Raw genomic sequence first — 114,211 nt, 5'->3', positions numbered from 1 at the left:
AGATCGATGGCTGGCAGATCCACGGCAAGACCGGCATGGGCTACCCGAAGAAGCTGGATGGCAGCCTCAACCGGGAGCAGCAGATCGGCTGGTTCGTCGGCTGGGCCAGCAAGCCGGGCAAACAGCTCATCTTCGTCCATACCGTGGTGCAGAAACCCGGCAAACAGTTCGCCTCGCTCAAGGCCAAGGAAGAGGTGCTGGCCGCCCTGCCGGCCAAACTGAAAACCCTGTGATACCCAGACCGGCGCCAGGCGCCGGTTTTTTTATCCCCCTTCACCCCCGCTTCACACAGCCCCATATCCCCTTCACCCACGACCGTCACACTCGGCTCCATCAACAAGGAGACGTGTCATGGTCAAACAGATATTCAGCCACAAGATCTTTCTGCTGCTGTTGCTCAGCCTGCTGCTGATGGTGCCGGTGCAATCCATCATGGAGCTGAACCGGGAGCGCCAGGCCTATCGCAGCCAGGCCATCCACAGCATCATGGCCAGCAGCAGCGGGCCGCAGCGACTGCTGGGGCCGGTCGTAGTGCAGCCTTATACCCGCACCGTCACGGTGGAGCAGGATGGCAAGCGCTTCGAGCGCAAGCTGCAGCTCTATCGCTACCTGCTGCCGGAACAGCTGGACGTGCAGGCGAGCATGGAGGTGACCCCGCGCAAGCTAGGCATCTACCAGGCCCAGGTCTATCACACCCGGCTCTCCCTCTCCGGGCGACTGCCTGCCGAACTGAACGGTAAAACCCTGATCAGCGGCGAACCGGATCTGACCGTCGATGGCGCCGATCCCGCCCTGGTGGCAAGCAAACCCTATCTGAGCCTGGTGCTGTCCGATGCCCGCGGCATCAACCGGGTACCCGAGCTGCAACTGGGGGAGCAGCGCATCCCGTTCGCCCCCGGCGCCTTGCTGGGTGACGGACTGGCCGGCATCCATGCGCCGCTCGCGGCCCTGCCGGGGGAGGGCGGCGCTTTTCACATCGAACTGGACCTGCAGGGGATGAACCAGCTGGAAGTGGTGCCTCTCGGCCAGGACAGCAGGCTCAACCTCGCCAGCAACTGGCCCCACCCCAACTTCATCGGCGACTTTCTGCCGGGCAGCCGCACCCTTACCGCCAGCGGTTTCGAGGCCAGCTGGCAGAGCAGCTGGTTTGCCACCGACATGGAGAGCCGTTTCAACCGTATGATGAAGGGCACCAGCGGCGATCTGCCCGCCTTCAGCGTCAGCCTGGTGCAGCCGGTGGATCACTATCAGCAGAACGAGCGGGCCGCCAAGTATGCGCTGCTGTTCATCGGCCTCACCTTCCTCAGCTTCTTCATGTTCGAGCTGCTCAAGGGGCTGCGGGTGCACCCGATCCAGTACGCGCTGGTGGGCATGGGGCTGGCCATCTTCTATCTGGTGCTGCTGGCACTGACCGAACACCTCGGCTTTGCCTGGGCCTATCTGATTGCCGCCCTGGCCAGCGTGACCCTCAACGGCTTCTACCTCAGCCATGTGCTGGGCGGCCCCAAACAGGGGCTCGGCTTCGCGGCCCTGCTCGGGCTGGTCTACGCCATCCTGTTCGGCTTGCTGCAGGCCGAGGAGATAGCCCTGCTGCTCGGCGCCCTGCTGCTGTTCGTCATCCTGGCGCTGGTCATGGTGCTGACCCGCAAGCTGGACTGGTATCGGGTGATGGGGAGTGCCCCGACGCCCCCCGCCAGCGGGCAGGAGAGCTGAAAACAAAACCGGCGCCATCAGGCGCCGGTTTGCATTTCATTGATCGGGTATCACTTCTTCTTGACCGGGCGAGCCCAGTTTTTGATGTGACGCTGGGGCACCCGGGTGATCACTAGCTCGTTCTCGGCCACATCCTTGGTGATGGTGGAGCCGGCCCCCAGGGTCGCCCCCTTGCCGATGCGCACCGGCGCCACCAGCTGGGTATCGGAGCCGACGAAGACGTCGTCCTCGATGATGGTCTGGAACTTGTTCACCCCGTCGTAGTTGCAGGTGATGGTGCCGGCCCCGATGTTCACCTTGGCACCTACTTCGGCATCCCCCAGATAGGTCAGATGACCGCACTTGGAGCCAACCCCGAGGCGCGCCTTCTTCATCTCGACGAAATTGCCGACGTGAGCATCCTGCTCCAGTACGGCACCCGGGCGCAGGCGGGTAAAAGGACCGACCGAGCACTGGTCGGCGATTTGCGCGCCTTCGATGACGGAGTAGGGTTTCACCTCGGTGTGATCGCCGATCACGCAATCCTTCAGCACGCTGCCGGCACCGATGCGGACGTGGTTGCCCAGCACCACCTTGCCTTCGATGATGACGTTGACGTCGATCACCACCTCTTCCCCGATCTCCAGAGTGCCACGCAGATCGAAGCGGGCCGGGTCGATCAGGGTGGCACCGGCGATCATCAGCTTCTCGGCCTGCATCTGCTGATAGCTGCGCTCGAGCTGGGCCAGCTGCACCCGGTTGTTGGCCCCTTCCACTTCCATGGCGTCGTCCGGGTGGACTGCAGCTATGGGGCAGTTGTCGGCATGGGCCATGGCGATCACGTCGGTCAGATAGAACTCGCCCTGGGCATTCTTGTTGTCCAGACGGGAGAGCCAGCTGCGCAGCTGGCCACCGTTGGCCACCAGCACGCCGGTGTTCACTTCGCGGATGGCGAGCTGCTCGGCGTTGGCATCCTTCTGCTCGACGATACCGACCACCTGGCCATTGCTGCGCACAATCCGGCCATAGCCGGTCGGGTTGTCCAGCACCACGGTCAGCAGCGCCATGCCATCGCTTGCCTTGGCGGCCAGCAGCCGCTGCAGGGTTTCCGGCTGGATCAGCGGGGTGTCGCCGTACAGCACCAGCACGTCGTCTTCATCGTTCCAGAACGGGATGGCCTGGGCCACCGCATGACCGGTTCCCAGTTGCTGGGCCTGCAGCACCCAGTTCAGGTCGGATGCCTGGATCCGCTCCTTCAGCAGTTCGGCACCGTGGCCATAGACCAGGTGCAGCTGCTCGGCACCCACCTGGCGGGCGGTATCGATCACATGGGAGACCATGGGCTTGTTGGCGACCGGGTGCAGTACCTTGGGCAGGGAGGAACGCATACGGGTACCTTTACCCGCAGCAAGGATCACGACGTTGAGGGACATAATTCGACCTTTGGAACATGAAAAAATACTCGGCGGAGTCTATCCAACGAGTAAAAAAAAAGCGACCCGCAGGTCGCTTTTTACCTCACCGTTATTAACGGTAATTCTTTTTGACGATATCGATGACCCGCAGTTGAGCCATCGCCTTGGCCAGCTCGGTGGCAGCCTGGGCGTAGTCGATATCACCATGGGAGCTGTGGATCCGCTCTTCCGCCGCGCGTTTGGCTTCCTGGGCTTTCGCCTCATCCAAATCGTCGGCACGAATCGCGGTGTCCGCCAGCACGGTCACGGCTTCGGGTTGTACTTCCAGCATGCCGCCGGAGATGTACAGCACCTCTTCAGTTCCGTTCTGCTTCACCAAGCGGACCAGGCCCGGCTTGATGGCAGTCAGCAACGGAGCATGACCGTGGCGGAGACCCAGCTCACCTTCGGAGCCTGATACCTGAGCGGACTGCACGCGACCGGAAAACAGTTTTCCTTCGGCGCTCACCACGTCCAGGTGAAAGGAGATCATCTCAGCCATGGGCCCTCCTATCGAGGCTTACAGTTTCTTGGCTTTCTCGACAACTTCGTCGATGCTGCCAACCATGTAAAACGCCTGCTCCGGCAGATCGTCGTACTCGCCTTTCAGGATGCCCTGGAAACCACGGATGGTCTCTTTCAGCGGCACGTATTTGCCCGGGGAACCGGTAAACACTTCGGCCACGAAGAACGGCTGGGACAGGAAACGCTCGATCTTACGGGCACGGGCTACGGTCAGTTTGTCTTCTTCTGACAGTTCATCCATACCCAGGATGGCGATGATGTCCTTCAGCTCTTTGTAGCGCTGCAGTACGGTCTGAACGCCACGAGCAGTCTCGTAGTGCTCCTTGCCAACCACCAGCGGATCCAGCTGACGGGAGGTGGAGTCCAGCGGGTCAACGGCCGGGTAGATACCCAGTGCCGCGATCTGACGGGACAGTACCACGGTCGCATCCAGGTGGGCGAAGGTGGTCGCCGGAGACGGGTCGGTCAAGTCATCCGCAGGCACGTAAACGGCCTGTACGGAGGTGATGGAACCGGTCTTGGTGGAGGTGATGCGCTCCTGCAGAACACCCATCTCCTCGGCCAGGGTCGGCTGGTAACCTACTGCGGAGGGCATACGGCCCAGCAGTGCGGATACTTCAGTACCGGCCAGGGTGTAACGGTAGATGTTGTCCACAAAGAACAGCACGTCACGACCTTCGTCACGGAACTTCTCGGCCATGGTCAGGCCGGTCAGCGCCACGCGCAGACGGTTTCCGGGCGGCTCGTTCATCTGACCGTAAACCAGAGATACTTTGTCCAGTACGTTGGACTCCATCATCTCGTGGTAGAAGTCGTTACCCTCACGGGTACGCTCACCTACACCGGCGAACACGGAGTAACCGCTGTGTTCGATCGCGATGTTACGGATCAGCTCCATCATGTTTACGGTCTTGCCTACACCGGCACCACCGAACAGACCAACCTTACCACCCTTGGCGAACGGGCATACCAGGTCGATAACCTTGATACCGGTCTCCAGCAGGTCGTTGCTGTTGGACTGATCTTCGTAGCTGGGAGCCGCGCGGTGGATGGACCAACGCTCTTCTTCACCGATCGGACCCTTTTCGTCGATCGGATCGCCCAGTACGTTCATGATCCGACCCAGAGTCGATACACCGACCGGCACCTGGATGGATTTACCGCTATTCACTACTTCCAACCCACGACGCAGACCGTCGGAGGAGCCCATGGTGATGCAACGAACGACGCCGCCACCGATCTGTTGCTGAACTTCCAGCACCAGACCCTGGCCTTGACCTTCGCTGACAACCTTCAGTGCATCGTACACCTGGGGCACGGCATCTTGCGGGAACTCGATGTCCACCACAGCGCCGATGATTTGGACGATGAAACCGTTACTCATGTCAAATCCTCTAAACCTTTGATAACCCTTGCCTTACACCGCAGCAGCACCGGACACGATCTCTGTCAGTTCCTGGGTAATACTGGCCTGACGGGCCTTGTTGTATACCAGTTGCAGATCGTTAATCAGGTTACCGGCGTTGTCAGTCGCGGCTTGCATGGCAACCATTCGGGCTGCCTGTTCACTTGCCAAGTTTTCCACTACCCCCTGGTAGACCTGGGATTCGACGTAGCGAATCAGCAGGGTATCCAGCAGTTGCTTGGGATCCGGCTCATAGAGGTAATCCCAGTGGTGTTTCTTGGCGAGCTTGCTGTCTTCAGTTACGGGCAAAGGCAGCAGTTGATCGACTCGTGGTTGCTGAACCATGGTGTTGACGAACTTGTTGTACACCAGATACAGCCTGTCAATCTCACCGTTGTCGTAAGCCTTCAGCATGACCTTGACTGAACCAATCAGGTCATTGACGCTCGGGTTATCGCCCAGTCCTGCGACGTGAGCTTTCACCTTGGCGCCGTGCCGTTCAAAGAAGTTGGAGGCCTTGTTGCCGATCAGAGCCAGGTCAACCTTGGCTCCTTTCGCGCTCCATTGCTTCATGTCATTGAGGGCAGCCTTGAACAGGTTGATGTTCAGACCACCACACAGGCCACGGTCGGTGGAGACGACGATGTAACCCACTCGCTTGACCTCACGTTCGATGAGGTAGGGGTGCTTGTATTCCAGGTTCCCCTGAGCGATATGGCCGATCACCTTGCGCATGGTTTCAGCGTACGGACGGCTGGCAGACATGCGATCTTGCGCACGGCGCATCTTGCTTGCTGCCACCATTTCCATAGCGCCGGTGATCTTCTGAGTGTTTTTCACACTCGCGATCTTGTTACGTATCTCTTTTGCGCCGGCCATCTCTTACTCTCCATCAGGTGGCAGCTCGCGCTGCCACACACGCTTACCAGGTCTGGGTTGCCTTGAAGTTGTCCAGCAACGCAGTCAGCTTGCCAACGATCGCGTCGTTGTAGTCGGCCTTGGCATTGATTTCAGCCATCAGCTCGGCATGCTGGGTATTGGCGTAAGAGAGCAGAGCGGCTTCGAAGTCGACGATCTTGTTCAGCTCGACATCGGAGAGATAGCCTTTTTCCGCGGCGAACAGCACCAGAGACTGGTGAGCCACGCTCAGCGGAGAGTACTGCTTCTGCTTCATCAGCTCGGTCACTTTCTGACCGTGGTCCAGCTGCTTGCGGGTCGCATCGTCCAGGTCGGAAGAGAACTGGGCGAATGCAGCCAGTTCACGATACTGGGCCAGCGCGGTACGGATACCACCGGACAGCTTCTTGACGATCTTGGTCTGAGCGGCACCACCTACACGGGATACAGAGATACCCGGGTCAACGGCCGGACGGATACCGGAGTTGAACAGTTGTGAAGTCAGGAAGATCTGGCCATCGGTGATGGAGATCACGTTGGTCGGAACGAACGCGGATACGTCACCGGCCTGGGTTTCGATGATCGGCAGCGCGGTCAGAGAACCGGTCTGGCCTTTCACGGCACCGTTGGTGAACTTCTCTACGTACTCGGCGTTGACGCGAGCAGCACGCTCCAGCAGACGGGAGTGCAGATAGAAAACGTCGCCCGGGTAGGCTTCGCGTCCTGGCGGACGGCGCAGCAGCAGGGAGATCTGGCGATAAGCTACGGCCTGCTTGGACAGGTCATCATAGATGATCAGCGCGTCTTCACCGCGGTCACGGAAGTACTCACCCATGGAGCAGCCGGCATACGGAGCCAGGTACTGCAGGGCAGCCGCTTCGGAGGCAGAGGCAACCACCACGATGGTGTTGGCCAGGGCGCCGTGCTCTTCCAGCTTGCGTACCACGTTGGCGATGGTGGAGGCCTTCTGGCCGATCGCAACGTAGACACACTTAATGCCGGAGTCTTTCTGGTTGATGATGGTGTCGATGGCGATGGCAGTCTTACCCACCTGACGGTCACCGATGATCAGCTCACGCTGGCCACGACCGATAGGGATCATGGCATCGATGGCTTTCAGACCGGTCTGGACCGGCTGGTCAACAGACTTACGCTCGATAACGCCCGGTGCAATCACTTCGATCGGCGAGAAGCCGTCGTTGTCGATTGGACCTTTACCGTCGATCGGCTGACCCAGGGTGTTCAACACCCGGCCCAACAGACCACGACCGACCGGCACTTCCAGAATGCGGCCAGTCCCTTTTACTTTCATTCCTTCTGACAGACCGTCATAGGAACCCATGATCACCGCACCGACGGAGTCACGCTCCAGGTTCAATGCCAGAGCGTAGCGGTTGCCCGGCAGCTCAATCATCTCACCTTGCATGGCATCGGCCAGGCCGTGAATACGAATGATACCGTCGCTCACAGAGACGATGGTACCTTCGTTACGCGCTTCGCTCTTCACATCAAACTGCGCAATGCGCTGCTTGATCAGCTCGGCGATTTCAGTGGAATTCAGTTGCATGCTCTAATACCCCAATCAAGATTGCAGCGCGTCAGCCATGCGATCCAGCTTACCGCGGACCGTGCCGTCGATAACCAGGTCACCGGCCTTGATGAGCACCCCGGCCATCAAGGACGCATCCATGCTGCAATTCAGCTTCACTTTGCGCGCGAGACGTTGTTCCAGAGAAGCCTGAATATTGGCTTTCTGCTGGTCGGTCAGTTCGATCGCCGAAATCACGTCAGCCTGAACTTCTTTATCCAGTTCAGCCTTGAACGCGACGAATTCGGCAACGACCGCCGGCAGCACACCCAAGCGACCATTCTCGGCCATCACCCGGATCAGGTTCTGACCATGCTCGTCGAGTTGCTCACCACAGATGCCGACAAACAACTTTGCCAGCTCTTCGGCAGCCACAGAGCCGTTTACCAGGTTGTGGATGGTCTCGTTCTCCGCTACTTGTGCAGCGAAGCCGAGCATCCCCAGCCACTGGTCAACCGCCTTGTGCTCAACGGCAAACTCGAAAGCAGCCTTGGCGTAGGGGCGAGCGATTGTAGTCAGTTCAGACATAGCCCCGTTCCCGTTACAGTTCTGCTACCAGCTTGTCGACGATGTCGCTGTTGGCAGCCTGGTCGATTTGGCGCGCCAGGATCTTCTCTGCACCAGCAATGGCAAGAGCAGCAACCTGCTTACGCAGTTCTTCTTTGGCACGATGACGTTCAGCTTCAATCTCGGCACGGCCCTGAGCCAGGATTTTTTCCCGCTCAGATTGGGCACCGGCAGCAGCTTCATCAATGATCTGGGCCTTGCGTTTGTTGGCCTGTTCAATGATTTCTGCAGCCTGGAGCTTGGCTTCTTTCAGCTGATCGGTGGCGTTGGCCTTGGCCAAATCCAGATCTTTCTTGGCACGCTCGGCAGAAGAGAGGCCGTCAGCAATGGTTTTCTGACGGGCTTCGATGGCAGCCATCAGCGGCGGCCACACGTACTTCATGCAAAACACTACGAAGAAGAAAAAAGCAACAGCTTGGCCGAGGAGGGTGGCGTTGATATTCACAGCCTGTGTCCTCTTAGTTAGTTAATGGGTTATGTCCGGAGGTCGCTATGACTTAGCCGGCAACCGCAAACATCACGTACAGACCCAGACCAACGGCGATCATCGGGATCGCATCCACCAGACCCATCACGATGAAGAACTGGGTACGCAGAACAGGGATCAGGTCCGGTTGACGAGCTGCACCTTCCAGGAATTTGCCACCCAGGATACCGATACCGATGGAAGCGCCGATAGCCGCCAGACCCATCATCATTGCAGCAGCGATGTACAGCAGGTCCATGTTCAAGTTTTCCATGAGGATCTCCATTTATTTAGATGTAATTGATTGTATAAAAAGGATTATTTGAGTTGCATCAACCATGGTCTTCTTGAGCCATCGACAGATAGACGATGGTCAGCACCATGAAGATAAACGCCTGCAAAGTGATGATCAGGATGTGGAAAATTGCCCAAGGCACGGACAGGATCCACTGAGACCACCAGGGTAGCAAACCCGCAATCAGGATAAAGATCAGTTCGCCAGCATACATGTTGCCGAACAGTCGAAGACCCAGAGAAACAGGTTTGGAAATCAGCGTAACAGTTTCCAGGATGAGGTTAACCGGGATGGCCGCCGGGTGGTTGAAAGGCTGAAGCGTCAGCTCCTTCACAAACCCGCCGATACCCTTGACCTTGATGCTGTAGTACAGGATCAAGAAGAACACGCCCAAAGCCATGGACATGGTGATGTTAACGTCAGCAGAGGGAACCACACGCAGATAGGGAACACCCATCAACTGTGCAGCGTGGGGGATAAAGTCAACGGGGATCAGATCCATAAGGTTCATCAGGAAGATCCACACAAACACCGTCAGGGCCAAAGGTGCGATGACCTTGTTGCGACCGTGAAAGATGTCCTTGACGTTACCACTCACAAACTCGACCAGCATCTCCACAAAGCACTGCAGTTTACCGGGCACACCACTGGTAGCGTTGACGGCTACGCGGCGGAACAACCAGATAAACAGAGCGCCCAACAGAACAGAAAATATCATTGAGTCGACATTGACTGTCCAGAACCCAGACCCGACTTGCAGATGGGTCAGATGGTGGGAGATATATCCCTGAGGAGTCAGGACTTCTCCGGTTGCAGACATGAGTTTTCCTAATAGTGGTTGTTAAGCGTGAATGAGACTATCCACTGTACAACGAGGGCGAGGATATAAGTGGCAAAGAACGAGACGGTATCGACCTCGATCCCGGCGCCAAACATCAGGGCGAAAAGTCCTGTTGTAGTAATGAGCTTAATCCCTGCCCCACCATAAAAGTCCCGCAGAACCAGGCCCACGCTCTCTTTCGTCACCTTGCGGCGCAGAACCCAGAGCGTGAACAGGGCTTGTGGAACCCAGTACATACCCCCCCCGTAGAGAGAGGAGCGTCCGGCAAACGCACCGGCCTGGTAAAACCAGACGGTACTGATCGCCAGGATCAGGACGAGCTGACAAACGAGCATAGCCAAGGCCAGCGTTAAACCTTCCAAGGCTATTTTCTGCTTCACCAACCTACCCCTGAACATTACAGAACTGTAAAAAATCGGGATCCGAAGACCCCGCGTTTACAGCCCAAAAAGCCGGTCAAATTATACCCTTGAAGACAGCTATTGCAACATGGCAAAAATCCTTAATTTTTGCGGCTTTCCGCACAGAATTAAGGTTATGTTCATATCAAAAGGAATGGATGTTTTATTACTACAAAAAGCGTAAAAATCACGATTCTGACAGGCCAAAATAGCTCAATACCCGGTCCAAATCCGCCAAGTTCTCGTAACTAATTACTAACTTGCCGCTATCCTGTTTTCCCGGCTGAAGTTGTACCTGATTGCCAATTTTTTCTGAGATCTGGCGCTCGAGATAACCAAACTGGGGATCGCGGACGGGCTCGACCCTGGCTTTTGCCGGTTCCAGCGCCTTTTGCACCAATTTCTCGGTATCTCGCACGGTCAGCCCCTTCTGGGCAACCAGTTTGGCCAGTTCGGACTGGGCCTGGCCACTCAGGGCCAGCAGGGCACGGGCATGACCCATGTCGAGGTCACCGTGCTCGACGAAGCGCTTCACGTCGTCGTTGAGCTGGTTGAGACGCAGCAGGTTGGTCACCGTGGTGCGGGACTTGCCCACCGCATCGGCCACCTGCTGGTGGGTCAGTTCGAATTCGGTCAGCAGCCGCTGCAGGGCGACCGCCTCTTCGATGGCGTTGAGGTCTTCACGCTGGATGTTTTCGATGAGCGCGATGGCGACGGCCGCCTCGTCAGGCACGTCCTTGACCAGGCAGGGCACCACCTCGAGGCGGGCCAGCTGGGAGGCGCGCCAACGCCGTTCACCGGCGATGATTTCAAAGGATTGCTCGCCAAGGGGACGTACCACGATGGGCTGGATCACCCCCTGGGCACGGATGGAGTTGGCCAGCTCTTCCAGCGCATCCTGCGACATGTCCTTGCGTGGCTGGTACTTGCCGGACTGCAACCACTCCACCGGCAGCTTGCGCAGTTCGCCCTGGTTGGTCGGGGTCGGGGCCATGGCCTGCTCGGTGCGCTGATCGCTCATCACCTGCTTCTGGCGCGCGGCCGTGCTGGTGCTGAGCAGAGCGTCCAGCCCCTTGCCCAGCCCACGTTTTTTCGGCGTCATATGCTCTCTCGGTCTGCGATGGTCACCTGACGCTCCTGCTCCTGGCGACGCAGGATCTCGCCAGCCAGAGCCAGATAGGCCTTGGCGCCCACCGATGATTTGTCATAGTGCATGGCCGGGGCGCCGAAACTCGGTGCCTCCGCCAGTCTTACGTTGCGGGGAATGATGGTGCGATAGACCTTGTCCCCGAAGTGCTGTTTAAGCTGATCGGACACATCATTGGCCAGCCGGTTGCGGTGATCGAACATGGTGCGCAGCACCCCTTCGATCTTCAGATCCGGATTGACCACGGCTGCCAGCTTGCTGATGGTGTCGACCAGGGCGGTCAGCCCTTCCAGCGCATAGTATTCGCACTGCATGGGCACCAGCACGGAGTCGGCGGCGGCCATGGCGTTGACGGTCAGCATGTTGAGAGAAGGCGGGCAGTCGATGAAGACGTAGTCGTACTTGTCCCGCACCGCGGCCAGCGCGTTGCGCAGGCGGATCTCGCGGGCGAAGAACTCCATCAGACGAATTTCGGCCGCGGTCACGTCGGCGTTGGCGGCGATCAGGTGATAGCCCCCGGAGGTTTCGGGGATGATCACCTCGCCGATGGGGGCGTCCTCGATCAGCAGCTCATAGGCGGTGCGCTCGACTTCGTACTTGTCGACACCGCTGCCCATGGTGGCATTGCCCTGCGGATCCAGATCGATCACCAGCACCTTGCGGCGGGTAGCGGCCATGGAGGCGGCCAGATTCACACAGGTGGTGGTTTTACCCACTCCACCCTTCTGGTTGGCTATGGCGATGACTTTTCCCACACTGTCCCCTAAATGAAACTGCGACCCTATTCGGGCTGGATATGTTTGAATTCCAGCAGATGACGTTCGCCTTCCAGCTCCGGCACCACCAGTTGATGGGAGGCGACCAGACGGATGTTGGCGGGCAACTGGGCCAGCTCCTGCTCGGGATACTGTCCCTTGAGCGCGAGGAAGCTGCCCTGGGCCGACGGCAGATGGTGACACCAGCCCAGCATGTCCTCCAGTGAGGCGAAGGCCCGGCTCAGCACGCCGTCAAATCCCACCTCGGGCTGATACTCCTCGACCCGGGATTTGACGGGAGTCACGTTGGTCAAGCCCAGCTCCAGGATCACCTGGCGGATGAAGTTGATCCGCTTGCCCAGACTGTCCAGCAGCACGAACTGCTTGTCCGGATTGATGATCGCCAGCGGCAGTCCGGGCAGACCCGGGCCTGTACCCACATCGATGAAGCGCTCACCGTGCAGGTGCCGGCTCACCACCAGGCTGTCGAGGATATGCTTGACCAGCATGGCGTCCGGATCTCGTACCGAGGTGAGATTGTAAGCCTTGTTCCACTTGTGCAGCAACTCGACAAGCCGAACCAACTGGGTCTTTTGGGTCTCGGTGATAACAATTCCGGCCTGCATGAGCAGGCCGTTCAATCTTTCCAGCATGTTTTGCAACGGTAGGATCCTCAGGCGGTTTTACGCAGCAGGCCGTGTTTTTTCAGATGAACCAGCAGGATGGAGATGGCCGCCGGGGTGATGCCGGAGATGCGGGACGCCTGACCTATGGTCTGCGGCTTGGCATCGTTGAGCTTGGCGATCACCTCGTTGGAGAGGCCGTTGACGTCGCGGTAGTTCATGTCCAGCGGCAGCAGGGTGTTCTCATTGCGCAGCTGCTTCTCCACCTCGTCGTGCTGGCGTTCGATGTAGCCGGCGTACTTGATCTGGATCTCCACCTGGTCGGCGGCGGCCGAATCGCTCAACGCAGGCCCGACCCCCTCGATAGCCATCAGCGCATCGTAGGTTACCTCGGGGCGACGCAGCAGCTCTTCCAGGCTCTGCTCGCGGGTCAGCGGGGTGTTGACCAGGGCATTGACCGCCTCCAGCGACGGATGCTGCGGGTGGATCCAGGTCGAGCGCATGCGCTGACGCTCCTGCTCCACCTGTTCCATCTTGGCGTTGAACTTGCTCCAGCGCTCGTCATCCACCAGGCCCAGCTCGCGGCCGATGGCGGTCAGGCGCAGATCGGCGTTGTCTTCCCGCAGCAGCAGGCGATATTCGGCGCGGCTGGTGAACATGCGGTAGGGTTCGCGGGTTCCCAGGGTGGAGAGATCGTCCATCATCACGCCGATGTAGGCCTGATCCCGGCGCGGATGCCAGGGATCCTTGCCCTGCGCACGCAGGGCGGCGTTCAGACCGGCCAGCAGGCCCTGGGCGGCCGCCTCTTCATAGCCGGTGGTACCGTTGATCTGGCCGGCGAAGAACAGGTTGCCGATGCACTTGCTCTCCATGTTGGCCTTGAGATCCCGCGGATCGAAGAAATCGTACTCGATGGCATAACCCGGGCGGGTGATATGCGCATTCTCGAAGCCGCGCACGGAGCGGACGATCTGTACCTGCACGTCGAACGGCAGGCTGGTGGAGATCCCGTTCGGGTAGAGTTCGTGGGTGGTCAGGCCTTCCGGCTCGACGAAAATCTGGTGCGCCGTCTTGTCGGCAAAACGGGTGATCTTGTCCTCGATCGACGGGCAGTAGCGCGGGCCAATCCCCTCGATCACCCCGGCGTACATGGGGCTGCGATCCAGGTTGTTGCGGATCACCTCGTGGGTGCGCTCGTTGGTATGGGTAACGTAGCAGGGCACCTGACGCGGATGCTGGCTGGCATCGCCGATGAAGGAGAAGACCGGACGCGGATCGTCGCCGTGCTGGGCCTGCATCACCGAGAAATCGACGCTGCGGGCATCGATGCGGGGCGGTGTACCTGTCTTGAGGCGATCGATGCGCAGCGGCAGTTCCCGCAGGCGCTGGGCGAGGGCGATCGAGGGAGGATCCCCGGCGCGGCCGCCCTTGTAGTTTTCCATGCCGATGTGGATCAGGCCGTTCAGGAAGGTACCCACGGTCAGCACGACCGTCTTGCCGCTGATGCGGATCCCGCTCTGGGTGACCACGCCGGCAACCCGATCCCCGTCCATGATGAGATCGTCACAGGCCTGCTGGAAGATCTTCAGGTTGGGGTAGTTCTCCAGCATCTGGCGCACGACTGCCTTGTAAAGCAGACGATCCGCCTGGGCGCGAGTGGCGCGAACCGCCGGGCCCTTGGAGGAGTTGAGGGTACGGAACTGGATCCCGCCAAGATCGATGGCACGCGCCATGATCCCGCCGAGAGCGTCAACTTCCTTGACCAGGTGTCCCTTGCCGATCCCGCCGATCGCCGGGTTGCAGGACATGTGTCCCAGCGTATCGATATTGTGGGTCAGCAACAGGGTATTGAGGCCCATCCGGGCTGCCGCTGTTGCCGCTTCGGTTCCTGCATGACCGCCACCGACGACGATCACATCAAATTGTTCATGGTATTGCATTGGGGATCACCTTGATCTGCACGCCTGAAGATCTTTGTTTGCCTGTGCTCGAGGGCGGAACATTCTATCTGTTTAGCGTCCTGAGGGGAACGTCTACTTAACGTTCAGTATGGAGGGAGGATCCACTAAATAGATCTTAAGGATCTTTAGATCGATCTTTTATTGGATCTTTTATTAGGATCCGCCGCTTCTGTTGATAAGCACTTTTTGATCATAAAGATCATCGTCTTAAGAGCGATCTCTGGTTGTGGAAAAGCTTGGATCCTGGCCCCGTGAACTGGGGGATAACAAGGGTTTTTATGCACAGACACCCTTTGGTTTAGATCTAATACATGGATAACTATAGGTTTTACAGAGTTTCACACAGGAGTTATTCACAATTTCTCGGAGCATTCTAGGGGAACCCTTGGAACAACTTCTCCGGATCCACCTGTTAATAACCTGGTGGATAGCGATCTGGGGATAAGCGGGGAGATCGAGCCGTTCATGCCGAATCTCCCGCTCCCGGTTCAGGCGATCAGGGCCAACCAGTCCCGGATCCAGATTTCGGCCGCATCTTCCGGGATCTCGTGCCGGGTCACGTCGATGTCGAGACGATCCCCAATCCGGCTGGCGCCGCACTCGGCCAGCAGTCGATCCAGCGTCTTGCCCCCCTGGCAGAAGGTGTCATAACTGCTGTCTCCCAGCGCGATCACCCCGTATTTCCAGCCATCAAGATCCGGACGCTGCTCGGCAAGATCCTTGGCGAAAGGCTGCAGATTGTCGGGCACATCGCCGGCACCGTGGGTGGAGGTGACCACCAGCACTATGGCCTCCGGCTCGGCAAGCACCCTGGCCAGGCTGGCGGGGTTGTGGATCTCGGTTTGATGGCCCGCTTGTTCCAGCAGGCCGGCGATGTGGTCCGCGACATATTCAGAGGCGCCCAGCATGGAGCCGACGACGAGATTGAGTTTGGCCATGGAATGGATCCTGATTTCAGACGAAGCAAGAGAAAGCCGGATTCTACCGCCAAAGGGTGTGGATAAATATGGATAAAGCTTGGGGATAATGGATCCTCGCTGCTTTTGTACGGAAAAAAGGGCTCCCCGCCCGCCGATCCTGCCCAATCTTGCGATCGTGTCGAAAAGGGGCCGTTTTCTCCTCTTGTGTGTTCTCCGCTCGGCTCCTGATACGTTAAGTAACAATGCGGATGCAAATGATTAGCAATTATTGAATCGATTCGATCATGGCTCCTGTAGTAGCATGTCGCTGCTTTATTCGCCTGAGGAACCGGGCTGCCGGCATGACCGGCTATCAATAATAAGAAATCAGAAACAACTCATTGATATTTGAGACACTTACTATGATTGCGCAAAAAAACACCCCTATCGCAGCGATGCGAAAGAGAGGGGCACAGCAACTGCTGCCGCTCTCCTGCCTGTTGGCCAGCCTGCCCGTGCTGGCGGCCGAACAACCGAAAGAACTGCCCAAAGCCAGCGAGACCATGGTGGTCACCGGCACCGCCATGAAGGTGGAAGTGCCCATGGCCGAGACGCCTCGCGCCGTCTCCGTGGTCAACCGCGAGGAGCTGGATCAGCGTGCCGTGCAGCAGCTTGACGAGTCCCTGCGCTACCGCTCCGGCGTGCTCACCGGCCTCTATGGCTCCGACAACAACACCGACTGGTTCAAGGTGCGTGGCTTCGATGCCGCCTCCTATCTGGATGGCAACCGCCTGTTCGGCACCGGCTATTATCTCTGGACGCCGGAGCCGTTCGGCCTGGAGAGCGTGGAAGTGCTCAAAGGCCCGGCCTCCATTCTGTATGGTGAGGCGCCTCCCGGCGGTGTGATCAATGCCATCAGTAAGCGGCCGACCGCCACCCCGCAGGGGCTGCTGGATTTGCAGCTGGGCAGCAGGGATCACCGCCAGATCGGGGTGGATGTCTCCGATGCACTGACCGACAACAGCCGCTACCGCATGGTTGCTCTTTATAAGGAGCGTGACGGCGTGCTGGACGGCACCTACAACGATCGCGTCTATCTGGCGCCGAGCGTGACCTTCGATCTTTCGGATCGCACCAGCCTGACCCTGCTGGCCAGCTTCCTGCACGACGAAGGGGTGCCGACCAACGGTTTCTTCCCGGTTTACGGCACCCTCAATACCAGCGGTGGCCAGATCGATCCCAGCACCAACCTGAGTCAGCCGGATTACGATCGCAACCGCAACACCCAGCTCTCCACCGGTTACGAGCTGGCCCACCAGCTCAACCAGACCTGGGAGTTCAAGCAGAACGTCCGCTTCAACTACAACGATCTGCTGCTGCGCCAGACCTATATCTTCCCGACCTATGAAGGCACCACCGCCTTCCGCGGCCTGATCTATCGCGACGGCACCACCAAGAGCGCCACCATGGACAACCAGATGGTGGGTTACTGGAACACCGACAGCACCGAGCAGACCCTGCTGCTGGGGGTGGATCTGCAGCGCCATGTCAATGAAGGCCAGGAAGCCGACAACTACGGCATGGGCTCCATCAATACCATGAATCCGGATTACAGCGGCTTCCCCGGTTTTGATGAGTCCACCGCCACCCACCAGAAGAGCACCAAGGGCCAGAGCGGCCTCTATGCCCAGCACCAGATCCGCTGGGACGATCGCTGGTTGCTGACCGGCGGCGGTCGCTTCGACTACGTGGAGACCCACAACATCAGCGAAGCCAAGGGCAAGAACGAGAAGCAGTATGATCACGAGCTCTCCCTCTCCGGCAGCCTGATGTACCTGGCCGACAATGGTCTCTCTCCTTATGTTGCCTATGCCGAGTCGTTCGAGGTGCTGCCTGGGATCGACCCCAACACCAGCGAATCCTACAAGCCGCTCAAGGGCACCCTGTACGAGACCGGCGTCAAGTACGCGCCGAGCTTCCTCGATGGCTACATCAACCTGGCCCTGTTCGATCTGGAGCAGACCAACTCGCTGGTCTCCACCGGTTCCGGCCAGCAGACCCAGGCCGGCGAAGTGACCTCCCGGGGGGTCGAGCTGGAAGGGAGCGTGCAGGCCACCGAGGCGCTGCGCCTGACCGCCGCCTACACCTATACCGATGCCAAGACCAACGACACCGGCAAGGGCGATCGCCGTGCCAGCCTTATCCCGCGCCACCAGGCCTCCTTCTGGGGCAACTACAAGGTGCAGCAGGGTCCGGTCTCCGGTCTGGAACTGGGGAGCGGCGTGCGCTACGTCGGCTCCAGTGTCGGCATCGGTGCCGTGAATGCGGACTACACCCCCATCTACGGCTCGGCCCAGGTGCCGGCCCATACCGTGTGGGATGCGATGATCGGGTATGACTTTGCCAAGAACTGGCGGGCTCAGCTCAACGTCAACAACCTGCTGGGTGATACCTACGTGGCCAGCTGCGACTACTACTGCTACTACGGCGAGCCGCGCAGCGTAGTGGGCAGCATCAACTACCGCTGGTAATCGAAGTGGGGCGGGAACCGGGTTCCCGCCCTTCTTTTCACCTGCAGTTGCTCTGATCTCTCTGGAATACCGGTCCGTTATGGAACTCTTGTCTCTGGTTTATCGCCAATATCGTTGGCCCTTCATCGCCATTACCCTGCTCAGCCTGCTCAGTGCCGTCAGCGGGATTGGTGTCATTGCCTTTATCAATCAGTCTCTCGTCGAATCAGTCGGCGATCCGCTGCCGGTGCTCGGTCAGCTGATCGGCCTCATTTTATTGCTGCTGGTGATCACGCTCGGCTCTCAGCTGGCGCTGACCACCCTCGGCCATCATTTCGTCTACCGGCTGCGCGGCCGCCTGCTCAAGCAGTTGTTGGATACCGATGTCGCTCGCCTGCGCCAGATTGGCCAGGGGCCGCTGCTGGCCTCCCTTTCCAGCGACATCGGCCAGATCACCATCGCCTTCGTGCGCCTGCCGGAGCTGGTGCAGGGGCTGGTGCTCACCCTGGGGTCGGCTCTCTACCTTGGCTGGCTGTCGCCGGCCCTGCTCGGCGTCACAACGCTCTGGGTCACCTTCACCATGGTGGTGGGCTGGCTGCTGGTGAACCGGGTCTATCGCCATCTCTCCCATATGCGTCAGGCCGAGGATCGGCTCTATCAGAACTATCAGGGCATCATCGCTGGCAGCAAGGAGTTGGCGCTCAACCGCGAGCGGGCCCACTTCGTCTACCACCAGCTTTATCAGCAGAATGCGCAGGACTATCGGGAGCAGATCATTCGCGCCGACACCTATCACCTGAGCGCGGTGAATTGGTCGAATATCATGATGCTGGGGGCCATCGGTCTGGTCTTCTTCCTGGCCAACGGGCTGGGCTGGGCCGACACCCAGGTGGCCGCCACCTTCGCGCTGACCCTGCTGTTCTTGCGTACCCCCTTGCTGCAGGGCATTGGCGCGCTGCCGACCCTGCTCTCCGCCCAGGTGGCGTTCGACAAGATAGCGGCCCTCAATCTTGCCGCGCCGGACGCCGAGTTCCCGCTGCCGTCCGCGCCCCGCGCCTGGCAGCGCATCGAGCTGGAGCAGGTGAGCTTTCACTATCAGGGGGAGGGCGGTTTCGCTGTCGGCCCGATCAACCTCACCATCGAGAAGGGGGAGCAACTTTTCATCATCGGTGGCAACGGCTCCGGGAAGTCGACCTTGGCCATGCTGCTGACCGGCCTCTATCAGCCGGTAGCGGGCCGGATCCTGCTGGATGGGGAGCCGATCACCGATCGCAACGCCTATCTGGCGCTCTTCTCCGCCATCTTCACCGACTATCACCTGTTCCAGCACCTGCTGGGGCCGGAACCCAAGGATGAGCTGGTGGCCGAGTGGTTGGGGCGGCTGCAGATGGGTAGCAAGCTCACCATCGAAGATGGCTTCATCGCCGATATCGACCTCTCCCAGGGGCAGCGCAAGCGGGTCGCCCTGCTGCTGGCGCTGGCCGAGCAGCGCGAGGTGATGCTGTTTGACGAGTGGGCCGCGGATCAGGATCCCCAGTTCCGTCGCATCTTCTATCAGCTGTTGCTGCCGCGCTTGAAGGAGATGGGCAAGACGGTGATCGCCATCAGCCACGACGATCTCTACTTCTCCCAGGCCGACCGGCTGCTGGAGATGCGCCAGGGCCGGCTCAGCGAGCTGACCGGCGAGCGGCGCGAGAAGGTGAGCCGCGATGCGGTCGCCCATCTGGATTGTGACTTGAATGCAGAGGTGCCGGTTTGAACCCGCCCAACAGGAACCGCTTATGTTTGAGATGAAATCAGCCAGCTTCGCGGTCAATGACCGCACGCTGCTGCACCCCACCGATCTCTGTTTCGAGCAGGGCAATGTCTATGGTCTCATCGGCCACAACGGTTCGGGCAAATCCACCCTGCTCAAGCTGCTGGCACGCCAGCAGCCGCTCAGTGACGGCGAGATCCGGTTCGATGACAAGCCGCTGCCGGCGTGGGGGGCGCGCGACTTCGCCCGTCAGGTGGCCTATCTGCCCCAGCATCTGCCGAGCGCCGAAAACCTGCTCGGGCGGGAGCTGGTGGAGATGGGCCGCTACCCCTGGCGCGGCCTGCTGGGCCGGATGGGGGCGGAGGATCACCGCCAGGTCGAACGGGCCATCGCGCTGACCCATACCGAACGCTTTGCCGACCGGCTGGTGGATACCCTCTCCGGCGGCGAGCGGGGGCGGGTGTGGCTGGCCATGCTGCTGGCCCAGGAGAGCCGTTTCATCCTGCTGGACGAGCCGCTGGCCGCGCTGGACGTGGCTCATCAGGTGGAGGTGCTCACGCTCGTCAAGCAGTTGAGCCGTCAGCTCAAGCTTGGGGTCATCATCGTCATTCACGACATCAACATGGCCTCCCGCTTCTGCGATCGGCTGGTGGCGCTGCACACCGGCCGCCTGCTGACCCACGGCGAACCCGAACAGATCATGACCGGCGAGACCCTGCACGCCATCTATGGCATCCCGATGGAGGTCATTCGCCACCCGGCCCATGATCACGCCATCGCTATCGTCTGACCGGGGGCCTTTCTTGAACCGTTTATTGAAGAAGATGGCGTCCTGCCTTGTCGGCCTGCTGCTGCCGCTTGCAGTGCAGGCTGACACATCCCCGACCGCCTCCGCGCCTGTACCCCGCATCGCCACCGTCGACTGGACCATAGCCGAAACCCTGCTGGCACTCGGGGTGACGCCGCTGGCAGTGGGGGATGTCGGCTCCTACCGCGCCTGGGTCGGCGAACCGCTGCTGCCAGCCGCCGTGGTGGATATCGGCCAGCGCGCCCAGCCCAACCGCGAACTGCTGGCCGAGCTCAAACCCGATCGCATCCTCATCTCGCCGCTGGCGGCCCCGCTGGCGCCGACCCTCTCCCGCATCGCGCCGGTACAATCCATCGCACTCTACGAGCCGGATGCCGATCTGTGGCAGCGGCTGCACGAGGCGACCCTGACCATCGCCGCACTGGTGAACAAAACCACCGAGGCCGAGCAACTGCTGGCCAGGCTGGACCAGGATCTGGCGCAGATGCGGGCGGCGTTGCCTGCGGATCTGCCGCCCCTGCTGGTGGTGCAGTTCATCGATGAGCGCCATGTGCGGGTATTTGGCCGCCACAGCCTGTTCGCGGCGGTGATGCAGCGGCTCGGCCTGCGCAATGGCTGGCAGGGGGAAACCAATGCCTGGGGCTTTGCCGTGGCCAGCCTGGAACAGTTGATGGCGCTGCCACAAGCGCGGCTGGTGGTGGTCGATCCGATCCCGGTCGGGGTGAGCGAGCGGCTGCAGGAGCCCGGTCTGTGGCAACAGCTGCCACAGGTGAGGGCGGCGGCCGTGCTGCATCTGCCTGCGGTGTGGAGTTTTGGCGGCGTGCTGGCGGCGCGCCGCTTCGCCGTGCAGCTCAGTACTGCTCTGCAGCAGGATGGGCAAAGCGGGGAGGGGCTGTAATGAACCAGATTTTTCCGTCGCCGCTGCGACTGCCTGTCAGCCTGCTGCTGGGACTGACGTTGGCGCTAGCGGGTTGGGAGCTGGCCGATCAGTTGCCGGTGGCGCGTTGGCTCGCGACCCTGTTGTCGCCGGATCTGACCGATGCCAGCCAGGCGGTGGTCCACTTCAGCTGGCTGCCGCGTCTTGCCGTCTGCCTGCTGGCCGGCGCCGCCCTCGGGCTGGCCGGCACCCTGATGCAGCAGGTGCTGCGCAATCCGCTGGCCTCGCCCACCACCCTGGGGGTGGCCTCCGGCGCCCAGCTGGCGCTGATGATGGTGACCCTGTTTGCTCCCTCCTGGCTGCTGCTGGGGCGGGAGTGGATCGCCATGGCCGGCGGCAGTCTCGCCATGGGGCTGGTGTTTGCCCTGGCCTGGCGTCGTCAGCTCAATCCGGTGGTCATCGTCTTTGCCGGGCTGGTGATCAACCTGTATCTGGCAGCCATCAGCATGGGGCTGCTGCTGTTCTTTCAGGAGGAGCTGAAAGGCTTGCTGGTGTGGGGTAGTGGCTCGCTGGTGCAGAACAGCTGGAGCGGGGTGAGCTACCTGCTGCCCCGTCTGCTGCTGGCTGGCGTGCTGGCTGTGGTGCTGGTGCGCCCGCTGGCGGTGCTGGAGCTGGATGATGCCAGTGCCCGCAGCCTGGGGGTCTCCCTTCAACACCTGCGTTTCGCCGGACTGGGGCTGGCGGTGTTCGTCACCGCTTGCGTGGTGAGCGTGGTGGGGCTGATCGGCTTCATCGGGCTGGCGGCACCCGCCCTGGTGCGCTTGCTGGGGGTGAGAAAACTGGCCCTGCGACTGCTGTGGGCCCCGCTACTGGGCGCTTTGCTGCTGGCGGCCACCGATCTGCTGCTGCAATCCCTGAGTCGCAGCGGCTCTGTGCTCATCCCGACCGGTGCCATGACGGCCCTGCTGGGAGCGCCGCTGTTGTTGTGGCTGATCCCGCGCCTGGGTATCAAATCGGGCACGCCGAAGGCGAATGCCGCCCTGCAGGTGGCCCGCCACCCGGCGCCGGTCCGCCTTGTCGGCCTGATGTTGATGGGGCTGGTAGTGGCGGTGATCGCCTCCCTGCTGTTTGGACAAGGGATGGACGGCTGGCACTGGCCGAGCTGGCTGCGCTGGCAGGCCCAGCTGGAGTGGCGGCTGCCGCGTACCCTGGCGGCCGGTGCGGCGGGCATGCTGCTGGCGCTGGCGGGCACCCTGCTGCAACGGGTCAGCAGCAACCCCATGGCGAGCCCCGAGCTGCTGGGGGTGAGTGGTGGCACCTTCATGGGGGTGATTGCCACGGCGCTGCTGCTGCCCGCACTGCCGCTGCCCATGATGCTGGCCGGCGGCCTGCTCGGTGCCTTCGGTTGTCTGCTGCTGTTGCTGCTGGTCAATCGCAGCCACGGCTTCCAGCCGGAGCGGCTGCTGCTCTCCGGCATCGCCATCACGGCGCTGTTCGAGCCGTTGCAGGCCATCGCGCTGGCCAACGGTGACCTGCGGGTGCAGCAACTGCTCTCCTGGATGTCCGGCTCCACCTATTACGTCACCCTGCCGATTGCCGGCGGGCTGGTGATGCTGGCGCTGACGCTGCTGGCGGCCTGCCTGCTGCTCAGCCGCTGGCTCGATCTGCTGCCGATGGGGCCGGCGGTGGCCGCCGCGCTCGGCATTCGGCTCAACCGGGCCCAGCTCGCCATCCTGCTGCTGGTGGCCGTGCTCACCGCCAGTGCGACCCTGGTGGTGGGGCCGCTCTCCTTCGTCGGCCTGCTGGCACCACACATGGCCAAACTGATGGGGCTGGTGCGGGCACGCTGGCATCTGCTCGGTGCCGCCGTCTCCGGCGCCCTGCTGATGGTGTCGGCGGACTGGATCGGCCAGCAGATCCTGTTCCCGCAGGAGGTGCCGGTGGGGCTGGTCTCCACCTTGTTAGGGGGCGCTTACTTCATGTGGTGTCTGCGCCGCCTCTAGGTTGGTGGATGAAAAGTGCACAAAAAAAGCCCGGGATGAACCCGGGCTTTTTATTGCCTGCCGTGCGGCGTTATTTGCCGATGCAGAAGCTGGAGAAGATGCGACCCAGCAGATCGTCGGAGCTGAACTCACCGGTGATCTCGGAGAGGGACTCCTGCGCGAGGCGCAGCTCTTCGGCCACCAGCTCGCCGGCCACGAACACCTCCAGCTGCTCCTTGGCTACCAGCAGCCGCTCGGCGGCGCGCTCCAGCGCATCCAGGTGGCGGCGGCGGGCCATGAAGCCTCCTTCGGTGTTGCCCTGGAAGCCCATGCAGGCCTTCAGGTGCTCGCGCAGGGCGGGCAGCCCCAGCTCGGTCTTGGCGGAGATGCGGTAGACGGCGTGGCCCTGCTCCTGACTCGGCGCCAGATCTTCGCCGGTCAGGTCGGCCTTGTTGCGAATGACGGTGAGGCCGATCTTTTTTGGCAACCGATCAACAAATTCCGGCCAGATCTCCCGCGGGTCGACCGCAGCCGTGGTGGTGCCATCTACCATGAACAGCACCCGATCGGCCTGCTCAATCTCGGCCCAGGCACGCTCGATGCCAATCTGCTCCACCTTGTCCTGGGTGTCGCGCAGGCCTGCGGTGTCGATGATGTGCAGCGGCATGCCATCCAGATGGATGTGCTCGCGCAGCACGTCGCGGGTGGTGCCGGCGATCTCGGTGACGATGGCAGACTCGCGGCCGGCCAGGGCGTTGAGCAGGCTCGATTTGCCGGCGTTGGGGCGGCCGGCGATCACCACCTTCATCCCTTCCCGCAGCAGGGCGCCCTGCTTGGCCTCGCCGCGCACCGCATCCAGCTCGTCCATGATGGCGTAGAGATCCCCCGCCACCTTGCCGTCGGAGAGAAAGTCGATCTCCTCGTCCGGGAAGTCGATGGCGGCCTCCACATAGATACGCAGCCGGGTGAGACTCTCCACCAGTTGCTGGATCTTGCCGGAGAACTGCCCCTGCAGGGAGTGCATGGCACTGCGGGCCGCCTGCTCGCTGGACGCCTCGATGAGGTCGGCGATGGCCTCGGCCTGGGCCAAATCCAGCTTGTCGTTCATGAAGGCGCGCTCGCTGAACTCGCCGGGGCGGGCTGGGCGCAGCCCCTTTATCTGCAGGATGCGGCGCACCAGCATGTCCATGATCACCGGGCCGCCGTGGCCCTGCAGCTCCAGCACGTCTTCGCCGGTGAAGCTGTTGGGGGCCTTGAACAGCAGGGCGATGCCCTGATCCAGCGGCTGGCCTTGCTCATCCCTGAACGGCAGATATTCGGCGTAACGCACCCGGGGGAGTTTGCCGAGCACTATCTCGGCGACCTGTTCGGCGGCGGGGCCGGAGACGCGGACTATGCCGACGCCGCCACGGCCGGGGGCGGTGGCCTGGGCCACGATGGTATCTGTAGTCATCTTGCTTGGCTCATTTGTTCGCTGATGTTCACAGCAGTGGGGTCATTGTAATAAAAAAGGCGACCCGAAGGCCGCCTCTTTTGTCATCCATCTTGCCATCGGGAGCGATTAGCTGCGGGTATGCAGGCCTTTCTTCTCCAGCTGACGATAGATGATGGTCTGCTGGGTAATGGAGATGACGTTGCTCACCAGCCAGTACAGGGTCAGACCTGCCGGGAACCAGAGGAACATGAAAGTGAAGATGATCGGCATGAACTGCATCACTTTCTGCTGCATCGGGTCGGTAATGGTGGTCGGGCTCATCTTCTGCAGATACCACATGGAGGCACCCATGAGGATCGGCAGCACGAAGAAGGGGTCCTTCACCGACAGGTCGGTGATCCACAGGGCGAACGGCGCGTGGCGCAGCTCGACGGACTCCATCAGTGCCCAGTAGAGGGCGATGAAGATCGGCATCTGCACCAGGATCGGCAGACAGCCACCCAGCGGGTTGACCTTCTCCTTCTTGTACAGCTCCATCATGCCCTGAGACATCTTCTGGCGATCGTCGCCGAAGCGCTCGCGCAGGGCGGCCAGCTTGGGCTGCAGCATGCGCATCTTGGCCATGGAGGTGTACTGGGCCTTGGTCAGCGGGAACATGACGCCGCGCACCAGCAGTGTCAGCATGATGATGGCCAGACCCCAGTTCTGGACGAAACCGTGGAACACGGTCAGCAGCCAGTGCAGCGGTTGGGCGATGAACCAGAGCCAGCCGTAGTCGACGGTCAGGTCGAGGTGGTTTGCCACCTTGGCCATCTGATCCTGCAGCTTGGGACCGACCCACAGCTTGCTGGTCACTTCGGCCTGCTGGCCGGCAGCGATGTCAACCAGCGGTGCCTTGTAGCCGATGATGGCCTGGTCTTTGCCAGGGATCACACGGCTGTAGAAGCTGTTGGTGTCGTCGGCATTCGGTGCCCAGGCGGAGACGAAGTAGTGTTGCAGCATGGCGACCCAACCACCCTTGGTGGTCTTGTTCAGGTCGGCATCCTTCATCTCGTCGAAGGTGTACTTCTTGTAGCGGGTATCTTCGCTGGAGAAGGCACCACCGCGGTAGGCGCTGGCCACCATGGCGTGACCCTGCTGGTCTTTCGGCGTGGCCACGGTCTGCTTCAGCTGACCGTAGAACTGCACCTGAACCGGCTCGGCAGACTTGTTGTCGATCTTGTAGTCGACGCCGACTGCGTAGTCACCACGCTTGAGGACGAACTCCTTGGTGAAGACCACGCCCTTGCTGTCGGTCCAGGTCATCGGGACGACGACTTGATCCTGACCGTCGGCCAGCTGGTAGCTGGTCTGGGTGGCTTCATAGGTGGGACGACCCTGGGGCTGGCTGTCCGGGCCATTGCGACCCACCAGGCCGCTCTGGGCAACATAGAGGTGCTCAGGTTGGCTGGTCAGCAGTACGAACGGTTGATCCTTGCCTTCTTCCAGCTTGTGGGCCAGCAGTTCGGCAGAGACGATGTCACCACCCTGGGTATCCAGGGTCAGCTTGAGCACGTCGGAGGTGACGGTGATCAGCTTGCGTGCGGTGTTCGCGTTGGCTTGCTCGGAAACCTGAGGAATATCACCGGTCTGACCGGCTTCAGGTACGAAATGTTCGGTTTGGGCCACGGTAGTCGGGGCCGGCTTCGGAGCCTTGTCGGACTCCCACTGTTGCCAGAGCAAAAAGCTCACGAACAGCAAACCGATCAGGATGAGATTGCGTTGTGATTCCATAGTCTTCAGTTTCTTCGCTTTGGTTGCGGAACCGGGTCATAACCACCCTCGGATAAGGGATGGCATTTTAATAGACGTTTGCTGGCTAACCAAACGCCTTTTATGAAACCGTGAAGTCGGATTGCTTCTATCGCAAATTGGGAACAAGTCGGGGTGAAACGGCAGCGCGGCCCGAGCAGAGGGCTAATGATTAGCTGATACAGGCGTATCAGTTTGACAGCTACCCATTGCAACGGCGTGACAGAGTGCGCCATAGCTTTTCCAGTAACTTGAACAGTTCCTCGTTATCCATCTCCTTCACACCGGCCTTGGCGATCACGACGATGTCGATAGCGGGCAGATTGGCTTGATTGAGGCGGAAACTTTCCCGAACCACCCGTTTTACACGGTTGCGCCAGACGGCACGCTTGAGTGCTTTTTTGGGCACGGCGAGACCAAGGCGAGGGTGTTCGAGCGAATTGGGAGAGGCGAGAAGTGTAATCTGCGGAGAAGCGGCCCGGACAGGCTCGGCGAAAACGCGTTTGAAGTGTTCGGGAGTTAACAGACGTAACTCCCGAGAAAAGGCGTGCTGGGTAGGCATTAGACTACCAGGCGGGCACGACCCTTGGCACGACGAGCGGCCAGAACTTTACGACCGTTGGCAGTTGCCATGCGGGCGCGGAAACCGTGAGAGCGCTTGCGCTTCAGGTTGGACGGTTGAAAAGTACGTTTCATGATTCGATTCCGTATTTCTGTACAGTTTTGATTGTCACACTTAGCCGACGCGCCAGCTATAGCGTGTGACGACTAGCAAAAGAGGCCGAATTCTAAACAGAGTTCGGCTTTTAGTCAATCCGCCGTTCCCTCCCATCCTGCCCCGACCTGGAAAAGGTCCTGGGCGAGCGTGAGGATCCGAAGGATCAAGGGCTCAGGATTATACTGGCAACCCGGGGTTTAACAAGGATCCTCCAATAAAAAAGGCGGCAATGCCGCCAAAGAGAGAGCTATTTAAGCACTTTGCGCAGGAACTCCCGGGTGCGGGGATCCTGCGGATCGACCAATATCTGATCCGGCGGGCCCTGTTCCACGATCCGGCCCCCCTCCATGAAGATCACCCGATCGGCAACATCTCGAGCAAATTCAATCTCATGGGTCACCACCACCATGGTCTGGTGCTGGCGGGCCAGCTCCTTCATCAGACCCAGTACCTCGTCGACCCATTCGGGATCGAGGGCCGAGGTGGGTTCGTCAAACAGGATCACCTTGGAGTGAGCCGCCATGGCCCGGCCGATGCCGACCCGTTGCTGCTGACCGCCCGACAATGAGGCAGGATAGGCGTCCTGCTTGTCGGCGAGACCTATGTCCTTGAGGATGCCGAGGGCGGTGGCACGGGCCTCCGCCTTCGGCTGTTTCCAGACGGTGATCAGCCCCTCGGCGATGTTGTCCAGCGCCGTCTTGTTGGCAAACAGGGCGTAGTTCTGGAACACGAAGGAGGCGCGCTTGCGCAGCTCGATGGCCTGCTGCTCGCTGGCCTTGGCCAGGTTGAGCTGCAGATCGTCGATGGCTAGGGTGCCCGTATCGGGAGTCTCCAGCAGGTTGAGGCAGCGCAGCAAGGTGGACTTGCCGGTGCCGGAGGGGCCGATGATGACGACGATTTCCCCCTTTTTCACCTCCAGATCGATGCTGTTTAGCACCTGATTGCCGTCATATGCCTTGGAGAGGCCGGTTAGCTTGATCATGATGGCCCTCCTTTAAACAGGCGCAGAGTTAAAACGGACTTCCGGCGTGCATTGCAAGCGGGTCGGTTGCGTTGTCATGGCAAACCCCTAATAGGCACGGTTGAGCCGCACTTCCAGCAGATGCTGCAGGCGGGTAAAGAAGATGACTACCACCCAGTAGACCAGGGCCACCGCCATGAAGCTCTCGAAGAACTTGAAGGAGGAGGAGGCTTCCATCTGCGCCTTGCCCATGATCTCGGCCACCCCCAGGGTGAAGGCCAGCGAGGTGCTCTTGATCATGTCGATGAAGTAGTTCATCAGGGACGGCGTGGCGATGCGGGCCGCCTGCGGCAGTATGATCCGCTGCATTGCCTGGTAACGGCTCATGCCGATGCTGAGGGCAGCTTCCATCTGGCTCTTGTGGATGCCAATGATGGAGGCACGGATCGACTCGGCCATGTAGGCGGCAAAGTGCAGGGTCAAACCGACGATGGCGGCGGTGAAGGCATCCATTCCCACGAAGATGGGGAACAGCTGCGGCAGCCCGTAGTAGAGCAGGAACAGCTGGACGAGCAGCGGTGTACCCCGAAAGAACGAGATATAGAGCATCGCCAGCCAGTGGATCACGGGAACGCGAAAGACCCGTACTATCGCTAGGGCCAGCGACAGTACGAGTGCCAATGCGAATCCCCACAGGGCCATTTCCATCGTGGTGCCCAGATACTTGAGCAGGATGGGAAACAGTCCCAGCGTGTATTCGAGGTCAAATTCCATCATTTATTTGTCGGTGATGTCGGAAGCGAACCATTTTTCAGAGATCTGACGCAGGGAACCATCCTTGCGCATGGCGGTGAGGGCGTCATCGACCTTCTTCAGCAGTGCCTGCTTTTCCGGGGTCTTCAGGAAGGGCAGGGCGTTCTCGATGGTCTCGAACGGTGCGCCAGCCTGTTGCAGCGGCAGCTTGGATTCCTTGATCAGCTGGGCGGTGGAGACGCGGTCCATCACGAAGGCGTCGATGCGGCCCAGGGCAACGTCCTGCTCGAAGGCGGAGTCATAGGTGCGGATGTCGATCTTCTTGTTGGGGTCGTTCTTGCGCAGCAGCTCTTCGAAGTTGGAGCCCAGGTTCACCGCAACCTTCTTGCCTTCCAGATCCTTGATGCCGTGAATGGTGCTGTTGCCCTTGCGGACCACGATCTGGGCACCGTCATAGACGTAGGGCTGGGAGAAGGCGTACTTGGCCTTGCGCTCGTCGGTGATGGTGATCTGGTTGGAGATGGTGTCGACGCGGCCGGTTTCCAGCATGCCGAACAGGCCGGAGAAGCTGGCGGTCACGAACTCGACCTTGTAGCCGGTGCGCTCGCCGATCTGGTTCCACATGTCCACTTCAAAGCCCTGCAGCTTGTCCTGCTTGACGAAGGTGAACGGGAAGTACTTGCCGGACATGCCGACCTTGATGGTTTCCTGGGCGATGGCTTGACCGGACAGGGCGGCCAGCAGAATGGCGGCGCCGGAGACCAGCTTGATGGATGACGTCATGGTGATTCCTCTCTCTCTGTAGTTCTGTATTTTTAGTTGTAAACGCTGGGGTTGCGCTGATGTTATTGGAATAAAACCTAAAGAATAAATGATATTTGGTTATATAAAATAACCGCTTCAGGTCTGGATCTTTGGTGCATCGGTGACGGGATCGGGCTGTGGGTAACTTTGGGGATGAAATCAGATCCACGGCTGCTGGATCCTTGAAAGTCAAGGATCTTATTTGCTGGATCCGCGAGGTCGCGGCTAGAGATCCAGCCGCTAAAAACGTAGAATAGCCGGTCTTTAGTTAATCAATCGACGGGAGTTTAGAGTGACTGCTTCGCTATGGCAGCAGTGCCTTAACCGGCTGCAAGATGAGTTGCCCTCGGCAGAATTCAGCATGTGGATCCGGCCGCTTCAAGCGGAGTTGAGTGACAATACTCTGACCCTGTATGCACCGAATCGTTTCGTTCTGGACTGGGTTCGAGACAAGTATCTCATCCGGGTGAACGGCATCATCAATGAGCTCTGCGGGGTCGATGGCCCCACCCTGCGTTTTGACATCGGCAATCGTCCCCATCCCGTCGCGGTGGCCAGGGCGCCGGCGCGGGGTGCGGATCCTGTGAATAACTCGCAGAAGAGCTGGGAAAGCAAGGCCGAGGCCAAGCCCGAACCGAACCACAAGAGCAACACCAACGTGAACTATACCTTCGAGAATTTCGTCGAGGGTAAGTCCAACCAGTTGGCCCGTGCGGCTGCCCGTCAGGTGGCTGACAATCCGGGCGGGGCCTACAACCCGCTGTTCCTCTATGGCGGCACCGGTCTGGGCAAGACCCACCTGCTGCACGCCGTCGGCAACGCCATCAAGGAGCGCAAGCAGGACGCCAAAGTCATCTACATGCACTCCGAGCGGTTTGTGCAGGACATGGTGAAGGCGCTGCAGAATAACGCCATTGAAGAGTTCAAGCGTTATTACCGTAGCGTCGATGCCCTGCTCATTGATGACATCCAGTTCTTTGCCAACAAGGAGCGCTCCCAGGAGGAGTTCTTCCACACCTTCAATGCCCTGCTCGAAGGCAACCAGCAGATCATCCTGACCTCGGATCGCTATCCGAAGGAGATCAACGGGGTGGAAGATCGTCTCAAGTCCCGCTTCGGCTGGGGCCTGACCGTGGCGATCGAGCCGCCTGAGCTGGAGACGCGTGTCGCTATCCTGATGCGCAAGGCGGACGAGAACCAGATCCACCTGCCGGACGAAGTGGCCTTTTTCATCGCCAAGCGACTGCGCTCCAATGTGCGCGAGCTGGAAGGGGCGCTGAACCGGGTGATCGCCAATGCCAACTTCACCGGTCGCGCCATCAACATCGACTTCGTGCGCGAAGCGCTGCGCGATCTGCTGGCGTTGCAGGAGAAGCTGGTCACCATCGACAATATTCAGAAGACGGTGGCGGAGTACTACAAGATCAAGCTGGCGGATCTACTCTCCAAGCGCCGTTCCCGCTCCGTTGCCCGTCCACGCCAGCTGGCGATGGCACTGGCCAAGGAGCTGACCAACCATAGCTTGCCGGAGATAGGTGATGCCTTTGGTGGTCGTGACCACACTACCGTGCTTCATGCCTGCCGCAAGATCGAGCAGCTGAAGGAAGAGAGTCACGACATCAAGGAAGACTATTCCAACCTGATCCGTACCCTTTCTTCCTGATGACGGAACTGAGTGCACAGATGCAGCTTGAACATGCCAACCTGATCCGAAACCTTTACTCCTAATCACAACGGAGAGCACAGATGCAGCTCGAAATTAGCCGTGAGGCCCTGTTACGTCCTCTGCAACTGGTGTCCGGTGCCCTGGGTGGCCGGCCGACCCTGCCGATCCTCGGCAACGTGCTGCTTGATGTCAGCAACGGTCTGTTGTCACTGACCGGTACCGACCTCGAAGTGGAGATGATCGGTCAGGTCTATCTCAACAGCGACAGTCAGGATGGCCGCACCACAGTACCGGCGCGCAAGCTGCTGGACATCTGTCGCGGTCTGCCGGAAGGGGCGGACATTCGCCTCAATACCGAAGGCGAGCGCCTGATCATCCGCTCCGGCCGCTCCCGCTTCAACCTGTCGACCCTGCCGGCCACCGAATACCCGAACATCGAGGATTGGGAATCCGTGCTCGAGTTCGACATCGGCCAGCTGGAGCTGAAAAAACTCATCGACGCGACCCAGTTCTCCATGGCGAGCCAGGACGTGCGCTACTACCTGAACGGCATGCTGTTCGAGAGCGAGGGCCACGGCCTGCGTACCGTGGCCACCGATGGTCACCGGCTGGCAACCTGCCGTCGCGAGGTGGTGAGCGAATCGCTGCCCGATCATCAGGTCATCCTGCCGCGTAAAGGCGTGCTGGAACTGGTGCGCCTGCTGGAAGCGGAAGACAAGCCGGTACGGCTGCAGATCGGCCGCAGCAACCTGCGCGCCGCCCTCGACGGTTTCATCTTCACCTCCAAGCTGGTGGATGGTCGTTTCCCGGACTGGCGCCGCGTCATTCCGCGCAACAGCGACAAGGCCCTGATCGCCGGTCGTGAGGATCTGCGCCAGGCCTTTGCCCGTGCCGCCATTCTCTCCAACGAGAAATTCCGTGGGGTGCGTCTCAATCTGCAGGAAAACCTGTTGCGCATCACCGCCAACAACCCGGAACAGGAAGAAGCCGAAGAGCTGCTTGACGTACAATACGAAGCCGGCGAGATGGAGATTGGTTTCAACGTCTCTTATGTGCTGGACGTGCTGAATACGTTAAAATGTGACCAAATCCGGATCAGCCTGAGCGATTCCATCAGCAGCGCCATTATTGAGGATTTTGACAGTCAGGATGCTCAGTACGTGGTAATGCCGATGCGGATCTAGTCGTGTCCCTGGTCAAACTCCAGCTCAGCGACTTTCGCAATATCCAGCAGGCCAGTCTCGCGCTGTCACCCGGCCTTAATATCCTGGTCGGGTGCAACGGCAGCGGCAAGACCAGCGTGCTGGAAGCCATTCACTACCTCGGTCTCGGTCGCTCCTTTCGCACTCACCTGACCGGGCGGGTCATCCGCCAGGGGGAGAGGGCGTTTACCCTGTTCGCCCAGTGCGAACTGGAGGGGCGCCAGGTGCCCATCGGCCTCGCCAAGGACAAGAGTGGCGAGACCCAGCTCAAGATTGCCGGTGCCCAGGCCCAGCGCCTGGCCGACCTGGCCGAGCTGCTGCCGGTGCAGCTGATCCACCCGGATGGCTTCAACCTGCTGACCGGCGGGCCCCAGGCTCGCCGGGCCTGGCTCGACTGGGGTGTTTTTCATCAGGAACCGACCTTCTTCTCCCTGTGGGGACGGGTACGGCGGCTGCTGAAACAGCGCAATGCACTGCTGCGCCAGAGCACCCAGTATCGCCAACTGGCGTTCTGGGATCAGGAGCTGGTGCGGTTGGGGGGAGAGCTGGCCGAGTTTCGCGCCAGTTATTGTCAGGCCATTACCCCCCTGATCAAGGAGATGACGGCGGACTTTTTGCCGGAATTCGACATCAACCTTGGATTCTATCGAGGCTGGGAAAAAGATACCCCGCTCAATGAATTGCTAGAGGCGGGGTTTGAGCGGGATCGGACGCTGGGTTACACGGGCGTTGGTCCGCAGAAGGCCGATGTGCGCCTCAAGGCGAACGGCGTGCCCGCTCAGGATATTTTGTCCAGGGGTCAGTTGAAGTTGTTGGTCTGTGCCATGCGACTGGCCCAAGGGCTCTATTTGAATCAACATAGCAGCCGTGGCTGTATTTTTTTAATTGACGATTTTGCCTCTGAACTGGATGTCGACAAGCGCCGCTTGCTGGCCGCAAGGCTGAAGCAGTGTGCGTCCCAGGTGTTCATCACCGCCATCGACACCGATCAGCTCGCAGACATGATGGATGCGAATGACTGCAAGTTGTTCCACGTGGAACAAGGCAAGATCTCCGAAACGTTAGAGAAGGCAGAGAGTAAGCTATGAGTGAAAATACTTACGACTCCTCGAATATCAAGGTACTGAAGGGCCTGGATGCGGTCCGCAAGCGCCCGGGGATGTATATCGGCGATACGGATGATGGCTCGGGCCTGCACCACATGGTGTTCGAAGTGGTCGATAACTCCATTGACGAGGCGCTCGCTGGCTACTGCTCCGATATTCAGGTCAAGATCCACTCCGATGGTTCCGTCTCCGTCCGTGACAACGGCCGCGGCATTCCTGTCGACATTCACCCGGAAGAGGGTCGCTCCGCCGCAGAGGTCATCATGACCGTGCTGCACGCCGGCGGTAAATTCGATGATAACTCCTACAAGGTGTCCGGCGGTCTGCACGGCGTGGGCGTCTCCGTGGTGAACGCGCTCTCTGACAAGCTGTTGCTGACCATCCGTCGCAACGGCCACGTCTACGAGCAGACCTATCACCTGGGCGAGCCACAGGCCCCGCTCAAGCAGATCGGCGATGCCACCACCACCGGGACCGAAGTTCGCTTCTGGCCGAGCCCGACCATCTTCAGCGACACCCTGTTCCACTACGAGATCCTGGCCAAGCGCCTGCGCGAGCTCTCCTTCCTCAACTCCGGCGTTTCCATCCGTTTGATGGACGAGCGTGACGGCCGTGAGGCGCACTTCTGCTACGAAGGCGGCATCAAGGCGTTCGTCGAGTACCTGAACCAGAACAAGACCCCGATCCACCCGAAGGTGTTCCACTTCACCACCGAGCAGGACGGCATCGGCGTCGAAGTGGCGATGCAGTGGAACGACGCCTATCAGGAAGGGGTCTACTGCTTCACCAACAACATTCCGCAGCGTGATGGCGGCACCCACCTGGTGGGCTTCCGTACCGCGCTGACCCGTACCCTCAACTCCTACATGGACAAAGAGGACTACAGCAAGAAGGCCAAGTCTGCCGCCAGTGGCGACGATGTGCGTGAAGGTCTGATTGCCGTTATCTCCGTCAAGGTGCCGGATCCCAAGTTCTCCTCCCAGACCAAGGACAAGCTGGTCTCTTCCGAAGTGAAGACCGCCGTCGAACAGGCGATGGGCGAGAAGCTGGCCGACTTCCTGCTGGAAAACCCGGGCGATGCCAAGATCGTGGTCAACAAGATCATCGATGCGGCCCGTGCCCGTGAAGCGGCCCGCAAGGCCCGCGAACTGACCCGCCGCAAGGGCGCGCTGGATATCGCCGGTCTGCCCGGCAAGCTGGCCGACTGTCAGGAAAAAGACCCGGCGCTCTCCGAACTCTACATAGTGGAAGGGGACTCTGCTGGCGGTTCCGCCAAGCAGGGTCGCAACCGGAAGAACCAGGCCATCCTGCCGCTCAAGGGCAAGATCCTGAACGTGGAGAAGGCCCGTTTCGACAAGATGATCTCCTCCCAGGAGGTGGGCACCCTGATCACCGCACTGGGCTGTGGTATCGGTCGCGACGAGTACAACCCGGACAAGCTGCGCTATCACAACATCATCATCATGACCGATGCGGACGTCGATGGTGCGCACATCCGTACCCTGCTGCTGACCTTCTTCTATCGTCAGATGCCGGAAATCATCGAACGTGGTTATGTCTACATCGCCCAGCCGCCGCTCTACAAGGTGAAGAAGGGTAAGCAGGAGCAGTATCTGAAAGACGAAGATGCGCTGCTGCAGTACCAGACTGCCATGGCGCTGGATGGTGCGACCCTGCACGTCAACGAGTCTGCTCCGGCCATCGGTGGCGAGGCTCTGGAGCGTCTGGTCAACCAGCATCGCGCCGTGACCCACCTCATCACCCGCATGTCACGCCGTGCTCCGGAAGCCGTGCTGACCCAGCTGATCTATCAGCCGGAACTGAACGAAGCACTGCTGACCAGCGAGAGCGATCTGCAGGCCTGGTGCCAGAGCATGGAAGCCGTGCTCAACGAGAGCAACCACGGCATCCAGTACCAGATGCAGGTGCGCCGCGATGAAGAGCGCCGTCTGTTCGTGCCGCACGCCGTGGTACGTCAGCACGGTGTCGACCGCGAATACCCGATCAGCTACGACTTCCTGCAATCCTCCGAGTACCGTCAGCTGGTCTCGCTGGGCAAGGAGATCGCCAACCTGATCGAGGAAGGCGGTTACATCAAGCGTGGTGAGAAGGTGAAGCCGGTCGCCAGCTTCGTCGAAGCGGTCGAGTGGCTGATGGGCGAAGGCAAGCGCGGCATCTACATCCAGCGCTATAAAGGGTTGGGTGAGATGAACCCGGATCAGCTGTGGGAAACCACCATGGATCCGGAAGCCCGTCGCATGCTGCGCGTCACCATCGATGATGCCGTCGGTGCCGACCAGCTCTTCTCCACCCTGATGGGTGACGCAGTAGAGCCGCGTCGCGACTTTATCGAGACCAACGCCCTGCGCGTGGCCAACCTCGACGTCTAATTTGACGCATCAAGCACGATATTAAAAAGCCGCTCCCTGTGAGCGGCTTTTTGTTTTCTGGGCGAAGGTAGTGGCTCGTTCCACGTGGAACATTGAACCCGATTACCCCAGTTCAGGTGCAGGGCAGTAGAGGCGCAGACGATGGCCGTCCGGATCGAGGGCCATACAGGTGTAGCCAAACTCCATCCGGGTCGGTGCCTGGATCAGGGTAAGCCCGCGCGCCTGCCACTCCGCAGACTGGCGATCGACGGCGGCATCATCGGGGAGGGCGAAGGCCAGCTCCATGGCCCCGGCCGTTTGGGTCACGGCGGGTTCGACCGTGGCGCGGGACCAGAGTGCCAGCCTGGCGCCTGACTCGAACACAAACATGGCAAAGGTGGGGGACTCTTCCACCGGGTGGCGGCCGAACAGCTCGCTGTAGAAGAGGGCGCTGCGGGTCGGGTTGGCAACATAGAGGATGGTGAACTGGGGGACTAACATGGTGATGCTCCTTGCTGATGAGATGGCGCATCGGCGCCGACCCCATCAGCATGGCGCCACCTGCTGTCAATTTCTGTCAGCAATGAATCTGGGTTGCGGGATCTGCTGGCTGGCGCGCCACTCCTTGAGCAACCGTTCCCGATTGCCAGGATAAGGTTCCGCCTCCAGCCGCATCGCGCTGATCCTGTCCACCCGAAAGTGGCGAAAGCCCTGACGCAGCTCGCACCAGGCCACCAGTACCCGCACCTGGTCGAAGTAGCCGAGGGCGAAGGGCCAGACGGTGCGCTCCGAACTCGCTTCCTTGAGATCCCGATAGTTCAGGGTCACCTTGCGCTGCTGGCGGATGGCACTGCGCAGCGGAGCCTCGTCGACGGGGCTGTCACCTCGAGCGGTGCCGATCAGCAGGGCATTGGCATGCAGCTGTTGGCGATAGTCGGCGGGCAGCACGGCCTCTATCTTGGCCAGCGCGCTGCTGGCGGCTGTGCTGAGGGCATGATCGGCATGGGCCGCCACCCAGCGTGAGCCCAGTACCAGCGCATCCAGTTCCTCTTCGCTGAACATCAGCGGCGGCAGCATGAAGCCGGGGCGCAGCACATAGCCGATACCCGCTTCCCCCTCGATGTGGGCACCCTGTGCCTGCAGGGTGGCGATATCCCGATAGAGGGTGCGCAGACTGATGCCAAGCTGGCTGGCCAGCTCGCTGCCGGTGATGGCGTAGCGGTGGCCGCGCAGCAGTTGCAGCAGGGCCAGCAGGCGTTCGGAACGGGACATGATGTGGCTCCTCAAGATCTCCGCTCAGGGTGCCATGTTTGTGACTGGGGGAGGAAGCCCAATAAGGGAAAAGCCAGCAAATGGGTGGAGAGAAGATTTTTCGATCAGAGCCCTTGAAAGCCGAAAGCGGGCCCCTATATAGATAACAAGGCCGGAACGCTCGACAGAGGTTTCGACCAGGCGCCCGTCCATCAGGAGGGCAAACAATTCGTTATCGCTCAAAAGAGGATAATACTATGCGTTCTATCGACTTTTCTCCGCTCTATCGTTCTGCCATCGGTTTCGATCGTCTGGCCAATCTCATCGAATCTGCGGCCAGCAATGGCAATGCCGGCTATCCCCCCTACAACATCGAGCAGCTGGGTGACAGTGACTACCGCATCAGCATGGCGGTGGCGGGCTTTACCCAGGAAGAGCTGGAGCTGAGCTTCCAGGAAAATCTGCTGACGGTGAAGGGCAACAAGCAGGCCGATACCGAGCGTAACTACCTCTATCAAGGCATAGCCGAACGCGGCTTCGAGCGTCGCTTCCAGCTGGCCGACTATGTGCGGGTAAAGGGGGCTGACCTCAAGAACGGTCTGCTGCACATCGACCTGGTGCGCGAAGTGCCCGAGGCGATGAAGCCCCGCAAGATCGAGATCAACGGCTGACAGCCTGACCTCGTTGCATTGTTGATGTTTCCCGGGTGCCGATTGACGGGCCCGTGGAGAGTAAACCCTGTTGCTTTATAGAAGGATAGGATCATGCGTAACCTCGATTTTTCTCATCTCTATTCCAATGCCGTCGGCTTCGAGCGGATGGCCCGTGAGCTGGAAGGCCTGTTCGATCAGAAGACCTCGGCCTACCCCCCGTACAACATCGAAAAGCGCGATCACGACAGCTACCTCATCACTGTTGCCGTGGCCGGTTTCGAACGCAATGAGCTGGAGCTGGAGACCGAAAACGGCACCCTCAAGGTGAAGGGGCGCAAGGTCGCCACCATGGGTGAGCGCCAGTTCCTCCATCAGGGGATCGCCGAGCGGGACTTCGAGCTCGCCTTCAAGCTGAGCCAGCATGTAGAGGTGCAAGGTGCCAAGCTGGAGCATGGTCTGCTGACCATAGAGCTGGCCCGCGAGCTGCCGGAGGCGCTCAAGCCCCGCGCCATCCCCATCGGCAAACCCGAGCAGCTGGCGCTGCCCGGCTAAACAGTATCGCTGACCAGCTGATAGAAGAGAGGCCTGCATTCGCAGGCCTCTCTGTTTTTGTATCGCCGGGCGGATTAGCCGGCGTAGAGGGCGTTGATCTCGTCGGCCAGGATGGCGATGCCGCGCCGCACCAGCTCCTCGCTCTGGGAGTAGTTGAGGCGGATGCACTCCCGGCTGTGACGCCACTCCGGGTCATCGATGCCAGGGAAGAAGTAGTGGCCCGGCACGATCAGCAGGTTCTTCGCCTTCAGTCGCTCGTACAGCTCCTGACAGTGGATCGGCAAGCCTTCGAACCAGAGCCAGAGGAAGAGGGCGCCTTCCGGCTTGTGGATATGGAAGCGCGGGTCGGGGATCGCTTCGCGCAGCAGTTGCACCGCCAGCTCCGCCTTCTGCCGATAGAAGGGTTTCACCACCTGCTCGCTGAGGGCGATGATCTCGCCGCTCTCGATCATCGGAATGGTGATGGCTGGGCCCAGACTGCCCGGTGCCAGATTGATGATGCCACTCAGGTTGGTGATGGCCTGAATGATCTTCTCGTCGGCGATGACGATGCCGCAGCGGGTGCCCGGCAACCCCAGCTTGGAGAGGCTCATGCAGAGGATGGTGTTGGCGTTCCAGAACGGCTTGGCCTCGCTGAAGATGATGCCAGGGAAGGGGACGCCATAGGCATTGTCGATCAGTAGCGGAATACCCTTGTCGCGGGCGATCTGATCGAGGTGCTCGATCTCTTCGTCGGTCAACACGTTGCCGGTCGGGTTGGTCGGCCGGGAGACGCAGATCACCCCGATGTCGTCACCCACCTGCAGGCTCTCGAAGTCCACGTGGTACTTGAACTGGCCGTCGGGCAGTTTCTCGATGGTGGGCTTGTAGGCCACGAAGTAGTCGTCCGCCAGTGCCGAGTCAGCATAACCGATGTACTCGGGGGCGAGCGGGAACAGCACCTTCTTCTTGCGGCCATCGGCAAATTCGCCCGCCAGCAGGTTGAACAGATAGAAGAAGGCGTTCTGGCTGCCGTTGGTCAGTGCGATGTTGCGGGCTGAGATCTCCCAACCCAGCTCCTTGCTGAGCAGGGCCGCCAGCGCCTTGGTGAACCTGTCCTTGCCCTGGGGGCCATCGTAGTTGGCCATCGCCTTCACCAGCTCGCCGTTGTCGAGCAGGCTCTTGGCCTCAGCCTGAAAGCGTTCCAGCATGGCGGGGATGGGGGCTGGGTTGCCGCCACCCAACATGATGGCGTCCGGATTGGTCAGCCCCTGATTAAGGTCATCCATGAGTTGGGTAATACCGGCATGGCGAGTGAACTTCTCGCCGAACAAGGAAAATTCCATTCGGTGACAGATCCAGAGTCAGTTACGGGGGAGCTAGCACCATAGCTCAGTTTAAAAGCGGGTGTCGATCAAAAAAATGGAACGTTCCACGTGGAACAGCAGGCAAAATCTAGTGTGGTGAAAATGACCACTTATTGGTTCAATCCTGACTGCTGGATGTTTTCCAACTGGCGCCATTTATTATCTAAAAACAATTAATTTAAACAAAATCATGTTGTTATAGATGTGGCACGACAATTGGAATAGTTATCTGGTCATCTCAACCACACCGGAGCACACCAGATGAAAATCCTGATCGCAACCTTGATTGCCAGCAGCCTGAGCCTGAACGTCATGGCCGACGAATACCCCAGACCCGAACTGGACAGCGTCAAGCTGGAGCAGGAAATATTGGCCCAGCAGCAGCAGGCTTCCCATGCCGTGGTGGAGGAGGCGATCCACAACCTCAAGCCGCTGGCGCTGGATACCCTGGTGGTGGAGGCGAGCTCGGCCGATGCGACTCACCCCGAGAGTTGAGATAGCGCAAGGGGGTCTGCCCCGTGTGTTGCCTGAAGAAGGCGATGAAGGCACTGTCGCTGGCGAACTCCAGCGCAGCCGCCACCCGGCTGATGGGCTCGGCTTCTGCCAGCAGCTCCAGCGCCCGCAGCAGTCGCCACTGCTGACGCCAGGCCTGGTAGCTCATGCCGGTCTCCCGCATGAAGATGCGGCCTATGGTCTTGTCACTGGCACCCACCCGTTCGGCCAGCCGGTTGAGCCGATCGGGCAGGGCATCGCCCTGTTTCACCTCCTGCAGCCAGCCCGCCAGACGCACGTCTGACGGCAGCGGCAACTGCCAGGATTCCCGCGGCGCTTGCGCCAGCTCCTCTTTCAATAATGCCAGTGTGCAGGTCTGCTCTGCCTCCGGCTTGTCCCACGGCCAGAGCGCCATCCGTTCGATGATCTCCCGCAGCAGCGGGTTGACCGCCAGCACCGCCATCTCGGCCGGCAAGCCGGGTTCGGTTGTGAAATAGAGGGAGCGATAGGCCACCACCCCGCGCATCAGCACCCGATGGGGCAGACCCGCCGGCAACCAGGCGGCCCGCGTCGGCGGTAGCAGGCAGACCTGATCGTCCAGCTCTATGGTCATGCAGCCGGCCTGGGCGAACAGCAACTGATGGCGCCTGTGCTGGTGGCGGCCAGAGTCGTGCCAGCCGAGGGCGGCGGCGATACCGATGGCACTGCCGTCGTGCTGGTCCGGATCAAAAGGGTGATCGGGAAGAATAAAGGCCATGTGTCCGATTCTTGATGTTTATAGTCTTGCTTATTGTAATCGGACAATCGGCGTCACTCTAGAATGACGGCCTCTAGTGAAGGAGGTTTGTCATGAACAACAAGTTGCCACCGCTCTGGCTGGTGGTCGGACTGATGATGTTTCCGCAGATAGTGGAGACCATCTACAGCCCGGTACTGACCCATATCGCCACTGAGTTTCGGGTGAGCGAGGGGCAGGCATCCCAGACCCTGTCGGTCTATTTTCTGGCGTTTGCGGCGGGCGTGGTTTGCTGGGGTCGGTTGTGCGATCTCATCGGTCGGCGTCCCGCCATGCTGGCGGGGTTGCTGACCTATGGTGCCGGCACCCTGCTGGCGTTGCTGGCCACCCAGTTTGAAACCCTGCTGCTGGCCCGGGTCATTGCGGCTTTCGGTGCCGCAGTGGGCTCAGTTGTGACCCAGACCATGCTGCGCGACAGCTATCAGGGCAGCGATCTGGCGCGGGTCTTCTCGGTGATGGGCATAGCGCTCTCCCTGAGCCCAGTGCTGGGGCTGGTGAGCGGCGGCCTGCTGGCCGATGGTTTTGGTTATCTCGGGGTATTTGGCGCCCTGCTGGCGCTGGCAATCGGCTTGTTGCTGATGGCCTGCCGGCAGTTGCCGGAAACCCGGCCGATCACCACCCAGCGAGTGGCACTCTGGCCGCTGGCATGCCGGATGGTGCGTGATAGCGGCTTGTGGCGCAGCGCCGCTCTGGTGGCCCTGTTCAACACCATGCTGTTCGGCTACTACAGTCTGGCGCCATTTCTGTTTGCCGGGCTGGGGCTGAGCGCGGGCGAGTTTGGTTACTCCGGTATCGTGCTGGCACTGGCGACCCTGGGGGGCAGTCTGCTCAACAAGCGTCTGCTGGGGCTTGGCTGGCTGCCTGCCTCCCTGATCCGGCTCGCCGCCGTGTTGGCGCTGGGCTCGGGTTGGCTGGTGTGGGCCAGCCAGGCTTCACTCTGGTTTCTGCTGCCCATGACGGGAGTGGTAGTGGCGTTCGGGCTGGCGATCCCCAATGTGCTGAGCCAGGCGTTGCTGGCCTATCGGGAGGTGGCAGGCAGTGCTGGCGCCCTGTTCGGGCTCGGTTACTATCTGCTGCTCAGCCTGGGGTTGGCGGTTGCTGCCAGTTTGCAGGATCTCGGTCTGCTGCTCGGTGGCTGCGGTCTGTTGGCCCTGTGTTGTTGCTGGCGTCGTTCCACGTGAAACATCAGCTGCCGATAAAGCGGTAGCCGATGCCGGACTCGGTCTCGATGAGGGCGGGGTCTTGAGGGTTATCCCCCAGCTTCTTGCGCAGGCTGGCGATGACGATGCGCAGGTAGTGGGTGTCCTCCTTGTGGCTCGGCCCCCAGATGTCGTTGAGCAGCTGGGTCTGCAGCACCAGCTTGCCGGGGTGGCACACCAGCGCCTGCAGCAGGGCGAACTCCTTGCGGGAGAGGGCCACCTCTTCCTCCCCCAGGGTGACCCTGTGGCTGCTGCTGTCCAGGGTCAGCCCACACTGGGGGAAGTGGCGGCACTCACCGCTGCTGACCCCGGCCCGCTGGCGCAGCAGCACCCGGATACGGGCCATCATCTCGCCGACGCCGAACGGCTTGCTCATGTAGTCATTGGCTCCAGCATCCAGCAAGCGCACCTTCTCCTGCTCCGAATCCCGCGCCGATAGCACCAGTACCGGATGCTGATGGTGCTCGCGAATGGCCTGCAACACCTGGAGGCCATCGCCATCCGGCAGACCCAGATCCAGGATCACCAGGTCGGGGTTGAGGTGGCGATACTGCGCCACACCCTCGTTGACGCCGACCGCCTCGCTGACCTGATGGCCTTCGGCGATCAGGCTGATCCGCAAAAAACGGCGGATGGCCGCCTCGTCGTCGATGACCAGTATGTGAGCCATTCAACCTCCAGCTCGCTGATGAAAAAGGGCGGCGACCATCAGGCGGCCGGTGCGTTGAGGGCCAGCGGCAGAGAGATGCGCATGCAGGTACCGTTGCCGTTGGGACCGGAAAAGGCCCAGATGCGGCCCCCATGGACCTCTATCATAGCGCGGGAAATGGCGAGGCCAAGCCCGGTACCACGGCTGCCGCAATCACCGACCGGCTGGGTGTAGAAGAGGTTGAAGATCTTGTCGCGGTCCGACTCGGCGATGCCGACCCCGATATCTATGATGTCGATGATGAGGTCGGGGTCCGCCAGCATCACCTTGAACTCGATGGGGGTGCCGGCCGGCGAGTAGCGGGAGGCGTTGTCGAGGATGTTGACCAGTACCTGCTCGATCAGAGCGCCGTGCACATAGAGGCGGGGTATCTGCTGATCGAAGTGCACCAGCAGCTTGTGCTGGCGCCAGGAGGAGTCGAGCCGGCGGCGGGCATTCTCCACCAGATCCGCCAGATCGACCCAGTCCCGTTTCAGCTGGAAGTCGGGTGAGCCGATGCGGGTCATGTCCAGCAGGTTCTGCACATAGCTGTGCAGGCGGCGTGCCTCCTCCTGCACCGAGTGCAACAGCTCGCTGCGGTCTTCGCTGCTGATCCGGTCACCATATTCCAGCAGGGTGCTGCCGGCCCCCATGATGGTGGCGAGCGGCGTCTTCAAATCGTGGGAGACCGAGGAGAGCAGGGCGGCGCGCATCCGGTCGGTCTCTGCCTGCAGCTGGCTGTCGGCCAGCCGCTCGTTGAGGTCGATCCGCGCCAGCGCGGCGCGGATATCGGTGAGCAGCGCCTGCAGCTGATGCTCGGCCGAGGAGGCGAGCGGATTGGCCAGCAGTATGCCCAGCACCAGCTCATCGCTGAGGTGATGGTACTGGGCCTCGGCGGCGTTGAGGGTGGCGGTGTGGGCACCGGCGCTCTGCTTCTGGGCCAGACACCAGTCGATGGCCGCCTTGTCGGTCTGCCCCGGCTTGTGCTCGGTCGAACCGGCCCAGTACTGGTAGTGCCGATCGAGGGCAAACACCGGCTGGCCCAGTGCCAGCGAGATGGCCTGGCTCCCTTGCCTGAGCACCTCGACCGGGCTGCTGGCGGTGGCCAGCCCCTGGCTCAGGGAGAGCAGGGCGTTGCCCAGCTGCTGGGTCTCGCGCAGGCCGACCAGCTGCTGGCGCTGACGGGAGGCGAGCCGCCCGGCCGTGATGCCGACGATGAGCAGCACGAACAGGGTGAGCAGGTCGCTGTGGCTGGCGACGCTGAGGGAGAAGTAGGGGACGGTGAACAACAGGTTGTGGCCGACGAAGCCCAGCACGGCGGCCAGGATGGCGGGCACCAGGCTGGTGGTGAGCGCGGTGGCCAGCACCCCCAGCACGAACAGCATGGGCAGGGAGGCGGGCGGCAGCCAGTGGGAGAGCCCCCAGACGGCGGCCGAGGTGGTCCCCATGATGGCCACCGCCAGCAGGCTCTGGCGAATGTCCTTGGGGTGAAGCGGCTGCCAGTTCAGGCCGGGTTTGCGCTTCTCTGTGTCCACCAGGGTGATCTCGAGCCCCTGTGCCTGCCTGAGCAGATGCTGCACCAGAGAGCGGCGCCACGGCGCCTTGTGGGGTTTGCCCAGCAGCAGTTGCGACACCTGCTGCTGTTCGGCCGTCTCCAGCAGGGCATCGGCCACGGCCGGGCTGGAGAGGGTCAGCACCTTGGCACCCAGCTGGGAGGCGAGCGCCAGCGCCTGCTCCTGCTCGGCGGAACGCTGCCCCTTGCTGTCGACGTGTACCACCAGCCAGGGCAGCTGGCGGCGCTGGGCGAAGCGGTGGCCGTAGCGCACCAGGGCGGCGCCGTGCTCGTCGCCGAGGCAGACCATCAGCTTGCCTCTCAGCGGCAAGGTGGTCTTGCCGGCGGCCTGCCACTGCAGTTGCAGATCCCCCTCCACGTGGCTGGCGGCGGTCTGCATCGCCAGTTCCCGCAGGGCGGTCAGGTTGTTGAGGGAGAAGAAAGACTGCAGGGCGGCCTTGGCCTGGTGGGGCACATAGACCTTGCCCTCCTTGAGGCGGCCGAGCAGCTCCTTGGGGGGGAGGTCGATCAGCACCAGGCTGTCGGCCTCCAGCAGTACCTGGTCGGGCAGGGTCTCCTTGACCCTGACCCCGGTCAGCTGCCACACCAGATCGTTGAGGCTCTCCAGGTGCTGCACGTTGAGGGTGGTGTAGACGTCGATGCCGGCGCCGAGCAGCTCCTCCACATCCTGCCAGCGCTTCTCGTGGCGGCTGCCGGGGGCGTTGCTGTGGGCCAGCTCGTCCACCACGGCGATGGCGGGTTTGCGGGTCAGCAGGCCGTCCAGATCCATCTCCTCCAGCCGTTGCTGGCGGTGCAGGTGCAGCTTGCGCGGCTGGATGGCGAGCTTGTCGAGCAGGGCCAGGGTCTCCTGGCGACCGTGGGTCTCCACCACCCCGATCAGGATGTCGACCCCCTCTCTGGCCTGTTCCCGCACCGCCTGCAGCATGGCGTAGGTCTTGCCCACACCGGGGGCGGCGCCGAGAAACACCTTCAGCTTGCCCCTGTGCTCCTGTTCCAGGCTCGCCAGCAGGGCGTCCGCCCTCACTTCATCACGCATCCCCGCGCTCCCATTGCATCGGCCGAACCGCGGCCGTGACCTCATTGCTCATGCTTGTCCCCGTTGTCGAAAGGGAGCCTTCCCGAACGGCAAGGAGCGCCCTCAGGCGCCCTTTTGATGATCGAGTTGCAGGTTCAACTGGAGAATGTTGACCACCCGCGGGCCAAGGATACCAGCTTGTGCCGCCGACTTGACCTGCTCCGTCAGCCGAACGGGATCCAGCCCTCGTTGCCCGGCAACCCGCTCCACCTGAGCCAGCACCGCATCGAGGGGCAGATGGGGATCGAGGCCGGAGGCGGAGCGGGTCAGCAGGGCGGGGACCCTGGCTTCCGGCTGCACCTTTGCCGCCGCTGCGGCAAACTCGGCTCGCAGCGGCGAGCTCATCCCCAGGTTGCTGGCGCCGCCACCTATGGTGGCGAAGTCGCTGGCGGAGGGGCGGGAGTGGAAGTAGTCGGCCCGCTCGAACTTCTGGGCCAGCAGGGCGCTGCCGACCACCTGCTGCTTGTCATTGGTGAGCAGGCTGCCGTTGGCCTGCCAGGGGAAAATGAGCTGGGCCAGCCCGGTGACGGCCAGCGGATAAGCCACTCCCAGCAGCAGGGTCAGGGTCAGCAGGGTTCTGATTGCGATCATGATGTGGTTACTCCAAATGCGTTGAGTGGATACGGGTCTGCCCCGCATCCGGTAATGCCGTTACACCAGCCCCAGGCCGGTGATGACCAGGTCGATCAACTTGATTCCGATAAAGGGCACAATCAGACCGCCGACACCGTAGATCAGTAGGTTGCGGCGCAGCAGGCTGGCCGCCGTGCCCTGCAGGCTGACCCCGCGCAGGGCCAGCGGCACCAGCGCGACGATGATCAGGGCGTTGAAGATGATGGCCGACAGGATGGCGCTCTCGGGGCTGCCCAGCTGCATCAGGTTCAGCGCCCCCAACTGCGGATAGGCGGCGATGAACAGGGCCGGCAGGATGGCGAAGTACTTGGCCACGTCGTTGGCGATGGAGAAGGTGGTCAGGGCGCCACGGGTCACCAGCAGCTGCTTGCCTACCAGCACCACGTCCAGCAGCTTGGTGGGGTTGGAGTCGAGATCCACCAGGTTGCCCGCCTCCTTGGCTGCCTGGGTGCCCTCGTTCATGGCCAGCCCCACGTCGGCCTGGGCCAGCGCAGGGGCGTCGTTGGCGCCGTCCCCGCACATGGCCACCAGCCGGCCGTCGGCCTGCTCCTGGCGGATGTAGGCCAGCTTCTTCTCCGGTGTCGCTTCGGCGATGAAGTCGTCCACCCCGGCCTCGGCGGCGATGGCGGCGGCGGTCAGCGGGTTGTCGCCGGTGATCATCACGGTCCGGATCCCCATGTGGCGCAGGATCTGGAAGCGGGCCTTGATGCCCGGCTTGATGATGTCCTTGAGGAACACCACCCCCAGCAGCTTCTCGTGGGTGCAGACCAGCAGCGGGGTGCCGCCCTGGCGAGCTATGCTGTCGACCGACTTGAGGATGGGCTCGGGCACCGCCTTGCGATCGAGGGAGAGGTAGCGCAGCACGGCATCCACCGCCCCCTTGCGATATTGATGGCCGTTGCGATCCAGCCCGCTCAGCCGGGTCTCGGCGCTGAAGGGGATCAGGATGTCGCTCTCCAGCTGGCTCGGTCTGGTGTGGCTCTTGCCAGCCAGGGTCAGGATGGATTTGCCCTCCGGCGTGTTGTCACCCAGCGAGGCCAGCATGGCGGCCTGGGCCAGCAGGGCCGGATCGATACCGGGGGCCGGGATCAGCTCATCCGCCATCCGGTTGCCGAAGGTGATGGTGCCGGTCTTATCCAGCAGCAGGGTGCGCACGTCGCCGGCGGCCTCCACCGCCCGGCCCGACTTGGCGATGACGTTGAGTTTCACCAGCCGGTCCATGCCGGCGATGCCGATGGCGGAGAGCAGACCGCCGATGGTGGTCGGGATCAGGGTGATGAACAGCGCCAGCAGGTAGAGCCGGGGCACCTGGGTGCCGTTGTAGTCGAGGAACCAGGGCAGGGTGGCCACCACCAGCAGGAAGATCAGGGTCAGTCCCACCAGCAGGGCGTCCAGCGCCATCTCGTTGGGGGTCTTCTGGCGCTTGGCCCCTTCCACCAGCGCAATCATCCGATCCAGGGTGCTTTCGCCCGGATTGTTGCTGATGCGCACCCAGATCTCGTCGGAGACGACGGTGGTGTTGCCGGTCACGCCGCTGCGATCGGTGCCCGACTCGCGAATGACGGGGGCGGATTCCCCTGTGATGGCGGCCTCGTTGACCGAGGCGATGCCGGCGACCACTTCGCCGTCGGCGGGGATCATCTCGCCGCTGCGCACCAGCACCAGATCGCCCTTGCGCAGGCTGGTGGCCGGCACCCACTCCCCCTTGTCATCCTGCGGATGGGTGACCCGGCGCGCCCTGAGCTGGCTCATGCCCGCCTTCAGGCTGTCGGCCCGTGCCTTGCCGCGCCCCTCGGCCAGGGTCTCGGCGAAGTTGGCAAACCAGAGGGTGAGCCAGAGCCAGGCGGTCAGCTGCCAGGCCAGTGAAGGGGCGACGCCGGAGACAGGCTGCCCCAGCAGGGACTCCACGCTGGCCATCACGGCCGCCAGCCAGAGGGTGAACAGGATGGGGCTGCCGAGCAGCGCCCTGGGGTTGAAGCGATAGAGGGCTTCCACCATGGCCTGCAGGATCTGTGATTTCTGTTTCTTGCCCTTCACCTTGAGGGTGTCGGTGCTCATTGAAGCGGACTTGCTCATTGGAAAGCTCCCAGCATCGAATAGTTGACCACGGCGATCAGTGGGGTGTGCAGCATCAGAAGGCACCCCCCAGCAGGCTCAGGTGTTCCGCCACCGGACCCAGCGCCAGCACCGGCAGGAAGGAGAGACCCCCCATCAGCAGCACGGTGACGATCAGCAGGGTGATGAAGAGCGGGCCGCTGACGGGGAAGTCCCCCTCGCTTCGCTCCTGGCGCGGGGCGCGGGCCAGCTGGCCGGCGATGGCCAGCACCGGAATGATGTAGCCGAAGCGGCCGAGCAGCATGGCCAGCCCGATGGCGATGCACTGCCAGTTGTCGGCGGCGGCCAGGCCGGCGAAGGCGGAGCCGTTGTTGCCGGCGGCCGAGGCGTAGGCATAGATCAGCCGGGATAGGCCGTGGGGGCCGTCGTGACCGATGACGGTGGCGGAGTCCGGCATCAGCAGGGTAATGCCGCCGATCACCAATACCCCGACCGGCATCACCAGCATGCTGGCGACCACCCATTTCATCTCGGTGATGCCGAGCCGTTTGCCCAGATAGGTCGGGGTACGCCCCACCATCAGGCCGCACAGGAACACGGTCAGCAGCACGAACAGCATCATGCCGTAGATGCCGGAGCCGACCCCGCCGAAGATGACCTCGCCGAGCAGCATGTTGATCATGCCGACCATGCCGCCGAGGGGAGTGAAGCTGTCGTGCATGGCGTTGACCGAGCCGTTGGAGGCGCTGGTGGTCGCCACTTCCCAGATGCTGGAGAGCAGGGGGCCGAAGCGGCTCTCCTTGCCTTCCCAGTTACCGGCCATGTTGCTGGCGTCAGGGGTGAGCTGGGCGAGGGCGGGGTCCGGTTTCAGCTCCTGGGTGATGGAGACGAAGAGCCCGATCACCATCATCAGGGTCATGGCGACGAGGATGGCGCGGCTGTGGGCCAGGTCCTTCACGTAGCGACCCAGGGTGCAGATCATGGCGGCGGCCAGCGTCAGCAGGGCGACCATCTCCAGCCAGTTGGAGAGGGCGGTCGGGTTCTCGAACGGATGGGCCGAGTTGACGCCGAAGAAGCCGCCGCCGTTGGAGCCGAGCTGCTTGATGGCGATCTGGGAGGCTGCCGGGCCGAGCGGCAACAGCTGCTCCTGGCCTTCCAGCGCGTGGAACGGCAGGTAGGCCGACAGGCTCTGGGGTACCCCCTGCCAGACCAGCAGCAGCGCCAGGATCAATGCCATCGGCAGCAGCACGTAGAGGCAGAAGCGCACCAGATCCTGCCAGAAGTTGCCGAGGTGGGTGGTCTGCTGGCGGGCGATGCCGCGGAACAGGGCGATGGCGACGGCGGCGCCGGTGGCGGCCGAGACGAAGTTCTGGGTGGTGAGCCCCACCATCTGGCTGAAGTAGGAGAGGCTGGCCTCGCCGGAGTAGGCCTGCCAGTTGGTGTTGGTCATGAAGCTGACCGCGGTGTTGAAGGCGAGTTGCCAGTTCAGCCCGGGCAGCTGTTGCGGGTTGAGGGGTAGCAGCCCCTGCGCCAGCAGGATCAGGAACAGCAGGCCGAAGCCGGCACCGTTGAAGGCCAGCAGGCTGAGGGCGTAGGACTTCCAGTCCTGCTCGCGCCCGTCCGTGCCGCAGCAGGCCAGGGTGGCGCGCTCGACGGGAGCCAGCCAGCGACTCTTGCCCTCAAATACCCGATACAGGTAGTTGCCAAGCAGAGGCGCCGGCAGCAGCACCAGCAGTACGAACGCGACGGGATAGATGATCTCTTGCCACATATCCGGTTCCTCACTCATGGGTGCGCGCAAGGGCGCGCAGCAGATAGCCCGCGAGGGCGAGGACCAGCAGCAGATATAGCCAATTCATAACGACTCCGTTGAGGTAATTAGCGTCAGGGACCAATGCATATCCGTGTCGATCCCTTCGATGTCATTGACGCTGAAAGGGTATGAAAGAGAGGCGTAAAGGCGCCATAAAGCCCAATTTGGCTGGCGTAAAATCGGCGTAAAGAAGGTGTGTTTTGCGAGGGATCTGCGGTGGATGGAACGAAAAACCCGGCCTGAGCCGGGTTTGGTTGCAAGTTGCTGAGGCTGACCTGATAGTGACAGGCCAGCTTCAAACATGCTTATCGCATGGTCACAAACTCTTCCGTGCTGGTGGGGTGGGACGGGGGGCGCAGTGGTCGGTTTGACCTCTATGTCCCAACTCCCTCAGCGCATGGTGACAAACTCTTCTGCGCTGGTGGGATGGATGGCGACGCAGTTGTCGAAGTCCGCCTTGGTGGCACCCATCTTCATGGCGACACCGAAGCCTTGCAGGATCTCGTCCATGGCGAAGCCGATGCCGTGCAGGCCGACCACTTTCTCCTCGGGGCCGACACAGACGAGTTTCATCCGGGTGGGCTGGCGATGCTGGGTCAGCGCCGAGTACATGGCGGTGAACTGGCTGCGGTAGACCTTGACCTGATCTTCACCGTATTCGGCGATGGCTTCCGGCTCGGTCAGCCCTATGGTGCCGATGGGTGGGTGGCTGAACACCACTGTCGGCACCAGATCGTAGTTGAGGTGCTCGTTCGGCTTGTTGTTGAACAGCCGCTCGGAGAGACGGCGGCCCGCCGCGACGGCCACCGGGGTGAGCTGGATGCGGCCGGTGTTGTCACCGACGGCATAGAGGTTGGCGACGGCGGTATTCTGGAACTTGTCGGTGGGGATAAAGCCCTTCTCGTCCAGCGTGATGCCGGTGGCGGCCAGGTTCAGGTTGTCGGTGGCCGGGACGCGGCCGATGGCCCAGATGAGGCAGTCGACGGTGAGGTGGCGACCATCTTCCAGCTGCAGGGTCAGGCTGTCGTCAGCGTTCTTGACCACGGCTTTCGGAATGGCGTGGGTGTGCAGCTTGGGCCCTTCCTGCGCCATGATTTCCACCAGGGTCTCGTGGATCATGGGATCAAAGTTGCGCAGCGGTGCGTGCTTGCGCACCACCAGGTGGGTCTCGGAGCCGAGCGCCTGCATCACGCCGGCGATCTCCACCGCGATATAGCCGGCACCCACCACGGCGACCCGTTTGGGTTGTTCTTGCAACTCGAAGAAGCCGTCGGAGTCGATGCCCAGCTCGGCACCCGGAATGGCCGGCACTTCGGGGCGGCCGCCGGTGGCGATCAGTATGTGATCGGCGCTGTACTGCTCGCCATTCACCTCGATGGTGTTGCTGCTGACGAAGCGGGCGAAGCCCTTGATGACGGTGATCTGGTTCTTGCCTAGCACGTTCTGGTAGGACTGATGAATGCGGCCGATATAGGCCTGGCGGGACTCGACCAGCTTGGCCCAGCTGAAGTGGTTGAGAGTGGTGTCGAAGCCGTAGTCGGCGCCATATTTCAGGGCATCGGCGATCTGGCCGGCATACCACATGGCCTTCTTCGGCACGCAGCCGACGTTGACGCAGGTTCCACCCAACTCTTTGGCTTCAATCAGGGCAACTTTCTTACCGTACATGGCAGCCCGGTTGGCCGAGGCGATGCCGCCGCTGCCGCCGCCGATGGCGATATAGTCAAAATGCTGTGCCATTGCGAGGTTCTCCGCTCATTAAGAATGCAATCACAGCATGATGGGGATAAAGCGGCTGGCTCACAAGAGCCAGCACTCAGTTATGTTGGATCGGCAGGCGAATATGGAACTGGGCGCCTTGCTCCGGTTCGCTGATGCAGTTGATGCGACCACGCAGCAGCTGCACCACCAGGTTGTAGATGATGTGGGTGCCGAGCCCGCTGCCGCCCTGGCCCCGCTTGGAGGTGACAAAGGGATCGAAGATGCGCGGCAGTATCTCGGGCGGGATGCCGCGGCCGTTGTCGCTGTAGTCGATCAGCAGCTCTTCACCCTGCTGTTCCACCTTGATGGTGATCTTCTTGGGTTTGTCCCAGTTGTCGAAGCCGTGGTTGATTGAGTTGAGGATCAGGTTCGAATAGATCTGGGTGAAGCTGCCGGGGAAGGAGAAGATCGACAGCTTGGGATCGCACTGGATATCCACCTCGCACTGGGCCTTCTTCAGCTTGTGGCCGAGGGAGACCACCACCTGATGCAGGTTGTCGGCGAGGCTGAAGTTGTAGCGCGCCTCGGACGACTGATCCACCGCTACCTGCTTGAAGCTGGCGATGAGCTCGGAGGCGCGGCGCAGGTTGCCCTGCAGCAGCTGCATGGATTCATCCAGATTGACGGTGAATTCGGTGAGATAGGAGCGCGACAGCTGCTTGGACTCGATGTGCTGCTTGAAGTCGGCCACCCGCTCCTGCAGGTAGGAGGAGGCGGTCACGCTGATGCCGATGGGGGTGTTGATCTCGTGGGCCACGCCGGCCACCAGGGAACCGAGGGAAGCCATCTTCTCCGACTCCACCAGGGTCTGCTGGGCCTGTTTCAGATCGTCGTAAGCCTTGCCCAGCTGGTCGTTGGCATCGCTCAGGCTGCGGGTACGCTCCACCACCTTGCCCTCAAGCTGTTCGTTGAGCTGGATGATCTCCCGCTCCACCTTCTTGAGGCGGGTGATGTCGTAGCCGAAGCCGATCAGGTATTTGAGGTTGGGCCCTTCGTAGAAGGGGGCGAAGGTCCATTGCAGCACCAGCTCGTGGCCCTGCTGGTCATGCATCATGACCTCTTTGTCTTCGATGGAGCCGTGATCGGCCAGGGTGGCCGCCAGCTGGTCGCGCTGCTCCTTGCTGACGAACAGATCCAGCCAGTTGTGCTGCAGTATCTCCTGCTGGTGGTAGCCGGTCAGCAGGATGGCCGCCGGGTTGATGCTGGCGATGTTGAGGTCCGGCTCCATGCAGCAGATGACCATGTTGGCGGAGTTGATCAGGGTGGCGGAGAAGTCCCGCTCCTGCTGCAGCTGTTCGGCGGCCTGATGGCGCGCCGCAAATTCGTCGAGCAGCCGGGTGCGCATCTGGTTGAGGGTGGCGACCAGGGTGTCGAGCTCGTCAGGTTTCTTGCGGGGCAGCTGGCGCCCCTCCAGGGTCAGCTCGTTGGTGAGCCGGTCCAGATTCAACTTCTGGGCGTAGTGGGCGATGCGGTTGAGGTGACGCACCACCAGGTAATAAATGATGATCAGGATGCAAAACGAGACCACCAGGGTCTTGATGGTCTGGCTGACCATGATCAGCACGGATTTTTCGATGAGGCGCTGGTAGATCTGCTCCAGCGAAGCGGCGACGAACAGCTTGCCCACCACCTCCCCCTGATAGGTGAGGTTGAACTCGCGGGAGATGTCGTAGCTTTCCCGCTCCACTCCCTGGGTCAGCAGCGGCACTTCCGAGTTGCCGAGCATCTCTTTCACCATCACGAACTGCATGTTGGGCAGGTTCATGATGCCCTCGATCTGCACCTTCACCTGCTCTTCATCCAGGTTCCACAGGCTGGCAGCGATGGGCTGCAGGAAGGAGGCCTCGATCTGGCCGATGCTGTCCTCGATGACGGCCACGTCCTTGCGGTAATCCCAGGCAAGCTGCAACACCGTAATGATCATCGCCAATACGGTACTGCACACCAGAATGTAGGAGAGCAGGCGGTATGAGAGTCCGTTACGGCCGGCGGCCCTAGCGGTCTTGGAGAAGAGTCCTGACATGGCGTCCTTGCGGTCTGGATATATTGCCATTTAGTTTAACTGCTTCATGCACTTATGTCGTGTTTCGTTCGCGTGATAAAAACAAGGCCCCGAAACGGGGCCTTGTTGATTCAAAAAGGTTTTTAATGACTCCCTTTCGCCTTGGGCGGAATGGATTCATCAAATACCGGCAGCGGTTTGTGTTCGGAGGCCAGGTAGGTGTAGATCACCGGCAGTACGAACAGGGTGAACACGGTACCTATGGCCAGACCGGCCACGATCACGATGCCGATGCTGAAGCGCTGGGCAGCCCCGGCCCCCGTGGCATAGAGCAGCGGGATGAGACCGGCGATCATGGCGGCCGTGGTCATCAGGATGGGTCGCAGACGCACCTTGGCGGCGGTCATGACGGCTTCTATCCGGTTGCGGCCGTGCAGCAGCTGCTCCTCCTTCGCCACTTCACAGATCAGGATGCCGTGCTTGGTAATCAGGCCGACCAGGGTGATCAGACCCACCTGGGAGTAGATGTTCATGGTGGCGGCACCCCAGGCCAGGGCGATCAGCGCCCCGCTGATGGCCAGCGGCACGGAGACCATGATCACCAGCGGGTCACGGGCCGATTCGAACTGGATCGCCAGCACCAGGAAGATGATGGCCAGCGCCAGACCGAAGGTGGCGTACAGGGCGCTGCCCTCGGTCACGAACTGGCGGGCCTCGCCCATGAAGTCGTAACGGTAGCCCTGCGGCAGCTTCTCGTCCGCCGTGGTGTTGAGCCAGTTGATGGCATCACCCATGGTGGTGCCAGGCATCAGCACGGCACCTATGGTGGCGGAGTTGAGCTGGTTGAAGTGGGGCAGGGAGCGCGGTTCACCGATCACCTCGATGCTGATCAGGCTGCCGAGCGGGATGGATTTGCCATCGGCCGCCCGCACGTAGTAGCCCTTGATCGACTCGGGGTTGAGGCGGTATTTGCGCTCGACTTGCGGGATCACCTCGTAGGAGCGGCCATCCAGGTCGATACGGTTGACGTAACCGTCCGACATCATGGTGCCCAGGGTGATGCCGATGTCCTGCATGGTGATGCCGTAGGCACCCGCCTTGTCCTTGTCGATCTTGATCTTCATGGTGGCGGAGTCGTACTGCAGGTCCAGCTCGGAGTAGACGAAGCGTCCACTCCCCTGGGCTGCGGTCAGGATCTCGCTGGCCACCTGATAGAGGCTCTCGAAGTTGTTCGGCGTGGTGATGACGAACTGCACCGGCAGGCCGCTCGAGGCGCCCGGCAGCTCCGGGAACTGGAAGGTGGTGATGGACATGCCGGGCACGTCTTTCACCAGCCCGGCCACCCGGTCCAGCACCTCTTTCTGGCTCGCTTCACGCTGGCTCCAGGGCACCATGGAGGCGATACCGAACGCCTGGTTGGCGTTGAACACCCCGGAGAAGACCTGGGAGAAGGCCACTTCCGGCTGGGAGTCCAGCACCTTGTTCACCTGCTCCATGGTCCCCTGGATGTAGTCCAGGTTGACGTTGGAGGGGGCGGTTCCCAGCACTGCCATGACGCCCTTGTCCTCGTTCGGCGCGAGCTCGCTCGGGATGAACTTGAACAGCATCGGCAGGCTGGCGAACACGATAACGGCGAACAGCACCACCACGATGCGCTTTTGCATCACGGCGTGCAGCATGGCGTCGTAACGGACCGTCATGCGCTCGAGCAGGTGGTGTACCGTGCTTTCGAACTTGCCCGGCTCCTCGTTGGCCTTGAGCATCTTGGCGCACATCATGGGCGACAGAGTCAGGGCTATGATGCCGGAGACGAACACGGCGCCCGCCAGGGTCAGCGCGAACTCCTTGAACAGGGAGCCGGTGATGCCCCCCATCAGGGCGATCGGCGCGTACACGGCGGCCAGGGTGACCGTCATGGCGATGACCGGTACGGCGATCTCGCGGGTGCCTATAATGGCGGCACGGAACGGATCTTCCCCCTCCTTGACGTGGCGATCCACGTTCTCCAGCACCACGATGGCGTCATCCACCACCAGGCCGATGGCCAGCACCATGGCCAGCAGGGTCATCAGATTGATGGAGAAGCCGAACATCTGCATCACCATCACCACGCCGATCAGACTGAGCGGGATGGTGATAATCGGGATGATGACCGCGCGGAACGAGCCGAGGAACAGGGTGATCACCACCAGCACGATGGCGGCTGCCTCGGCGATGGTCTTGATCACCTCGTGGATCGATTCGTTGATGGCCACGGTGGAGTCATAGAGGACGTTGGCCTCCATGGTGCTCGGCATGTTGCTCTTCAGGCTCGGCAGCATCGCCAGCACGTCGTGGGCGATATTGATCGGGTTGGCGGTTGGCGCCGCGTTGATGGCCAGTACCACGGCCTCGCGGCCGTTGGCGGTGGCGCGATAGGTGTCGTGGCTCTTCTCCAGGGTCACCTTGGCGATATCGGCCAGGCGGATCACCTTGCCGTCACGGGTGGAGACCACCAGGCGCTCGAGCTCCTCGGTGGTGTTGACCTGGGTCTCGGCGTTGCCGTTGTAGAGGGTGAAGTAGCCGGTAGCCTGGCCGGTGGCGGACTGATAGTTGTTGCTGTTGAGCACGTTCATCACGTCCGCGGCGGTCAGGTTGAACGCCGCCATCTTGGCCGGATCCAGCCATACCCGCAGGGCGTACTTGGTACCGCCGTACATGTCGACCTTGGAGACACCGCCGACGGTGAAGAGCTGGGGCTTGATGACCCGCTCCAGGTAGTCGGTGATCTGGCTGGCGTTGAGCTCTGGGCTGGTGAAGCCGATGTAGAGCACCGCCGTGGTGGAGCCGGTGGACATGGTGACCGAGGGGTCTTCCGACTCCTTGGGCAGCTGGGATCGCACCGAGTTGACCTTGGCCAGAATGTCGGACAGGGCAGCGTTGGGATCGGTGTTGAGCTTCATGTAAGCGGTGATGGTGGAGCTGCCGAGCTGGGTGGACGACGTCATGAAGTCGATGTTGTCCGCCTGGGCGATGGCCTGTTCCAGCGGCTGGGTGATGAAGCCTTGGATCAGGTCGGCACTCGCGCCGTAATAGCTGGTGCTGACCGTGACGACCGTGTTGGTCATCTCGGGGTACTCGCGCACCTGCATCTTGAACACGGCCTGCAAGCCCAGCAACGCGATCAGAAAGCTGATCGAGATGGCCAGGATGGGCCGTTTGATGAATATGTCGGTAAAGCGCATCTGTCTCTCCGCGTTTTACAGCATGGGAGCCTGGTCAGGAACCTTCAGACCCTGATCCTGCACGATTTTTACCTTGGCGCCGTTGCTCAGGCGTACCTGGCCGGACATGACCACTTCGTCACCCGCCTTGATGCCGGAGACCACGTGGGCATCGTTGCCCTTGCGCTCGCTCACCTTGACCACCACCTGCTCGACGCGCTTCACGCCGTCCTGCTCCTTGACCAGGTAGACGTTCTCGCCGTACAGGGTGAAGGTGATGGCGGTCTGCGGCAGCACTATCTGGTCCTTCTGGGCCGGCAGCAGGATGCTGGCGCGGGCAAACATGCCGGAGCGCAGCAGGCCGTCGTTGTTGGGGATGTTCGCCTGCACCTGGATCAGGCCGCTCTGGTAGTTGACGGCCGGCTCGATGGCGCTGATGTGACCCTTGAACTGGCGGTTCGGGTAGGCATCCACGTTGATCCGGATCTCCTGATTCAGGCTGATGCGGGAGATGTCGGTCTGCGGCACTGTGAAGCGCAGGCGCATCACGCTGGTGTCTTCCAGCCGCACTATGTCGGTGCCCGGCTGCAGGTACTGGCCGAGGAAGACGTTGCGCAGGCCGACCACGCCGGCAAACGGTGCGCGCACTTCGCGGCGGGCGATGGTCGATTTCAGGCTCTCGATGTCGGCCTCGAGGGAACGATAGGTCGCCTCGGCATCATCCAGCTGGTCGCGGGAGATGGAACCCTTGGTAAACAGGTTCTGGTAGCGTTCGTACTTGGCCTTGGCCGCCGGCAGCTTGGCCATGGAGGCGCGCAGGTTGGCCTTCTCGACGCTGGCGTCCAGGCTCAGCAGCAGCTGGTCCAGCTTGACGGTGGCGCCGGATTCGAAGGAGATGCTGTCGATGGTACCGGACTGCTCGGTCGACAGGGTCACCCCCTGATTGGGTTCGATGAAGCCGATCGCCTCGATGGTCGGTACCCAGTCACGGGTCTCCACCTTGTGGGTGGTGACCGGGAACTCGGGCTCCGGCATGTTGGCCATGTAGTTGGCTATCATCTTTTGCTTGAACAGGTTGAAGCCAATCACGCTGCCGAACAGGGCCAGCGCGATGAGCAACATGATGCTCATCCACTTTTTCATGAACTCTCGCTCCTGAGATATGAGTGCAATGTTTAAGGGGTCAAAATGGCTCGCCAGCTGGCCCGGATCACGGCTTCCAGCTGCTCTTGCGTCAGTTCGAATTGGTGAACCTGGCGTTGAAACGCCAGATTTGCCACACAGTCCAGGCTCAGCACCTGCAGTACCCGAACGGGCAGGTCGATAAACAGGCCCTGTTCTATCCCCCGTTCGTAGAAGCGATCCAGCGGGGCCCAGGCGGCCTGGATGACCGGGTCCTGCTCCAGCTCCGCTCCCAGCGGGGATGTTTCATACTGCAATTTGCATTTGAGCGCGTTCGGTTCGTCGACAAAGATGGCGTGGATGTTGAGCCACAGCCGCCGAAATTGTTCGAACGATACCTCCTCTGTCTGCACGCCTTCCATGACCAGGGGATGACACTGGAGGATGGTGTGCCGATAGAGTTGACGGATGAGGTCATCCTTGTCGCTGAAATAGCGATAGATGGTGCCTGCCGCCACTCTGGCTTTCTTGGCCACCACGGCAATGGAGAGGCCGTGGAAACCCTGTTCGCCGAGTACTTCATGAGCCGCATCGAAAATGCGTTCTTTCTTGTTCATGATTGGATGATCACAACGACTGAATGAACGTTCATTCATTCTAGGGAGGCTTTGAGGCAAGTCAAGTTTTGCCCATCGCTGTCAGCAAGATGGGGTGGGGGGAAAAGTAGCGGGGAGGGGCCGGAACCGGCCTGAATAACACAAAATCGCTTAAAAAAAGCCAGAAACGATGGAAAAACAAGCGGTTGATTCGACTTGATAAAAAAAGGGTAGACAAGGTGGGTCCTCATCATTAATATTGCGCCCCGTTCGACAGCGTAGCGCCCGTAGCTCAGCTGGATAGAGCGCTGCCCTCCGGAGGCAGAGGTCACAGGTTCGAATCCTGTCGGGCGCACCATCAAAAGTGCGCCGGTTAAACGGGCGAGTTGAAGAACGAAAACAGCTGTGGTGGCTGTAGCTCAGTTGGTAGAGTCCCGGATTGTGATTCCGGTTGTCGTGGGTTCGAGCCCCATCAGCCACCCCATTTTACAGCTTGTCAGGTACGCGAAGGTGGCGGAATTGGTAGACGCGCTAGCTTCAGGTGTTAGTGCCCCCCGGGTGTGAGGGTTCGAGTCCCTCTCTTCGCACCATACTTGCTGTATAACGAGGATGACCGCATGGTCGTCTTTGTTTTTTGTAGAATCAAAATATTCTCGGTGATTAGCGCAGCCCGGTAGCGCATCTGGTTTGGGACCAGAGGGTCAAAGGTTCGAATCCTTTATCACCGACCACATTCTGAAAAACCTCGCTTCGGCGGGGTTTTTTGCTTTCAGCCTTGCCTATCATCCCGGCTTGCCGCGTCGCTGTAACGTTTGTTTACACTCTATCCGGGCAGTCTTGTCCCCCCTTCAGTTATCCTGCCAGCTGGAGTCCTTGGTGACCGGATGTCACAGACCTCTTTCAGGCTTTTTTATGCATAACAAAATCTCGATTTTCTCCTGCAGACCCGCAGTCATGGCCGCCCTGCTGCTGGGCGGTTGTACCCTCAAGCCGCCGATGGATGAGGTGATGAACTCCATGGTCTCTCAATCGCAGAGCGAGTATGCCTCCTCCCTCTTGCTGACCTACAACGGCTTTTGTGTCGGTGTTGCCGGGCAGCAGGCCGTCACCCAGGTGTGCGGTGGCAAAGACACCAGGCCGTTTGAGTGGGCGCTGGGAGAGCTGAAGATGCAGGAGACATGCCTGCAGGCCAGAAGTGGCAATGAGCTGATCCTGGCTCCCTGCGATGGTCATGCCCAGTGGGTGTGGCGGGAGGACAAGCTGTTCAACAACAAGGCCTCCCGTTGTCTGGATGTCGCGGGGCGGCGTCACACCCCGAATACGCCCTTGCGTTTGGCAGAGTGCTATGGTGGTGCCAATCAGAGCTTCCTGGTCGGGGGGATTGAGTGATGCGTCCATCTCCTTTGATTGCCGCCTGTCTCTCGCTTTCGCTGGGAGGGTGCCAGAGTCTGGACTCTTCGGATTTTCTGCTGGGGGCCGTGGTGATCGGTGCCATAGGCGCTGCCGCCTACTACGACCACAAGCAGGAGAAGAAGGAAGCCCGCAAGCGAGAGGAGTCGGGGGGGCAGTTGCTGGCAGCCAATGGCAAATGCCTCGACATTGCCGGTGGCGTGCGCAATGGCAACCAGTTGCAGCTTTGGGACTGCAACGGCGGAGAGAACCAGCGCTTTCGTCTGGATGGCAAGGCGGTGAAGGTCGGCGGCAAGTGCCTGGATGTGGCCGGCGGCGATCGCGACACCGGGGCCAGGGTGATCGCCTGGGATTGTCATGGCGGCAGCAATCAGCAGTGGCGTTGGGAGCGGGATCGGCTGGTCAGCCGCAGCAGCCACCTCTGTCTGGATGTATCCAAGGATGGCAGTGCCAATGGCACTCCCCTGATCCTCTGGCAGTGCCATGGGGGCGACAACCAGCGCTTTCGAAGAAAGTAACCCCGGATTGCCAATGCCAGTCAGCATCAACTGACTGGCATTGTTTTTTTGCGTGTCCCGGTGAACGGGGATCAGTAGTTGACGACTTTTTTGGCGTTCCACACCGTCATGGCGAGCAGCATGGAGACCACGGAGGCACCGAGCCAGAAGTACTGGGCACTGCTGAAGTCATAGTGGGTCACGCCGTCGATCTCGCTGGTCTTGATGAGGGCCGCGGAGACCAGCTCCTGGATGGAGGCGGCGATGTAGGAGCAGAGACCGATGAAGCCTTTCACGGCACCGACCGCCGTCTTGGGCATCAGGTCGCAGGCGGTCAGGCCGGCCAGGAACACCACCAGACCACCGATGGCGTAGCCGATCAGGGCCAGCGCGACGGCATCCATCATGCGGCTCTGCGGGCCCCAGAACATCAGGCACATGCCGGCCACGTTGGCCAACCCGTACAGCAGGGTGGGGATGTGGCGGTTGGCGTTGAATACCTTGTCGGAGATGATCCCGGCCAGGATGGCGCCGAGGAAGCCGGCGATGGGGTAGGCCGACATGGCGAAACCGGCGTCGATCAGGCTGTAGCCCTTCTGCTCCTGCAGGTAGAGCACGGCCCAGGAGCTCATGGCGTAGCGGGACATGTACATGCAGGCGCAGGCGGCGGCGATGAGCCAGACGACGGGCTGCTTGAGCACGAACAGCTGGGCGCGGCGGATTTCGGCCGGATCCACCTTCTTGGCGATCTCGGGGGCTTCACCAAAGGCGACGGCCGGCTCCGGCAGGGCATAGGTCTGCGGGCGATCTTTCAGCACCAGATACATGCACAGGGCGGCGATCAGGGAGGCGATGCCGGCGCCGATGAAGCCGGCCTTCCAGCCGAAGTAGCTGACGATGGTGGCGGTCAGGATCCAGGAGATGCCTTCCCCTATGTTGCGCGAGCCACCCCAGACCGAGTAGACCGAGCCCCGCTGCTTGGGGGAGAACCACTGGAAGATGGAGACGCAGGAGGGGGCGGAACCGACGGACTGGAACCAGCCGTTCAGGCCCCACATCAGCACCAGGAAGAAGGTGGCGGTGTTCATGCCCATCAGGATGGTGCAGATGGACGAGAGCCCCAGCGAGACCGACATGAAGCGGCCTATGTTGGCGTAGTCGGAAAGGAAGCCGTTGGAGAACTTGCCGACGGCGTAGGTGAACAGGAAGGCGGAGCCGATGACCCCCAGCTCCTCCAGGGTCACCACGCCGGAGTCCAGCATGGGTTTCTTGACCACGTTGAGGCTCATGCGCACGACATAGAACATGGCATAGCCCAGTACCAGCCCCAGGAAGACCTGCCACTGGTACTTGCGGTAAATCGAGCGGATTTTATCGGGCGAGGCATCCATGACCGGCAGGTCGGCTCGCGTCTTGAAGAAGTTGAACATGGGGTTCTCCGTTTCTATTTTGGCAGCATGGTTTCAGAGGGAGCTCTGATAGCGGCTGCCATCATATGAAGGGAGAAATTCAGCCGGCAAAAAGCCGGATATGGGTCAACTCTGACTCAATCATGGGAAAACCATGAGTCAAAAATGACATATTTGAACTGTCCTATTGATATTCGATGAATAACAATAGCCGCGTGTCGAGGCATAATGAGTCAGAACTGGCTCATCCTCGTGAAAATAAAAATTACGGCATGTGCCGAATATTAGATGTACTGCACATATTCCTGAATTAACGCGCGAGTCGACCGATAGTCATGCACCTCTTTTGCCGCCGGCTGGCCCTGTTTATGGGCTGCGTTTTGTTGCCATTCAGCACCCTGCAGGCCGCTTCACTGACGGTGCTCACCTCGTTTTCGGAGGCGCCGGTCAAGGCGGTGATCGAGGGTTTTGCCGAACAATATCCCGGGATCCGGGTCGAAGTTATTTATCGGCGCACCATTCCCTCCTTGCGCTTATTAACGGAAGCCGATGCACCGCAAGTCGATATTATCATGTCCTCTTCGCCGACTTTTTTTAACACGCTGGACAAAGCCGGTTTGTTGGCGGCTTTGCCAAATGAAACTATGCCGCCCAAATGGCTCGCTCCCCATACCCTGGGGCTGGGCAATAAAGTGGCCGTGGTCGGTTATTCCAGCAGTGGCATCATGTATAACCGCCATTATCTGGCCAAATATCAGCTGCCGCAGCCCACCAGCTGGCAGCAACTGGCGTCCCCGATCTTCATGGGGCACGTGATGATGAGCTCGCCCTCCCAGTCCGGCACCACCCACATGATGGTGGAGAGCGTGCTGCAGCAATATGGCTGGCAGCAGGGCTGGGCCCTGCTGATGCGGCTGGGTGGCAACCTGTCGGCCATCACGGCGCGCAGCTTCGGGGTGAGCGACGGCATCAGCCGCGGTCTGGCGGGGGCCGGCCCGGTGATCGACAGCTACGCCCTCACCAGCCAGGCCCGCTTCGATCACGTCGGCTTCAACATCATGCCCGACTCGGTGATCCTGCCGACCTATCTGGGGGTACCCCGTCGCTCGGACAATCCGCACAGTGGCGCCCTCTTCATCCAGTACCTGCTTTCCGACAAGGGGCAGGGGATCCTCGCCACACCCGGCATGGCCAAGGCCACCCTGAGCCAGCCCGGGCTGGCCAGGCAGACCCGCTACGTCACCGACAAGGCGCTGCTCTATCGACGGGCAGGCCTGCTCAAGGCCCTGTTCGAGCAGGCCATCACCCAGCAGCTGCCCAGGCTGAAGATGACCTGGCAGGGGATCAACGGGTTGAATACCCACGGCGAGCCCTGGCGGGTTGCACTGCTGGAGCAGGCCGTCACCAAGGCGAGCATGCCGCCGCTGAGCGAGCAGGAGGCGCAGGATCCGGCTCTGCTGGCGCTGTTTGACGGCCTCTATGACCGGGAGCAGGGCAATCCGCAGGCGGAACGGGTGATGCACCAGTGGCGCCAGGCGACCGAGGCGCGCCTGAACGAGGCGCAACGGCTGGTCGAACAGGCGGCCAGGCCATGAGCCGGCTGGGGCACCTGCTGGCCATGCCGCGCAGCCTGGGGCAGCGGCTCATCCTCGCCTTCGTGGCCATCACCGCCCTGACCGGCGCCATGGGCATGGCCGCCTATGTGATGTGGGATCGGCTGGGCCGGCAGATCCACCTCATCGTGGAGGAGAGCCTGCCCGCCATCGACAACGCCTATCAGCTGGAGCGGGCCAGTTCCCGCCTGTTGCTGCTGCTGGCCCAGCTGCGCGACACCCGGGATCCGGTGCAGTACCAGCGCCTCTCCCACTCGGTGTCGACCACCCTGCGGGACATCCAGCGCGCTTACCGGCTGGGCACCCCGGGGGATCAGGAGACACCCTCGCAACGCCAGGCGTTCGGGGAGCTGAGCGCGCTGGTGGCGGATCACGGGCGCTACCTCAAGCAGCAGATCGAGCACGCCGAAACCCTGCAGCAACTGCAAAAGCGCAGCAACTGGCTGCATCAGGATCTGGTGGATGATGCCGCCCCTCTGCTGCAGGAGGTGGAGTGGCACCTGACCGGCATGGTGGCAAGCCCGGACGACATGAGCGAGTTTGGCAACGTCATCAAGGAGTTCTCCGCCCTGCAGGATCTCACCTTCAAGGAGAACGAGCTGCAGTCCCTGGTCGGCGAGGTGATCGCCCAGCGTTATCAGCAGGATCTGGAGAGCGCCTTCCTGTTCATCGGCTACAAGATCGACGAGATAGACGAGCTGACCTCGCGGCTAGCAGAGTACCCCTCGACCGTGAGCTACCGCCAGATCCTGCAGGACATCATCACCCTAGTGAAGCCGGATGGCCCGCTGCACCGGCTGCTGCTGGCGGATGTGCAGACCCATCAGCAGCTGACGGCCCTGCGCCCCCGGCTGGACGACGCCGTGTCGCGCTATCACCAGAAGGTCAGCCTGATGGTGAGCGATGCCAACCGCTCCCTCAGCGCGCTGGGGGAGGACAGCAGCCAGCAGGTGGCGACCGGCAAGCTGGTGATCCTGGTGGTGCTGGCGCTCACCCTGCTGCTCAGCATCTTCGTGCTGGTGGTGCTGATCGGCCGCCGGCTGATCAAGCGGCTCGACCTGCTGGGGCAGGAGCTGGACAGAGTCGCGGCAGGCCGGCTGGACGTGCCGGTCAGCACCAGCGGCCGGGACGAGATCGGCCGACTGGGCGACAGTTTGCGCCACTTCAGCCAGCAGTTGCAGCAGATGGAGCGGGCCAATGCCCTCAACCTCATCAATAACACCCAGGCCTGCCTCATCACCTGCCATCCTGATGGCACAATAGAGTCGGTCAACCCGAGCGCGCTCACCCTGTTCCGGCAGACCGGCATCGAGCCGGGCCGGCCGTTGTGGCAGGCCTTTCCGGCAGCGGCGAGGGCGATGCTGGCGGAGCAGTTCGGGGCGGACCAGCCGCTGCACCGGCTCGGCCACAGCGAGTGCACCCTGGCCTGCGATCAGGACGAGACGCCCCGTTTCCTGCATCTCAACCTGCGCCGCTTCGAACAGGGGCGCGGGTACAGATTCATCATCACCATCACGGATGTCACCCGCCAGGAGCTGACGGCCAGGGAGCTCGGCCTGCGGGTGGCGGAGCGTACCCGCGAGCTGACCGAGAACAACCGGCTGCTGGCGGAGGAAGTGGTGCAGCGCCAGCAGGCGGAGCGCACCCTGTTGCAGACCCAGGATGAGCTGATCCAGGCGGCCAAGATGGCGGTGGTGGGGCAGGCGATGACCAGCCTGGCCCACGAGCTGAACCAGCCGCTGTCGGCGATGATGACCTACCTCTACACCAGCCGGGCGGCCCTCGCCGCCGGTCAGCTGCAGGCGCTGGACCAGGACCTGGGCAAGCTCGACAAGCTGGGGCGGCGCATGAGCCGCATCATCAATGCGTTGCGCCATTTCGCCCGCAAGTCGCCGGCGGAGGAGGTGCGGGTCCGGCTCGAGCTGGGGGCGCTGGCCGAACAGGCCATGTTGCTGCTGGAGACGCGGGCGAAACGCGATGGCTGCACCCTCTGCAACGAGTTGCCGGAGGGGCTCTGGCTCGAGACCGACCCCGTGCTGCTGGAGCAGGTGCTGGTGAACCTGCTGGTAAACGGGTTGGACGCGGTGGCCGGGCTGGCGCGGCGCGAGATCCGGCTGCAGTTGCTGGAACGAAGTGAGGCCCGGCTGCGGCTGGCGGTGGTCGACAGCGGTGCCGGCTTCGGCGAGGCGATCCTGCCCAGGTTGTTCACCCCCTTCACCACCTCCAAGGAGGTCGGGTTGGGACTGGGGCTGACCATCTGCCGCTCCCTGCTGGCCCGCTGCGGTGGCGAGATCATGCTGGGCTCGGCGCTGACTGGCGGCGCCATGGTGATAGTGGAATTGACGGCGGTCGACCCTGCCGGGTCGAACGCCCATCAGAACGAGGAGAGTGCCATCTATGCTGTTGCCCGCTAACCGTCCCGCCAACGTGCTGCTGGTGGACGATGACGAGGACGTGCTGGAGTCCTATTGCCACCTGTTGCGGCTCTCCGGCTACCAGCCGAGGGCGACCACCTCCCCCCACGAGGCACTGGAGCTGCTGGCCGGCCAGTGGCCCGGGGTGCTGGTCTCTGACATCTACATGCCCGCCATGAACGGCATGGAGCTGTTGGCCCGGGTGCACGAGATAGATGCCGAGATCCCGGTCATCATGATCACCGGCCATGGCGACATCCCGCTGGCGGTGAAGGCGGTGAAACAGGGGGCGTTCGACTTTCTGGAGAAACCGCTTCATCCCCAGGATTTGCTGGGCCTGCTGGAGCGGGCCTGCCAGCAGCGCAGTGCCGTGCTGGCGCGGCGCAGCGAGATCCAGGCGACGGTGGATGACGAACTGATCGGCACCAGCCCGCAGATAGTGGCGATCCGCGGCCAGCTCAACCAGCTGGCGCAGACCGACAAGGATCTGCTGCTGGAGGGGCCGGCCGGTTCTGGCCGCCACACCCTGGCCCGGCTGCTGCACAGGATCAGCGCCCGGCGGGAGCAGACCTTCCAGCTGCACGACTGCGGGTCGGCACCCAGTCTGGCCGAGGTGCAGGCCAGCCTGGCGCAGGCCGATCAGGGCACGCTGGTGCTGCAATCCCCGGCCCGCCTGAGTGCCGGCTGCCAGCGCTGGCTCGGCAACCACCTGCTGGATCAGGAGCGCAAGGGAGGCAAGTCGCTGCGCACCATAGCGCTGTTCGAGGAGTCTCCGGAGGCGCTGGTGGAGCGCCAGCAGCTGATGCCGGAGCTCTACTACTTCCTCTCCCAGGTGCGGCTCAGGCTGCCGCGGCTGGTGGAGCGCAGCTGCGACATCATTCCCCTGTTCCGGGCCTTTCTGCGACAGGGCTGCAAGCGCATCGGCCGGCCGGTGCCGGCGGTGGATCGCGCCTATCTGGAGACGCTCAAGCGGCATCAGTGGCCCGGCAATCTGCGTGAACTGCGCAACGTGGCCGAGCTCTATGCGGTGGGGATCGTCAAGCTGGCCGGTGCGGAGCGGGCCATGCCGCTGGCCAGCGGCAAAGAGCCGCTGGACGATCTGGTGGAGGAGTTCGAGCGGCGGGTGATCGAGGATACCCTGTTCCTCTTCTCCGGCCGGGTGACCGACGCCGCCCAGTACCTCGGCATTCCGCGCAAGAAGCTTTACCTGCGCATGAAGAAGCACCAGCTCGACAAGGAGCAGTTCAAGCCGGCCACCTGAGGGGTTGCCGGCTTGCTCGTTTGGAGGATTATCCGGGTGGGAGCACGCCATGAGCCGCAGAGCTGCTCATGGCGCCTTGTCTCAGGCGACGTTGACACCCTGCAGGGCGAACAGCTGCTCCAGATAGACGGCAACGCCGTCCTCGTCAGAGCTCAGGGTCTGTTCGTGGTTGGCCAGCGCCAGCTTGAGCCGGTCGTGGGCATTGCCCATCACCACGCCGCGGCCGACCATGCTCAGCATCTCGAAGTCGTTCATGCCATCGCCAAAGGCCACTGCCTGGGACATCTCCAGCCCATGCTGCTCCAGTACGGCGCGCACCGCATTGCCCTTGTGTACCCCGGCGTGCATCACCTCGAGGCAGTCCGGCAGGGAGAAGGTGACGTTGAGCCGATCACCATAACGCTGGTTCAGCTCTGCCTCGATCTGCAGCAGCTTCTCGTGTTCGCCGATGTAAAACACCTTGTTGACCTTGTCCAGCGGGTGGCTGGCGAGATCGGTCAGGCGGTAGCTGAAGCCGGATTCATGATGGAACTGCAGCAGCCAGGGCATCTCCTCTTCTACCAGCCACTCGTCGCCGTAGTAGAGGTTGATGTGGATGGAGGGGTCGCGCTCCAGCGCGATCAGCTCGGCCGCCACGCTGTCCGGCAGGGCCTGGTTGAAGATCAGCTGATCCTGCTTGTCGTGCACCACGGCGCCGTTGGAGGTGATGAGATAGATGTCGAGCCCGAGCGTGTCGCGGATGCTGCGCACATCCACATGGTGACGGCCGGTGGCCACCACGAACTTGACTCCCTGATCCACCAGACGGTGCAGGGTATCGCGGGTGCGGGGGGAGATCTGGTGCTGCCCGTTGAGCAGGGTGCCATCGAGATCAGATACAACGACCTTATACATCATCACCTCGGGGTTACGAATGAAAGCGGGAGCAGTTTACAGCAACCGCTCCCGCGACCCCATTTATTTAGGGATACAAAAAATAACCAGCCGTCAGTAGCGCGCGAAGAAGGCCAGGGTGGCGTTGAGCGCGGCCTGGCGCTGGGGATCGGCCTCCATGAACAGCTCGTGCCAGGCCCCTTCGATACGCAGCGGCTTGCCCCCTTCGCAGCGAGCGAGCGCGCAGAAGGCATCCTGCGCCGCGTTGTCCACCACGCCGTCGTCACCGGCCTGCAGCAGCAGCAGCGGCGTCTTGATGGCGCCAGCCTCGGCCACGGCGGCGTCCGCCCCCGTCAGCCCCTGATAGATCCAGTGGGCGGTGGCACCTCCCAGCTTAATCTGCGGGCGCTGCTCATAGAGCTCGCGGAAGGCCTGATAGCGGGCTGCGCTGTGGCTCAGACCGTTGTCGGCAAAGTCGTGGCTCTCGTACGGGCCCTGACCCGGGCCGTAGGGAGGCTCGCCCAGCCAGCCGCCGACCGTGCCTATGGTGGCCGCCAGCCCCTTGGCCAGCCACTTGGGCAGGCCGCCCAGATTGATGCCCATCATGGGGGAGGAGAGCACGGCCGCCTCGATGTCACCGGGCCAGCGCTCCAGATAGCGGGCCGAGATGGCGCCGCCCATGGAGTGGGCCAGCAGGAACAGCTTGGCGGGCTGGTCCTGGGCGATCACCTCGTCATGAAACTGCTTGAGATCGAGCACATAATCGTCGAACTGGTCGACATATCCCTTCTCCGGGTCGGCCAGCAGCCGATCGGACAAGCCCTGGCCGCGGTGGTCGATGAGGTAGAGGCTGTAGCCCTGACGCCACAGATCCCAGGCCAGCTCCTGATACTTGAGGTAGCTTTCGACCCGGCCGTTGACGATGAGGATGGCGCGATCGACCTTGGCCTGGCGCAGGGCGGCATAGCGGATGGTGACGCCATCCTTGCCCTTGAAGGCGCTCTCGACGGCGTGCTGGCGCCAGAAGTCGGGCAGCGTCTGCTGATGGAGGGTGGCGACGTCGGCTTCCGGCGTCAGCTGGTAGGGATTGTTCACGGCGAGGGCTCCGGCAGAAAACAAGGTCAGGGCCAGCAGGGCGGGCGACATCAGCTTCATGATGCCGACTCTTGCTGCCAGTGCTGGTAAAGCCCCTCGATGTCGCCCGAGCAGAGCAGCGGCATGGCCGCCTGCAGGCGCGGCAGCGGCCAGTCCCACCACCGCATCTCTTGCAGCAGGGCAATCTGCTCATCGCCGAAGCGGCGACGGATCGGCTTGGCCGGGTTGCCGCCGACTATGGTGTAGGGCTCCACATCCCGGGTGACCACGGCGCGGGTGGCGATGACGGCGCCATCGCCTATGGTGATGCCGGGCATGATCATGGCTTCCGAGCCGATCCAGACATCATTGCCGACCCGGGTATCCCCCTTACGCTGGAAGCCGCTCTGCACCCCGTCGCCAAAGGTGGCCGGATCGAACGGGAAGGTGGATACCCACTCCATGCGATGGCCCTGATTGCCGGCCAGCAGGAAGGTGGCACCCGAGCCGATGGAGCAGAACTTGCCGATGAGCAGGCGATCCACCTCGCCCCAGATGCCGCTCTCCCAGGTCTCCCGGGTCGAGCCGTCACCCAGCAGATAGCGTACGCAGTGATCCTCGAACGTCTTGCCATGGTAGTAGCCGGAGTAGTAGCTGTAGTCGCCCGCCTCGATATTGGGGTTGCTGAGATGCTCCCGTATTACCTGGGACTCCAGCCAGCTGCCAAAGGGACTATTCATTATTATTGCTCCTGTAATTGCTCATCTTGCTGTGCAGCCCAGCCTTTGCGGGTCAGCTGCATCTGCTGCCACCACTGCTCGTCAGCCAGGATCTCACCGGCCGGGCCGAGCTGGGGATAGGGCATCTCCTTCTCCTTGCAGAGCTGGGCATAGATGGGGTAACCCCCCTCGAACAGTATGCTGTTCTGCTCTTCCAGGCTTAAGGGGCAGCCGCGTTGATAACAGCCGGCCAGCTCGCGTTGGCGCTGGGCCTCGTAGAGGATGGCGGCGGCGGCCACCGAGACGTTGAGGGACTGCACCATGCCCACCATGGGGATGACGATATGGTGATCGGCCAGGGCCAGCGCCTCTTCGCCGATGCCGTGCTTCTCCTGGCCCACCAGGATGGCGGTGGGCTTGGTGTAGTCGATGGCGCGAAAATCCACCGAGCTGTCGGAGAGGTGGGTCGCCAGGATCTGCATGCCGGAGGCTTTCAGCTCGGCCACTGCGCTGCCGATGTCCGGGTGCAGCTTCACGTCCACCCAGTTCTGGCTGCCGCGGGCGGTACCCTTGCGCTTGTGGATCCAGCTCTTGGGCCAGACCGCGTGCACCCGGTGGATGCCAATGGCATCGGCGGTGCGCACGATGGCGGCCAGGTTGTGCGGCTTGTGGACCTCTTCCATGCAGACGGTCAGATCGAGCTGGCGCTGGGCCAGCATGTCGGAAATTCGTTTGAAGCGTTCAGGTGTCATGTCAGTTTCTATCGGGTGAGGCAGGTGCGCGCATCGCTTGCATGCACAGGGTCAAATCGGGCTGGCGCCGGGCCAGCATGTCTCTTGAAAAGCAGCAGGCGGCTTGCGCCGCCTGTGTTCAGTTTTTCTGCCGGCTCACCTTGAGCACGTTCGGCATCACCCGGATCTTGCGCATGATGTTGGCGAGGTGGATCCGGCTCTTGGTGGTGATGAGCAGGGTGACCAGATAGACCCGGCCATCCTTCTCTTCGGTGCTGATGGCGTGAATGTTGGCGCCGGTGGCGGCAATCACGTTGGCCAGCTCCGCCAGGGCGCCCTGGTGGTTGACGATCTCGATGCTGATGCCGGTACGGAACTCCTGTTCCTGCTCCTTGTCCACTTCCCACTGCACCGGCAGGTACTTGTCCGGCTCCTTGCTGTAGCCCTTGATGTTGCGGCAGGCTTCCTGATGGATCACCAGCCCCTTGCCCGGGCTGATGTGGGCGATGATGGCGTCACCCGGGATGGGGCGGCAGCAGTTGGCGAAGGTGACCAGCATGCCGTCGGCACCCTTGATCGGCATCTTCTTGCTGCTGGACTTGGGCTGCTCTTCCGGCGGCAGTTCATCCCCCAGCATGCGGCGCGCCACCATCACGCTCATGGCGTTGCCAAGGCCCACGTCGGCCAGCAGGCCCTGCAGGTTCTCGTGCTTGGTGTCGGCCAGCACCTGCTTGATGCGCGGCTCCGGGATGTCTTCGATGTTCTTGGCGCCGAGCGCATGGTTGAGCAGGCGGCGACCCAGCACCACCGACTCTTCGGTGCGCAGGTTCTTGAGGAACTGGCGGATCTTGGAGCGGGCCTTGGTGGTCACCACGAAGTTGAGCCAGGCCGCGTTCGGGCGGGCCCCCGGCGCAGTGATGATCTCCACCGTCTGGCCGGAGTGCAGCGGGCTGCTCAGCGGATAGGGGTGGCGGTCGACCCGCGAGCCGACGCAGGCGTGGCCGATGTCGGTGTGCACCGTGTAGGCGAAGTCCACCGGGGTGGCCCCGGCGGGCAGCTCCATGATGCGCCCTTCCGGCGTAAACACGTAGATCTCGTCGGGGAAGAGGTCGGTCTTGACCCCCTCGATAAATTCAAAGGAGCTGCCGGCGCTCTGCTGCAGCTCGAGCAGGCTCTGCATCCAGCGCTGGGCGCGGATCTGGGCCGTGGTGCCCGAGCTGTCGCCATCCTGTTTGTAGGCCCAGTGGGCGGCGACGCCCTTGTCGGCCATCTGATCCATGAATTCGGTGCGGATCTGCACCTCCACCGGCACCCCGTGCGGCCCCACCAAGGAGGTGTGCAGCGACTGGTAGCCGTTGGTCTTGGGGATGGCGATGTAATCCTTGAAGCGGCCGGGGCGGGGCTTGTAGAGGCTGTGCATCTGGCCCAGCACCCGGTAACAGGTATCTATGTCCTTCACCCTCACGCGAAAGGCGTAGATATCCATTACCTCATGAAATTGCAGCTCTTTTTTCTCCATCTTGTTGTAGATGGAGAACAGGTTCTTCTCGCGGCCGCTGACCTGGGATTCGATGCCAGCCTCCCGCAGCCGGCCTTCAATCTCGCTCTGGATGGAGTCGATGATCTCGCGGCGGTTGCCGCGGGCGCGCCGTACCGATTCGCGCAACACCCGCGAGCGCATGGGGTAGAGCGCCTCGAAGCCCAGTTCTTCCAGCTCGTTCTTCATGGTGTGAATACCGAGGCGGTTGGCGATGGGGGCGAAGATCTCGAGGGTTTCCCGGGCGATGCGGCGGCGTTTGTCCGGGCGCAGGGAGCCCAGGGTGCGCATGTTGTGGGTGCGGTCGGCCAGCTTGATCAGGATGACCCGGATATCCTGGGTCATGGCCATCACCATCTTGCGGAAGTTCTCTGCCTGGGCCTCCTTGCGATCGCGAAACTTCAGCTTGTCGAGCTTGGAGACGCCTGATACCAGCTCGGCAACGGCATCGCCAAACAGTTCGGCCAGGTCGGCCTTGGTGACAGGAGTATCTTCGATGACGTCGTGCAGCACGGCGGCCATCAGGGTTTCATGATCGAGGCGCATGTCGCCAAGAATGCGGGCAACGGCAACCGGGTGGGTGATGTAGGGCTCGCCGCTGGAACGCATCTGTCCCTGGTGAGCATCACGGGCCACCACATAGGCTTGCCTGAGCTTCTCCACCTGCTCGGGTGGCAGGTAGGAACTGGCTATTTCTTTAAGATTTTCAAATAAATACAAGACAGTCCCCGCAGCGGTGAAACGGCAATCCGTGGATATAGAGGGTATAGTCCTGAGTTTGCGAGGTTTTCGAGCGGTTGTAAATGGGGGAGAACAGTCGGCACCCGGGCGGGCGCCGACTATAGGAAACAGCTGACTTAACCGCGGCCTTCGGCGATGGCAGCAACGGCAGCCAGCTCGGCGGCTTCCTGCTCTTGCTGCTCGTAACGGTCCTGGGTGTCCATCACCTGGTTGTTCACCAGACCCAGTTCGATCTCACGCAGGGCGATCACGGTCGGCTTGTCGTTCTCTTCGTCAACCAGGGGATCTTTGCCTTGAACCGCGATTTGACGGGCGCGGCGTGCGGCGACCAGCACCAGGTCAAAACGGTTACCTACCTGTTTTACAGCATCTTCTACAGTAACGCGTGCCATGCAGGACTCCAGTGTTTGGGCTTTCTCGGTTTAAAAAAGCGGTGTTTAAAAATGACGCAAAAGTTTACTTGTTTTTGGCCTATTCTGCCAGTAGCTGTTGCAGCAAGTTTTGTTGGGCCTGCTGCTGCTGGCGCAATTCCAGCCGTTGGCACTCGATGATGGCCCTGAGCTGGAACAGCGCCTGCTCAAAGTCTTCGTTGATGATGACATAGTCATACTCGTCGTAGTGCACCATTTCGGCAATGGCTTTATCCATCCGGCCCTTGATTACCTCGGCACTGTCCTGGCCGCGGCCGATCAGGCGGCGCTCCAGCTCTTCGCGGCTGGGGGGCAGGATGAAGATGGACTTGGTCGGCATCTGCTCGCGGATCTGGCGGGCACCCTGCCAGTCGATGTCGAGGAAGACGTCGATGCCCTGCGCCAGGCAGGCTTCGATGGCGGCGCGGGAGGTGCCGTAGTAGTTGCCGAACACCTCTGCCCACTCCAGAAAGTCGCCACGCTCGATCAGAGCCTTGAACTCTTCCACCTTGACGAAGTGGTAGTGTACCCCGTGCTCTTCACCGGGACGGGTGGCGCGGGTGGTGTGGGAGACCGACAGCTGCATCTTGCCTGCGCTGTTGTGCTTGGTCAGCAAGGCATTGAGCAGGCTGGATTTACCCGCTCCGCTCGGGGAGGAGATGATATAGAGAGTGCCTTGTTGCGCCATGTCTGTACCTTTAATCTAAACCCGTGTTTTGGTTGTAGCAGAGGCCGCCGTCTTGTGCCCGAAAGGGAGACAGCCAAATCCGAAACGCGGAAAATTCTTGAAGAAGAGGGATGTAAAGGCGGCGAATTTTAACAGAAGGCGGCGGATAAAAAAACGGCCGGAATCATATTCCAGCCGATCAAAGTATTCGTAGCTTGCTGCGGGAGCGTAACCCACATCAGCCCTCATTCTGCCTGCCGTTGCGGGGGCGGGCCAGCAGATTATCCCTGCCGCTGGCTTCGGGATTTCCGAGTTGCGCGTATCATCAGCGCGGCAGTTGGCGCTCGGCGCAGAGCCGGTCGAAGGCGGCGATGACCCGTTCGCTGGTGATTTTGCCCATGGCGTCCGGATCCTTGAGGCGGGTGCGCCAGCCAAGCTCGGCCAGCGGCTTGCCGGTCTCCTGCTCAATCAGCTCCTGATAGACGCTGACCGCGTAGTCGCGGCACAGATAGGGGCCGGTACGATCCGGGTTGTGATGGGCATAGAGGCCGAGCACCGGCGTACCCACCAGGGTGGCCATGTGAGCCGGGCCGGTATCGGGAGCCAGCACCAGGCTGGCCTCCTTGATCAGTGCCAGCAGTTGCTTGAGGTTGGTCTGCCCCACCAGATCCACCGGCTTGCTGTGGCTTAAGCGCTGAATATTGGCGGCCAGATCCCGCTCCAGCTTGGCCGGCCCGCCACACAGATAGACCTGAAACCCCTTGCTGGCGGCGTGATCCGCCAGTGCGGCATAGCCGGCGGCAGTCCAGTTCTTGAAGGCCTTGCTGGCGGCGGCGCAGATGAGCAGGGTCGGCTTGCCGCCGATCTTCTCCTTCGCCCAGGCCTGGTGCTCGGCGCTGATGGGCAGTTGCCAGTCCGGGGTCAGATCCTGGATGCCGAGCTCTTTGGCGAAGGCGAGGAAACCGTCCAGCACGTGAGGCGAGGCGGGGGATGGCACCTTGTGGTTGGTGAACAACCACTGGCCGTCGCTGGCCCGCTCCCGATCAAACCCGAGTTTGACTTTAGCCTTGATGCCGAGGGTGGCGATGCTGGCCCGCATGGCCGCCTGCAGGTGCAGCAGGGCATCGAATTGGCGCCCCCTGAGGGCCTGCCAGAGCTCGCGATAGCCGCGCCAGCCCTTGCTCTTGTCGAAGGGGATGACCTCGACCCCGGGCAGATCGGCAAACAGGGTCGCCTCAATCTTGCCGGTGATCCAGGTGATGCGGGTCTGGGGCCAGGCTCGCTGGATGACGCGCACCAGCGCCAGCGCGTGGCAGCAGTCGCCGATGGCGGAGAGCCGCAGGATGCAGATAGAGGAGGGCGGCGTTTGGAACAGCGGCATGATGTGGCGCAACGATGGCAAAATGGATGGATGGCATTATGCAAACTCCCCTGTGGATTGTAAAATTGCGCACGACTGGCAGCCGGCCCCACCGGGCCCCTGTTGCCCTGGCCCTGAGCGCCAACCCGTAGCGATGACCGACCGGAATGACCAAGATGCAAATTCAGACCGAACACAACCAGATCTGCTGGTATGCCGAAGGGGCGTTTCGCGACCCTTCTCCCGAGCTGTTTGATCCGGCCTGGTGGCAGAACAACCGGCAGGTGGTGGGTACCTCCATCGGCCGCGGCGTGACCTGGTTCGTGAAGGACGAGTCGCGCCACCTGGTGCTGCGTCACTACTATCGCGGCGGCATGGTGGGCAAGGTGGTGCGGGATCGCTTCTGGTTCGAGGGGGTGGAGTCTAGCCGGGCCATGGCCGAATACAGCCTGCTGGCCAAGTTGAGCGCCCAGGGGTTGCCGGTGCCGCGCCCGTTTGCCGCCCGCATGGCCAAACAGGGCCCCTTCTATCGCGCCGACATCCTGATCGAGCGCATTCGCGGTGCCAAGGATCTGGTCGCCCTGCTCAAGCAGGGGCCGATCGCCGGCGAGGTGTGGCACAAGGTGGGCCAGACGGTGCGCCAGTTGCACGACGCCGGGGTCTATCACGCCGATCTCAACAGCCACAACCTGTTGCTCGACAAGGAGGGCAAGGTGTGGGTGATCGACTTCGACAAGGGGGCCATCCGCTCGCCCGGCAACTGGCAGCAGGCCAACCTGGAACGCTTGTTGCGCTCCTTCAACAAGGAGTCCCAGCTGCATACCAGTTTTCACTTCGTGCCGGAGAACTGGCAGGCCCTGATGAACGGCTATCAAGGAAAAGCGAGCTGACCCTGTTGCTCGGCGCGAGAGCCAATGTTACTTATTGAGAAGGTCTTCAGATTCGGTGTCGAGGCGCTCGATGGACATGCTCAAGGCTCCCCTCAGGGAGGCAATTACCCGGTTTGATCTGGCGCTGATGGCGGATGCCATCGCCTTGCTGGAGGCAGGGCTCTGGAGCTGGAGTCCGCAGCAGGGCGTGCAGCGGGATCTCTCCTGTCTGCGGCTGCTGGGATTGAACGAAGCCGGTCTGGATGATCTCGGCTGGCTGGAGCGGGTGCACCCCGACGATCTGGGGAGCCTGCAGGAGGCGCAGCTGGCCTGCCAGAGCGGGCGGGTGGCCCAGATCCGGCTCGAATACCGGATCCTGCATCACGATGGCCACTATGTCCGGTTGGAAGAGCGGGCCAGGCGCGATGTCTACGGCCAGGTGCTGGGGGTGGTGCGTCTGCTCGAACCGCAGGCGGTACAGGTGGAGGAGCGGCACGGTACCGATCCCCTCACCGGGCTGGAGAGCCGCAGCCGCTTCGAACAGCTGCTCGATGAGCGGCTGGCCAGCGCGAGCGGCAGCTTCAGCCTGCTGCAATTCACCGTCGATCACAGAGCCAAGATCCAGCAGCTGTTTGGCGAGGCAGCCTGCGACGCCATGCTGGCCAAGCTGGCCCGCATCGTGCGCCATGAACTGCGGCGGGAAGACCCCTTCGCCCGCTGGGACGAAGACGGATTCATCCTGATGCTCTCCCAGACCGACCGGCTGAGCGGCCTCGAGATTGCCGAGCGACTGCGGATGGAGATCGCCGATGCCAGCCTGCTGCCGCAACGGCCGGTGACCGTCAGCATCGGGCTGGTGCAGAGTCAGGCCGGCGAACAGATCGATCACCTGCTGGCCCGGCTGGCCACCTGTCACGGTCAGGCCAGACGGGAGCACAACACAGTCGTTGGCTGATTTTTAGTCAGTGCTCACTTACCCCATGACGCTGGCACACCCAGAGGGAGGCCAGCATCAGCAGGCCGCCCAGGCTGAGCCTGAGCAGGTCGGTATCCTTGCCCCACAGCACTAGGTTGACCAGAAGACCTGCCGGGATCAGGGCGTTGTTCATGATCGCCAGCACCCCGCTGCTGACCTGGGTCGCCCCCTTGTTCCACAGGAAGTAACCAAGGCCCGAGGCGCCGATCCCCAGCCACAGCAATATGCCCCACTGCAGGGCGCTGGTGGGGTATTGCGGCGTGCCGAGCAGCCACCAGGCGGGCAGGGCCACGGCCAGGGCGCCCAGATAGAAGCAGCCGAACACCGCCAGTTGCGGCGGTTGCTGTTCCTCCCGTGCCAGCAGTACCTTGTAGCCCACCTGACCCAGGGCGAAGCAGACGTTGGCACCCTGCACCACCAGGAAGCCCAGCACGTAGCTTTCGGTCAGCCCGTCGAAGCGGATGACGGCCGCCCCCAGCACCGCCAGCAGTGCTCCCCACAGATAGATCGGCTTGAAGCGCCGCTCCAGCAGATCGTGGATCAGGGTGACGTAGATGGGGGTGAAGATGGTGAACACCAGCACTTCCGGCACCGTCAGCAGCAGGAAGGAGTGGTAATAGAACAGATACATGATGCCGAGCTGGGTGGCACCGAGGGCCATCAGCTTGGCCACCAGGTCGGGCCGCAGCCAGCGGCGGCGCAGGAAGGGCAGGAACACCAGGCTGGCGAGCACGATGCGGGTCAGCACCGAGAAGTAGGCATCCACCTGGCCGGCGAGATAGACCCCGATCAGGCTGAAGGAGAATGACCAGAGCAGGGTAACCCCTATCAAGTAGTTCATGTGGTTGATTTGTCGTCAGTTGTCAATTTTGAAGGGGGCTATGATGGCCGAGAAGGAAGCCGTGATCCAGCGTTTATGGCGCCAGTTGCCACAGATCGGAGCATTTGCCTTTAGCGCGAGCAACGGGGCAGGATCCGCCACCGACTGGAGTGGCAGCGGCGAGGGGGAGGTGGTGGTGACCGATCACCATGGCGGCTGGTTGTTTGTCGAGACGGGTCGCTACACCACGCCCCATGGCCGGGTGCTGACCATGCACAACCGTTTCTGGTGGCAGCGCGGCGAGCAGGGGATCCGCCTCTCTCATCTGCGCTATGAACAGCCGGTGGTGCTGTTCGAGCTGTTGCCCCAGGCCGATGGTCGCTGGCTTACCGCCGAACCCCATCTGTGTGGCCAGGATCACTACAGCGCCGAGCTGACGCCGACCGAGGGCGGTTTTCTGCTCGGCTGGCAGATCACCGGGCCGCGCAAGAACGAGCGGCTCAGTTATCGCTATCTGGCGTGATGGGACGGCAAGGCCGCCAGGCGGGCATAAAAAAAACCGGCGCAGAGCGCCGGTAGAGGGGACAAATCGGAGGTTTTTTTAAAACGGTCCCAAAAACAGGAGAGATACACTCTCGTCACACATTCAGAAACAGAGGTCAGGCGCTCAACGCATAGCTCAGCATGGCTTGCAGCTTGCTGTCGAAGAACCAGGGCAGCAGCACCATCAACAGCCCGAGCAGACCCACCAGCCGCTGGCGATACTGCCAGCCGGCGATCACCACCAGGCCGCCGCAGAGCGTGGTCAGGATGCCTGACATAGGGCAGCCTCCCGCTGGACGCGGCGCTGCTGGGCCCACTGGTTGAGGGCGACCGAGCCCAGGATCAGGGCCAGTGCCACACCGGTGGTGGACTGGATCTGCTCGCCGAGGAACAGGGCACCCAGCATGACGCCGAACAGCGGCACCAGGTAGTTGCTGAAGGAGGCGAAGGTCGGGCCCGCCTTCTGGATCAGCGCCATGTAGAGGAAGTAGACCAGACCGGTACAGAACACCCCGAGCACCGCAACGGCGCCGATGGCCTGCTGGCTCGGCAGGGTGAGCGCGCTCAGATCGGTGACGAACGGTGCGGCCAGCAGCAGCTGGATGGCCGAGGAGATCAGGATGTTGCGTGCCACGACCACAGGGTGGTCCTTGGCGAAGCGCTTGATCATCAGCAGGCCGATGGCGAAGCAGCTGGCACCGAACAGGATGGCCATGGCGCCGAGCAGGCCGGCATTCATGCCGCTGGCCAGCTTCGGCCAGAACAGCACCAGTACGCCGACGAAGCCGATGATCACGGAGACGAGACCGCCCTTGGTGATTTTTTCACCGGAAACCAACAAGGGTGCCATCAGGATGGTGACAAACGGGATACAACCCATTACCACGGCGGCGATGGCGCTATCCACATACTGTTGACCCCAGGCCACCATGATGAAGGGCAGGGTGGCATCGAGCAGGGCGATCAGCATGTAGGTACGCCACGGGGTGTGCTCGCTCTTGAGACGCATGAACAGGCAGAGCAGACCCAGGGTCAGGCTGCCACACAAGGCGCGACCCGCTGCCACCATGATGGGGGGCAATTCGGTCACGGCCTGATGCATGAAAATGAACTGGGAGCCCCACAACAGGCCAATCGCCAGCAACAACAGATAGCTACGCATTTTAATCTCCGATGTAATTCGCCTGCGCATTCTATGCAATCTGCTACTATGCCAAAAATGAATTGTCGTCATTCAACCATGGCCAATATCGATGGAACTGCCCCTCTCCCGCCTCGACCTCAACCTGCTCACCGTATTCGACATGTTGATGCAGGAGCGCAACGTCACCCGTGCCGCCGAGCGGCTGCACCTCTCCCAGTCCACCGTCAGTCATGCGCTGGGGCGGCTGCGAACGGCGCTGGACGATCCCCTGTTCGTGATGAGCCGGCGCGAGATGATGCCGACCGAGCGCGCCAAGGCGCTGGCTGGCCCGGTGCGCCAGGCGCTGGCCATGCTGGAGCAGGGGTTGCGGCAGGCCAAGGGGTTCGATCCCGCCAGTGCGCGGCGGATCTTTCGTATCGCCACCCCGGGTTCGGTGGAACACGGCCTGGTGCCGGCGCTGGTGGAGCGGTTGCACCGGCATGCCCCTCACTGCCGGCTGGAGGTGTGCGAGCTGGCCAATAGCGACTACGAGCGGGAGCTGGAGAAGGGGGAGCTGGATCTGGTGATCGGTTTCGCCGATGCCAACCACCTCTCGCCCCGGCTGTGGCGCGAGCCCTGGTTCAACAACCCGCTGGTCTGTCTGTCGCCCCTTGGCAGCGAGCTGCCGGACGTGCTGGGGCCGGACGATCTGGTCAGCCGGCCCCACATCCACACCTCCAGCTGGGGCCATAGCCAGGCCATGGTGGATCTCTGGCTGGCCCGCTTCGGGGTGGAGCGTGAACTGGGTGTCCGGCTACCGAGCTTTATGGCGGTGCCGCCACTGATGGCCACCGGTCGCTATCTGGTGGTGGTGCCCGAGATGATCGGGCGCCACTTCTGCCGCTACTACCCGCTGCGGCTGCACCAGCTGGACCCCGACATCCCCATCGTCTATCTGATGGCGGGCCACCCGCTCACCGCCCATGACGAGGCGATCGGCTGGTTCAAGGGGCTGTTGCACCGGCTGGCGTTCGAGCGCTACGGCGCGGATGCGCTCGGCAGCCCGGCGCAGCGCGGGGCGGATCAGTTCAGTCTGGCGAAGTAGTCGAGCCCCATCGCCCCCTTCACCTCGGCCAGCACCTCGTCGGTCAGGGCGCGCGCCTGCTCGGTGCCCTGCTGCAACAGGCGCAGCAGCTGGCGCTTGTCGGCGATGGCCGCCTCGCGCCGTTCCCGCATCGGGGCGAGCAGGGTCTGCAGGCAGTCGTTGAGCACCTGCTTGCAGCGCATGTCCCCCAGCCCGCCGCGCTGATAATGGGCCTTCATCTCGGCCACCAGCGCCTTGTCGGGGTGGAAGGCATCCAGATAGGCGAACACCGTATTGCCCTCCACTTGACCCGGATCGCTCACCTTGAGGTGGTTGGGGTCGGTATACATGGCGAACACCGCCTGCTTGATCTCGTCGCTCGACATGCCGAGCTCTATGGTGTTGCCGAGGGACTTGGACATCTTGGCCTTGCCGTCGATGCCGGGCAGGCGGCCGGTGTCGCTCAGAATGGGCTGGCACTCGGTCAGCACCTCCTTGCCAACCAGAGAGTTGAAGCGGCGCACTATCTCGTTGGTCTGCTCCAACATGGGCAGCTGATCCTCGCCCACCGGCACATGGGTGGCGCGAAAGGCGGTGATGTCGGCGGCCTGGCTGACCGGATAGATCAGGAAGCCGGCCGGCAGGCTGCGCTCGAACCCTTTCTGCTGGATCTCCGCCTTGACGGTGGGGTTGCGCTCCAGCCGGGCGACGCTGACCAGGTTGAGGTAATAGGTCGTCAGCTCGGCGAGGGCGGGCAGGGCGCTCTGCAGGCAGAAGGTGGTTTTGGCCGGATCGAGGCCGGCGGCCAGGTAGTCGGCCATCACTTCCAGCACGTGATCGGTCACCTTGGCCGGGTTGTGGCCGTTGTCGGTCAGCGCCTGCAGATCGGCGATCATCACGAACTGGCGGTAATGGTGCTGGGCGGCCACGCGCTGGCGCAGCGAGCCGACGTAGTGGCCGATGTGCAGCTTGCCGGTGGGGCGGTCGCCGGTCAGGATAACGGGGTTGTGCATGTCACTCTCTCCAGTTGGGTGAGCCGGGAGGCGACAAAGGGATGAAAACAATGACCGCCTCTCGGCGGTCACAGTGTTTTCTTTGGGAAATTTTACATAGAAAAGCAGTGCCGCCTGTTTAAGAGCAGCACCACCAGTAGTTGTGATTAAATGAGGTCATATTCATGGCAAATCAAACTACGCTTGTTCGATCACTTCTGCAAGGGGACGACCAGCAGATCGCAGGGCACGGTATTCATCAGCTGGCGCGCGCTCGAAGTGAGCAGGCTCCAGAAGCTCTGGCGGTGGCCGCACACCAGCAGGTCGATCTGATAATCCCTGACCGCCTGGTTGACCCGCTCGCTCAAATCCCCGCAGATCACCAGCTTCTTCTCGATGGGGTAGTCCACCGACGCCAGGAAGGCTTCCAGCTTCTCTTTCGCCTCGGCGATCACCTGGTCCTGCACGTTGTCGATGTCGATATCGATCATCTCGGTGTAGAGATCCTTGAGGTCCACATCGACATGGATCACCGACAGCTTGGCGCCGTTGGAGCGGGCCCGGTCGACCGCCTTCTCGATCACCTTGCGGTTGTCTTCCGACAGGTCGATCGCGGCCAGTATGTGTTTGTAATAGGTTCCATTCATGGGAGTTCTCCTCACTGATCCTGAGTCCACTATACCAATGTCTGCTGAAACTAAAATGGTGTCCCCGGCACAGTTTTGGGATTTAAAAGAGTTTCCTATGGAGCTTGCTGTCGATGATGGGCAATAAACTGGCGATAAATCGAACAGGAGTTTGAAGCAGGTCACACCTGCCGGCTTGCCCGTAGCCGGTGACAGGCATAGGATGTGCCCGTGTTTCGCAATGAACACAAAACAACAAAAAGCATCTGAATACCGCTTTGGGGAGCCTCGCGCTCCCTTTTGTTTTTCTGCCCTCTTCCCGCCGATATTCCGCCCGACATCAAGGTAATCCTGCCCCGCTTGGTTATGCTGTAGCCAGTTCCCTTGGCAAACCGTGGCGCGCCGCTGCGTTCCACGGCCGTTCCTGCTGTCGTGTTCCTTTCCCGGAGACTCCTTGATGATCATTCATCCACAAATCCAGGGCTGCGTCGCCCGCAACTGTCACCCCATCGGCTGCCGCGCCGCCGTGCTGCAGCAGATCGCGCGGATCCGGGCGGCGGGCCCGTTCAACGGGCCGAAACGGGTGCTGGTGCTGGGCGCTTCGTCCGGCTTCGGGCTGGCGTCGCGCATCGCCCTGGCCTTCGGGGCCGGCGCCGACACCATTGGCGTGTCGTTCGAGCGCGGCCCCTCCGACAAGGGGCTGGGCAGCGCCGGCTGGTACAACAACATCTGGTTTCGCACGGAGGCGGAACAGGCTGGCCGCGTGGCCATCAACCTGATCGGTGACGCTTTCTCAGACCAGATGCGTCAGCAGGCCATCGACGTCATCCGCCAGCAGCTCGGACAGGTGGATCTGGTGATCTACTCGCTAGCGAGCGGCATCCGGGTACTGCCGGACGGCACCCAGGTGCGCTCCGTGCTCAAGACCACCGGCCTGCCATTCAGCGGCTGGGGGCTGGATCTGGAACAGGACACACTGGTGCAGCAGTCGCTGGATCCGGCCACCCCGGAGGAGATCCGCGACACCGTCAGCGTGATGGGGGGCGAGGATTGGCAGCTCTGGTTGCAGGCGCTGCAGCAGGCGGATTGCTTGGCGCCCGGCGCCCAGACGGTGGCTTACTCCTATATCGGCCCCGAATCGACCTATCCCCTCTATCGGGACGGCACCATCGGCTATGCCAAGGAGCACCTGCACGCCACCGCCGAGACCATCAACCTGCAACTGGCGGAGATTGGCGGCCACGCCTGGGTGTCGGTCTGCAAGGCGCTGGTCACCAAGGCGAGCGCCTATATTCCGGTGCTGCCTGTCTATCTGGGTTTGCTGATGGGAGTGATGAAGGAGCGCGGGGTACACGAAGGCTGCATCGAGCAGATGCAGCGGCTGTTCGCCAGCAAGATGTACGGCCCGCAAGGGGTGGTGGCTGACGGCAACCGGCTGATCCGCATGGATGACCACGAGCTCGACCCGGCCGTGCAGGCCGCCGTCTCGGCGCTCTGGTCCAAGGTGACGCCGGACAACTTCCACGCGCTGGGGGATTTTGCCGGGCTGCGGCAGGACTTCATGCAGCTCAACGGCTTCGAGCTGGCGGGGGTGGACTATGGCGAGCCGGTGGATGTCGCCTCCCTCACCGAGCTGCAGCCCTGAGTCAGGGGAGGCTGCGGCTCAGGCCACGCTGCTGGCCAGTGCCTCCGGTTCTTCGGGGCTGCCAGGCTCCGCGGCCTGTATGGTCTGATTGCGGCCTTGGCGCTTGGCCTGATACATGGCCATGTCGGCCCGGTGGATGAGCTGGCCCAGCCCGTCATCGGCGGCCGAGCGGCCAGCCACCCCGATGCTGATGGTCATGCGCGGCTGTTCGATCTGGCCGATGCGTTGGCGCAGTTGCTCTGCCAGATACCAGCAATCCGCCGCCGGCAGCGGCACAGCTACCAGAAACTCCTCGCCACCCCAGCGCCCCACCAGCTGCAGGTCGGGTGCCCAGGATCTCAGCTCCCGCGCCAGCCGCTGAATAGCCCTGTCCCCCGCCTGATGGCCGTGACGGTCGTTGATCTGCTTGAAGTGATCGATGTCGATGATGATCAGGGTGAGCGGCCCCTCCTGCTGCCAGCGGCTGGCCAGCCGCTCCAGCAGGGCACGGCGATTGGGCAACTCGGTCAGCTGATCGAAGGTGGCCAGCTTGTAGAGGTGGCGTGAGCTGCGGTGCAGCCGATGGGTGGTGAGCCCGAGCAGCAGCAGGGCTCCGGCCAGCAGGCCGACCAGCATCAGCTGGTAGTGGCGGGCACTCTGCTGATGCAGCAGCTGCTGGCGCTTGTTCTCGTTCTCCTGCAGCAGCACCCGGTTGCTGGCCTCGCTGCGGGCCAGATCCATCTCGGCCTGGAAGGCGGCGGCATGCTGGCTCAGGGTCTGGTTGAAGTGCTGCTTGTAGTCGCTCACGTATTCGCTGAGTGCCTGGTAGGCCTCCGGGTAGCGCCCCTGGTCCGCCAGCAGACTGGCCTGCAGCGCCTTGCTGGCGGCCCCCGTACTCCCCTGGCTGGTCAGCACCTGCAGCGCCAGCTGTTTCTCGCCGCTACCCTGCAGCGCTCGGGCCCGGGTCTCCTGCAGGCGCATGCCGGCTTCCGGGTAGCCCAGCTGCCGATACAACGCCTGTGCCTCGTCCAGGGTACGCAGGGCGCCGGCCCAGTCGTGCTGGGCGTTGAGCGCCATGGCCTGATAGCCGAGGATGATGGCACGGTAATCCGGCGCCAGCGCCGGGTTGCTGAGCAGGTTGTCCAGCAGCCGCCTGGCCTGGGCGGGGCGATCGGTATCGATATAGAGCCGCGCCATGTTGGCGCGGATGATGATCTGGCTGTTGGGCTCGCCCAGCTGCACCATGCGTTGCAGCGCCTCCAGATAGTAGCCTTCGGCTTCCCGCGCCAGGTTCAGATCGGCATAGAGGTTGCCGAGGGTCATCAGCAGGCGGGCACACTGCAGGCTGGCGATGGGGGAGTCCGGTACCGATTGTTTGAGGCGAAAGGCGGTCTTGAGTTCGGCGATGGCCGGGCTCAGTTGCTGGGTGCGGTAGAGAGCGAGCCCGTTCAGGGCGTGCCACTCCGAGATCTGTTGAGGATGGCCGGCAACGGCGGGTCTGAGCTGCTCCAGCAGGGTGAGCGCCTGATCCGGCGCCTCGGTGTCCAGGGTGAGGGCGATCTGCTGCAAGCGAAAGTCGAGCAGGCGCAGGGTCTCCTGCTGGGCGCTGGCCAGCCCGCGGGCCCGGGCGTTGTCGAGCAGGGCTTGTGGATAGCGCCCCAGCGCGGCCTGGGCCAGGGACCTGGCGTAGAACAGTTCCATATCCTGCTGGTGACTGGCGTCGAGGCGCTGCAGATAGCCGACGGGATCGCGCGCCGCCTGTAATTCAGCCTCTTTCAGCAAGGAGGGAGCTGCCTGCAACTGGGTCATCCAGAGCAGTGCCAGTGCCATTATGAATCTCATTGAATCCTTTCCCCGACCACTGGCGCCATCATAATGGCTGAATCCGCTTACACCATGTTTCTTTGCTTCTCTATAACCGTATGGGGGATAGGATGAGGCGAAAAGCTGTCACAACTGGGATCTTCGGCCGCGCTATCTGGTTGCGTCGGGCAGCAACTGTGGCGACAATCGTGACCAAATCACAGTGGAGAATCATCATGTTGGCCAAAGCCATGATCGAGAAGTTGAACGAGCAGATTAATCTTGAATTCTATTCCTCCAACCTCTACCTGCAGATGAGCGCCTGGTGCGAGGACAAGGGCTTCGAGGGGGCGGCCACCTTCCTGCGCCAGCACGCCGTTGAGGAGCGTCAGCACATGGAGCGCCTGTTCACCTACGTGAGCGAGACCGGTGCCATGCCACTGCTGGGTGCCATCGATGCCCCTCCCCACGAGTTCAAGTCGCTGGGCGACATCTTCCGCACCACCCTCGAGCATGAATACCACATCACCAAGTGCATCAACGGCCTGGCTCACGTGGCGTTCACCACCCAGGACTACTCCACCTTCAACTTCCTGCAGTGGTACGTGGCCGAGCAGCATGAAGAGGAGAAGCTGTTCAAGAGCATCGTCGATCGTCTGAGCCTGGTGGGTGAAGACGGCAAAGGCCTCTACTTCATCGACAAGGAGCTGGCCGAGCTGGCCAAGGGCGCCCCGGCCAGCATCATGGATGGCAACGCCTGATAGTCGTGGACACTTAGTGTTCAGCCAGTACAATGACGGCCCCTCTTAACTGGGGCCGTTTTCTGTTGCAAATCTCCTGCAACCGCTGGGCTGGTGTCTGCCGGGTACAATGACGGTCTCTCGTTTGAACAGGGGCCGTTTTTCTTTGGATGAGTGAGTGATGATGAAGCAGTTTGATGTGGTGGTGATCGGCGCCGGGGCGGCCGGTTTGATGTGTGCGGCCCAGGCCGGTTATCGGGGCCGCTCCGTGCTGGTGCTCGACAATGCCAAGAAGCCGGGCCGCAAGATCCTCATCAGTGGCGGCGGCCGCTGCAACTTCACCAACCATCAGGCCGGCCCCCACGCCTTTCTCTCGGCCAACCCCCACTTCTGCAAGTCGGCGCTGGCGCGCTACACCCAGCAGGATTTCATCGAGCTGGTGGACCGGCACGGCCTGAACTATCACGAGAAGACCCTGGGCCAGCTCTTTTGTGACGAGAGTGCCAAGGAGATCGTCGACATCCTGCTGACCGAGTGCGACTGGGCCGGCGTGGCCCTGCAGTTCCAGACCGAGATCCTCACCGTCAGCAAGAACGACGAGGTTTTCGTGCTGACCACCAGTCAGGGTGAGATAACCTGCCACTCGCTGGTGGTGGCCACCGGCGGCCTCTCCATGCCGAAGCTCGGTGCCACCCCCTACGGCTTCAAGCTGGCGGAGCAGTTCGGCCTCAAGGTGCTGCCGACCCGTGCCGGGCTGGTGCCCTTCACCCTGCATCAGGCAGATAAAGAGGCCTTCGCCGATCTGGCCGGGGTCAGCCTGCCGGTGGCGGTGACCGCCGAGGATGGCACCTGTTTCAAGGAGGCCATGTTGTTCACCCATCGCGGCCTCTCCGGCCCGGCCATCCTGCAGATCTCCTCCTTCTGGCTGGCGGGGGAGAAGATCCACATCAACCTGCTGCCGGAGCTCGACATCGCCGCCACCCTCAGGGAGTGGGCCCAGGCCCATCCGGCGCAGGAGCTGAAAACCGTGCTGGGGCGCGAGCTGCCCAAGCGCTTCGTCGACAAGCTGGTGGAGTTGGGCCAGCTGGTCAGCAAGCCGATGCGCCAGTACAACGAGCGGGAGCTGGAGGCGGTGGCCACCCTGCTGGGGGATTGGCAGATCCTGCCCAACGGCACCGAGGGCTATCGCACCGCCGAGGTGACCCTGGGGGGGGTGGATACCAACGAACTCTCCTCCAAGACCATGGAGGCGCGCAAGGTGGCCGGCCTCTACTTCATCGGCGAGGTGGTGGACGTGACCGGCTGGCTCGGTGGCTACAACTTCCAGTGGGCCTGGTCCTCCGGCTGGGTGGCTGGCCAGTACTGCTGATAGAGGCTGCTGCTGTATCGTCGATGAGCGCGATAGCGGCCTTTGTGATGGCAACTTTCAGTGGGACTGTAGCCCCGGCGGCTGGGTAGCCGGGCAGTACTGCTGACCAACCCTTGCTCTCATCCACGTCAAACGCGGCCTCTCAGGCCGCGTTTTTTATGGGTTGCATTCCTCGCGGGGTGGCCCGCTATCCCTTTCTAAGGGTTGGCAAGAACACGGTCAGCAGGCCGATGAGCGGCAGGTAGGCGCAGACCCGGTACACGGTTTCGATGCTGGTGGCATCCGCCAGTTGGCCGAGCAGAGCCGCCCCTATGCCCCCCATGCCGAAGGCGATACCGAAGAACAGGCCGGAGATGGTGCCGACCTTGCCGGGGACCAGCTCCTGGGCGTAGACCAGGATGGCAGAGAAGGCCGAGGCCAGGATCAGGCCGATGATGACCGAGAGCACCGAGGTCCAGAACAGGTCGACATGGGGCAGTAGCAGGGTGAAGGGGGCGACGCCGAGGATGGAGATCCAGATCACCCGCTTGCGACCGATGCGGTCACCGATCGGCCCGCCGAGCACGGTACCTGCCGCGACGGCAAACAGGAAGGCGAACAGATAGAGCTGGGCGCTGTCCAGCGACAGGCTGAACTTGTCCATCAGGTAGAAGGTGTAATAGCTGCTGAGACTGGCCATGTAGAAGAATTTGGAGAACATCAGCAGGCCGAGGATGGTCAGCGACCAGCCGATCTGGCGGCGGCTCAGACCGTGACCGAGGTGCGCCTTCATCCGTTTGTGGAAGTTGGCGGCGTGGTGGCTGGACCAGCGTCCGACCAGGCTGAGCACGATGACGCCGACCAGGGCGAACAGCGAGAACCAGGCCGCGCTGCCCTGGCCCCGTGGCACTATGATCAGCGCGGCGAGCAGCGGGCCTATGGCCGATCCCAGGTTGCCGCCGATCTGGAACAGCGACTGGGCCAGCCCGGGCTGACTGCCGGCCGCCATGCGAGCGACCCGGGACGATTCCGGGTGGAACACCGACGAACCGATACCGATCAGCATGGCCGACAGCAGCACGGCACCGAAGCTGGCTGCCTGCGACAACGACAGCAAGCCGATCATCGTAAAGCCCATGCCGAACGGCAATGAATAGGGCATGGGCCGACGGTCGGTGTAGAGGCCGATGAGCGGCTGCAACAGCGAACCTGTGAACTGGTAGGTGAGGGTGATGAGGCCGATCTGGGCGAACGACAGGTTGAGGCCGAGCTTGAGCAGCGGATAGATGGCCAGCAGCACCGACTGCATCATGTCGTTCAACAGATGCGAGAAGCTGATGGCGGCGATCACCGGATAGCTGGTGCGATTCAAGGCATCGTGCGCGGCAGCGGCGGCGAGTGGTTGATCGGTACTGAGGCTCTTTTCCATGAGGGCGGGTTCTGTGAATCTGGATATGGCTTAACATGCCTGATCCCGATGCATCTGGACACCACAAAGTGGTGAGTGCGGGGATGTGCAGTCCAGATATGACGGATCATTGCTCGGTGCTTGTGCTCGGCGGGCGGAGGATTAGTATAGAAACCTCGTCGTCGCATTATGTGGGTCGCTACCCGCCATGGAGGGATCATGTTTGAGAGCCTGGGAGTCATCAACGTCTGGACCTGCCTGAGCGGGCTGTTTTCCAAGTCCAGAGGGGCGCGCCATGTTTGAGAGCCTGGGTGTCATCAATGTCTGGACTTATCTGGTCGGGCTCTTCTTCATCATCATAGCGCCGGGACCCAACTCGATTTATGTGCTGCGCACCGGGGCGAGCCGCGGCGTCGGCCCGGGCTACCAGGCGGCCCTCGGGGTCTTCGTCGGCGACGCCATCCTGATCTTTTGCGCCTATCTGGGCATCGCCTCCCTCATTCGCACTACCCCGCTGCTGTTCACCCTGGTGCGCTATCTCGGCGCCCTCTATCTGCTCTATCTCGGGGTGAAGATCTTGTACGCCAACTTCATCGCCAAGAGGGAAGGGCAGGCGTCCGTGGTCGAGCACGGCGAGCGCTACTTCTCCAAGGCGCTTACTTTAAGCCTCACCAACCCCAAGGCGATCCTGTTCTACGTCTCCTTCTTCGTGCAGTTCGTCGACTTCAACTATGCCCACACCTGGCTCTCCTACCTGGTGCTGGCGAGCATGCTGGAGGCCATGAGCTTCGTCTATCTGACCCTGCTGATCTTCGGCGGCACCCTGATGGCCCGCTTCTTTGCACGCAAGGTACGCCTCGCCAGACTCGGTAACGGCCTCATCGGCCTATTCTTCATGGGCTTCGCCGCCCGGCTGGCCACATTGTCATCCTGATGGTGAGGGCGTTGCCCAAGCCCGGGCGCCTGGTGGCAGGTGACTAATCCGGCCAACAGTCCTTGCCAACCCGCACAAAGCGGGATTGATGCACGATCAACTTCTGGTTGCCTGGCTGACGGATCTTGGGGTTGTGATAGGTCTCGCCGGGTAGCAGGTATTTGCTGTCTGCCATGCTGTCCGGCTGATCACACCCCTGTTTCACCATGAACTCAAAGAAGCTGTTGCCGGTATTGGTGATGCTGCCCGTCATCTGATCGAGGCGGTATGCGAACTGTTCCTGGCGTGGTCTCACCACCAGGATGGACTGCAACGCTATGGTCATCTCGACCGAGCTGCGCTTGCCTGGGTGATCGGGTGTACCGGCCTGTGCCGCCGGCACTTCGGTGAAAACGACCCTGTAGTAGCGTTCCTGCCTATCACCTGGCCCCTTGTAATAGAGTTTGACGTGCTGCCGCTGGTCGGGATGCAACACAAACCGCTTGGGGGCGAACAACAATTCGCCTGGGGCCATGGGCAGCATGGCCTCGTCCGCCGTCGGACTGGTGATGCGATACGCCGCGAGCTCGTAGAGCTTGGGTGTGCTGGCGTTGTTGGTGACGGTGCGGGAGATGAACTCTTCATCGTGCTCCATGATGGCGGTCATGGGACCTATGTCGATGGCCCACGCCAGGGGGCCGGCCAGCAGCAGAGTCGTTAGTCCCAGAGGCAAACCGCGCGCCAAGTTTTTCATTGTCCTGAGATCCATGTTGATTGCTAGCGCCAGCTGCCCTTGATGGTCAGGGTGCCGCTCTGGTGTCGTTCTCCTTCCCACATGCTGCCTTCCGTGGTTTGTGCGGCCCTCGGATCGGTCAGGTCAAAGTCCAGTGTGAGCAGATAGAAACGGGTGATGCCGGGATTGCCGTTGGGGTCCACCCAGTTGTGGGCCGGTTGGCTGTCCTTGATGGCGAGCGTCCTGATATCGACCGGCACCCGGTCACAGCCGATCGGATGGCGGTAGTTGGCGCCATAACGGGTGGAATCGAACACCAATCTGGCTGGAATGGGCACCGCGTTCTCGGGCTCCTGGCTATCGGCGGGATAGAAGGTGCAGTAGCCCTGATAAGGGTTCCCCTTGTCCTGGGCCAGGATCATCTCCAGCACATCGGCCGAGACCGGGCCGCTGTCCGAAATATTGTATTGAAACGACAGCACGTCTTTACCGATCTCTCCCTCACGATAGGGATTGGTGATCCCTTCTGACGAGAGGATGGAGACGCTGAACTGGCGTGGCTTGATGATGATTTCCGTGGTGCCGCTGAACTCGTAATAGCCGCTTTCAGGGGCATGGGCATTGCGCATATTGAAGTTGATCAGGTCTCGGGTCAGCCGATCCTGCAAACCCAGTCGTACGACCTGCTTGAAGAAGTTGCCCGAGAGAAACAGGGATACGGATTGCTGGTTCTTCAGGTAGCGCGTCGTGTAGTCATAGCCATTCCAAGCCCAGTTGGTCATGTTGGCGGTGACTTGCACATCGGTGGCCGAGATGGCTGACTTGAGGCCTGCATCCTTGATATTGGTAAACAGATAGATGGGATCGAAGGTCTGGCTGCCATCTTCGATGAAGGTGTAATCGAGGAAGCGGCACAGCACTCCGCTGACATTATTCAGTACATAGTTTTCGCAGCCGCGGGAACCTGGCAATACATAGGGATTGCCATTGCTGTCGACGGTCACTTCGCTGATGGCGTTGGTTTGGGTGAACTTGATATGACCCGCCTTCTTGTGTTCTACCTTGCGAACATACCAGTATCCACTTGCCTGATCCTTGCAACGCGCCCCTGTGGCTGCGTTGAAACTGACCAGGGTGGCGCACAGGTTCATTTCACGCAGCAGTCTGCTGCCGACCGGCATGCTTCTCAGGTAGTCGAAGAAACTGGCGCTCAGCTTGGCATGGCCCCAACCCGCTGCCGCGCCAAGCAGACCGTAGAAGCCCTTGTCATCAACTACAGCAGGCTTGTTGACGGCCTCGGCCGTATTGGGATCGCAGCGAGCGTAGCTCATGATGCAGCGTTGGTTGATGTAGGGCTGGTTGATGGGCCCCTCTTCCCACATGTCCACATTCCAGTTATTGATGTCGGTGTTATAGCCGTTGTCGACATAAGCCAGGCTGACCTGGCGGGTGCCCTTGAGAGAGGTCCAGGCGTTGGCCCCGGTAAGGCGGGGATCGAGGGCATCAGTCGGGGCAACAAACAGGTTGTTGTCTTCCTGGTTTTCGATGAACAGAAAATTGCGTAGCGGCGCATCACCCCAGACGGTTTTGGAGACGGCGGCCTGGATGCCAGCACTGGCAAGCATGCCGCCGATAAAGCAAGCCGAGATACCTATTCTTGTCATGTTCATGCCATCAACCTCTTGCCATGGCGTAAGTGGGCAGGCCGCGACAGATCACATCACCGACCCAGGCGGCACCGCTCTGCTGTGCCAGATCAAGTTCTGCCTCACAGAATTCGTTGCCGTGTTTAAAGCTCAATACCGGATTGGCCTTGTCCACATCCAGTGAAAACTCGCCGGTCTCATTGGTCACTGTGGTACCGATATGGTTGTCGATCCTGGCGTTGGCGATCACGCTGCCATCCTCGGCGCGGATGATGCCAAAGACGGTGACCATCTCCTTGATCGAGCGGGTTGCATCCAGCTTGGCCACGTTGCCGGGAAACAGGGTATAGCGCTGCTTGCCGGTGTTGATGTCATAGCTGTCTTTGGTCGTCTTGCTGTTGAGCAGCTCCACTTCGTATTCCTGAAAGGGGGAGAGGGAGACAAAGGTCTTGCTGCCTTCCAGCGAGTACTCCTGGCCGTTGATCTTGGCGAGCATCTTGCCCTTCTTGCCGATGCCGGTATCGATCAGCAGGCCCGAGCCGGAGCGGTTCTGGCTGGAAGCCAGGATTTCATCCCCCGTGGTGATGACAGAGCCACGTGCAACCAGGTTGCCGTTCACGTCGCCTCCATGGTTGCGACCCAGGGTCAGGGTGCCGCCCGTCACGCTGTTTTCGAAGCCAAGGGTGCCCGAGAGAGCCAGCTCTTTTTGTTCCGCACCACTGATGACTTTGGCGCCGTTGAGTGTTGCCGTATTGATGAAACCTTCCATGCGCCGCTGATAGCTGAGATTGGCCGTGGTGTGCCCCTCTTCATTGCTGCTCATGCCCAGACTGAACAGGTTGTCGAACGGGATTGAGTAGTCCAGTGTCAGGCTCTTGTTGTTGAACCCGCTCAGGGTCGCGCTGCTGCTTTGCAGGCTGGTGCGCAACGACAACTGGCCATAACGGCCGGAGTAGAGGCCCTGGTAATAGTCGATATAACTGCGGTCACTCCCCTGTTCGCGGTCGTGCGTGGTGTTGAACGAGAGGTTGCCCAGCTTGTCATGCCAGCCGCTCAGGTTGATGCTGACGCCGGCGGTATAGAGATCCAGGGCTGCCGTGGTCAGCTTGTTGCCCCTGTTGAGCTTTTCCTGACTGAGCCAGAGCGAGACGTTGTCGTGTACCTGCGCCGTTACGCCGGACGAGACTCGCCAGGAGGTATCCGAGGCCAGCATCCCCTGCAGCTGGGTACTGATTCTGTCGGTCAGTTGCCAGCTGGCCTGGCTTTCGCTGACCAGGGCATCCTTGAAGCCATAGCCAGTCAGAGTCAGATTGGTGGTGTCGAAGGTACGAGCCAGCGACAGCCCCAGCAGGGGAGAGCGGGTACCATCCAGGCTGGCTTCAATCAGTCCGCCCCATGACTGCCAGCCCCACTCCTGATCGAAGCCCAGGTTGTTGTTGAGTTTGGTGACGCGCTGATTGCTGGACTCCGTCATACGACCGTCGATATGGACCTCGACCGTGACGCTGTAGGAACCATGAGGGAAGCGGCTGGTATCGATCTTGTGATTGCCGATAGAGAAATTCTGCAGGCCGATCAGCTTGCCATCCCGATAAACCCGGACCTCGCCTGCCGAGGGCATGAAAACCTGGACAGGAGTGGTGGACTCGCTCTCGTTGATGGTGCGTGAGCGCGCCTGGTTGCCGTAAGAGAGCCCGTAGATCCGGCCGGCGTTCAGGGCTGATACGCCCCCCAGGGTCTGGAGATCCCAGGTCGATACCATGCCGGTCGCAAAGCGGCGATCTTCGATATCCCGCTCATACATGGCGCGATAGAGTGAGCCGCTCTGGTTTGTTTCCCCCAGATTGTAGAGAGAGCCATCAAGATCCAGATGGTGTTCGCTGTACCCCACCAGACTGTTGAGCTGGGCGAAGTTGGTGCTGGTACTGCCCGCCTGGTGGCTGTTGGCAAAGGAGTAGCCCAGATTGTAACGGTTGACGCTGGTCAGTGTTTCAACGGTGGGGGTCAGGCTGGTCTTGGCCGCGCTGATGCGTTTCTCACCAAAGGCGGCCTTGGTGACCTGTATGGTCAGCAGCATGGCGATCAGATCGAGCTGCAGGGTGGCGCTGTCGTTGATGACCAAGCGTCCGTCGCTGGAGAAGGTTCGCAGCTGATTCTGTTGCAGCAGATCCACCAGCTCCTGGCGCAGGGCTACTTCGCTCTGTCCCTGATTGAAGTCCAGGTTGAGCAGATGCAGGGCGCCGTCCCGCAGGATCAGCGTGGCGTTGCCTATGGACTCTTCGGTGGTGGTATCGAGTGCCAACGCCTGATCCCGGTACTGCAGTCTGACCGGTACGGCAATGCCTTCTGCCAGTGCGCTGGCAAAGCTGGCAGGAATGATGACGTTGGCAATTTTCAGTGGTGCTGCTGCGCTGGCCGAGGTTGACATCACGATCAGCAATGAGGCTGGCAACAGGCAGGCTTTTTTCAACATATCACACACCATGGTTTCAAATTTCGGCAAAACAACACCGCCACTCGACCGGGTGGTGGGGTAGTACCAGCACATAAGGGTTATTTGATGACGACGAATTCCTGGCCCAGCCAGAGGCCGACATGGCTCTTTGGATCGCGAAGGTCGACCTGGCGGAAGTGACGCTGTTTACCCGGCAGGTCGTAATAGGTTTCCTTGCACTGCTCCTGGCGCTGTTTCAGACAGGTGCCATAGGCCACCGTGCGGTATGAGGCGTTCCCTTTGTTGATCAGAACGTTACCCTGCAGAAGGTAATCAAACTTCTGCTGGCGTGGTGTGACCACCAGGATGGTGCCTATCTGGGCCGAGGTCGTGGCGATGGCTTGGCGGCGCTCATTGCGCTGGTCGTCCATCGACAGTGCGGTATCCAGCCAGCGGATACGGTAATAACGCTCCTTGCCATCCTGCGGGCCCTTGTAAAAGAACCGCACGTTGTTCTTGGCGTTGGCAGGCAACATCAGCCGGCTCGGCGACAGCATGAGTTCGCCGTCCACCTCCATAGGCATCTCTTGTCCGCCCTCCTCCGGGGAGGAGATACGCGTGACCGTAATGGTGACCAGCCTGGCCTGATCGCTGGCGTTCTCGATCTCTTTGGCGACATCCTGACTGCCAGCATCAATAAAGGTGGTTACCGACCCGACGTTGATCGCCTGGCTTGTTCCGGGGATAAACAGCATCCATGCCAACAGCATCTTCGGGTTCATGTCATCTCCTGTGAATACAAAGGGCCCCGCAGGGCCCCGAGTGATATGTGTCGAGGTGTCAGGCCCAGTTGGCAACGAATTCGACGTTGACCTCACCGCTCCACAGGCCATCGGGCAGAGCTTCAAAGGTGGCTGTGCTGCCGTTGGCGGTCGCACTCTCAATGTTGAAACTGAAGGATCCCTGCGCCGTGGTTCGTTGGGTGTCTTCCTTGAAACCTTGGGCTATGGGAGATAGGTTGCCGCCACTGATGCCTGCCGCCGTATCGATCAGGGTGGTGTAGGCCGTGGTGCTGACCGGTGCACCGCCCCACAACACGCCCACATCGACGGTGGAGTTACCACCCAGATGGTTCAGGGTGCCATTCAGCTTCTTGGCTTTCAGGGTAAAGGAGGTCGCGCTGGCATCCCCCTTGATGGCAACATCGAACAGGCCATTGACAGTGTTGAACCCCTTGATCCCCTCGGCATACTGGAAGGAGAGGCTGGAGAGCGGAGTGACAACCAGCTCGGAGGTGGTGTCTTTTTTGGCGGTTGCCTGCCAGGTGGCAACCGCGGATGCTTCAACGGCAGCCTGAGCTGTGGCGGCAAAGCCCAGACCAGTCACTGCCAGTGCAATCAGAGTCTTTTTCATCTTTATATTTCCTACACATTTCCTGATAGGGGGCGTTTAGCCACCCTTTTGATTTCACGCACCCGGGGTGCGTCCGCTTTCCATCTTGCCGGACTTGTTTGTCCAGACGGCTTTGCCAGTTGCCGAAGCATAAAGCTCCATCAACCAGCTCATCTTTTCGTCAATCAAGATAGCGGCCCGACCTGTTTGGATCGATCTAATGCTGTGTAGGAAAAGTCTTAAAAGATGGTTATGACCTGCAACTTAAAATAGACCTTGTTCCCATGATGAGCATGGGGGTTTATTTTTCTTATGATTTTGATTTTTAAGTATTTTGGTGCTTACCTTAACCAGATGAACCGGTGCGTTGGTGGGTTATCTCAGATGAGAGTGAAGTGCTGGAAATAGTGCAAGCCAAAATAGAGATTCAAAGGAATATATCTGTTTGTAAGTGTCTGATGATTATATGTAAAAAGGCATAATTAAATTTGTTTATAAGTAATGAAACCCGCAATCCACAGATGTGTGTAACATATCATTAATATTTAAGTGTCATATGGTACACGCACTGATTTTGTAGTTACTATATGCAGAATCAAACGGGTTAAGGATAGGTAACTATATGGCAAAAATATTAATAGTCGATGACCATCCAGCGATAAGAATGGCCGTTAATATTTTATTGAAACAGGCGGGCCATCATATTCTGGCAGAAGTTGATAATGGTGTTGATGCTATCTCTTTAGCTAGAAAAAATAAACCTGAGATGGTTGTTCTAGATATAGGAATCCCCAGGCTGGATGGTATAGAGGTCATCAAGAGGTTGAAGGATATGGATCCCGCCATCAAGGTGGTAATATTATCTGGACAAGCTACACATCATATTATGGTACGCTGCCTACAGGCTGGTGCGGATGGATTCATATCCAAGCTTGATGACCTTTCATTATTAAATGCCGCCCTTGATAAAATAAAAAAAGGTCAGCTCTATTTTCCTCGAGATATTATTGCTGGAGCCAGGCATGCCCACGAGGTGGATCGTGCTGATCTGCTGTCTACACTCTCTGACAGAGAGATGAGTGTCCTGCTTTTGATATGCCAGGGGCACACCAACAAGCATATTGCCGAAAATATGTTACTCAGTGAAAAGACAGTCAGTACATACAAGACCCGGCTCATGCAAAAACTTAATGTAACTAACATGGTTGACCTGATCAGTCTGGCCAGGCGCCAAGAGTTGTTGTGAGCATGATAAAATTTTTCACGACCATACTGGTCAGCCTTTGTACATTCTGTTCCTTTGCCCATGAGCTGGAGACAGAGCTGCTGCACATCTATGCGCGCAATGATAGCGAGTATCTCGAGAAACGGAGCCTGCCTCTGCATGCGGAAGATTGGTTGTGGCTGAGAAATCGTGGTCGACTGCTGCTCGGAGTACCCAGGCCAGACAATCCCCCGATGGATATCACCTTGCGTGCCAATGCCTATGAAGGGGTCACTGCCGACATAGCCGGTATGTTGAGCCACCTGTTGCATGTCGAGATCGTCGTAAAGACCTATCCCTCTCGCGCGGCGGCCATTGATGCGCTCAAGAGGGAAGAGATCGACTTGCTGAGTACCTCAAATTCCTATGAGGAAGAGCAGCAATTATTACTGACTGATAAATATATGCCGGATGATCCAGCCATATATAAAAACATTCACGTAAAGGAGCGTGATATAAGAACGGTGGCCATCCCGGAGTATTATCTGCCAGCCATAGATATAATGCGATACTTGCCTGATGTTAAAATAAAGATATATCCCTCTCGTTATAGTGCGTTATCTGCAGTGGCATATGGCCAAGTCGATGCCGTCATGATAGACATGATTTCTGGTAATTTCATCGTCAATAAGTTTTATCAGGATAGCATTCAGTTATCTAGACCATTATATATTGATACGCATGGTTTTTCGTTCTCCCTTGAGAAAAAAAACCAGCGCCTCAGGAAAATATTGAATATTGCCTTGGGTGAAATATTTGATGGTAAGCGTGAAGAAATAGCCAAACGTTGGAATGGTGGCGGCTTATCGATAGGGGCCCGCAAGGTTGGGCTGACTAGTGAGCAGTGGGCCTGGTTGGGCCAGCAGAAAAAAGTCCGGATTGCAGTCAACAGCGGGGTGCCGCCACTCAGCTTCCTCGATATCAACGATACCTTGCATGGTGTCGTTGCCGATCTGCTGCAGGTTTTGAGAGCCAAATTGGGCATCGAAATCGAAGTGGTGCCGGTCAAAACACCAAAGCAGATGCAGCAACTGCTGGATGGCGGGTTGGTGGATGTTGCCGTGTTGAGCCCGTCTGCGGAGCGTCGACATCGTTATCTGTTCAGTCGCGCTTTTGTGCTTGATCCCCTGTCATATGTGGTTGGCATACAGCATGAGGCGAGCCCGCCAGAGACGCTGCTGAGGTCCGGCACCGTCGCCATGATCCGGGACTTTATCTCGGAGCAGGCCATCGCGGAGAGATATGGCAAGCTGGCCACCAGGCAATTTGACCGGATTGAGGATGCCTTGCGATGCGTGGCGACCGAGCTCTGCGATGTAGCCGTGTTGCCGTTGCGGGTGGCCAAGTACTACATCAACAGCAAGTTTCCTGACAGCCTGCTGATAACGGGGGAGTTGTTTGATTCTATTCCGATAGGTGCGGCCTTTGCCGTTGCTCCCGATCGTCAAATATTGCGCGATATTCTGGACAAGGTGATCACCATCATACCGCCGGATGAGTTGGAAGGGCTGTCCAACCGTTGGCGCGTGAGCTCCCAGCAGGAAGCGATTACTTGGCAGGAGTTTGTGCGAGAGTTTGCGGTGTTCATTGTATTGGTGCTGCTGTTGACCATCTGGGTCAGTCTCTGGGGCCTCTCTTTACACAAACAGGTACGCCAGCGTCGGGTTGCCGAGATGGCTTTGAGTGCTCAGCTCAAGTTCATCGAAGACCTGGTGGATGGAACGCCCCATCCCATTTATGCCCGGGACAGGGAGGGCAGGCTGATTCTCTGCAACAGCAGTTATGCCGGTTTCTTCGGCGATGAGAAACATCGCTTGCTGGGGTCGAGTATGGAGGAGGATTGTCGGCGCTGGCCCTTTATGGCCCCTCTGTTTGAGGACCTGAGCACGGCTCGTGCGGTGCGTTGCACTCATCAGGGCGATCATCGCCTGCCCATGCCAACTGGCGCCGTGGATGTCTACCATTGGGTGCAACCTTATTATGACTTGGAAGGTAATGTACAAGGGGGAATTGGCGGCTGGATCGATGTCAGTGAGCGCCAGCGTTTGCTGGATGAGCTGGCTCTGGCCAGCCAGGATGCCCAGGAGGCCAATCGAGCCAAGTCGACTTTTCTGGCAACCATGAGTCACGAGATCCGCACTCCCATGAATGCAATCATAGGGTTGCTGGAGCTGACTCTGCGCCGTGGCAGGTTGCATGAGGAGGACAAGTCGTCGCTCACCATTGCTCATGGTTCGGCCAATGACCTGCTCAGTTTGATTGGCGATATTCTCGATATTTCAAAAATTGAATCGGGCCGACTCGAACTGATGCCTGAGCCCCATGACATTGTTGCGCTGACCGGTGCTGTCGTCACCGTCTTCAATGCATTGGCCAGACAGAAAAATCTGCAACTGGAGTTCGTCGCCGACGATCCCCGTTGGGTGCAGATCGACGGCCTTTGCTACAAGCAGATCCTCTCCAACTTGGTCAGCAATGCCATCAAGTACACGGAACAGGGATCGGTGCAGGTCGAGTTGCAATCAAAAACCAGCGATGGATGGTGCACCTTGTATCTGGTGATCAGGGATACGGGCATCGGGATCGCGCCTGCGGAGCAAGCCAGGCTGTTCCAACCCTTTGGCCAGGCCAGCCAGCCAGAGCACATCCAGCGCTCCGGCACCGGACTTGGGTTGATGATCGCTCGCTCTCTTTGTGAATCCATGGGGGGCTCACTGCAGCTTGAGAGTGAGCCTGGACGCGGTACTTGCATCAGCATAGAGATGAAATTGCCACTGGCTGTCGCACCTGAGCAGGAGTCGGCCGTGGATGTGGTGGCTGTAGCCGAGTACAGCCGACGGTTGCGGGTCATGATAGTGGACGATCACCCTACCAACCGTCTGTTGGTCAGCCAGCAACTGGCATACCTCGGGCATGAGGCCACGGCTGCCGAATCGGGTGCCGAAGCGCTGGCACTGTTTGCCCACACACCTTTTGACGTGATGATCACCGACTTCAACATGCCCGGCATGAATGGTTTCGAATTGACACGGCAATGCCGGGGGTTGGAGCAGGACACTGGCGCTCATCGTTGTCTTATCCTCGGGCTGACGGCGGATGCTCGCCAGGAGCAAGTCAGTGAGGGGCTGGCAGCCGGCATGGACGACTGCCTGTTCAAGCCGGTCGGGCTGGAAGAGCTTGAGCGTTGTCTGTGCCGACATATACAACGGGAAGAGCAGTCCAGAATTGTCAGTTGCATGCAGGGAATAAAGCAGAGTCTCGGGCCATTGACCGGTAACCAGCCCGCGTTGATGCAACCCTTGCTGAGTGAGTTTGTGCGTGCCAGCGACGATGATCTGCTGGGTTTGCAGCAAGCGGCTGAAGCTGATGATCTGGCTGGTTTTCTGGATTATGTCCACCGGCTGAAGGGGGGGGCCAGGATCATGGGAGCGATGACACTGGTTGCCGTGTGTGGCGAGATAGAATCCGGCGAACTGCAACGACAGGGGTTGCCGACGGCCTTACTGCAGTTGCAGCATGCCTATGGCATTGTCAGACAGGCCATGGTGCGAATGCAGTCCGAACCGGGGTAAATAAAAATGAAGGCATGTTCAACATGCCTTCATGGAGGGTCAACCGTGCCAGTAGACCAGCAGCTCGTAGGCGGCTTCACCGGTTTGATCCGGTTTGGCGGCCGGGGCCTGATAGCTCAGGAAGTAGCGGGTGGCCTGGGTCAGGGGCTGGGCATGGTGTCGTGGCAGTGACTGGCCATTGAGCGCCAGCTTGAAGTCGGCGCCTGCCTGTGCGGGCAAACTGGCATACAGGGTACGTGCCTGCAATTGGTAAGTGGTGTTGAAATCAGGATTGCTGAGGTTGATGGCTTCGGTCTGGATAGGGTTGGCTGTGGAAGCGGAATTGACGGGTTGTTGGCCCGGGTGGGTGAGCGAGATTTCCATCCCGCTACTCTTGCTGGCGGTGGCGGGCCAATTGAGCTGATAGGTTTGCGTGCCGGCCTGAGCCGCCATCGCGCAGCAACCAGCCAGTAGTGCCACCAGAACTCCTTTCTGAGACATATGATTATCTCCTGGATATCGAGGTTACCCCGCTGCAAGGGGGTCACTCATCTATCGACCCGTCAGCAGCAAAGCTTAATCTGGAACCCACTATTCGGAATGAGCTGACACGGGATACGGGGTATGATCCCTCGCCTTGTCCTCCCTTTAGTCATAGATACGGAATCCCTGTTTTGCTCGAAAATCAGATGATGTTGTTGGCGGTGTTCGAACGGGCGGCGCTGATGCTGATGACCCTGTTCTTCCTGACCCGCACCCGGCCGTTCCAGCGGCTGTTCCAGAAGCGGGACCACACCCCGGCCGAGCTGGTGCTGGTGGCCGCCATCTTCTGCCTGTTCGCGGTGTTCAGCACCTACACCGGCATTCCGGTGGAGGGGGCTCTCATCAACGTGCGGATCATCGCCATCATCTCGGGTGGCATCCTGTTCGGCCCCTGGGTCGGCATTCCGGCCGGGGTCATCTCGGGGCTGCACCGCTATCTCATCGACATGGACGGTCACACCTCGATCCCGTGTCTCATCGCCAGCATCATCGCCGGCCTGCTGGCGACCTGGCTGCACCTGCGCTGCCGCAAGTCGCGGCTCTGGCTGTACGGCATCCTGGCGGGGATGGCCTGCGAGGGGTTGACCATGCTGCTTATCTGGCAGCTGACCGAGCCCCATGCAGTGGGGGTGGAGATCGTCAGCCACATCGCCTATCCGATGATCGCCGGGGCGCTCTGCATCGGTCTCATCATCAAGCTGGTGCAGGACCTGGATGACGAGAAGGAGCTGATCGCCGCCAAGCAAGCCAAGCTGGCGCTGGACATTGCCAACAAGACGCTGCCGTTTTTCCAGAACATCGATCGCCACTCCCTGAGCCAGGTGTGCGGCATCATTCGCAGCGAGATCAGCGCCGATGCGGTGGCCATCACCGACACCCGCGACGTGCTGGCCTATGTGGGGGTGGGCAAGGATTACTACGAGCTGGACGAGCACCACGCCATCAGTGCCATGACCCAGCGGGCGGTGCTGCTGGACCAGATCATCATCAACAACGATCTGCGCCAGTACCACCTCTCCGATTTCCACTCGGTCATCATTATTCCGCTGCGGGAGAACGGCGCCGTCAGCGGCACCCTCAAGATCTACTACCGCCGCACCCACAGCATCACAAGCTCTCTCAAGGAGATGGCTGTGGGCCTCTCCCAGCTCATCTCCACCCAGATGGAGGTGTCGCGCATCGAGCAGCTCAAGGAGATGACCCGCAAGGCGGAGTTCACCGCGTTGCAGAGCAAGATCAACCCGCATTTCCTGTTCAACGCCCTCAATGCCATCTCGTCGCTGATCCGCATTCGGCCCCAGCAGGCGCGCCAGCTCATCGCCAATCTGGCGGACTACCTGCGCTACAACCTCAACAAGGGGGACACCCTCATCGACATCCAGGAGGAGCTGCAGCAGGTGCGCGACTACGTGGCCATCGAGCAGGCCCGCTTCGGCGACAAGCTGGAGGTGGTATTCGAGGTGGACGACGTGCACATCCAGGTGCCGAGCCTGTTGTTGCAGCCGCTGGTGGAAAACGCCATCCTGCACGGCATCCAGCCCCGCAGTGCGCCGGGTCGGGTCACCATCGAGGTGAAGCAGCTGGCGGGCGGCATTCGGGTAGCGGTGCGCGATACCGGTTACGGCATCAGCCAGGAGGTGATCGACGGGGTCGCCGCCGGTCGGGTGGAAAGCCGCAGCATCGGCCTGATGAACGTGCATCAGCGGGTCAAGCTGCTCTATGGCGATGGCTTGCACCTCAAGCGGCTGGAGCCGGGTACCGAAGTGAGTTTCTATCTACCGGATCAGGAGTCGATGCCATGCTGAGTGCCATCATGATTGAGGATAAGTGTGTGCTGCGAGAGGCGTTGTCATGCTGAAAGCCATCATAGTGGAAGACGAATACCTCGCCCGCGAGGAGCTCATCTATCTGGTGAATCAGCACAGCCAGATCGAGATAGTGGCGAGCTTCGAGGACGGGCTGGAGGCGTTCAAATACCTGCAGGATCACGAGGTGGATGTGGTGTTTCTGGATATCCAGATCCCCTCCATCGACGGCCTGCTGCTGGCCAAGAATCTGCACAAGTCGAGCCATCCGCCCCACATCGTCTTCGTTACCGCCTACAAGGAGTTTGCGGTGGAGGCGTTCGAGCTGGAGGCGTTCGACTACATCCTCAAACCCTACAACGAGCCGCGCCTCATCAGCCTGCTGCAAAAGCTCGAGCTGGCGGGCAAGTCGCAGACGGGGCAGGGGAACGAATCGGGCACGCCGCACAATCGCACCGTCAATCTGGTGAAGGGGGAGCGCATCATCGTCACCCCCTGCGAACAGATCTACTACGCGGAAGCCGACGAGAAGCTCACCTATGTCTACACCCGCGATGATCGCTACGTGATGACCATGACCCTCAGCGAGTTCGTCAGCCGGTTGCCTGCCGAGGGGTTCTTCCGCTGCCACCGCTCCTACTGCGTCAACATCAACAAGATCCGCGAGATAGTGCCCTGGTTCAACAGCACCTATCTCATCCGGCTCCATGACCTGCCGTTCGAGGTGCCGGTCAGCCGCAGCAACATCAAGGCGTTCCGTCAGCTGATGCGGCTCTGATTGTCATTCATTCCCGCCGATCTGCATTTCATGCCTTAATCGGTCGGCGGGAGTGGCGTCTTGCCTATAGTGGCCCCAGTTTCCTTAAGGCCATTGACCGAGACGCATCATGACCATCGATCTGAATCGCACCCGCTACCTCACCCTGTTGGGGACCATCATCACCCAGTTCGCGCTGGGATCCGTTTACACCTGGAGCCTGTTCAACGCCCAGCTCTCCGACAAGCTGGACGAGCCGGTGAGCCAGGTCGCCTTCGCCTTCGGCCTGCTCAGCCTCTCCCTGGCGGTGGCCTCCTCCCTGGCGGGCAAGCTGCAGGAGCGGTTCGGGGTGCGCAACGTCACCCTGGGTGCTGGCGTGCTGCTCGGCATCGGCTTCTTTCTCACCGCCCACGCCAGCAACCTGGCGATGCTCTACCTCTGCGCCGGTATCCTGGTCGGTTTTGCCGACGGTACCGGCTACCTGATGACCCTCTCCAACTGTGTGAAGTGGTTCCCGGAGCGCAAGGGGCTCATCTCCGCCTGCTCCATCGGCGCCTATGGCCTCGGCAGCCTGGGCTTCAAGTACATCAACCTGCTGCTGCTCTCCAGCAACGGCCTGGAGACCACCTTCCAGTTGTGGGGGCTGATCGCCATGTCCATGGTGCTGGTGGGTGGCATGCTGATGAAGGATGCGCCCAAGCAGGCCGCCGCCGTGCAGCAGAGCGAGAGCCGCGACTTCACCCTGGCCGAGGCGATGCGCAAGCCGCAGTACTGGATGCTGGCGCTGATGTTCCTCACTGCCTGCATGAGCGGTCTCTACGTCATCGGCGTGGCCAAGGACATCGGCGAGAACATGGTGGGCCTGCCGGCCGTGGTCGCCGCCAACGCCGTCGCCATCATCGCCATGGCCAACCTGGGTGGCCGGCTGGTGCTGGGTATCCTCTCCGACAAGATGTCCCGTATCCGGGTCATCACCATCGCCCAGCTGATTACCCTGGCCGGCATGGCGCTGCTGCTGTTCGTGCCGCTCAATGCCAACTTGTTCTTCGTGGCGGTGGCCTGCGTGGCGTTCAGTTTCGGCGGCACCATCACAGTCTACCCCTCGCTGGTGAGCGACTTCTTCGGTCTCAACAACCTGACCAAGAACTACGGCGTCATCTATCTGGGCTTTGGTCTGGGCAGCATCATCGGCTCCATCGTGGCCTCCCTGTTCGGCGGCTTCATGGCGACCTTCAACCTGATCCTGGTGTTGTTGGTGGTGGCGCTGGTGCTCTCCCTCACCATCCGCCTGCCGGCGCCGGTATCGGTCGAACGGGCCTGATCACCTTCTTACCGCAGCAAGCAATGAAAAGACCCGGGCCAGGCCCGGGTCTTTTTTTGTGCGCGGCTCAGGGCTCAGTGTGGCGGCAGCCCCAACAGCTGGCGCACCCGCTGGCAGGTCTCTTCCACCGTTGGCCAGTCGGCGGCGGTGATGGTGACATGGCCCATCTTGCGGCCGGGACGGGGTTCTCCCTTGCCGTAGAGGTGCAGATGCACGCCGGGCAGTGCCAGCAGGGCGGCCCAGTCTGGCGTACCGGCCTGCCAGAGATCCCCCAGCAGGTTGAGCAGCATGGCGGGGCGCACGGCGACCTGGGTGGGCAGCGGCAGATCGCACAGGGCGCGCACCTGCAGCTCGAACTGGCTGCACTCGGCGTTGTCGAGGCTGGGGTGGCCCGAGTTGTGAGGGCGTGGCGCCAGCTCATTGACTAGCAGTTTGCCTGCCACCAGGAAGAACTCCACCGTCAGTACGCCGACGTAGTCGAGGGCGGCGATCAACTGCTCGGCGATGCGTCTGGCATCGGACTCCAGGGCCGGTACGTTGGCCGGGGAGCGGGTCTGATCCAGAATGCCGCCGCTGTGCCAGTTCTGCACTAGTGGCAGGGCACCGATGGCACCGCTCGGGCTGCGGGCCAGGGTCAGGGAAAACTCACCCTCCAGCGGCAGGCGCTTCTCCAGCACGCAGGGGACGCCGCTTGCGGCCAGCGCTGGCGGCAGCTGGTCGGCGGCCTGAATGGTCCACTGCCCCTTGCCGTCGTACCCCTCGCGGGCGGTCTTGAGGATGGCGGGGAAGAGGTGATCCGGCAGCTCGGGCAGCGGCTCGCCCGGCTGCAGGGTCTGGTTGGGGGCGACCGGGATGCCGGCTCTGCTCAGGAAGGCCTTTTCTTCGCGGCGATCCTGACAGATGCGCACGGCACCGGCGGCCGGGCGTACCGGCTGGTACTGCTCCAGCAGGGCCAGGGCGGTGGCCGGCACGTTCTCGAACTCGCAGGTGACGGCGGCGCAGCGGCTGGCCAGATCGTGCAGCGCCGCCGGGTCGTCATAGGCGGCGACAATATGGTGATCGGCAGCCGCACCGGCGATGCTGGCGGGATCGGGATCCAGCACCACCACCTTGTAGCCGAGGCGGTGGGCGGCCATCACGAAGTAGCGGCCGAGCTGGCCGCCCCCCAGCATACCGAGGGTGGCGGGTGGCAGTATCATGCCGGCTCCTCTAGGGTGAGCGCCAGCACTCGGTCGCGCTCCTTGGCACGGAAGCCGTCGAGCTGTTGGTGATAACGGGGAGCGTCGCCATCTTGGGCGACAGAGAGCAGGGATACGGCGAACAGGCCGGCGTTGGCGGCACCCGCTTCGCCGATGGCGAAGGTGGCGACCGGCACCCCCTTGGGCATCTGCACGATGGAGAGCAGGGAGTCCATCCCCTTGAGCTGGCGGGTCGGGATGGGCACACCCAGCACCGGAAGGGTGGTCTTGGCGGCCACCATGCCCGGCAGGTGGGCGGCGCCGCCGGCCCCGGCGATGATGGCGCGCAGGCCACGCTCACGGGCGCTGGCTGCATATTCAAACAGCAGATCCGGGGTGCGGTGGGCCGAGACCACGCGCGCCTCATAGGGGACGCCATGCTCCTTGAGGATGCGGGCGGCGGCCTGCATCACGGGCCAGTCGGAGTCGGATCCCATTACCAGGCCGATCAGGGGAGGGGTGTTCATGGCTATGACTCCTTGCAGTCAAACGTTTGTCTCTGGTTGGCAAAAAGAGCCGGCAAGCCGGCTCAGAATTTTTCGGGTCGCACGATTTCGACCGGTTGCAAAAAGGCGACCATGGCATAGTCGGGGTAGTAGCGACTCTGCAGGTGGGCGAGCAGGCGTTCCGCCTGTTCGCGGCTGCAGATCGCCTCCAGCCGGATGTTGCCGCTCTCGCTCCAGCTGGCATTGCGCTCACCGTGGTCGCCGCGCCCTCTGGCATCCGTGATGGTGTAGCCGCGCAGCCCCTCGCGGGTGAGGGTGCGCAGCAGGGTAGGTTCCAGGTTCGCTTCCGTGATGACGGTGAGCAGGGTGCGGATCTCGGTCTGCATGTGGCTACTCCGTGAAGTGGCGGGCCCAGCTGTGGTAGAGCGGGATCCCCAGCATGATGTTGAACGGGAAGGTGACCCCCAGTACGGCGCTGAGCGACAGGCCCGGATTGGCCTGAGGGACGGCGATGCGCATGGTGGCCGGCACGGCGATATAGGAGGCGCTGGCTGCCAGGGTGGCCAGTAGGGTCAGGCCCCCGAGGGAGAGCCCCATCAGCTGACCGATCACCAGGCCGAGGCCAGCCGAGGCGAGCGGCATCAGCAGGGCGAAGCCGAGCAGGAACAGACCGTGGCGGCGCAGGTCCTGGCACTGGCGGGCGACGATGAGGCCCATCTCCAGCAGGAACAGGGCCAGCGCCCCCTTGAACAGGTCGACGAACAGGGGTTTGAGCGGGGCAATCCCGTCGGGACCGGCCAGATAGCCGATGGCCATGCCGCCCAGCAGCAGGGTGACCCCCTTGCCGAGGAAGGTTTCATGGGCCAACCGGCGCCAGCGGGTCTGCCGGCTCACCCCCTGGGCCAGCACTATGCCGACCAGGATGGCGGGGATCTCCATCACCGCCAGGAAGATGGAGAGCTGGGATTCGAAGCTGATGCCGCGCTCGGTGAGCCAGTTCACGCCGACCGCAAAGGTCGCCACGCTGACCGAGCCGTAGTGGGCGGCGGTGGCGGCGGCATCTACCCGGTTCATCTTGAGGCGCAACACGGCAAACCCGGCCAGGGTTTGCAGCATGCCGAGCAGGATCACCAGTGCCAGTTGCGGTAATAACGGTTGCAGTGATTGCTGCGCCAGGCCGACGCCGCCCTTGAGGCCGATGGCCAGCAACAGAAAGAGGGAGAGAGTATCGTAGAGCGCGGGCGGCAGCTTGAGCTCGGAGCGCACCAGACCGGCCAGCAGGCCAAACAGGAAAAAGAGTACAACAACATCCAGCATGGGAGTTCGCAGGAGGCAATTCACAGGGTGGTTGCATGCTAGAGTGCAAGATGTTTCGATAAAATCAGATTTTGATTGATGATTGTTCGGTAAAAACTGATAAGGGGCCCGATGCTCAACTACAAACAGCTCTATTACTTCTGGCATGTGGCGCGCAGCGGTAGTGTGACGCGGGCCGCCGAGCAGTTGCACCTCACGCCGCAGACCGTCAGCGGTCAGGTGGCCGAGCTGGAGCTCTCCCTCGGGGTAGCGCTGTTCAACCGGGTGGGGCGGCGGCTTGCCCTGACCGCCGCCGGTCGCCAGGCCCTCGAACAGGCCGGCGCCATCTTCTCGCTCGGCGCCGATCTGGAGCATACCCTGCGCCATGCCAGCCAGGATCTGACCATGCAGGTGGGGATCGCCGACTCCGTGCCCCGCACCTTGGCGTTCGAGCTGCTGGCGCCCGCCATGGCGCTGGCCACCCCGCTGCGATTGGTGTGCCATGAAGAGCGGGCGGAACAGCTGTTCAGCGAGCTGGCCAGCCACAAGCTGGACATGGTGCTGATCGATCGCCCGCTCCCCCCCGACAGCGGGGTACGCGGCTACAACCACGAGCTGGGACGCAGCCCGCTGGCGCTGTTTGCCAGCCCCGAGCTGGCCGCCCGGGCGCGGCAGGGTTTTCCTGCCTCCCTCGAAGGGCTGCCGCTGCTGATCCCGGGGGAGAAGTCGGCGACCCATGACAGCTTGCTGGCCTGGTATCGGCAGCAGGGTATCCATCCCCATCTGGTCGGCCAGTTCGACGATTCGACCCTGATGAAGTCGTTTGGCAAGGCGGGGATGGGGATCTTTCCGGCGCCGCTGGCCATGGCCGACGAGATCGCGCGACTCTACGGTGTCGAACGGATTGCAACCCTGGCCGAAGTGACGCTCTCCTACTATCTGGTGTCGGCCGGTCGTCACCTCTCCCATCCCGGCGTACAGGCGGTGATGGAGGGAGCTAAGCAGCGGTTGGCGGCGCTGGGTGGTAAGAAATAGAAATCTGGATGGCTATACATCCACCTCCGCCCTGCCTATAATCCTCCCGCTTTGGCGCATCATGCTTAATAGGGAATCCGGTGAAAATCCGGAGCTGGCGCGCAGCGGTAAGGGGGAACGAAGCGACATCAGGGCACTGCCGTCAGGTGGGAAGCCGTCGCCGTAGGCCATCAGCCCCCCAGCCCGAAGACCTGCCAAAGTTCGTATTTCGGGCCGAGAGAAACCGGCCACGAAGTAGATGCTTACGCGAACTTAAGGATCTCTCATGTCCAAGAAATTATTGGCGGCTGCCCTGTTGCCAACGGCGGCTTTTGCCCAGCCACTGACCATTCCCGTCAACCCCACCATGGTGGTGACCGCCACCCGTGTCGCCCAACCTGCCTCCAGTGTGCTGGCTCCCGTCAACGTGGTGACCCGTGACGAGATCGACCGTCTGCAAGCCCAGACCGTGACCGATGTGGTCAAGACCCTGCCCGGCGTGGAAGTGGTGAGCAATGGTGGCCGTGGCCAGCTGAGCTCGCTGCGGGTGCGTGGCGGCACTTCTTCCCAGACCCTGGTGCTGGTGGACGGGGTGCGTAGCGCCTCTCTGACCGCCGGGATGACGGAGCTCAACAACCTGCCGCTCAATCAGGTGGAGCGCATCGAATATATCCGCGGCGCGCGTGCCACTATCTATGGTTCGGATGCCATCGGCGGGGTGATCAACATCATCACCCGTCCCGATCCCGCGACCAACAAGCACAAATTCAATGTCGGTGCCGGCTCCCGCAAACAGCGCCAGGCCGCCTTCAGCAGCGCCAGCCAGATCGGTGAAGCTGGCCAGCTCAAGGTTGCCGTGGGCTTCGATGACGAGACCGGCTACAACGTCCACCCCATCGCAGGGGTGAACGATGGCGACAAGCACGGTCACCGGGGCTATAACGCCATGCTGGACTATCAGCATGCGCTGACCGGCAACTGGGATCTGTTCGGCACGACCCGCTGGTTCCGCAACATTGCCCAGTACGACCGATCGTCCGCCGCTTCTGCCTGGGGTCCGGCCTACCATCAGCGCAACGAAACCTGGACCGAGAACCAGAGCTACCAGCTGGGGGCCCGTTATCACGACGAGCGTTACCTGAGCGAACTGCGCGGTGCCTTCTCCAAACAGGATGCCTACGACTACCCGGACAGCAGCGGCCGCGATCAGGCCACTGACCGGCTCTATACCGGTCAGTACACCCTGAACTGGGTCAACAACGTCAAGCTGGACGAGAACTGGACCCTGGGTGGCGGCGCCGACTGGCAGCGCGACATGCTGGATGCCAGTTCCCGCTCCTCCGGCACCGCCTTTCCGAGCGATGCCGACGAGCGCGACAACACCGGGCTCTATGCTCTGGCCCAGTTTGACAACCAGACGTGGCAGGCCGAGCTGAGCGGTCGCAGTGACGACAACAAGCAGTTTGGTCGTCACAACACCTGGCAGAGCGGGGCTGGTTGGCGCTTCGCGGAGGATTATCGCCTCAGTGCCCGTTACGGCACCGGCTTCCGCGCCCCCTCTTTTAATGACCTCTACTACCCGAGCTCAGGCAACCCTGACTTGAAGCCGGAAGAGTCGAAGAGCCGCGAGCTGATGCTCGATGGCCAGACTGCCGGCGTCGAGTGGCGTGTGACCGGTTATCGAAACGACTTCGAGCAGATGATCCAGTGGGCACCCACTAATCCGAGTGATTCCAACAGCCTCTGGAGTCCTCAGAACGTTGGCAAGGCGCGGATCGAAGGTATCGAGCTGGAAGGGGAATTTGACACTGGCTGGCTGAGCCACCGGGTCTCTGCCGAGTACAAGGATCCCAAGGACAAGGTGACCGACAAACAGCTGCAGCTGATCTCCCGCAAGGGGGCCAAGTGGGTGACCCAGGCACAGTGGCAGCAGTTCGATGGCTCCCTGAGCTGGATCTATCAGGGCGAGCGCTATGGCGATGCGGCCAACACGACCCAGCTGGGGGGCTACAGTGTCTGGAACCTGGCAGTAGGTTATCAGGTCGCGCCTTCCTGGAAGGTCTCCGGCAAGATCAACAACCTGCTGGACAAGGAGTACCAGACTGCGGTGGGCTACCCGGCCGACGAGCGTGCCTATTACGTGACGGTCGACTACTCACTCTGATCCCGACCGTGATTGTATAAATGAGGGGCCCCGCCATTGGTGGGGCCTTTTCTATTGGCGGTGGGCGGGAGTATGATCGCCGCCTTGCACCAAAGGGGAGCTCAAGTGGCCAATATTCTCGTGTTCGACTCCGGTATGGGTGGGCTGACCATCTACCGCGAGATCCGCCGCGCATTGCCGGCACACAACTATCTCTATTGCTTCGACAACGCCAACTTCCCCTATGGTGAGCTGAGCGAGCCTGCCCTGATTGCTGCCTGCACCCGACTGGTCACTACCATGGTGGCTCGTCATCATATCGATCTGGTGGTGATCGCCTGCAACACCGCCAGCACCATAGCGCTGCCTGCCCTGCGCGAGGCTCTGGCTATTCCCGTGGTAGGGGTGGTGCCTGCCATCAAGCCCGCGGCCGCGCTTACCCGCAACGGTTGCATCGGTCTGCTGGCGACACCGGGTACCGTCAGCCGTGAATACACCCACGAGCTTATCGCCCAGTTTGCGCCGGGCAAGCGAGTGTTGCTCAAGGGGGCGACCGAGCTGGTCATCGAGGCCGAACGCAAGCTGGCGGGTCTGCCGGTCAATATGGCGCTGTTGCGGGAGGTGCTGGCAGACTGGCTGGAAGGGGAAGAGCATCCGGATACCCTGGTGTTGGGTTGTACCCATTTCCCGTTGCTGGATGAAGAGATACGGCAGCTGATGCCCGCGTGCCAACTGGTGGATTCCGGCAGTGCGGTTGCCAAACGGGTGGCGCACCTGTTGACTGGTTTGGTCACGACACCGACGCGGATGGAAGATGTCGGGGGGAGCGCCTATTGCACCCGGCTGGATGCCCAGACCCAGAAACTGACAGCCCCCTTGCAAGCTTGGGGGCTGTCATCACTCGAAGAGGTCAGGTTCTAACAAACGATCGGTTGCCGATCAGGCGTCAACCTCGTTGCCTTCTCGTTCATCTTTATCCCGCTTGTCATTGGCTTCGCGCACCTTGAGAGTGCGCTGCTGATACTCCTTGTCGTTGAGCGCGGCGATCGCCTTGGCGGCGTCCGCAGCAGGCATCTCTACGAAACCAAATCCCCGGCGCTTGCCGGTGGCCTTGTCCTTCATCAGACGGACAGAGATCACCTGGCCCTGTTCGGCAAACAGTTCACGCACGGCTATCTCATTGGCCCGGTATGGCAGGTTGCCTACATATAAGGTGCAGGTCTCCTGATTGGAGGCCTGTTCAGTGGCGCCGGCGGGCGCACGGTTGTTGAGGAACAGCGGTACAACGAAACCGCCGATGGCCAGACCCACAGCAAAAATCACTTCGGCTTTCAAAGAAAATTGCAGTGCCTGGGCAACCAGATAACCAACCAGTGCCAACACCAGGGCAAGGATGGCTGCCTGCACATAAACGGGAAACTTGGATAAATTCATCTTTAAAGACCTTTTGTAAATGAAAGCAAAAAAGGTGCAACACTCTATTCACCTCCATGGTAACCAGCTTTCCAGCCGGGCGCTACCATGGACCATTCGGGACACATTATCCGTTCCAGTATGGCATCCCTTGCGGGAGGAAGACCCACTTAAATGATGATAAAAGGGGTCTGAAATCATTGGGTTGTGGATAACATTGTATATATACACTGAGTAAGCTGTTTCTAATTGGATAATTTGAGATTTCCGTGACTTTCTTCAAAAAAAGCCTTGTCATCGCGACGCGCCTCCCTATAATGCGCCCTCACCAGCACGGCAGAACACGCCAACCTGATTAGCTCGCTTCCTCGTGAAGCCAGCGCCGAAAGAAAAGCGAAAACAAGCGCTTGACTTTCGAAGTGAGGAAGGTATTATACGCCACCTCAGCGCGACAAGCGCCACGCTCTTTAACAATTTGAATCAAGCAATCTGTGTGGGCACTCACAGCATCGAGCATCAAAAACAATTTTTGATTTTCAATGTCTGATGAAGTGACCAAAGCAACG

At 61.2% G+C, this 114,211-nt stretch carries 101 protein-coding genes, 4 tRNA genes and 1 riboswitch (1 of these 106 cut by a window edge); of the genes, 40 read left to right on the top strand and 65 right to left on the bottom strand.

Translation table 11 applies throughout. From position 1 onward, the window contains the following. On the top strand, positions 1-233 hold the end of the coding sequence (blaOXA, locus tag ACB031_RS19930; protein ID WP_371140110.1) for an OXA-12 family class D beta-lactamase. 562 nt of this gene lie to the left of the window's left edge; only the last 233 of its 795 coding nucleotides appear in the window; its start codon lies beyond the left edge, outside the window; its stop codon occupies positions 231-233. 118 nt (positions 234-351) lie between these two features. Further along, complete coding sequence (creD, locus tag ACB031_RS19925; RefSeq protein ID WP_371140109.1) at positions 352-1,713, top strand: cell envelope integrity protein CreD; 1,362 nt, start codon at positions 352-354, stop codon at positions 1,711-1,713. Between the two features lie 50 nt (positions 1,714-1,763). Here the strand turns inward: creD and glmU are convergent, their stop codons facing one another. The 15 genes from glmU to mioC form a co-directional block, all read right to left on the bottom strand. Continuing rightward, positions 1,764-3,125: a bifunctional UDP-N-acetylglucosamine diphosphorylase/glucosamine-1-phosphate N-acetyltransferase GlmU gene (glmU, locus tag ACB031_RS19920; protein ID WP_371140108.1), complete on the bottom strand. Its 1,362-nt coding sequence runs from the start codon at positions 3,123-3,125 to the stop codon at positions 1,764-1,766. A gap of 94 nt (positions 3,126-3,219) precedes the next feature. Further along, positions 3,220-3,648, bottom strand: coding sequence for a F0F1 ATP synthase subunit epsilon (locus ACB031_RS19915; protein ID WP_005307217.1), 429 nt, complete (start codon positions 3,646-3,648; stop codon positions 3,220-3,222). Between the two features lie 18 nt (positions 3,649-3,666). Then, on the bottom strand, positions 3,667-5,055 hold the full coding sequence (gene atpD, locus ACB031_RS19910) for a F0F1 ATP synthase subunit beta (protein WP_005307215.1): 1,389 nt from the start codon (positions 5,053-5,055) through the stop codon (positions 3,667-3,669). A 33-nt stretch (positions 5,056-5,088) separates the two neighbouring features. Further along, the gene (gene atpG / locus ACB031_RS19905; protein ID WP_005307212.1) at positions 5,089-5,955 is read right to left on the bottom strand and encodes a F0F1 ATP synthase subunit gamma; all 867 of its coding nucleotides are present in this window, start codon (positions 5,953-5,955) and stop codon (positions 5,089-5,091) included. Between the two features lie 43 nt (positions 5,956-5,998). Continuing rightward, positions 5,999-7,540, bottom strand: coding sequence for a F0F1 ATP synthase subunit alpha (atpA, locus tag ACB031_RS19900; protein ID WP_010635591.1), 1,542 nt, complete (start codon positions 7,538-7,540; stop codon positions 5,999-6,001). 15 nt (positions 7,541-7,555) lie between these two features. Then, the gene (atpH, locus tag ACB031_RS19895) at positions 7,556-8,089 is read right to left on the bottom strand and encodes a F0F1 ATP synthase subunit delta (protein ID WP_005307208.1); all 534 of its coding nucleotides are present in this window, start codon (positions 8,087-8,089) and stop codon (positions 7,556-7,558) included. Positions 8,090-8,102: 13 nt separating this feature from the next. Then, a complete protein-coding gene (gene atpF / locus ACB031_RS19890; RefSeq protein ID WP_005307207.1) occupies positions 8,103-8,573 on the bottom strand; it encodes a F0F1 ATP synthase subunit B in 471 nt (156 codons plus the stop codon). A 52-nt stretch (positions 8,574-8,625) separates the two neighbouring features. Further along, positions 8,626-8,868: a F0F1 ATP synthase subunit C gene (atpE, locus tag ACB031_RS19885; protein ID WP_005307205.1), complete on the bottom strand. Its 243-nt coding sequence runs from the start codon at positions 8,866-8,868 to the stop codon at positions 8,626-8,628. A 58-nt stretch (positions 8,869-8,926) separates the two neighbouring features. Further along, the gene (atpB, locus tag ACB031_RS19880) at positions 8,927-9,709 is read right to left on the bottom strand and encodes a F0F1 ATP synthase subunit A (RefSeq protein ID WP_005307200.1); all 783 of its coding nucleotides are present in this window, start codon (positions 9,707-9,709) and stop codon (positions 8,927-8,929) included. Positions 9,710-9,717: 8 nt separating this feature from the next. Beyond that, a complete protein-coding gene (locus ACB031_RS19875) occupies positions 9,718-10,128 on the bottom strand; it encodes an ATP synthase subunit I (RefSeq protein ID WP_162519895.1) in 411 nt (136 codons plus the stop codon). 190 nt (positions 10,129-10,318) lie between these two features. Beyond that, positions 10,319-11,233: a ParB/RepB/Spo0J family partition protein gene (locus ACB031_RS19870; protein WP_010635594.1), complete on the bottom strand. Its 915-nt coding sequence runs from the start codon at positions 11,231-11,233 to the stop codon at positions 10,319-10,321. Further along, positions 11,230-12,033 (bottom strand): ParA family protein, encoded by an 804-nt coding sequence (locus ACB031_RS19865; RefSeq protein ID WP_005307193.1) that lies wholly within the window; start codon positions 12,031-12,033, stop codon positions 11,230-11,232. Before ACB031_RS19865 ends, ACB031_RS19870 begins: the two co-directional genes overlap by 4 nt. Before the next feature lie 26 nt (positions 12,034-12,059). Next, positions 12,060-12,686 (bottom strand): 16S rRNA (guanine(527)-N(7))-methyltransferase RsmG, encoded by a 627-nt coding sequence (rsmG, locus tag ACB031_RS19860; RefSeq protein WP_024942392.1) that lies wholly within the window; start codon positions 12,684-12,686, stop codon positions 12,060-12,062. Between the two features lie 20 nt (positions 12,687-12,706). Beyond that, positions 12,707-14,596, bottom strand: a complete 1,890-nt coding sequence (gene mnmG / locus ACB031_RS19855; protein ID WP_017783543.1) for a tRNA uridine-5-carboxymethylaminomethyl(34) synthesis enzyme MnmG — start codon at positions 14,594-14,596, stop codon at positions 12,707-12,709. Between the two features lie 509 nt (positions 14,597-15,105). Further along, on the bottom strand, positions 15,106-15,555 hold the full coding sequence (gene mioC / locus ACB031_RS19850; RefSeq protein ID WP_005307185.1) for an FMN-binding protein MioC: 450 nt from the start codon (positions 15,553-15,555) through the stop codon (positions 15,106-15,108). A 383-nt stretch (positions 15,556-15,938) separates the two neighbouring features. Here mioC and ACB031_RS19845 point away from each other — a divergent pair, with 383 nt between their 5' ends. The 5 genes from ACB031_RS19845 (at position 15,939) to fhuB (ending at position 23,470) form a co-directional block, all read left to right on the top strand. Next, positions 15,939-18,047 (top strand): TonB-dependent siderophore receptor, encoded by a 2,109-nt coding sequence (locus ACB031_RS19845; protein WP_026141999.1) that lies wholly within the window; start codon positions 15,939-15,941, stop codon positions 18,045-18,047. A 79-nt stretch (positions 18,048-18,126) separates the two neighbouring features. After that, positions 18,127-19,785: a multidrug ABC transporter permease/ATP-binding protein gene (locus ACB031_RS19840; protein WP_336290074.1), complete on the top strand. Its 1,659-nt coding sequence runs from the start codon at positions 18,127-18,129 to the stop codon at positions 19,783-19,785. Between the two features lie 22 nt (positions 19,786-19,807). Continuing rightward, on the top strand, positions 19,808-20,572 hold the full coding sequence (locus tag ACB031_RS19835; RefSeq protein WP_010635600.1) for an ATP-binding cassette domain-containing protein: 765 nt from the start codon (positions 19,808-19,810) through the stop codon (positions 20,570-20,572). A 34-nt stretch (positions 20,573-20,606) separates the two neighbouring features. Further along, positions 20,607-21,488 carry an ABC transporter substrate-binding protein gene (locus tag ACB031_RS19830; RefSeq protein ID WP_042051628.1) on the top strand — a complete coding sequence of 294 codons (882 nt, stop codon included), beginning with the start codon at positions 20,607-20,609 and terminating at the stop codon, positions 21,486-21,488. After that, on the top strand, positions 21,488-23,470 hold the full coding sequence (fhuB, locus tag ACB031_RS19825) for a Fe(3+)-hydroxamate ABC transporter permease FhuB (RefSeq protein ID WP_371140107.1): 1,983 nt from the start codon (positions 21,488-21,490) through the stop codon (positions 23,468-23,470). The genes ACB031_RS19830 and fhuB overlap by 1 nt, the downstream gene beginning before the upstream one ends. 70 nt (positions 23,471-23,540) lie before the next feature. On the opposite strand, the gene mnmE is transcribed toward fhuB, so the two are convergent. The 8 genes from mnmE to ACB031_RS19785 form a co-directional block, all read right to left on the bottom strand. Beyond that, complete coding sequence (gene mnmE / locus ACB031_RS19820) at positions 23,541-24,902, bottom strand: tRNA uridine-5-carboxymethylaminomethyl(34) synthesis GTPase MnmE (protein WP_042066464.1); 1,362 nt, start codon at positions 24,900-24,902, stop codon at positions 23,541-23,543. A gap of 108 nt (positions 24,903-25,010) precedes the next feature. Continuing rightward, positions 25,011-26,657: a membrane protein insertase YidC gene (gene yidC, locus ACB031_RS19815; protein ID WP_021463924.1), complete on the bottom strand. Its 1,647-nt coding sequence runs from the start codon at positions 26,655-26,657 to the stop codon at positions 25,011-25,013. A 5-nt stretch (positions 26,658-26,662) separates the two neighbouring features. Further along, complete coding sequence (yidD, locus tag ACB031_RS19810) at positions 26,663-26,911, bottom strand: membrane protein insertion efficiency factor YidD (RefSeq protein WP_010635605.1); 249 nt, start codon at positions 26,909-26,911, stop codon at positions 26,663-26,665. Next, a complete protein-coding gene (gene rnpA / locus ACB031_RS19805) occupies positions 26,878-27,237 on the bottom strand; it encodes a ribonuclease P protein component (protein ID WP_005307159.1) in 360 nt (119 codons plus the stop codon). The genes yidD and rnpA overlap by 34 nt, the downstream gene beginning before the upstream one ends. After that, complete coding sequence (gene rpmH, locus ACB031_RS19800) at positions 27,237-27,371, bottom strand: 50S ribosomal protein L34 (RefSeq protein ID WP_005307156.1); 135 nt, start codon at positions 27,369-27,371, stop codon at positions 27,237-27,239. The genes rnpA and rpmH overlap by 1 nt, the downstream gene beginning before the upstream one ends. Positions 27,372-27,640: 269 nt before the next feature. Next, positions 27,641-28,375, bottom strand: a complete 735-nt coding sequence (locus tag ACB031_RS19795; RefSeq protein WP_005307149.1) for an amino acid ABC transporter ATP-binding protein — start codon at positions 28,373-28,375, stop codon at positions 27,641-27,643. Between the two features lie 87 nt (positions 28,376-28,462). Next, positions 28,463-29,131 (bottom strand): amino acid ABC transporter permease, encoded by a 669-nt coding sequence (locus tag ACB031_RS19790; protein WP_005307147.1) that lies wholly within the window; start codon positions 29,129-29,131, stop codon positions 28,463-28,465. Next, positions 29,132-29,890 (bottom strand): amino acid ABC transporter substrate-binding protein, encoded by a 759-nt coding sequence (locus tag ACB031_RS19785; protein WP_005307144.1) that lies wholly within the window; start codon positions 29,888-29,890, stop codon positions 29,132-29,134. A 313-nt stretch (positions 29,891-30,203) separates the two neighbouring features. Between ACB031_RS19785 and dnaA the strand changes: the two genes are divergently transcribed. The 4 genes from dnaA (at position 30,204) to gyrB (ending at position 36,275) form a co-directional block, all read left to right on the top strand. After that, complete coding sequence (dnaA, locus tag ACB031_RS19780) at positions 30,204-31,574, top strand: chromosomal replication initiator protein DnaA (RefSeq protein WP_005307141.1); 1,371 nt, start codon at positions 30,204-30,206, stop codon at positions 31,572-31,574. 83 nt (positions 31,575-31,657) lie between these two features. Then, the gene (gene dnaN / locus ACB031_RS19775) at positions 31,658-32,761 is read left to right on the top strand and encodes a DNA polymerase III subunit beta (protein WP_005307138.1); all 1,104 of its coding nucleotides are present in this window, start codon (positions 31,658-31,660) and stop codon (positions 32,759-32,761) included. 2 nt (positions 32,762-32,763) lie between these two features. Beyond that, on the top strand, positions 32,764-33,867 hold the full coding sequence (recF, locus tag ACB031_RS19770) for a DNA replication/repair protein RecF (protein ID WP_371140106.1): 1,104 nt from the start codon (positions 32,764-32,766) through the stop codon (positions 33,865-33,867). After that, positions 33,864-36,275, top strand: coding sequence for a DNA topoisomerase (ATP-hydrolyzing) subunit B (gyrB, locus tag ACB031_RS19765; RefSeq protein WP_017766631.1), 2,412 nt, complete (start codon positions 33,864-33,866; stop codon positions 36,273-36,275). The genes recF and gyrB overlap by 4 nt, the downstream gene beginning before the upstream one ends. Positions 36,276-36,377: 102 nt before the next feature. Here the strand turns inward: gyrB and ACB031_RS19760 are convergent, their stop codons facing one another. Then, entirely contained in the window at positions 36,378-36,755 is a 378-nt protein-coding gene (locus ACB031_RS19760) for a VOC family protein (RefSeq protein ID WP_325769942.1), read from the bottom strand. A 66-nt stretch (positions 36,756-36,821) separates the two neighbouring features. Further along, entirely contained in the window at positions 36,822-37,526 is a 705-nt protein-coding gene (locus ACB031_RS19755; protein WP_017785136.1) for a YafY family protein, read from the bottom strand. A 236-nt stretch (positions 37,527-37,762) separates the two neighbouring features. On the opposite strand from ACB031_RS19755, the gene ACB031_RS19750 reads away from it, so the two are divergent. Both ACB031_RS19750 and ACB031_RS19745 read left to right on the top strand, forming a co-directional pair. Beyond that, positions 37,763-38,176, top strand: coding sequence for an Hsp20 family protein (locus ACB031_RS19750; RefSeq protein ID WP_010635612.1), 414 nt, complete (start codon positions 37,763-37,765; stop codon positions 38,174-38,176). Between the two features lie 93 nt (positions 38,177-38,269). Beyond that, on the top strand, positions 38,270-38,710 hold the full coding sequence (locus ACB031_RS19745) for an Hsp20 family protein (protein ID WP_019446829.1): 441 nt from the start codon (positions 38,270-38,272) through the stop codon (positions 38,708-38,710). Between the two features lie 74 nt (positions 38,711-38,784). Here the strand turns inward: ACB031_RS19745 and ACB031_RS19740 are convergent, their stop codons facing one another. Further along, the gene (locus tag ACB031_RS19740) at positions 38,785-40,035 is read right to left on the bottom strand and encodes a valine--pyruvate transaminase (RefSeq protein ID WP_201892928.1); all 1,251 of its coding nucleotides are present in this window, start codon (positions 40,033-40,035) and stop codon (positions 38,785-38,787) included. A gap of 282 nt (positions 40,036-40,317) precedes the next feature. Here ACB031_RS19740 and ACB031_RS19735 point away from each other — a divergent pair, with 282 nt between their 5' ends. Next, complete coding sequence (locus ACB031_RS19735; protein ID WP_080630621.1) at positions 40,318-40,551, top strand: hypothetical protein; 234 nt, start codon at positions 40,318-40,320, stop codon at positions 40,549-40,551. Here ACB031_RS19735 and ACB031_RS19730 read toward each other — a convergent pair. Beyond that, a complete protein-coding gene (locus ACB031_RS19730; RefSeq protein WP_019839343.1) occupies positions 40,481-41,305 on the bottom strand; it encodes a helix-turn-helix domain-containing protein in 825 nt (274 codons plus the stop codon). The genes ACB031_RS19735 and ACB031_RS19730 overlap by 71 nt on opposite strands. Positions 41,306-41,397: 92 nt before the next feature. On the opposite strand from ACB031_RS19730, the gene ACB031_RS19725 reads away from it, so the two are divergent. Beyond that, positions 41,398-42,525, top strand: coding sequence for a multidrug effflux MFS transporter (locus ACB031_RS19725; protein ID WP_139431877.1), 1,128 nt, complete (start codon positions 41,398-41,400; stop codon positions 42,523-42,525). Between the two features lie 4 nt (positions 42,526-42,529). On the opposite strand, the gene ACB031_RS19720 is transcribed toward ACB031_RS19725, so the two are convergent. The 10 genes from ACB031_RS19720 to ACB031_RS19675 all read right to left on the bottom strand — a co-directional run bounded on the left by ACB031_RS19720 (position 42,530) and on the right by ACB031_RS19675 (position 59,085). Further along, positions 42,530-43,213 carry a response regulator gene (locus tag ACB031_RS19720; protein ID WP_017780324.1) on the bottom strand — a complete coding sequence of 228 codons (684 nt, stop codon included), beginning with the start codon at positions 43,211-43,213 and terminating at the stop codon, positions 42,530-42,532. 38 nt (positions 43,214-43,251) lie between these two features. Next, positions 43,252-45,840, bottom strand: coding sequence for a sensor histidine kinase KdpD (locus tag ACB031_RS19715; RefSeq protein ID WP_342013962.1), 2,589 nt, complete (start codon positions 45,838-45,840; stop codon positions 43,252-43,254). 102 nt (positions 45,841-45,942) lie between these two features. Continuing rightward, on the bottom strand, positions 45,943-46,470 hold the full coding sequence (locus ACB031_RS19710; protein ID WP_371140105.1) for a potassium-transporting ATPase subunit C: 528 nt from the start codon (positions 46,468-46,470) through the stop codon (positions 45,943-45,945). Positions 46,471-46,530: 60 nt separating this feature from the next. Then, complete coding sequence (gene kdpB, locus ACB031_RS19705; protein ID WP_371140104.1) at positions 46,531-48,588, bottom strand: potassium-transporting ATPase subunit KdpB; 2,058 nt, start codon at positions 48,586-48,588, stop codon at positions 46,531-46,533. A 55-nt stretch (positions 48,589-48,643) separates the two neighbouring features. Then, positions 48,644-50,338: a potassium-transporting ATPase subunit KdpA gene (gene kdpA / locus ACB031_RS19700; RefSeq protein ID WP_371140103.1), complete on the bottom strand. Its 1,695-nt coding sequence runs from the start codon at positions 50,336-50,338 to the stop codon at positions 48,644-48,646. Between the two features lie 432 nt (positions 50,339-50,770). After that, a complete protein-coding gene (gene gorA / locus ACB031_RS19695; protein ID WP_371140102.1) occupies positions 50,771-52,120 on the bottom strand; it encodes a glutathione-disulfide reductase in 1,350 nt (449 codons plus the stop codon). 76 nt (positions 52,121-52,196) lie between these two features. Beyond that, positions 52,197-54,164, bottom strand: coding sequence for an ATP-binding protein (locus ACB031_RS19690; RefSeq protein WP_371140101.1), 1,968 nt, complete (start codon positions 54,162-54,164; stop codon positions 52,197-52,199). A gap of 122 nt (positions 54,165-54,286) precedes the next feature. Beyond that, entirely contained in the window at positions 54,287-57,367 is a 3,081-nt protein-coding gene (locus tag ACB031_RS19685; protein WP_010635626.1) for a multidrug efflux RND transporter permease subunit, read from the bottom strand. A gap of 15 nt (positions 57,368-57,382) precedes the next feature. Further along, positions 57,383-58,489, bottom strand: coding sequence for an efflux RND transporter periplasmic adaptor subunit (locus ACB031_RS19680; RefSeq protein WP_005307097.1), 1,107 nt, complete (start codon positions 58,487-58,489; stop codon positions 57,383-57,385). Between the two features lie 32 nt (positions 58,490-58,521). After that, positions 58,522-59,085 (bottom strand): TetR/AcrR family transcriptional regulator, encoded by a 564-nt coding sequence (locus tag ACB031_RS19675; RefSeq protein WP_026141424.1) that lies wholly within the window; start codon positions 59,083-59,085, stop codon positions 58,522-58,524. A 260-nt stretch (positions 59,086-59,345) separates the two neighbouring features. Between ACB031_RS19675 and ACB031_RS19670 the strand changes: the two genes are divergently transcribed. From ACB031_RS19670 to ACB031_RS19645, 6 genes are all read left to right on the top strand, one after another. Next, a tRNA-Arg gene (locus tag ACB031_RS19670) sits at positions 59,346-59,422 on the top strand. Positions 59,423-59,472: 50 nt separating this feature from the next. After that, positions 59,473-59,548, top strand: a tRNA-His gene (locus ACB031_RS19665). Between the two features lie 20 nt (positions 59,549-59,568). Beyond that, a tRNA-Leu gene (locus tag ACB031_RS19660) sits at positions 59,569-59,654 on the top strand. 64 nt (positions 59,655-59,718) lie between these two features. Then, positions 59,719-59,795, top strand: a tRNA-Pro gene (locus ACB031_RS19655). 223 nt (positions 59,796-60,018) lie between these two features. Then, a complete protein-coding gene (locus ACB031_RS19650) occupies positions 60,019-60,453 on the top strand; it encodes a ricin-type beta-trefoil lectin domain protein (protein WP_371140100.1) in 435 nt (144 codons plus the stop codon). A 14-nt stretch (positions 60,454-60,467) separates the two neighbouring features. Beyond that, positions 60,468-60,992, top strand: a complete 525-nt coding sequence (locus ACB031_RS19645; protein ID WP_017766490.1) for a lectin — start codon at positions 60,468-60,470, stop codon at positions 60,990-60,992. Positions 60,993-61,063: 71 nt separating this feature from the next. Here the strand turns inward: ACB031_RS19645 and ACB031_RS19640 are convergent, their stop codons facing one another. Continuing rightward, a complete protein-coding gene (locus tag ACB031_RS19640) occupies positions 61,064-62,401 on the bottom strand; it encodes an MFS transporter (protein WP_005307086.1) in 1,338 nt (445 codons plus the stop codon). A gap of 314 nt (positions 62,402-62,715) precedes the next feature. Between ACB031_RS19640 and ACB031_RS19635 the strand changes: the two genes are divergently transcribed. Genes ACB031_RS19635 through ACB031_RS19625 form a run of 3 tightly spaced genes read left to right on the top strand, consistent with a single transcriptional unit; the run spans position 62,716 to position 67,668 of the window. Beyond that, positions 62,716-63,975, top strand: a complete 1,260-nt coding sequence (locus ACB031_RS19635) for an ABC transporter substrate-binding protein (protein WP_162513135.1) — start codon at positions 62,716-62,718, stop codon at positions 63,973-63,975. Beyond that, positions 63,972-66,407, top strand: a complete 2,436-nt coding sequence (locus tag ACB031_RS19630; RefSeq protein ID WP_371140099.1) for an ATP-binding protein — start codon at positions 63,972-63,974, stop codon at positions 66,405-66,407. Before ACB031_RS19635 ends, ACB031_RS19630 begins: the two co-directional genes overlap by 4 nt. Continuing rightward, positions 66,391-67,668, top strand: coding sequence for a sigma-54 dependent transcriptional regulator (locus ACB031_RS19625; RefSeq protein WP_226014190.1), 1,278 nt, complete (start codon positions 66,391-66,393; stop codon positions 67,666-67,668). The genes ACB031_RS19630 and ACB031_RS19625 overlap by 17 nt, the downstream gene beginning before the upstream one ends. Before the next feature lie 81 nt (positions 67,669-67,749). Here the strand turns inward: ACB031_RS19625 and ACB031_RS19620 are convergent, their stop codons facing one another. The 8 genes from ACB031_RS19620 to ACB031_RS19585 all read right to left on the bottom strand — a co-directional run bounded on the left by ACB031_RS19620 (position 67,750) and on the right by ACB031_RS19585 (position 75,801). Then, positions 67,750-68,562: a Cof-type HAD-IIB family hydrolase gene (locus ACB031_RS19620; RefSeq protein WP_005307075.1), complete on the bottom strand. Its 813-nt coding sequence runs from the start codon at positions 68,560-68,562 to the stop codon at positions 67,750-67,752. 93 nt (positions 68,563-68,655) lie between these two features. Continuing rightward, complete coding sequence (locus ACB031_RS19615; RefSeq protein WP_336291522.1) at positions 68,656-69,696, bottom strand: alpha/beta fold hydrolase; 1,041 nt, start codon at positions 69,694-69,696, stop codon at positions 68,656-68,658. Then, positions 69,693-70,355: a CatB-related O-acetyltransferase gene (locus tag ACB031_RS19610; RefSeq protein WP_019839357.1), complete on the bottom strand. Its 663-nt coding sequence runs from the start codon at positions 70,353-70,355 to the stop codon at positions 69,693-69,695. Before ACB031_RS19610 ends, ACB031_RS19615 begins: the two co-directional genes overlap by 4 nt. 2 nt (positions 70,356-70,357) lie before the next feature. Further along, positions 70,358-71,086, bottom strand: a complete 729-nt coding sequence (gene trmH, locus ACB031_RS19605; RefSeq protein ID WP_017780340.1) for a tRNA (guanosine(18)-2'-O)-methyltransferase TrmH — start codon at positions 71,084-71,086, stop codon at positions 70,358-70,360. 118 nt (positions 71,087-71,204) lie between these two features. Beyond that, the gene (spoT, locus tag ACB031_RS19600) at positions 71,205-73,322 is read right to left on the bottom strand and encodes a bifunctional GTP diphosphokinase/guanosine-3',5'-bis pyrophosphate 3'-pyrophosphohydrolase (RefSeq protein WP_005307064.1); all 2,118 of its coding nucleotides are present in this window, start codon (positions 73,320-73,322) and stop codon (positions 71,205-71,207) included. 137 nt (positions 73,323-73,459) lie between these two features. After that, positions 73,460-73,735, bottom strand: coding sequence for a DNA-directed RNA polymerase subunit omega (rpoZ, locus tag ACB031_RS19595; RefSeq protein WP_005307060.1), 276 nt, complete (start codon positions 73,733-73,735; stop codon positions 73,460-73,462). Positions 73,736-73,814: 79 nt separating this feature from the next. After that, a complete protein-coding gene (gene gmk / locus ACB031_RS19590) occupies positions 73,815-74,441 on the bottom strand; it encodes a guanylate kinase (RefSeq protein WP_010635638.1) in 627 nt (208 codons plus the stop codon). A gap of 304 nt (positions 74,442-74,745) precedes the next feature. Next, positions 74,746-75,801, bottom strand: coding sequence for a glycosyltransferase family 9 protein (locus ACB031_RS19585; RefSeq protein ID WP_371140098.1), 1,056 nt, complete (start codon positions 75,799-75,801; stop codon positions 74,746-74,748). A 155-nt stretch (positions 75,802-75,956) separates the two neighbouring features. Here ACB031_RS19585 and ACB031_RS19580 point away from each other — a divergent pair, with 155 nt between their 5' ends. Together ACB031_RS19580 and ACB031_RS19575 are read left to right on the top strand one after the other, a co-directional pair. After that, positions 75,957-76,670, top strand: coding sequence for a 3-deoxy-D-manno-octulosonic acid kinase (locus ACB031_RS19580; RefSeq protein WP_026141425.1), 714 nt, complete (start codon positions 75,957-75,959; stop codon positions 76,668-76,670). 70 nt (positions 76,671-76,740) lie between these two features. After that, positions 76,741-77,604, top strand: a complete 864-nt coding sequence (locus tag ACB031_RS19575) for a GGDEF domain-containing protein (RefSeq protein ID WP_371140097.1) — start codon at positions 76,741-76,743, stop codon at positions 77,602-77,604. A 7-nt stretch (positions 77,605-77,611) separates the two neighbouring features. Here the strand turns inward: ACB031_RS19575 and ACB031_RS19570 are convergent, their stop codons facing one another. Then, entirely contained in the window at positions 77,612-78,466 is an 855-nt protein-coding gene (locus tag ACB031_RS19570) for a DMT family transporter (RefSeq protein ID WP_371140096.1), read from the bottom strand. 43 nt (positions 78,467-78,509) lie between these two features. On the opposite strand from ACB031_RS19570, the gene ACB031_RS19565 reads away from it, so the two are divergent. Then, complete coding sequence (locus ACB031_RS19565) at positions 78,510-78,968, top strand: DUF6314 family protein (RefSeq protein WP_371140095.1); 459 nt, start codon at positions 78,510-78,512, stop codon at positions 78,966-78,968. Between the two features lie 136 nt (positions 78,969-79,104). On the opposite strand, the gene ACB031_RS19560 is transcribed toward ACB031_RS19565, so the two are convergent. Together ACB031_RS19560 and ACB031_RS19555 are read right to left on the bottom strand one after the other, a co-directional pair. Beyond that, a complete protein-coding gene (locus ACB031_RS19560; RefSeq protein ID WP_005307030.1) occupies positions 79,105-79,266 on the bottom strand; it encodes a hypothetical protein in 162 nt (53 codons plus the stop codon). Next, a complete protein-coding gene (locus ACB031_RS19555) occupies positions 79,251-80,150 on the bottom strand; it encodes a DMT family transporter (protein ID WP_010635645.1) in 900 nt (299 codons plus the stop codon). Before ACB031_RS19555 ends, ACB031_RS19560 begins: the two co-directional genes overlap by 16 nt. 91 nt (positions 80,151-80,241) lie before the next feature. Here ACB031_RS19555 and ACB031_RS19550 point away from each other — a divergent pair, with 91 nt between their 5' ends. Further along, positions 80,242-81,216, top strand: coding sequence for a LysR substrate-binding domain-containing protein (locus tag ACB031_RS19550; protein WP_371140094.1), 975 nt, complete (start codon positions 80,242-80,244; stop codon positions 81,214-81,216). On the opposite strand, the gene trpS is transcribed toward ACB031_RS19550, so the two are convergent. Beyond that, complete coding sequence (gene trpS, locus ACB031_RS19545) at positions 81,195-82,208, bottom strand: tryptophan--tRNA ligase (RefSeq protein WP_371140093.1); 1,014 nt, start codon at positions 82,206-82,208, stop codon at positions 81,195-81,197. The two genes, ACB031_RS19550 and trpS, sit on opposite strands and share 22 nt — an antisense overlap. A gap of 191 nt (positions 82,209-82,399) precedes the next feature. Continuing rightward, positions 82,400-82,834, bottom strand: a complete 435-nt coding sequence (locus ACB031_RS19540) for a universal stress protein (protein ID WP_010635648.1) — start codon at positions 82,832-82,834, stop codon at positions 82,400-82,402. Positions 82,835-83,270: 436 nt separating this feature from the next. On the opposite strand from ACB031_RS19540, the gene fabV reads away from it, so the two are divergent. Then, positions 83,271-84,458, top strand: a complete 1,188-nt coding sequence (gene fabV / locus ACB031_RS19535; RefSeq protein ID WP_371140092.1) for an enoyl-ACP reductase FabV — start codon at positions 83,271-83,273, stop codon at positions 84,456-84,458. Positions 84,459-84,476: 18 nt separating this feature from the next. Here the strand turns inward: fabV and ACB031_RS19530 are convergent, their stop codons facing one another. After that, positions 84,477-86,267, bottom strand: coding sequence for a diguanylate cyclase domain-containing protein (locus ACB031_RS19530; RefSeq protein WP_371140091.1), 1,791 nt, complete (start codon positions 86,265-86,267; stop codon positions 84,477-84,479). A gap of 209 nt (positions 86,268-86,476) precedes the next feature. Between ACB031_RS19530 and ftnA the strand changes: the two genes are divergently transcribed. Both ftnA and ACB031_RS19520 read left to right on the top strand, forming a co-directional pair. Continuing rightward, on the top strand, positions 86,477-87,001 hold the full coding sequence (gene ftnA, locus ACB031_RS19525) for a non-heme ferritin (RefSeq protein ID WP_005307011.1): 525 nt from the start codon (positions 86,477-86,479) through the stop codon (positions 86,999-87,001). A 163-nt stretch (positions 87,002-87,164) separates the two neighbouring features. After that, positions 87,165-88,349 carry an NAD(P)/FAD-dependent oxidoreductase gene (locus tag ACB031_RS19520; RefSeq protein WP_025202473.1) on the top strand — a complete coding sequence of 395 codons (1,185 nt, stop codon included), beginning with the start codon at positions 87,165-87,167 and terminating at the stop codon, positions 88,347-88,349. Between the two features lie 187 nt (positions 88,350-88,536). On the opposite strand, the gene ACB031_RS19515 is transcribed toward ACB031_RS19520, so the two are convergent. After that, positions 88,537-89,757, bottom strand: coding sequence for an MFS transporter (locus tag ACB031_RS19515; RefSeq protein ID WP_017780352.1), 1,221 nt, complete (start codon positions 89,755-89,757; stop codon positions 88,537-88,539). A 274-nt stretch (positions 89,758-90,031) separates the two neighbouring features. Between ACB031_RS19515 and leuE the strand changes: the two genes are divergently transcribed. Continuing rightward, positions 90,032-90,670, top strand: coding sequence for a leucine efflux protein LeuE (gene leuE / locus ACB031_RS19510; protein ID WP_371140090.1), 639 nt, complete (start codon positions 90,032-90,034; stop codon positions 90,668-90,670). A 43-nt stretch (positions 90,671-90,713) separates the two neighbouring features. Here the strand turns inward: leuE and ACB031_RS19505 are convergent, their stop codons facing one another. The 5 genes from ACB031_RS19505 to ACB031_RS19485 form a co-directional block, all read right to left on the bottom strand. After that, positions 90,714-91,403: a fimbria/pilus periplasmic chaperone gene (locus ACB031_RS19505; RefSeq protein WP_371140089.1), complete on the bottom strand. Its 690-nt coding sequence runs from the start codon at positions 91,401-91,403 to the stop codon at positions 90,714-90,716. Between the two features lie 23 nt (positions 91,404-91,426). Next, a complete protein-coding gene (locus ACB031_RS19500; protein ID WP_026141427.1) occupies positions 91,427-93,052 on the bottom strand; it encodes a hypothetical protein in 1,626 nt (541 codons plus the stop codon). Between the two features lie 4 nt (positions 93,053-93,056). Further along, entirely contained in the window at positions 93,057-95,501 is a 2,445-nt protein-coding gene (locus tag ACB031_RS19495; RefSeq protein ID WP_010635656.1) for a fimbrial biogenesis outer membrane usher protein, read from the bottom strand. 80 nt (positions 95,502-95,581) lie between these two features. Further along, on the bottom strand, positions 95,582-96,244 hold the full coding sequence (locus ACB031_RS19490) for a hypothetical protein (RefSeq protein ID WP_371140088.1): 663 nt from the start codon (positions 96,242-96,244) through the stop codon (positions 95,582-95,584). A 58-nt stretch (positions 96,245-96,302) separates the two neighbouring features. Beyond that, positions 96,303-96,875: a common pilus major fimbrillin subunit EcpA gene (locus tag ACB031_RS19485; RefSeq protein ID WP_010635658.1), complete on the bottom strand. Its 573-nt coding sequence runs from the start codon at positions 96,873-96,875 to the stop codon at positions 96,303-96,305. A 601-nt stretch (positions 96,876-97,476) separates the two neighbouring features. Here ACB031_RS19485 and ACB031_RS19480 point away from each other — a divergent pair. Both ACB031_RS19480 and ACB031_RS19475 read left to right on the top strand, forming a co-directional pair. Beyond that, positions 97,477-98,100: a response regulator transcription factor gene (locus ACB031_RS19480; RefSeq protein WP_017780358.1), complete on the top strand. Its 624-nt coding sequence runs from the start codon at positions 97,477-97,479 to the stop codon at positions 98,098-98,100. A gap of 2 nt (positions 98,101-98,102) precedes the next feature. Further along, complete coding sequence (locus ACB031_RS19475; RefSeq protein WP_324002644.1) at positions 98,103-101,690, top strand: ATP-binding protein; 3,588 nt, start codon at positions 98,103-98,105, stop codon at positions 101,688-101,690. Positions 101,691-101,729: 39 nt separating this feature from the next. On the opposite strand, the gene ACB031_RS19470 is transcribed toward ACB031_RS19475, so the two are convergent. After that, on the bottom strand, positions 101,730-102,170 hold the full coding sequence (locus tag ACB031_RS19470; protein WP_017766465.1) for a hypothetical protein: 441 nt from the start codon (positions 102,168-102,170) through the stop codon (positions 101,730-101,732). Between the two features lie 173 nt (positions 102,171-102,343). On the opposite strand from ACB031_RS19470, the gene ACB031_RS19465 reads away from it, so the two are divergent. From ACB031_RS19465 to ACB031_RS19455, 3 genes are all read left to right on the top strand, one after another. Then, positions 102,344-104,017 carry a sensor histidine kinase gene (locus ACB031_RS19465; protein ID WP_010635661.1) on the top strand — a complete coding sequence of 558 codons (1,674 nt, stop codon included), beginning with the start codon at positions 102,344-102,346 and terminating at the stop codon, positions 104,015-104,017. A gap of 46 nt (positions 104,018-104,063) precedes the next feature. Further along, positions 104,064-104,795 (top strand): LytTR family DNA-binding domain-containing protein, encoded by a 732-nt coding sequence (locus tag ACB031_RS19460; RefSeq protein WP_279973125.1) that lies wholly within the window; start codon positions 104,064-104,066, stop codon positions 104,793-104,795. A gap of 109 nt (positions 104,796-104,904) precedes the next feature. Continuing rightward, positions 104,905-106,095: an MFS transporter gene (locus tag ACB031_RS19455; protein ID WP_005306992.1), complete on the top strand. Its 1,191-nt coding sequence runs from the start codon at positions 104,905-104,907 to the stop codon at positions 106,093-106,095. Between the two features lie 74 nt (positions 106,096-106,169). On the opposite strand, the gene ACB031_RS19450 is transcribed toward ACB031_RS19455, so the two are convergent. The 4 genes from ACB031_RS19450 to ACB031_RS19435 all read right to left on the bottom strand — a co-directional run bounded on the left by ACB031_RS19450 (position 106,170) and on the right by ACB031_RS19435 (position 109,096). Next, a complete protein-coding gene (locus ACB031_RS19450) occupies positions 106,170-107,294 on the bottom strand; it encodes a 5-(carboxyamino)imidazole ribonucleotide synthase (RefSeq protein WP_371140087.1) in 1,125 nt (374 codons plus the stop codon). After that, complete coding sequence (gene purE / locus ACB031_RS19445) at positions 107,291-107,800, bottom strand: 5-(carboxyamino)imidazole ribonucleotide mutase (RefSeq protein ID WP_371140086.1); 510 nt, start codon at positions 107,798-107,800, stop codon at positions 107,291-107,293. The genes ACB031_RS19450 and purE overlap by 4 nt, the downstream gene beginning before the upstream one ends. Before the next feature lie 62 nt (positions 107,801-107,862). After that, positions 107,863-108,165, bottom strand: a complete 303-nt coding sequence (locus ACB031_RS19440; RefSeq protein ID WP_005306985.1) for a P-II family nitrogen regulator — start codon at positions 108,163-108,165, stop codon at positions 107,863-107,865. A 4-nt stretch (positions 108,166-108,169) separates the two neighbouring features. Further along, positions 108,170-109,096: a sodium-dependent bicarbonate transport family permease gene (locus tag ACB031_RS19435; protein ID WP_005306982.1), complete on the bottom strand. Its 927-nt coding sequence runs from the start codon at positions 109,094-109,096 to the stop codon at positions 108,170-108,172. Between the two features lie 111 nt (positions 109,097-109,207). Here ACB031_RS19435 and ACB031_RS19430 point away from each other — a divergent pair, with 111 nt between their 5' ends. From ACB031_RS19430 to murI, 3 genes are all read left to right on the top strand, one after another. Beyond that, positions 109,208-110,110, top strand: a complete 903-nt coding sequence (locus ACB031_RS19430) for a LysR family transcriptional regulator (protein ID WP_362850178.1) — start codon at positions 109,208-109,210, stop codon at positions 110,108-110,110. Between the two features lie 35 nt (positions 110,111-110,145). Beyond that, positions 110,146-110,324, top strand: a riboswitch (cobalamin riboswitch). A gap of 51 nt (positions 110,325-110,375) precedes the next feature. Beyond that, entirely contained in the window at positions 110,376-112,253 is a 1,878-nt protein-coding gene (locus ACB031_RS19425; protein WP_371140085.1) for a TonB-dependent receptor domain-containing protein, read from the top strand. Between the two features lie 105 nt (positions 112,254-112,358). Next, positions 112,359-113,153, top strand: coding sequence for a glutamate racemase (gene murI / locus ACB031_RS19420; protein ID WP_005306974.1), 795 nt, complete (start codon positions 112,359-112,361; stop codon positions 113,151-113,153). Between the two features lie 18 nt (positions 113,154-113,171). Here murI and ACB031_RS19415 read toward each other — a convergent pair whose 3' ends face one another. Together ACB031_RS19415 and ACB031_RS19410 are read right to left on the bottom strand one after the other, a co-directional pair. Continuing rightward, the gene (locus ACB031_RS19415; RefSeq protein ID WP_005306971.1) at positions 113,172-113,666 is read right to left on the bottom strand and encodes an RNA-binding protein; all 495 of its coding nucleotides are present in this window, start codon (positions 113,664-113,666) and stop codon (positions 113,172-113,174) included. Between the two features lie 334 nt (positions 113,667-114,000). Further along, positions 114,001-114,211: hypothetical protein (locus tag ACB031_RS19410; RefSeq protein WP_371140084.1), on the bottom strand; the 211-nt coding region annotated here is incomplete at its 5' end.

The organism is Aeromonas sp. S8(2024) (assembly GCF_041403085.1).
Lineage (GTDB): Bacteria > Pseudomonadota > Gammaproteobacteria > Enterobacterales > Aeromonadaceae > Aeromonas > Aeromonas dhakensis.
The sequence above is the reverse complement of the archived record's forward strand: the minus strand, read 5'-3'. Positions and strand labels throughout refer to the sequence as shown.

What these genes read in the sequence shown, in the direction of transcription:
- creD (WP_371140109.1), top strand. Translation starts at nt 352, where the DNA reads ATGGTCAAACAGATATTCAGCCACAAGATCTTTCTGCTGCTGTTGCTC.
- glmU (WP_371140108.1), bottom strand. Translation starts at nt 3,125, where the DNA reads ATGTCCCTCAACGTCGTGATCCTTGCTGCGGGTAAAGGTACCCGTATG.
- ACB031_RS19915 (WP_005307217.1), bottom strand. Translation starts at nt 3,648, where the DNA reads ATGGCTGAGATGATCTCCTTTCACCTGGACGTGGTGAGCGCCGAAGGA.
- atpD (WP_005307215.1), bottom strand. Translation starts at nt 5,055, where the DNA reads ATGAGTAACGGTTTCATCGTCCAAATCATCGGCGCTGTGGTGGACATC.
- atpG (WP_005307212.1), bottom strand. Translation starts at nt 5,955, where the DNA reads ATGGCCGGCGCAAAAGAGATACGTAACAAGATCGCGAGTGTGAAAAAC.
- atpA (WP_010635591.1), bottom strand. Translation starts at nt 7,540, where the DNA reads ATGCAACTGAATTCCACTGAAATCGCCGAGCTGATCAAGCAGCGCATT.
- atpH (WP_005307208.1), bottom strand. Translation starts at nt 8,089, where the DNA reads ATGTCTGAACTGACTACAATCGCTCGCCCCTACGCCAAGGCTGCTTTC.
- atpE (WP_005307205.1), bottom strand. Translation starts at nt 8,868, where the DNA reads ATGGAAAACTTGAACATGGACCTGCTGTACATCGCTGCTGCAATGATG.
- atpB (WP_005307200.1), bottom strand. Translation starts at nt 9,709, where the DNA reads ATGTCTGCAACCGGAGAAGTCCTGACTCCTCAGGGATATATCTCCCAC.
- ACB031_RS19875 (WP_162519895.1), bottom strand. Translation starts at nt 10,128, where the DNA reads ATGTTCAGGGGTAGGTTGGTGAAGCAGAAAATAGCCTTGGAAGGTTTA.
- ACB031_RS19870 (WP_010635594.1), bottom strand. Translation starts at nt 11,233, where the DNA reads ATGACGCCGAAAAAACGTGGGCTGGGCAAGGGGCTGGACGCTCTGCTC.
- rsmG (WP_024942392.1), bottom strand. Translation starts at nt 12,686, where the DNA reads ATGCTGGAAAGATTGAACGGCCTGCTCATGCAGGCCGGAATTGTTATC.
- mnmG (WP_017783543.1), bottom strand. Translation starts at nt 14,596, where the DNA reads ATGCAATACCATGAACAATTTGATGTGATCGTCGTCGGTGGCGGTCAT.
- mioC (WP_005307185.1), bottom strand. Translation starts at nt 15,555, where the DNA reads ATGGCCAAACTCAATCTCGTCGTCGGCTCCATGCTGGGCGCCTCTGAA.
- ACB031_RS19845 (WP_026141999.1), top strand. Translation starts at nt 15,939, where the DNA reads ATGATTGCGCAAAAAAACACCCCTATCGCAGCGATGCGAAAGAGAGGG.
- ACB031_RS19840 (WP_336290074.1), top strand. Translation starts at nt 18,127, where the DNA reads ATGGAACTCTTGTCTCTGGTTTATCGCCAATATCGTTGGCCCTTCATC.
- ACB031_RS19835 (WP_010635600.1), top strand. Translation starts at nt 19,808, where the DNA reads ATGTTTGAGATGAAATCAGCCAGCTTCGCGGTCAATGACCGCACGCTG.
- ACB031_RS19830 (WP_042051628.1), top strand. Translation starts at nt 20,607, where the DNA reads ATGGCGTCCTGCCTTGTCGGCCTGCTGCTGCCGCTTGCAGTGCAGGCT.
- fhuB (WP_371140107.1), top strand. Translation starts at nt 21,488, where the DNA reads ATGAACCAGATTTTTCCGTCGCCGCTGCGACTGCCTGTCAGCCTGCTG.
- mnmE (WP_042066464.1), bottom strand. Translation starts at nt 24,902, where the DNA reads ATGACTACAGATACCATCGTGGCCCAGGCCACCGCCCCCGGCCGTGGC.
- yidC (WP_021463924.1), bottom strand. Translation starts at nt 26,657, where the DNA reads ATGGAATCACAACGCAATCTCATCCTGATCGGTTTGCTGTTCGTGAGC.
- yidD (WP_010635605.1), bottom strand. Translation starts at nt 26,911, where the DNA reads ATGGCGCACTCTGTCACGCCGTTGCAATGGGTAGCTGTCAAACTGATA.
- rnpA (WP_005307159.1), bottom strand. Translation starts at nt 27,237, where the DNA reads ATGCCTACCCAGCACGCCTTTTCTCGGGAGTTACGTCTGTTAACTCCC.
- rpmH (WP_005307156.1), bottom strand. Translation starts at nt 27,371, where the DNA reads ATGAAACGTACTTTTCAACCGTCCAACCTGAAGCGCAAGCGCTCTCAC.
- ACB031_RS19795 (WP_005307149.1), bottom strand. Translation starts at nt 28,375, where the DNA reads ATGATCAAGCTAACCGGCCTCTCCAAGGCATATGACGGCAATCAGGTG.
- ACB031_RS19790 (WP_005307147.1), bottom strand. Translation starts at nt 29,131, where the DNA reads ATGATGGAATTTGACCTCGAATACACGCTGGGACTGTTTCCCATCCTG.
- ACB031_RS19785 (WP_005307144.1), bottom strand. Translation starts at nt 29,890, where the DNA reads ATGACGTCATCCATCAAGCTGGTCTCCGGCGCCGCCATTCTGCTGGCC.
- dnaN (WP_005307138.1), top strand. Translation starts at nt 31,658, where the DNA reads ATGCAGCTCGAAATTAGCCGTGAGGCCCTGTTACGTCCTCTGCAACTG.
- gyrB (WP_017766631.1), top strand. Translation starts at nt 33,864, where the DNA reads ATGAGTGAAAATACTTACGACTCCTCGAATATCAAGGTACTGAAGGGC.
- ACB031_RS19760 (WP_325769942.1), bottom strand. Translation starts at nt 36,755, where the DNA reads ATGTTAGTCCCCCAGTTCACCATCCTCTATGTTGCCAACCCGACCCGC.
- ACB031_RS19755 (WP_017785136.1), bottom strand. Translation starts at nt 37,526, where the DNA reads ATGTCCCGTTCCGAACGCCTGCTGGCCCTGCTGCAACTGCTGCGCGGC.
- ACB031_RS19750 (WP_010635612.1), top strand. Translation starts at nt 37,763, where the DNA reads ATGCGTTCTATCGACTTTTCTCCGCTCTATCGTTCTGCCATCGGTTTC.
- ACB031_RS19745 (WP_019446829.1), top strand. Translation starts at nt 38,270, where the DNA reads ATGCGTAACCTCGATTTTTCTCATCTCTATTCCAATGCCGTCGGCTTC.
- ACB031_RS19740 (WP_201892928.1), bottom strand. Translation starts at nt 40,035, where the DNA reads ATGGAATTTTCCTTGTTCGGCGAGAAGTTCACTCGCCATGCCGGTATT.
- ACB031_RS19735 (WP_080630621.1), top strand. Translation starts at nt 40,318, where the DNA reads ATGAAAATCCTGATCGCAACCTTGATTGCCAGCAGCCTGAGCCTGAAC.
- ACB031_RS19730 (WP_019839343.1), bottom strand. Translation starts at nt 41,305, where the DNA reads ATGGCCTTTATTCTTCCCGATCACCCTTTTGATCCGGACCAGCACGAC.
- ACB031_RS19725 (WP_139431877.1), top strand. Translation starts at nt 41,398, where the DNA reads ATGAACAACAAGTTGCCACCGCTCTGGCTGGTGGTCGGACTGATGATG.
- ACB031_RS19720 (WP_017780324.1), bottom strand. Translation starts at nt 43,213, where the DNA reads ATGGCTCACATACTGGTCATCGACGACGAGGCGGCCATCCGCCGTTTT.
- ACB031_RS19715 (WP_342013962.1), bottom strand. Translation starts at nt 45,840, where the DNA reads ATGCGTGATGAAGTGAGGGCGGACGCCCTGCTGGCGAGCCTGGAACAG.
- ACB031_RS19710 (WP_371140105.1), bottom strand. Translation starts at nt 46,470, where the DNA reads ATGATCGCAATCAGAACCCTGCTGACCCTGACCCTGCTGCTGGGAGTG.
- kdpB (WP_371140104.1), bottom strand. Translation starts at nt 48,588, where the DNA reads ATGAGCAAGTCCGCTTCAATGAGCACCGACACCCTCAAGGTGAAGGGC.
- kdpA (WP_371140103.1), bottom strand. Translation starts at nt 50,338, where the DNA reads ATGTGGCAAGAGATCATCTATCCCGTCGCGTTCGTACTGCTGGTGCTG.
- gorA (WP_371140102.1), bottom strand. Translation starts at nt 52,120, where the DNA reads ATGGCACAGCATTTTGACTATATCGCCATCGGCGGCGGCAGCGGCGGC.
- ACB031_RS19690 (WP_371140101.1), bottom strand. Translation starts at nt 54,164, where the DNA reads ATGTCAGGACTCTTCTCCAAGACCGCTAGGGCCGCCGGCCGTAACGGA.
- ACB031_RS19685 (WP_010635626.1), bottom strand. Translation starts at nt 57,367, where the DNA reads ATGCGCTTTACCGACATATTCATCAAACGGCCCATCCTGGCCATCTCG.
- ACB031_RS19680 (WP_005307097.1), bottom strand. Translation starts at nt 58,489, where the DNA reads ATGAAAAAGTGGATGAGCATCATGTTGCTCATCGCGCTGGCCCTGTTC.
- ACB031_RS19675 (WP_026141424.1), bottom strand. Translation starts at nt 59,085, where the DNA reads ATGAACAAGAAAGAACGCATTTTCGATGCGGCTCATGAAGTACTCGGC.
- ACB031_RS19650 (WP_371140100.1), top strand. Translation starts at nt 60,019, where the DNA reads ATGGCCGCCCTGCTGCTGGGCGGTTGTACCCTCAAGCCGCCGATGGAT.
- ACB031_RS19640 (WP_005307086.1), bottom strand. Translation starts at nt 62,401, where the DNA reads ATGTTCAACTTCTTCAAGACGCGAGCCGACCTGCCGGTCATGGATGCC.
- ACB031_RS19635 (WP_162513135.1), top strand. Translation starts at nt 62,716, where the DNA reads ATGCACCTCTTTTGCCGCCGGCTGGCCCTGTTTATGGGCTGCGTTTTG.
- ACB031_RS19630 (WP_371140099.1), top strand. Translation starts at nt 63,972, where the DNA reads ATGAGCCGGCTGGGGCACCTGCTGGCCATGCCGCGCAGCCTGGGGCAG.
- ACB031_RS19625 (WP_226014190.1), top strand. Translation starts at nt 66,391, where the DNA reads ATGCTGTTGCCCGCTAACCGTCCCGCCAACGTGCTGCTGGTGGACGAT.
- ACB031_RS19620 (WP_005307075.1), bottom strand. Translation starts at nt 68,562, where the DNA reads ATGTATAAGGTCGTTGTATCTGATCTCGATGGCACCCTGCTCAACGGG.
- ACB031_RS19615 (WP_336291522.1), bottom strand. Translation starts at nt 69,696, where the DNA reads ATGAAGCTGATGTCGCCCGCCCTGCTGGCCCTGACCTTGTTTTCTGCC.
- ACB031_RS19610 (WP_019839357.1), bottom strand. Translation starts at nt 70,355, where the DNA reads ATGAATAGTCCCTTTGGCAGCTGGCTGGAGTCCCAGGTAATACGGGAG.
- trmH (WP_017780340.1), bottom strand. Translation starts at nt 71,086, where the DNA reads ATGACACCTGAACGCTTCAAACGAATTTCCGACATGCTGGCCCAGCGC.
- rpoZ (WP_005307060.1), bottom strand. Translation starts at nt 73,735, where the DNA reads ATGGCACGCGTTACTGTAGAAGATGCTGTAAAACAGGTAGGTAACCGT.
- gmk (WP_010635638.1), bottom strand. Translation starts at nt 74,441, where the DNA reads ATGGCGCAACAAGGCACTCTCTATATCATCTCCTCCCCGAGCGGAGCG.
- ACB031_RS19585 (WP_371140098.1), bottom strand. Translation starts at nt 75,801, where the DNA reads ATGCCGCTGTTCCAAACGCCGCCCTCCTCTATCTGCATCCTGCGGCTC.
- ACB031_RS19580 (WP_026141425.1), top strand. Translation starts at nt 75,957, where the DNA reads ATGCAAATTCAGACCGAACACAACCAGATCTGCTGGTATGCCGAAGGG.
- ACB031_RS19575 (WP_371140097.1), top strand. Translation starts at nt 76,741, where the DNA reads ATGGACATGCTCAAGGCTCCCCTCAGGGAGGCAATTACCCGGTTTGAT.
- ACB031_RS19570 (WP_371140096.1), bottom strand. Translation starts at nt 78,466, where the DNA reads ATGAACTACTTGATAGGGGTTACCCTGCTCTGGTCATTCTCCTTCAGC.
- ACB031_RS19565 (WP_371140095.1), top strand. Translation starts at nt 78,510, where the DNA reads ATGGCCGAGAAGGAAGCCGTGATCCAGCGTTTATGGCGCCAGTTGCCA.
- ACB031_RS19560 (WP_005307030.1), bottom strand. Translation starts at nt 79,266, where the DNA reads ATGTCAGGCATCCTGACCACGCTCTGCGGCGGCCTGGTGGTGATCGCC.
- ACB031_RS19555 (WP_010635645.1), bottom strand. Translation starts at nt 80,150, where the DNA reads ATGCGTAGCTATCTGTTGTTGCTGGCGATTGGCCTGTTGTGGGGCTCC.
- ACB031_RS19550 (WP_371140094.1), top strand. Translation starts at nt 80,242, where the DNA reads ATGGAACTGCCCCTCTCCCGCCTCGACCTCAACCTGCTCACCGTATTC.
- trpS (WP_371140093.1), bottom strand. Translation starts at nt 82,208, where the DNA reads ATGCACAACCCCGTTATCCTGACCGGCGACCGCCCCACCGGCAAGCTG.
- ACB031_RS19540 (WP_010635648.1), bottom strand. Translation starts at nt 82,834, where the DNA reads ATGAATGGAACCTATTACAAACACATACTGGCCGCGATCGACCTGTCG.
- fabV (WP_371140092.1), top strand. Translation starts at nt 83,271, where the DNA reads ATGATCATTCATCCACAAATCCAGGGCTGCGTCGCCCGCAACTGTCAC.
- ACB031_RS19530 (WP_371140091.1), bottom strand. Translation starts at nt 86,267, where the DNA reads ATGGCACTGGCACTGCTCTGGATGACCCAGTTGCAGGCAGCTCCCTCC.
- ftnA (WP_005307011.1), top strand. Translation starts at nt 86,477, where the DNA reads ATGTTGGCCAAAGCCATGATCGAGAAGTTGAACGAGCAGATTAATCTT.
- ACB031_RS19520 (WP_025202473.1), top strand. Translation starts at nt 87,165, where the DNA reads ATGAAGCAGTTTGATGTGGTGGTGATCGGCGCCGGGGCGGCCGGTTTG.
- ACB031_RS19515 (WP_017780352.1), bottom strand. Translation starts at nt 89,757, where the DNA reads ATGGAAAAGAGCCTCAGTACCGATCAACCACTCGCCGCCGCTGCCGCG.
- leuE (WP_371140090.1), top strand. Translation starts at nt 90,032, where the DNA reads ATGTTTGAGAGCCTGGGTGTCATCAATGTCTGGACTTATCTGGTCGGG.
- ACB031_RS19505 (WP_371140089.1), bottom strand. Translation starts at nt 91,403, where the DNA reads ATGAAAAACTTGGCGCGCGGTTTGCCTCTGGGACTAACGACTCTGCTG.
- ACB031_RS19500 (WP_026141427.1), bottom strand. Translation starts at nt 93,052, where the DNA reads ATGAACATGACAAGAATAGGTATCTCGGCTTGCTTTATCGGCGGCATG.
- ACB031_RS19495 (WP_010635656.1), bottom strand. Translation starts at nt 95,501, where the DNA reads ATGTTGAAAAAAGCCTGCCTGTTGCCAGCCTCATTGCTGATCGTGATG.
- ACB031_RS19490 (WP_371140088.1), bottom strand. Translation starts at nt 96,244, where the DNA reads ATGAACCCGAAGATGCTGTTGGCATGGATGCTGTTTATCCCCGGAACA.
- ACB031_RS19485 (WP_010635658.1), bottom strand. Translation starts at nt 96,875, where the DNA reads ATGAAAAAGACTCTGATTGCACTGGCAGTGACTGGTCTGGGCTTTGCC.
- ACB031_RS19480 (WP_017780358.1), top strand. Translation starts at nt 97,477, where the DNA reads ATGGCAAAAATATTAATAGTCGATGACCATCCAGCGATAAGAATGGCC.
- ACB031_RS19475 (WP_324002644.1), top strand. Translation starts at nt 98,103, where the DNA reads ATGATAAAATTTTTCACGACCATACTGGTCAGCCTTTGTACATTCTGT.
- ACB031_RS19470 (WP_017766465.1), bottom strand. Translation starts at nt 102,170, where the DNA reads ATGTCTCAGAAAGGAGTTCTGGTGGCACTACTGGCTGGTTGCTGCGCG.
- ACB031_RS19460 (WP_279973125.1), top strand. Translation starts at nt 104,064, where the DNA reads ATGCTGAAAGCCATCATAGTGGAAGACGAATACCTCGCCCGCGAGGAG.
- ACB031_RS19455 (WP_005306992.1), top strand. Translation starts at nt 104,905, where the DNA reads ATGACCATCGATCTGAATCGCACCCGCTACCTCACCCTGTTGGGGACC.
- ACB031_RS19450 (WP_371140087.1), bottom strand. Translation starts at nt 107,294, where the DNA reads ATGATACTGCCACCCGCCACCCTCGGTATGCTGGGGGGCGGCCAGCTC.
- purE (WP_371140086.1), bottom strand. Translation starts at nt 107,800, where the DNA reads ATGAACACCCCTCCCCTGATCGGCCTGGTAATGGGATCCGACTCCGAC.
- ACB031_RS19440 (WP_005306985.1), bottom strand. Translation starts at nt 108,165, where the DNA reads ATGCAGACCGAGATCCGCACCCTGCTCACCGTCATCACGGAAGCGAAC.
- ACB031_RS19435 (WP_005306982.1), bottom strand. Translation starts at nt 109,096, where the DNA reads ATGCTGGATGTTGTTGTACTCTTTTTCCTGTTTGGCCTGCTGGCCGGT.
- ACB031_RS19430 (WP_362850178.1), top strand. Translation starts at nt 109,208, where the DNA reads ATGCTCAACTACAAACAGCTCTATTACTTCTGGCATGTGGCGCGCAGC.
- ACB031_RS19425 (WP_371140085.1), top strand. Translation starts at nt 110,376, where the DNA reads ATGTCCAAGAAATTATTGGCGGCTGCCCTGTTGCCAACGGCGGCTTTT.
- ACB031_RS19415 (WP_005306971.1), bottom strand. Translation starts at nt 113,666, where the DNA reads ATGAATTTATCCAAGTTTCCCGTTTATGTGCAGGCAGCCATCCTTGCC.